The organism is Pedobacter heparinus, assembly GCF_032678725.1.
Lineage (GTDB): Bacteria > Bacteroidota > Bacteroidia > Sphingobacteriales > Sphingobacteriaceae > Pedobacter > Pedobacter heparinus_A.
The window spans coordinates 230687-346029 of the sequence record NZ_JAVTSC010000003.1 but is presented as its reverse complement, the minus strand read 5'-3'; the positions used below and the strand labels follow the sequence as shown (position 1 = coordinate 346029).

At 42.9% G+C, this 115343-nt stretch carries 78 protein-coding genes and 2 tRNA genes (1 of these 80 cut by a window edge); 48 read left to right on the top strand and 32 right to left on the bottom strand.

Going from position 1 to position 115343, the window contains the following annotated elements; all coding sequences use genetic code 11:
• Positions 1–78: 78 nt before the first annotated feature.
• Entirely contained in the window at positions 79–540 is a 462-nt protein-coding gene (locus R2Q85_RS06845; RefSeq protein ID WP_316811007.1) for a type I restriction enzyme HsdR N-terminal domain-containing protein, read from the bottom strand.
• A gap of 45 nt (positions 541–585) precedes the next feature.
• On the opposite strand from R2Q85_RS06845, the gene holA reads away from it, so the two are divergent.
• A complete protein-coding gene (gene holA / locus R2Q85_RS06840) occupies positions 586–1611 on the top strand; it encodes a DNA polymerase III subunit delta (RefSeq protein ID WP_316811006.1) in 1026 nt (341 codons plus the stop codon).
• Here holA and R2Q85_RS06835 read toward each other — a convergent pair.
• On the bottom strand, positions 1595–2182 hold the full coding sequence (locus R2Q85_RS06835; RefSeq protein ID WP_316811005.1) for a DUF4230 domain-containing protein: 588 nt from the start codon (positions 2180–2182) through the stop codon (positions 1595–1597). The two genes, holA and R2Q85_RS06835, sit on opposite strands and share 17 nt — an antisense overlap.
• A 383-nt stretch (positions 2183–2565) precedes the next feature.
• On the opposite strand from R2Q85_RS06835, the gene R2Q85_RS06830 reads away from it, so the two are divergent.
• The 7 genes from R2Q85_RS06830 (at position 2566) to R2Q85_RS06800 (ending at position 16571) form a co-directional block, all read left to right on the top strand.
• On the top strand, positions 2566–3876 hold the full coding sequence (locus R2Q85_RS06830) for a sialidase family protein (RefSeq protein ID WP_316811004.1): 1311 nt from the start codon (positions 2566–2568) through the stop codon (positions 3874–3876).
• Between the two features lie 2 nt (positions 3877–3878).
• On the top strand, positions 3879–4688 hold the full coding sequence (locus R2Q85_RS06825) for an SGNH/GDSL hydrolase family protein (protein WP_316811003.1): 810 nt from the start codon (positions 3879–3881) through the stop codon (positions 4686–4688).
• Positions 4689–4821: 133 nt separating this feature from the next.
• Positions 4822–6444, top strand: a complete 1623-nt coding sequence (locus tag R2Q85_RS06820) for a beta-N-acetylhexosaminidase (protein WP_316811002.1) — start codon at positions 4822–4824, stop codon at positions 6442–6444.
• A 95-nt stretch (positions 6445–6539) separates the two neighbouring features.
• Positions 6540–9767: a glycosyl hydrolase gene (locus R2Q85_RS06815; RefSeq protein ID WP_316811001.1), complete on the top strand. Its 3228-nt coding sequence runs from the start codon at positions 6540–6542 to the stop codon at positions 9765–9767.
• A gap of 52 nt (positions 9768–9819) precedes the next feature.
• Positions 9820–11523 carry an alpha-L-rhamnosidase C-terminal domain-containing protein gene (locus R2Q85_RS06810; RefSeq protein ID WP_316811000.1) on the top strand — a complete coding sequence of 568 codons (1704 nt, stop codon included), beginning with the start codon at positions 9820–9822 and terminating at the stop codon, positions 11521–11523.
• Positions 11524–11675: 152 nt separating this feature from the next.
• Positions 11676–13730 (top strand): beta-L-arabinofuranosidase domain-containing protein, encoded by a 2055-nt coding sequence (locus R2Q85_RS06805; RefSeq protein ID WP_316810999.1) that lies wholly within the window; start codon positions 11676–11678, stop codon positions 13728–13730.
• Between the two features lie 60 nt (positions 13731–13790).
• Positions 13791–16571 carry a hypothetical protein gene (locus R2Q85_RS06800; protein ID WP_316810998.1) on the top strand — a complete coding sequence of 927 codons (2781 nt, stop codon included), beginning with the start codon at positions 13791–13793 and terminating at the stop codon, positions 16569–16571.
• Here the strand turns inward: R2Q85_RS06800 and R2Q85_RS06795 are convergent.
• From R2Q85_RS06795 to R2Q85_RS06750, 10 genes are all read right to left on the bottom strand, one after another.
• Positions 16565–16972: a zinc ribbon domain-containing protein gene (locus R2Q85_RS06795; RefSeq protein ID WP_316810997.1), complete on the bottom strand. Its 408-nt coding sequence runs from the start codon at positions 16970–16972 to the stop codon at positions 16565–16567. The genes R2Q85_RS06800 and R2Q85_RS06795 overlap by 7 nt on opposite strands.
• A gap of 10 nt (positions 16973–16982) precedes the next feature.
• Positions 16983–17597 (bottom strand): RDD family protein, encoded by a 615-nt coding sequence (locus tag R2Q85_RS06790; RefSeq protein WP_316810996.1) that lies wholly within the window; start codon positions 17595–17597, stop codon positions 16983–16985.
• An 11-nt stretch (positions 17598–17608) separates the two neighbouring features.
• Positions 17609–18985, bottom strand: coding sequence for a hypothetical protein (locus R2Q85_RS06785; protein ID WP_316810995.1), 1377 nt, complete (start codon positions 18983–18985; stop codon positions 17609–17611).
• A 38-nt stretch (positions 18986–19023) separates the two neighbouring features.
• A complete protein-coding gene (locus tag R2Q85_RS06780; RefSeq protein ID WP_316810994.1) occupies positions 19024–19872 on the bottom strand; it encodes a prephenate dehydrogenase in 849 nt (282 codons plus the stop codon).
• Between the two features lie 33 nt (positions 19873–19905).
• Positions 19906–21051: a pyridoxal phosphate-dependent aminotransferase gene (locus R2Q85_RS06775; RefSeq protein WP_316810993.1), complete on the bottom strand. Its 1146-nt coding sequence runs from the start codon at positions 21049–21051 to the stop codon at positions 19906–19908.
• Positions 21052–21206: 155 nt separating this feature from the next.
• Positions 21207–22562: a TlpA disulfide reductase family protein gene (locus R2Q85_RS06770; RefSeq protein ID WP_316810992.1), complete on the bottom strand. Its 1356-nt coding sequence runs from the start codon at positions 22560–22562 to the stop codon at positions 21207–21209.
• Positions 22549–23913 (bottom strand): RagB/SusD family nutrient uptake outer membrane protein, encoded by a 1365-nt coding sequence (locus R2Q85_RS06765; protein WP_316810991.1) that lies wholly within the window; start codon positions 23911–23913, stop codon positions 22549–22551. Before R2Q85_RS06765 ends, R2Q85_RS06770 begins: the two co-directional genes overlap by 14 nt.
• 10 nt (positions 23914–23923) lie before the next feature.
• Positions 23924–27256: a SusC/RagA family TonB-linked outer membrane protein gene (locus R2Q85_RS06760; protein WP_316810990.1), complete on the bottom strand. Its 3333-nt coding sequence runs from the start codon at positions 27254–27256 to the stop codon at positions 23924–23926.
• 211 nt (positions 27257–27467) lie between these two features.
• Positions 27468–28622 (bottom strand): FecR family protein, encoded by a 1155-nt coding sequence (locus R2Q85_RS06755; RefSeq protein WP_316810989.1) that lies wholly within the window; start codon positions 28620–28622, stop codon positions 27468–27470.
• A 66-nt stretch (positions 28623–28688) separates the two neighbouring features.
• Positions 28689–29285 (bottom strand): RNA polymerase sigma-70 factor, encoded by a 597-nt coding sequence (locus R2Q85_RS06750; protein WP_316810988.1) that lies wholly within the window; start codon positions 29283–29285, stop codon positions 28689–28691.
• Between the two features lie 286 nt (positions 29286–29571).
• On the opposite strand from R2Q85_RS06750, the gene R2Q85_RS06745 reads away from it, so the two are divergent.
• The 7 genes from R2Q85_RS06745 (at position 29572) to R2Q85_RS06715 (ending at position 40466) form a co-directional block, all read left to right on the top strand.
• Entirely contained in the window at positions 29572–30081 is a 510-nt protein-coding gene (locus R2Q85_RS06745) for an Lrp/AsnC family transcriptional regulator (RefSeq protein WP_316810987.1), read from the top strand.
• A gap of 90 nt (positions 30082–30171) precedes the next feature.
• Positions 30172–31218: an NAD(P)-dependent alcohol dehydrogenase gene (locus R2Q85_RS06740; RefSeq protein WP_316810986.1), complete on the top strand. Its 1047-nt coding sequence runs from the start codon at positions 30172–30174 to the stop codon at positions 31216–31218.
• A 12-nt stretch (positions 31219–31230) separates the two neighbouring features.
• Positions 31231–31773, top strand: coding sequence for a hypothetical protein (locus R2Q85_RS06735; RefSeq protein ID WP_316810985.1), 543 nt, complete (start codon positions 31231–31233; stop codon positions 31771–31773).
• 17 nt (positions 31774–31790) lie between these two features.
• Positions 31791–33956: a cation:proton antiporter gene (locus tag R2Q85_RS06730; RefSeq protein ID WP_316810984.1), complete on the top strand. Its 2166-nt coding sequence runs from the start codon at positions 31791–31793 to the stop codon at positions 33954–33956.
• Between the two features lie 407 nt (positions 33957–34363).
• Positions 34364–37684, top strand: a complete 3321-nt coding sequence (locus tag R2Q85_RS06725; protein WP_316810983.1) for a TonB-dependent receptor — start codon at positions 34364–34366, stop codon at positions 37682–37684.
• Positions 37685–37716: 32 nt separating this feature from the next.
• Positions 37717–39774 carry a RagB/SusD family nutrient uptake outer membrane protein gene (locus tag R2Q85_RS06720; RefSeq protein WP_316810982.1) on the top strand — a complete coding sequence of 686 codons (2058 nt, stop codon included), beginning with the start codon at positions 37717–37719 and terminating at the stop codon, positions 39772–39774.
• A 272-nt stretch (positions 39775–40046) separates the two neighbouring features.
• Positions 40047–40466, top strand: a complete 420-nt coding sequence (locus tag R2Q85_RS06715) for an EVE domain-containing protein (RefSeq protein WP_316810981.1) — start codon at positions 40047–40049, stop codon at positions 40464–40466.
• A 25-nt stretch (positions 40467–40491) separates the two neighbouring features.
• Here R2Q85_RS06715 and R2Q85_RS06710 read toward each other — a convergent pair whose 3' ends face one another.
• Positions 40492–41016 carry an acyl-CoA thioesterase gene (locus tag R2Q85_RS06710; RefSeq protein WP_316810980.1) on the bottom strand — a complete coding sequence of 175 codons (525 nt, stop codon included), beginning with the start codon at positions 41014–41016 and terminating at the stop codon, positions 40492–40494.
• A gap of 120 nt (positions 41017–41136) precedes the next feature.
• On the opposite strand from R2Q85_RS06710, the gene R2Q85_RS06705 reads away from it, so the two are divergent.
• On the top strand, positions 41137–42621 hold the full coding sequence (locus tag R2Q85_RS06705) for an alpha-amylase (RefSeq protein ID WP_316810979.1): 1485 nt from the start codon (positions 41137–41139) through the stop codon (positions 42619–42621).
• On the opposite strand, the gene R2Q85_RS06700 is transcribed toward R2Q85_RS06705, so the two are convergent.
• Positions 42610–43878, bottom strand: a complete 1269-nt coding sequence (locus R2Q85_RS06700; protein ID WP_316810978.1) for a DUF5103 domain-containing protein — start codon at positions 43876–43878, stop codon at positions 42610–42612. The genes R2Q85_RS06705 and R2Q85_RS06700 overlap by 12 nt on opposite strands.
• Positions 43875–45791 (bottom strand): ABC-F family ATP-binding cassette domain-containing protein, encoded by a 1917-nt coding sequence (locus tag R2Q85_RS06695; protein WP_316810977.1) that lies wholly within the window; start codon positions 45789–45791, stop codon positions 43875–43877. Before R2Q85_RS06695 ends, R2Q85_RS06700 begins: the two co-directional genes overlap by 4 nt.
• A gap of 68 nt (positions 45792–45859) precedes the next feature.
• On the opposite strand from R2Q85_RS06695, the gene R2Q85_RS06690 reads away from it, so the two are divergent.
• The gene (locus R2Q85_RS06690; protein ID WP_316811122.1) at positions 45860–46891 is read left to right on the top strand and encodes a quinone-dependent dihydroorotate dehydrogenase; all 1032 of its coding nucleotides are present in this window, start codon (positions 45860–45862) and stop codon (positions 46889–46891) included.
• A gap of 54 nt (positions 46892–46945) precedes the next feature.
• Here R2Q85_RS06690 and R2Q85_RS06685 read toward each other — a convergent pair whose 3' ends face one another.
• The 3 genes from R2Q85_RS06685 to R2Q85_RS06675 all read right to left on the bottom strand — a co-directional run bounded on the left by R2Q85_RS06685 (position 46946) and on the right by R2Q85_RS06675 (position 48022).
• Positions 46946–47122 (bottom strand): spore protein, encoded by a 177-nt coding sequence (locus R2Q85_RS06685; RefSeq protein ID WP_316810976.1) that lies wholly within the window; start codon positions 47120–47122, stop codon positions 46946–46948.
• Between the two features lie 28 nt (positions 47123–47150).
• A tRNA-Cys gene (locus tag R2Q85_RS06680) sits at positions 47151–47224 on the bottom strand.
• Between the two features lie 48 nt (positions 47225–47272).
• Positions 47273–48022 carry an RNA methyltransferase gene (locus R2Q85_RS06675; RefSeq protein ID WP_316810975.1) on the bottom strand — a complete coding sequence of 250 codons (750 nt, stop codon included), beginning with the start codon at positions 48020–48022 and terminating at the stop codon, positions 47273–47275.
• Between R2Q85_RS06675 and R2Q85_RS06670 the strand changes: the two genes are divergently transcribed.
• Complete coding sequence (locus tag R2Q85_RS06670) at positions 48013–50403, top strand: BamA/TamA family outer membrane protein (RefSeq protein WP_316810974.1); 2391 nt, start codon at positions 48013–48015, stop codon at positions 50401–50403. The genes R2Q85_RS06675 and R2Q85_RS06670 overlap by 10 nt on opposite strands.
• On the opposite strand, the gene R2Q85_RS06665 is transcribed toward R2Q85_RS06670, so the two are convergent.
• The 5 genes from R2Q85_RS06665 to R2Q85_RS06645 form a co-directional block, all read right to left on the bottom strand.
• Positions 50400–50930: a hypothetical protein gene (locus R2Q85_RS06665; protein ID WP_316810973.1), complete on the bottom strand. Its 531-nt coding sequence runs from the start codon at positions 50928–50930 to the stop codon at positions 50400–50402. The two genes, R2Q85_RS06670 and R2Q85_RS06665, sit on opposite strands and share 4 nt — an antisense overlap.
• Complete coding sequence (locus R2Q85_RS06660; RefSeq protein WP_316810972.1) at positions 50927–53257, bottom strand: patatin-like phospholipase family protein; 2331 nt, start codon at positions 53255–53257, stop codon at positions 50927–50929. The genes R2Q85_RS06665 and R2Q85_RS06660 overlap by 4 nt, the downstream gene beginning before the upstream one ends.
• A gap of 21 nt (positions 53258–53278) precedes the next feature.
• Positions 53279–53752, bottom strand: coding sequence for a TspO/MBR family protein (locus R2Q85_RS06655; protein WP_316810971.1), 474 nt, complete (start codon positions 53750–53752; stop codon positions 53279–53281).
• A 41-nt stretch (positions 53753–53793) separates the two neighbouring features.
• Positions 53794–54555, bottom strand: a complete 762-nt coding sequence (locus R2Q85_RS06650) for a glycoside hydrolase domain-containing protein (RefSeq protein ID WP_316810970.1) — start codon at positions 54553–54555, stop codon at positions 53794–53796.
• 62 nt (positions 54556–54617) lie between these two features.
• Positions 54618–55907, bottom strand: a complete 1290-nt coding sequence (locus tag R2Q85_RS06645; protein WP_316810969.1) for a PAS domain S-box protein — start codon at positions 55905–55907, stop codon at positions 54618–54620.
• Positions 55908–56042: 135 nt separating this feature from the next.
• Here R2Q85_RS06645 and R2Q85_RS06640 point away from each other — a divergent pair, with 135 nt between their 5' ends.
• The 11 genes from R2Q85_RS06640 to R2Q85_RS06590 all read left to right on the top strand — a co-directional run bounded on the left by R2Q85_RS06640 (position 56043) and on the right by R2Q85_RS06590 (position 69327).
• Positions 56043–56561 carry a DUF2911 domain-containing protein gene (locus R2Q85_RS06640; protein ID WP_316810968.1) on the top strand — a complete coding sequence of 173 codons (519 nt, stop codon included), beginning with the start codon at positions 56043–56045 and terminating at the stop codon, positions 56559–56561.
• A gap of 44 nt (positions 56562–56605) precedes the next feature.
• Positions 56606–56677 (top strand) — tRNA-Arg (locus tag R2Q85_RS06635).
• 415 nt (positions 56678–57092) lie between these two features.
• On the top strand, positions 57093–57680 hold the full coding sequence (locus R2Q85_RS06630; RefSeq protein WP_316810967.1) for an RNA polymerase sigma-70 factor: 588 nt from the start codon (positions 57093–57095) through the stop codon (positions 57678–57680).
• Positions 57681–57787: 107 nt separating this feature from the next.
• Positions 57788–58786 (top strand): FecR family protein, encoded by a 999-nt coding sequence (locus R2Q85_RS06625; protein ID WP_316810966.1) that lies wholly within the window; start codon positions 57788–57790, stop codon positions 58784–58786.
• A gap of 179 nt (positions 58787–58965) precedes the next feature.
• A complete protein-coding gene (locus R2Q85_RS06620; protein WP_316810965.1) occupies positions 58966–62388 on the top strand; it encodes a TonB-dependent receptor in 3423 nt (1140 codons plus the stop codon).
• 19 nt (positions 62389–62407) lie between these two features.
• Positions 62408–64237 carry a RagB/SusD family nutrient uptake outer membrane protein gene (locus R2Q85_RS06615; RefSeq protein WP_316810964.1) on the top strand — a complete coding sequence of 610 codons (1830 nt, stop codon included), beginning with the start codon at positions 62408–62410 and terminating at the stop codon, positions 64235–64237.
• Between the two features lie 19 nt (positions 64238–64256).
• Positions 64257–64640: a DUF5017 domain-containing protein gene (locus tag R2Q85_RS06610; protein ID WP_316810963.1), complete on the top strand. Its 384-nt coding sequence runs from the start codon at positions 64257–64259 to the stop codon at positions 64638–64640.
• 40 nt (positions 64641–64680) lie between these two features.
• Entirely contained in the window at positions 64681–65520 is an 840-nt protein-coding gene (locus R2Q85_RS06605; protein ID WP_316810962.1) for a DUF4397 domain-containing protein, read from the top strand.
• A 219-nt stretch (positions 65521–65739) separates the two neighbouring features.
• Complete coding sequence (locus R2Q85_RS06600) at positions 65740–67260, top strand: DNRLRE domain-containing protein (RefSeq protein ID WP_316810961.1); 1521 nt, start codon at positions 65740–65742, stop codon at positions 67258–67260.
• An 80-nt stretch (positions 67261–67340) separates the two neighbouring features.
• Positions 67341–67781: a hypothetical protein gene (locus R2Q85_RS06595; RefSeq protein ID WP_316810960.1), complete on the top strand. Its 441-nt coding sequence runs from the start codon at positions 67341–67343 to the stop codon at positions 67779–67781.
• A gap of 160 nt (positions 67782–67941) precedes the next feature.
• Positions 67942–69327 carry a Gfo/Idh/MocA family oxidoreductase gene (locus R2Q85_RS06590; protein ID WP_316810959.1) on the top strand — a complete coding sequence of 462 codons (1386 nt, stop codon included), beginning with the start codon at positions 67942–67944 and terminating at the stop codon, positions 69325–69327.
• A gap of 116 nt (positions 69328–69443) precedes the next feature.
• Here R2Q85_RS06590 and R2Q85_RS06585 read toward each other — a convergent pair whose 3' ends face one another.
• Positions 69444–69809, bottom strand: coding sequence for a DUF2200 domain-containing protein (locus R2Q85_RS06585; protein ID WP_316810958.1), 366 nt, complete (start codon positions 69807–69809; stop codon positions 69444–69446).
• Between the two features lie 130 nt (positions 69810–69939).
• On the opposite strand from R2Q85_RS06585, the gene R2Q85_RS06580 reads away from it, so the two are divergent.
• From R2Q85_RS06580 to R2Q85_RS06565, 4 genes are all read left to right on the top strand, one after another.
• Entirely contained in the window at positions 69940–70461 is a 522-nt protein-coding gene (locus R2Q85_RS06580; RefSeq protein ID WP_316810957.1) for a hypothetical protein, read from the top strand.
• Between the two features lie 165 nt (positions 70462–70626).
• Positions 70627–71070 carry an SRPBCC domain-containing protein gene (locus R2Q85_RS06575; RefSeq protein WP_316810956.1) on the top strand — a complete coding sequence of 148 codons (444 nt, stop codon included), beginning with the start codon at positions 70627–70629 and terminating at the stop codon, positions 71068–71070.
• Positions 71071–71136: 66 nt separating this feature from the next.
• The gene (locus R2Q85_RS06570) at positions 71137–71571 is read left to right on the top strand and encodes a VOC family protein (RefSeq protein ID WP_316810955.1); all 435 of its coding nucleotides are present in this window, start codon (positions 71137–71139) and stop codon (positions 71569–71571) included.
• A 132-nt stretch (positions 71572–71703) separates the two neighbouring features.
• On the top strand, positions 71704–73266 hold the full coding sequence (locus R2Q85_RS06565; protein ID WP_316810954.1) for a polysaccharide lyase: 1563 nt from the start codon (positions 71704–71706) through the stop codon (positions 73264–73266).
• On the opposite strand, the gene R2Q85_RS06560 is transcribed toward R2Q85_RS06565, so the two are convergent.
• The 4 genes from R2Q85_RS06560 to R2Q85_RS06545 form a co-directional block, all read right to left on the bottom strand.
• On the bottom strand, positions 73259–73762 hold the full coding sequence (locus tag R2Q85_RS06560) for a DinB family protein (RefSeq protein ID WP_316810953.1): 504 nt from the start codon (positions 73760–73762) through the stop codon (positions 73259–73261). The two genes, R2Q85_RS06565 and R2Q85_RS06560, sit on opposite strands and share 8 nt — an antisense overlap.
• 181 nt (positions 73763–73943) lie before the next feature.
• Positions 73944–75080, bottom strand: coding sequence for a glycoside hydrolase family 88 protein (locus R2Q85_RS06555; RefSeq protein WP_316810952.1), 1137 nt, complete (start codon positions 75078–75080; stop codon positions 73944–73946).
• Between the two features lie 2 nt (positions 75081–75082).
• Positions 75083–75895 carry an SDR family oxidoreductase gene (locus tag R2Q85_RS06550; protein ID WP_316810951.1) on the bottom strand — a complete coding sequence of 271 codons (813 nt, stop codon included), beginning with the start codon at positions 75893–75895 and terminating at the stop codon, positions 75083–75085.
• A 57-nt stretch (positions 75896–75952) separates the two neighbouring features.
• On the bottom strand, positions 75953–77344 hold the full coding sequence (locus tag R2Q85_RS06545; RefSeq protein WP_316810950.1) for a sialate O-acetylesterase: 1392 nt from the start codon (positions 77342–77344) through the stop codon (positions 75953–75955).
• Between the two features lie 261 nt (positions 77345–77605).
• On the opposite strand from R2Q85_RS06545, the gene R2Q85_RS06540 reads away from it, so the two are divergent.
• From R2Q85_RS06540 to R2Q85_RS06485, 12 genes are all read left to right on the top strand, one after another.
• Positions 77606–80212 carry a glycoside hydrolase family 2 TIM barrel-domain containing protein gene (locus tag R2Q85_RS06540; RefSeq protein ID WP_316810949.1) on the top strand — a complete coding sequence of 869 codons (2607 nt, stop codon included), beginning with the start codon at positions 77606–77608 and terminating at the stop codon, positions 80210–80212.
• A gap of 21 nt (positions 80213–80233) precedes the next feature.
• Positions 80234–83260 (top strand): discoidin domain-containing protein, encoded by a 3027-nt coding sequence (locus tag R2Q85_RS06535; RefSeq protein WP_316810948.1) that lies wholly within the window; start codon positions 80234–80236, stop codon positions 83258–83260.
• 34 nt (positions 83261–83294) lie between these two features.
• Complete coding sequence (locus R2Q85_RS06530) at positions 83295–86219, top strand: glycoside hydrolase family 2 TIM barrel-domain containing protein (RefSeq protein WP_316810947.1); 2925 nt, start codon at positions 83295–83297, stop codon at positions 86217–86219.
• 6 nt (positions 86220–86225) lie between these two features.
• Entirely contained in the window at positions 86226–87464 is a 1239-nt protein-coding gene (locus R2Q85_RS06525) for a DUF2264 domain-containing protein (RefSeq protein WP_316810946.1), read from the top strand.
• A 22-nt stretch (positions 87465–87486) separates the two neighbouring features.
• Positions 87487–88683, top strand: coding sequence for a glycoside hydrolase family 88 protein (locus R2Q85_RS06520; RefSeq protein ID WP_316810945.1), 1197 nt, complete (start codon positions 87487–87489; stop codon positions 88681–88683).
• Complete coding sequence (locus tag R2Q85_RS06515; protein ID WP_316810944.1) at positions 88680–90251, top strand: GH39 family glycosyl hydrolase; 1572 nt, start codon at positions 88680–88682, stop codon at positions 90249–90251. The genes R2Q85_RS06520 and R2Q85_RS06515 overlap by 4 nt, the downstream gene beginning before the upstream one ends.
• Positions 90252–90459: 208 nt before the next feature.
• Positions 90460–93249, top strand: a complete 2790-nt coding sequence (locus R2Q85_RS06510) for a SusC/RagA family TonB-linked outer membrane protein (protein WP_410478848.1) — start codon at positions 90460–90462, stop codon at positions 93247–93249.
• Positions 93250–93260: 11 nt separating this feature from the next.
• On the top strand, positions 93261–94964 hold the full coding sequence (locus R2Q85_RS06505; RefSeq protein WP_316810942.1) for a RagB/SusD family nutrient uptake outer membrane protein: 1704 nt from the start codon (positions 93261–93263) through the stop codon (positions 94962–94964).
• A gap of 42 nt (positions 94965–95006) precedes the next feature.
• Positions 95007–98096 carry a TonB-dependent receptor gene (locus tag R2Q85_RS06500; RefSeq protein ID WP_316810941.1) on the top strand — a complete coding sequence of 1030 codons (3090 nt, stop codon included), beginning with the start codon at positions 95007–95009 and terminating at the stop codon, positions 98094–98096.
• Positions 98097–98107: 11 nt separating this feature from the next.
• Positions 98108–99823, top strand: coding sequence for a RagB/SusD family nutrient uptake outer membrane protein (locus R2Q85_RS06495; RefSeq protein WP_316810940.1), 1716 nt, complete (start codon positions 98108–98110; stop codon positions 99821–99823).
• Between the two features lie 27 nt (positions 99824–99850).
• On the top strand, positions 99851–101344 hold the full coding sequence (locus tag R2Q85_RS06490; protein WP_316810939.1) for a hypothetical protein: 1494 nt from the start codon (positions 99851–99853) through the stop codon (positions 101342–101344).
• A 13-nt stretch (positions 101345–101357) separates the two neighbouring features.
• Positions 101358–102845: a hypothetical protein gene (locus R2Q85_RS06485; protein ID WP_316810938.1), complete on the top strand. Its 1488-nt coding sequence runs from the start codon at positions 101358–101360 to the stop codon at positions 102843–102845.
• A gap of 313 nt (positions 102846–103158) precedes the next feature.
• Here the strand turns inward: R2Q85_RS06485 and R2Q85_RS06480 are convergent, their stop codons facing one another.
• The gene (locus R2Q85_RS06480; protein WP_316810937.1) at positions 103159–104340 is read right to left on the bottom strand and encodes a LacI family DNA-binding transcriptional regulator; all 1182 of its coding nucleotides are present in this window, start codon (positions 104338–104340) and stop codon (positions 103159–103161) included.
• A 245-nt stretch (positions 104341–104585) separates the two neighbouring features.
• Between R2Q85_RS06480 and R2Q85_RS06475 the strand changes: the two genes are divergently transcribed.
• The 3 genes from R2Q85_RS06475 to R2Q85_RS06465 all read left to right on the top strand — a co-directional run bounded on the left by R2Q85_RS06475 (position 104586) and on the right by R2Q85_RS06465 (position 110148).
• On the top strand, positions 104586–107447 hold the full coding sequence (locus R2Q85_RS06475) for a hypothetical protein (RefSeq protein WP_316810936.1): 2862 nt from the start codon (positions 104586–104588) through the stop codon (positions 107445–107447).
• A 40-nt stretch (positions 107448–107487) separates the two neighbouring features.
• The gene (locus R2Q85_RS06470; RefSeq protein WP_316810935.1) at positions 107488–108870 is read left to right on the top strand and encodes an SGNH/GDSL hydrolase family protein; all 1383 of its coding nucleotides are present in this window, start codon (positions 107488–107490) and stop codon (positions 108868–108870) included.
• A gap of 189 nt (positions 108871–109059) precedes the next feature.
• Positions 109060–110148, top strand: coding sequence for an AI-2E family transporter (locus R2Q85_RS06465; protein ID WP_316810934.1), 1089 nt, complete (start codon positions 109060–109062; stop codon positions 110146–110148).
• 174 nt (positions 110149–110322) lie between these two features.
• Here R2Q85_RS06465 and R2Q85_RS06460 read toward each other — a convergent pair whose 3' ends face one another.
• The 3 genes in view from R2Q85_RS06460 to R2Q85_RS06450 are tightly spaced (at most 30 nt apart) and all read right to left on the bottom strand, a layout consistent with a single transcriptional unit that may run on beyond the window.
• Positions 110323–111276, bottom strand: coding sequence for a helix-turn-helix transcriptional regulator (locus tag R2Q85_RS06460; protein ID WP_316810933.1), 954 nt, complete (start codon positions 111274–111276; stop codon positions 110323–110325).
• Positions 111277–111297: 21 nt separating this feature from the next.
• A complete protein-coding gene (locus tag R2Q85_RS06455) occupies positions 111298–112401 on the bottom strand; it encodes an efflux RND transporter periplasmic adaptor subunit (RefSeq protein WP_316810932.1) in 1104 nt (367 codons plus the stop codon).
• Positions 112402–112431: 30 nt separating this feature from the next.
• On the bottom strand, positions 112432–115343 hold the 3' portion of the coding sequence (locus R2Q85_RS06450; RefSeq protein ID WP_316810931.1) for an efflux RND transporter permease subunit. 367 nt of this gene lie beyond the right edge of the window; 2912 of the gene's 3279 nt are visible here — the last part of the coding sequence; the start codon falls outside the window, past its right edge; its stop codon occupies positions 112432–112434.

The window sequence follows — 115343 nt, the reverse complement described above, 5'->3', positions numbered from 1 at the left end:
GGGAAAGACGCCAGGACTTCTCTGAGAAACCAGATTTTCTTTCAAGCAGGTTTATTTTGATATTTTTCTTAGAAATAACTAAAGCATCCGGTATTCCGGCAATTCTGGAACAAATGCAAACTGTTGTTCCTGATGATTTATAGTGGCATAACAATGCCTTAAGCCATTGGTTACTACCAGCCATTTGGTTTTGTGTACCGAATTGTACCTGGCGGCCTGGTCAAAAACTGCCTGGGTAACCTTTACTGCAGGTGCTTTGCATTCGATGACCATAATCCTTTCACCATGTGTATTAAAAATCACGATGTCAGTTCTTTTTTGCAAGTGGTTGAGGTTAAGCCCGCCTTCTATCTGAATAAGAGATTTAGGGAATTTTTTTTCCAGGATCAGGTATTGGATAAAATGCTGCCTTACCCATTCTTCGGGCGTCAATACCAGGTGTTTTTTTCTCACCTCATCAAATATAAAATGCCGGGCTTCCTTCAAGGTGATTTTAAAGGGATATTCTGGCAGGTTAAGTGGGACAGGTATAAATGACATTTGTGCAAAAGTAGACAAATTTTTTATCTAAGTTTACACCATCATATGAGTGCAGCCGACATAATTAAAGACATCAAAGCAAGAAAGTTTAAGCCTGTTTACCTGCTGCATGGTGAAGAGCCTTACTACATAGACCAGATCATTCATTACATGGAAGAACATATTCTGAATGAAATGGAAAAAGGTTTCAACCAAACGATTTTGTATGGTAAGGATACGGATATGGCTACCATTATGAATGCCGCCAAACGTTACCCGATGATGTCTGACTACCAGTTGATCGTAGTAAAAGAAGCGCAGGATTTAAAATGGGCCAAAGAAACCGAGGGCAGTAGCAAACAGGCAGAATTTGTACTCAATTATTTTGAAAAACCTTTGTCAAGTACCATTCTGGTGCTGGGCTATAAATATGCAAATTTCGACAAGCGCAAAAAGATCTATAAGGCGATTGATAAGCAAGGGGTGGTTTTTCAGTCGGATCTTGTACGCGATTATAAACTGGCCCAGTGGATTGATGAGCTGGTTAACGAGAAAGGATATAAGATCGCCCCGCAGGCATCAGCGCTGATGGCGGAATATTTGGGGGCCGATCTGTCTAAAATAGCCAATGAGGTGGAAAAATTGCTGTTAAACATTGGCAGGGAAACTACAATTGATACAGATATTGTTCAGAAAAATATAGGGATCAGCAAGGAGTACAATGTGTTTGAGCTGCAGAAAGCCCTGGCGGTAAAAAATGTATTGAAATGTAACCAGATCATCAATTACTTTGGAGATAATCCAAAAGCCAATCCTATGGTAATGGTAATGGCTAACCTGAGTGCTTATTTTACCAAAATACTGAAATACCATTACCTGCCCAATAAGGGTGACGCTGCTAAGGAACTCGGCGTAAACCCTTATTTTGTTAAGGATTTTGAAATGGCAGCCCGCAGTTACAGCCTGGGTAAAACTTTCGACATCATTAGCCTGTTGAGGGAATATGACCTGAAAAGCAAGGGCGTAGACAGTACAGGAAATACCACTGATGGTGAACTGCTAAAAGAACTGTTGTTTAAAATGCTGCATTAATTTTTCCGACGTTTTCAAAAGTCAAGGTCATTTTGCTGAAACCCAAACCGGTTAAAATAGGTCTGAGTACATTTAAAGCATTTACGCGGGTTTGCTGCAGGATATCGGATTTGCGAACTTCATCAGCAATTTTTTGTTCTGCATTTTTATAAGCTTCATCCACCAGATCAGCCTCTCTAAAAAATGCCATTTTTGTATCGTATACACGCGAAGCTTTATGGTCTATTTTAATGTAACAAATTTCAGGTTGTGGTAACTGGATCACTGCTGAATCTCCATAGACCTGTATGTCTTCCGATTTGAGCCTGGTCAGGTCTATACAGCCCACTGCATCGGCCTTAATAATGAGCAATACGCTGGCCTCAGGTAAAAACGGGGTTTTGTTTTTATGTTCCAGGATATCACTGATTCGGTATTTTACCAGTTCCAGCTTACCCATTGATTCTACACGGTGTAATAAAAGCTGATGTTTGCTTTCTACTGTTGTTTTTAAACTGAATTTAGCCGCAATAAACCAGGCGATGACACCGATAACCGCTACAACAATTAATATTTTCAATAACTTAATCATATTCTAAAGCTACCAATTTACAGACCAGTTTTTGTGTTTTAATATAAATTGTCTTTGTTTCTGTTAATGCCTGTAATATTGTAAGATATAACATTATAGGGTATTATTTTACCAGAGCAACAAAAGAGTCGATAGGAAGATTGGTAACACCGATTGTTTACCCTAATCATGCTGCTAAAAACTCTTTATATTTAAAATTAATATTTGCAAATAATCTAAAATTCATTATCTTCGGTTACGTAACCGAACTAAACCCAATTTGTTAATTTGAAGTTTATTCAAATTAACGAGATCAGACCATAATTATGACCAAACCTGAGATCCAATCGGATGAATGCTTATTAATGGCATTTTTTAAATCTGTACGATAAGCTTCTAAAATTATGAACAATACTTACCTATCCTGCATGGCATATTTGCATACCATCTGTAGAAGCTCCTTATTTTCTTTCAGTACGCTTTGCCTGATCATTTTTGCTGCAGACCTCCCTGCGCAGAATGCCGTAGGGCAACAAACTGGATTAAGAATGGTGAGTAGAAAGGTAACCAGCGATATGCCGCATATCCACGGAAGTATATACACCGATCACAAAGCACTAAGCTTGCGTTCGGGAGACTTTATTTCTGTGGATAATGGAGAAAGCTGGGTAGAAAAACCTATAACACCTAATTTTGCCTTGGGACTTCCATTTGGTTTTCGCAGAGATCTGGTGGCCTCCCTATCCGATTCCCGCAATGGACGGATTTTAACGGTGTTTAATTCTTTAGATCTAGAAAACCTGGATCCCGGCATCCGCGAACCTCCTGTAGCACAAAAATCCTATTACCTGAGGTACAAGATATCCGATGATGGGGGTAAAACCTGGAAGTTTGATGAACCCATTGTTCAGAAGGGTGACTTTACAGCAAAAAATCCTTTGCCCGGTGTTTTTATTGGAAAGAATTCCATATATGTAGGAGATAGAGGATCAAAGCCACTTGTTACCAACAAGGGAAAAATCCTTGTGCCTGCGCAAACTACGATAGTGGGAGAGAATGGAGAACTGTTTAACCCCGGTAATGGCCATACTTACACCGATGCAGTTGTATTGATCGGTAGCTGGACAAAAGACAATAAAATTGCCTGGGAAATGTCTGATCGTATAATAGGAGATCCAAAACGGTCTACCAGGGGAATGATCGAGCCGACGGTTATAGAACTTAAAAATGGACATTTGGTCATGGTAATGAGGGGCAGCAATGAGCAAAAAGGGGGTAAGAGTCATACATTGCCAGGTTATAAATGGTTATCGGTCTCAAAGAATGGAGGGAAAAGCTGGACCAGGCCTGAACCACTTGCTTTTGAAGGTGGAAAAGAACTGTTCTCTCCGTCATCTATGTCTACTTTATTTAAACATTCAAGCGGCCGATGTTTTTGGATCGGCAACAGAACTCCCGAAAATAATAAAGGAAATCTACCCAGATGGCCACTGGTCTGCGCGGAACTGAATACTAAAGATCTTAAATTGATCGGCAGCAGCGTATTGGTTTTAGATACCCAGGAGGATACGGATAAGCTACGGGGAAGGTTGGATATCTCACATTTCTCCGTGATGGAAGATCGGAAAAGCAAAGAGATCATCATCACCTATCCACGGTCCTATAATGCTTATAAGTCACAGGAATGGGTCATTACGCGTGTTGCAATTAATTAATTATGGAGATAGACAAATATTCGAGACGAAAATTCATCCAAACATCTTCCGTTCTTGCTAGCATTTCCGGAATACTACTGAGCGCAACACCTTCGATTGCCGGGGGAGGAAGTGCAGGTGGGCTGGATGATCAGGCAGATTTACTGTTGCTGACTCGGTCATTGAAAGAGAAAGCACCTATGAAATGGGTTTTTTCAGGCGACAGCATTACACAAGGGGCCAAGCATACACATGGGGAGCGCTCTTATCCTGAAATCTTCGCGGAGCGGGTCAGGTTTGAATTGGGCAGGAGTCGCGACATGATTATAAACTCTGCTATCAGCGGAAATGCTTCTAAGAATGTTTTGGCTGATTTTGACTGGAGAATAGCTCAGTTTAAGCCGCAGGTGGTTTCGTTGATGCTGGGTACCAATGATGCAGCGGTTAACCGAACAACAACGCCTGGGCAATTTGAAAAAAATCTTGAATTGCTGGTTGATCAGGTCAGGTCGCTAAATGCCATACCCATTTTACATACACCCAATATTATTATAGCAGAAAAAGCTGCTGAAAGAAGCAGACTGCCTGAATACGTTGCGCTGATCCAAAATGTAGCCAGCAAAAAAAATGTAATTCTTATTGACAATTGGGTGTATTGGGAGAAGATGATGATTGAGCAGTCAGGTCGTATTCACAAGGAGTGGTTGAACGATCCCTTACATCCCAATGGTATAGGACATCAGGAAATAGCTCGTTTATTATTTAAAAAGCTTTCCATCTTCGATCCTAAAGAGCCCAGCTGCGGTGGAGTGTATTATGAAGGCGACCATTAGAATTTAATCATGTACCTATGAATGTACAACAATTTAAAATTCCCGCGCGGCCAATCTGGATGGAGGTGGCTCGACTGGGATGCGGTCCCACGGGCTGTAATAACGGTATAGGTATCATAAACACTAAAACGGAATGATCGAAAATACGACTAAAAAATTTCTAGTAATTGCTTTATTGACGTTTCTTAATTTGAGTTATGTATTTCCTCAAACTAACAGCATTAAAATCATACCTAAACCTGAGAAAGTAATTTTAAATGGTGTGAATATAACTTTGAAAAAGAATATTCAGGTTTATATCGATCCGCGTTCTACGTTAAACATGGATTATGTAAAAGAAGTATTGACCGATGTGGGTTTCGAGCCATTGTTTACGAACAAAGAAAAGCAGGCTGGACTTATTCTAAAAGTCAGTAAGGTTGTTTCAGATGGTTTTGAGGCGTATGAACTGAATGTAGAAAATCGTTCTAGGGCCAACCGCGTCATTGCCAATGCCAATGAAAAAACAGGTCTGATCTATGCGCTGCAAACCTTGCGACAGTTGGTTACAAAAACCGCCGCCGGAATCTCCATTCCTTCTTGTACCATTAGTGATGCTCCTCATTTCAGTTGGCGTGCTTTTATGCTGGATGAAGGCCGTCATTTTCATGGAAAACCGGTGGTAAAAAAGCTGTTGGATGAAATGGTCCGGCTGAAGCTGAATACCTTTCACTGGCATCTGGTGGATGATCCCGGATGGCGCATTGAGATTAAGAAATACCCATTGCTTACTGAAGTGGCTTCCAAAGGCGACCATACATTGATGAAAAAAGGTCTGACTCCTGCCAATTGGGACAGCCTTTACAACCATAAACCTGGCAAATTCTACACGCAAGAAGATATTAAGGAGATCGTACAATATGCAGATACCCGGGGAATCCTGATCATCCCTGAAATTGAGGTGCCGGGCCATGCTTCGGCCTCGATCTACGCCTATCCCTGGCTGGGTTCAAGCAGCAGGCTAACAGGTAAGCCAATATATGGCGACTTGTATCAGGTGGCTGACCCCAAGGTGGAAGGTTTTCTGCATGATGTGTTGGATGAGATTATTTCCCTCTTCCCAAGTAAGATCGTCCACATAGGTGGTGATGAAGCCGATTATAAGCACTGGAAGAACTCATCGGAAATCAACGCTTTTATGAAAGTCAATAAAATCCCAACCTATACTGATCTTCAGGTCTGGGCGATAAACAGAATGTCTGCATATATCTCGTCCAAAGGATACCGGATGATCGGCTGGAATGAGATTACGGGCGACAATATTCGTGGGGAGGCTCATGTTGAGTCTAGTCAGTCAGAAAAGCTGGCACCGGGTACTATTGTACAGTTTTGGGATGGAGAAGTGAGCCTGATCAACAAGGCGATCGAAAAAGGGTATGAAGTGGTCAATTCCAATCGCTTCTTTACCTATTTGGACTATCCTTACAACGTGACATCAATGGAGAAAGCCTATTCTTTCAATCCGGTACCTAAGGGTATAGCGGCTAAGGACCGGCATAAGATATTGGGCCTGGGTGCGCAGATGTGGGGCGAGGTTACACCTGATGAAGAGCGCATCTATTACTATACATTTCCCAGGCTGGCTGTTTTTGGAGAGAACGGCTGGGTAGATCCGGCTAAAAAGCAAAGCTATCAGGAGTTTCGCGAACGCTTTTTGCTGATAGAAAATATATGGAAGGAAAAGGGCTACATCAAAAATCAAATAGGAAAGTATTAATATTGGAATAAAATGAAAAATCTCCAGGTTAGAAACAAGGTGTTTTTTAACATTCTGTGTGGTGCAGCATTTTTTTATTGTTTATGTTTATAAGTATGAAGTGGCTTTTAATACCTGTACTGGTTTGGTTAGGTTTTTTTTATTTTATCCCTACAGACAAGGTGGGCTTTGCTGAAATCGAGAAGGGCTTTGTAAAACCACCAGATTCGATACAGACCAGCGTGTATTGGTATTGGATCTCTGATAACTTGTCAAAAGAAGGTGTAGTTAAAGACCTTCAGGCCATGAAGGCAGTGGGTATCAACCGTGCTTTTATCGGTTTTATCGGGTTAGAAAATCCTGCGCATTATGGCAAGGTGAAAATGTTTTCTGAAGAATGGTGGACTGTAGTACATACTGCCTTAAAAACAGCTACTGATCTGGGGATCGAAATTGGTATTTTCAATAGCCCGGGCTGGAGCCAGTCTGGCGGGCCCTGGGTAAAACCGGAACAGGCCATGCGCTATTTGTCAAGCTCGGAAACCTACCTGAACAAGCCTGGTAAGGTTTCTGTTAAATTACCGAAGCCAGCGGGCAACTTCCAGGATGTAAAAGTACTGGCTTTCAGGGTGCCTAAAGATTATCAGTGCAGCTATGCAGATTTGAAACCAACGATTACGGCAGTGCCTTATTTAACTGGTATTGCCAATATCATGGACAAGAATGAGCAGACGGAAGTGGAGCTGGAGGCAGGGAAAACCGCTGTGATCACGATGACCTCCGCGGGGGAATTTTCAGCGCGGAGCCTGACCATCTATCCTTCCAAAAGAAATTTGAGTCTGGATGTGAAGTTGGAGGCTCTTGAAAAGGGCAGTTATAAAGAGATTAAACAATTTAAGGTAGATAGGAGCAACAATAAGCTCCATGTAGGCTTTCAGCCTTTCGCCCCAGTGGTGGTGTCGTTTGATGCGGTCAATTCCAGCTCATTTCGTCTTACATTTAGCAATCCTTCTGCAAAGGCGGGAATTGCAGAAATCAGACTTTCTCCTGTTCCTAAAGTGGAGCGCTTTGTAGAGAAGACTTTGGCAAAGATGCACCCAACCCCACTTCCGTACTGGCATGAGTATCAATGGGCAATACAACCTGCAGTAAAGGAGACAGAACTTTTAATTGACAAAACTTCCGTAATAGACATCAGTAAAAACATGTCGGCCGATGGTACTCTGAACTGGACCGTGCCGAATGGGGAGTGGATAGTTCTAAGAACTGGTATGTTACCTACAGGAGTAGAGAATGGACCAGCCTCTCCTGAAGCAACTGGACTGGAGGTCGATAAAATGAACCATGAACATGTGGCCAAACATTTTGAAGCCTTTATGGGTGAAATACAACGCCGTATTCCTGCACAGGATAGAAAAAGCTGGAAGGTAGCGGTGCAGGATAGTTATGAGATGGGCGGACAAAACTGGACGGATGATTTTATCACTAAATTCAGGAAACGTCATGGTTATGATCCTATTCCATTTATTCCGGCAATGTACGGCCATGTAATTGGTAGTCAGGACCAGTCCGACCGTTTTTTATGGGATCTGAGGCGTTTTGTAGCCGACAATATAGCCTATGAATATGTTGGCGGTTTGCGAGATGTAAGCCATAAAAATGGCCTGACCATCTGGCTGGAAAATTACGGCCACTGGGGTTTCCCTGGTGAGTTTTTACAGTATGGCGGTCAGTCTGACGAAATCGGTGGAGAATTTTGGAGTGAAGGCGAGTTGGGTGATATTGAAAACCGTGCGGCTTCGTCTGCAGCACATATTTATGGAAAGACTAAGGTGTCTGCAGAATCTTTTACCGCTGGCGGAAATACATTTGGGCGGTATCCTTCGATGATGAAACAGCGGGGCGACCGCTTCTTTACCGAGGGGATCAACAATACCTTGCTGCACGTATATATCCATCAGCCTTATGAAGGCCGCAAGCCGGGTGTAAATGCCTGGTTTGGCAACGAATTTAACCGGTTTAACACCTGGTTTTATGATATGGACATGTTTATACAGTACCTCAAACGCTGCAATTTCATGCTTCAGCAAGGTAAGTACGTAGCAGATGTAGCCTATTTCATTGGAGAAGATGCGCCAAAAATGACTGGTATACAGGATCCTAAGCTTCCTCCGGGTTATTCGTTTGATTACATCAATGCTGAAGTGATCCTGAACCGGCTGACCATAACAGACGGGAGGTTTATGCTTCCTGACGGCCTCTCGTATAAAATATTGGTGCTCCCGGCGCTGGAGACGATCAGACCAGACCTGCTGGCCAAAATCGAATCTCTGGTCAAAGCCGGAGGGGTGATTCTGGGGCCAATACCTAAGCGTTCGCCCAGCCTGGTGGATTATCCAAATGCGGATACAAAAGTAAAGAAAATGGCTACCCAATTATGGGGCAATATTGACGGGCAAAAAACCAAAACCCATCCCTATGGCAAAGGAATGGTAATGAGCGGATTCAATCTGCAGCAGGCTATGAACTGGTTGGGTATGGTGCCCGACTTTAACATTGCTCCAAACGATCCTGCTCTTTTTATCCATCGCCGCACTGCGGAAGGAGAGATCTATTTTGTCTCTAATCAGAGCGATAAAAAGATCAATATAAATCCTGCTTTCCGCGTGAGCGACAAAACCCCAGAACTCTGGAATGCCATTACCGGGAAAATGCGCGATCTGCCTCAATATACTTCCAGTGGAAAAACCACTTCAGTACCTTTACAGTTAGAAGCCTATGAAAGTGCTTTTGTTGTTTTTAGAAAGCCTTTTGCCACTGCAACTAAAAATATAAAACTAAACTTTCCAGAACCTTCACAGTCGCTCAGTCTAAAGGGCGATTGGACTGTCCGCTTTGACAAAGAAAGCCGTGGGCCAGAAGAGCCTGTAGTATTCAAAAGCCTGACAGATTGGTCTAAAAATACAGACGAACGTATTAAATATTACGCTGGTTCGGCCGTTTACACCAAATCTTTTAAACTAAAGAAGCCAATGAATGGACAACGTATTTATGTGGAGCTGGGTGCAGTTACAGCCCTGGCAAAGGTGAAAGTAAATGGAAAAGAGACGGGTGGCGTGTGGACTGCACCTTACAAAGTTGATATTACAGAAGCAGTGCAGGAAGGTGACAACAAGCTGGAAGTGAAGGTGGTCAATAACTGGGTCAACCGCATGATCGGCGATCTGAATCTTCCTGAAGCGCAACGAAAGACATGGTCGCTCGTCAATCCCTATAAAGCCGATAGTCCGCTTCATCCTGCCGGGTTGCTGGGCCCAGTTGTATTGAAAACCTTCAGTTATTAGGCTTTATAAACCTAAACTTGATCCTTAAACAAACCTAAACCCGCAAATTAAAATGTTTAAAAAGCAAATCCCTCTTCTTCTCTTCTGTTTGACATCGATGGTTTCGGTGGCACAGCAGGCCATAAGCCGAAAATATATATCCCCGGTACGCATATTGTGGCAGGATGGTGAAGTTAGAAATAGCGAAAAGCTGCTTATAGAAGGCAATGGACAGGCTAACCTGGCCAACAGAGACATGGTATTTCTTAAAAATACAGCTACAGGTAAAAAAGCCTCCATACTGCTCGACTTCGGAAAGGAATTGCATGGAGGACTGGAGATCGTAACCGGTATGTGGGGGCCAAATAAACCCTTAAAAGTTCGAATCCGCTATGGCGAGTCGGCCAGCGAGGCGATGTCCGATGTGGGTGTCAAAGGTGCCACCAATGACCATGCGATCCGGGATTTTACAGCACTACTGCCCTGGTTGGGCAAGATCCAATTTGGTGAAAGTGGTTTCCGTTTTGTACGGATTGATCTGCTAGAGGAAAATGTAGAATTACAGCTCAAAGAGGTGAGGGCTATTTTTACTTACCGCGACATCCCTTATTTGGGTTCTTTTAAAAGTAGTGATGAACGCTTAAATAAGATATGGGCAACAGGGGCCTATACTGTACACCTCAATATGCAGGAATACCTTTGGGACGGCATAAAACGAGACCGCTTGGTCTGGGTGGGAGACCTGCATCCTGAAGTGGCTACAGTCAATGCTGTTTTTGGATACAACGAAGTAGTACCCAAAAGCTTGGATCTCTCGAGGGATATTACGCCACTTCCTGCCTGGATGAATGGAATCAGTGCCTATTCCATGTGGTGGATCATTCTTCATTACGATTGGTATATGCAGCATGGAAATCTGAAGTATCTGAAAGAACAGCAGCCTTATCTAAACGGACTGGTTAAACAAATCATAAGCAAAGTAGGCGAACACCATAAAGAAAATATGGATGGTACGCGCTTTCTGGACTGGCCTTCCAGTGAAAATAAACCGGGTATCCATGCCGGTCTGCAGGCCATGACCGTTTGGTCATTATCTACAGCCGCCAGGCTGGGGCACATTCTCGGAGACAAAGAAACCGAATCGTTATGTAATAAGACCGTAAGTGGTATGAAAAACTACATTCCCGATCCAAATGGATCGAAACAGGCAGCTGCGTTGATGGCCATCGCAGGACTCATTTCTGCTGAAAAGGCAAATAAAGAAGTGATTTCGGTTGGTGGTGCAGCTAATTTCTCTACGTTTTACGGCTACTATATGCTGGAAACGAAAGCCCGTGCCGGCGACCACCAAGAGGCTATGGATGTCATCAAGGAGTACTGGGGGGCGATGCTTGATCTTGGAGCGACTACCTTTTGGGAAGATTTCAACCTGGATTGGTTGCCCAATGCTTCCCGTGTTGATGAACTCGTGCCAGAAGGCAAGAAAGACATACACGGCGATTATGGTGCCTACTGTTATCTTGGACTAAGGCACAGTCTGTGCCATGGATGGGCTTCTGGTCCGACCGCCTGGCTAACTGAACATGTGCTCGGTGTGAAGGTCATCGAACCAGGATGTAAAACGTTAAAGATCACACCTCACTTAGGCGATTTGAAATTCGTAGAAGGAAGTTACCCAACACCTTATGGTGTGGTTAATATTAAGCATACAAAAATGGCAGACGGCAAAATAAAATCAGAAATAAAAGGCCCGAAAGAAGTAAGAATAGTTAGGTAATGGTTTTGGTGTCTGAATTTATTATTTGCAAATAATCTAAAATATTCATTATATTCGGTTACGTTACCGATACTAACCGCCCACTATTAACTTGGGTGTCAAAATTAATAATTAATTAGATCTTCCTGTCATAGAATGAATCAATTTTAAAAATGAATTTGAGAAATAAACTGTTTCTGGCCATAGCATCCGTAGTACTTAACATTGGATTTGTCAAAGCCATTGATAAGCCTGTCCAATCGACTCAAAAACCTTCAAAAGCAAATATTTCCAAACCATACTATCAGCCAGTTTTTTTAGGTGATATTAAGCCTAAAGGCTGGCTTTTAGAACAACTAACGGTAATGAAGAACGGCTCTACCGGCCAGATGGATAAAATTTATGATAAAATAAAAAATGATAATGGCTGGTTAGGCGGCAAAGGCGACAATTGGGAAGAAACACCCTATTGGCTGGATGGTGCAGTTCCATTGGCCTACCAGTTGAACGATACAGAACTAAAAGCTATCGTGCTCAAATATATCAATTGGTCTATAGATAATCAGCGTCCATCCGGCTATTTTGGCCCGATCACCAAATGGGAAAGAAAAACAGGAAAGCAGCTTGACCTTGCCAATTGCGAACAGGGAGAAGACTGGTGGCCTAAAATGATCATGCTAAAAGTGATACAGCAATATTATTCTGCTACACAGGATGAAAGAGTAATCCCTTTCATGACCAAATATTTCAACTATCAAAAAGAGGCTTTAAAAAAATGCCCGATTGGAAAATGGAGCGAATGGTCACAATCTCGCGGAACAGATAACGTAATGATGGTACAGTGGCTTTATGGCATTACAAAAGATGGGGCCTTATTAGAGCTGGCCAGCCTTATCAATGCTCAGTCTTTTGCCTGGAGCCAATGGTTTGGTGGCAGAGATTGGGTAATAAATGCTGCCGCCCGCCCAAATGGCAAGAAATGGATGAGCAGGCATGGTGTAAACGTAGCTATGGGTTTAAAAGATCCGGCTATAAATTTTCAGCGAACAGGTGACAGTACTTACCTGAAAACGCTAAAAACAGTTTTTAATGATCTGATGACTTTGCATGGTCTGCCTCATGGAATTTTTTCGGCCGATGAAGATTTACACGGCAACCAACCAACGCAAGGCACTGAGCTTTGCGCTACTGTAGAAGCGATGTATTCGTTAGAAGAAATTATAAATATTACCGGAGATACACATTACATAGATGCATTGGAAAGAATGACTTTTAATGCCATGCCTTCGCAAACAACCGATGATTATCATGAAAAACAATATTTTCAGATTGCCAACCAAATAGAAATCAGTCGTGGTGTTTTTGCATTTACTTTGCCTTTTGATAGGAAAATGAACTGCGTTTTAGGCGCAAAAAGCGGATACACCTGTTGTTATGTAAATATGCATCAGGGTTGGACAAAGTTTAGCCAAAATTTGTGGCATAAAACTGAAAATGGTTTAGCTGCTTTAATTTACGGCCCCAATACCTTAACCACAAAAGTTGGTTCTCAACAAACCGATGTAACAATTGAAGAAGCAACAAACTATCCGTTCGATGATCAGATCAATTTCAACTTGTCATTAAAAAAAGCGGTAACCTTTCCTTTTCAACTGCGCATTCCGACGTGGTGTAAAGAAGCGGTCATTTTGATCAACGGTAAAGAATACAGCAAAGAAAAGGGCGGAAAAATAATTACCGTAAACAGAACCTGGAAAAACAAAGACCAATTGACTTTGCAGTTGCCAATGGAAGTCTCTGTTTCTGAATGGGCAGATAATTCAAGAGCGGTGGAACGTGGCCCCTTGATTTACGGCTTAAAAGTCCAGGAAAAGTGGAGTGAAGGAACAGATGAAAAAGAAGGGAAATATTTTGAAGTTCATCCGGCATCGGCCTGGAATTACGGACTTTTAGAGAAAGTAAGTAAAAATCCTGTTAAAGAAACAACAATAACGTTTAAAGCGCTTAAGAAAGATTTTAGGTGGAATTTAGAAAATTCGCCCGTTGAAATTATAGTAAAAGTGAAAAGAATACCGGGATGGAAATCACAGAACGGTTTGGCCTATCTTCCGGTTACTGGCCGGGAAGGGTTTTATAAAGGACCGGTAGACAGCGATATAGAAAATGTTACTTTACTTCCTGTTGGCTTTACTAAATTAAGAATTATAGCATTTCCTGTAGTAAAATAGAATGATATGAATAAATATTGCATTATTTTTTTTCTAATCACAATTAACCAGTTAGGGGCTATGGCGAATACAATAGCCCCTGAACATAGGCAGTCGATTGTCCAGGATACTTTGAAAAAAGGGAACCAGGATTGTGATACAGGAATCAAAATTACCTATGCACCATCACTGCCCAGTAATAAATTTGCAGATATTTATGGAGATAACGATATCGCCATCACAAGTTTTGTTGCCAGATGTTCAAGATTGAAGGAAGTTTATATCTGGGTGAATGAAGAGAGCGGTGGGCTTATAGGAGCACAGATTGCACAAGGAGGGCCATATGGACAAGTGATAGCCAGAGGGAATGTTGCCGGACGTTCTGTAGGCAAACAGCGGGTTGATTTTGCCAATCCCATCTATCTGGAAACGGGAAAGACCTATTATCTTAAGCTATTCAAAGGGGAACCGGCTACGATTAGGGGTGCAGTAGCCAGAACGGAAAAAAATTCTGCCGATATCAAGGGATATCTTACACATGGGCCGCTGTCTTATGATCTTGCCCATGAAATGGTGTTCGATAAATGGAAAGGAAGTGCGCCTGCCAATGTACGGTTTGATGAAAGGAAGAAACTGCCGGTACGGTATGAAGAAAACGTAAATAAAGCACTTCAAGCCAATACCGATTTATTTGGCGAAGAAGTGTTAAAATTTCCAGGCGGACCTACCTATGATCAGGTCAAAGACTATCTTACTCCACTCAAGCTGATAGGAACCGCTGTGTCTGAGTCTGGTGTTTATTATATTCCTTTCGGAAGACCAGCGAACCTTGCCGGATATGGCCCCGCTGCATTGCATCTCGGAGATGGCAGTCAGATTGTCTCCCAGGTTTCCAGCGGAACCAAAACCACCATGTTCGTAGGTGCAGAGGGGCAGGAACGTTATGGTTTCGCTGAAGCGAGGCTTGCACAGGAACGTCTTGAAGACGGTTATCAGCCAATATTGGTCAATGAATATACGGATCTATCAGGTGTAAAGTACATTCAGGAATCATTTTCTGACTATTCATTTGCAACTACCGAGCTGGTCAGTTTCATTAAAATAACAATAAAGAAAGAAAATGCCAAAATTGATAAAGTAAAGTTAGGACTGCTTTTTTCAGATAGTGATCTCGTTCTTGATGGGACTGTGTTAAAATCAGGAAATAAAGTGAGGGCACTATTGGCAAAAGGAGGAAAGCTTAGCGGAGGGAATAACATTACCTATGAACTGGATTTGAGCCAGGGAGATCAGGAACTGTATTTTGCCAGATTATTGCATCCGGCAGACTGCATCCGGAAAGAAATTGATGCGCAATACTACAATGCAGAAAAGACAGAATTGAAGCAATACTGGAACAATGAACTGGCTAAAGGCGCAACATTTGATGTGCCTGAAGAACGTGTAAACAACGCCTGGAAAAACTTGCTGGTGCAAAATCTTTATATGGGCTATTTGTATAGTATAGGTAACATCTACCAAACCTGGTATCAGCCGGAGGGGAATGATGCGGCCAGAGTAATGGGCGAATATGGTCATATGTTCCGACAGAAAGCCATACACGAAGTGCTGCTTTCTGTCCCGTTGAGAAAATACCGGACCTGGGAAATTGGAGAATTATTGTCGCATTCAGCCCAATATTACTACATTTCTAAAGATAGCGCCTTTATCCATCAACATCAGCCGAAGTTTATCAGTTACCTGGAAGATTTTGAAAAACAAATGAAGTCTTCAGCGCACGGCGTACTGAATGCAGAGGCTTTTTCTGGCGATATCGCTGAAAAATTAGTTTATCTACATCATCAGGCGGTTGCATGGCGTGGTATGCGGGATATGGCTTACCTCCTGAAATCCCTTGGCAGTACTTCAACTGGCGACAAATATATTGACCTGGCGGATAGCTTAAGAAGCCGGTTGTTAACAGCGTTGAATGAAAGTAAAACCATATTGCCGGATAGCAGCATTTTCTTGCCCACCGAACTGTTTACAAAGGAAAAGCCCGTAGCCTATCCCAGGATTACCGAAACAAAATATGGATCGTACTGGAACCTCTGTTTTCCTTATGTGGCCGGCTCCGGGCTTTTGGACAAGCAATTGGTATCCGGTTATTATAAATATCTGAAAAATCATGGTGCCTTTTTTTTAGGTATGGTGCGCTTCAACTATTACCCTGTTCAGACAGGTAATTATTATAAAGACGGATTACCGGGATACAAAACACCAGGTGTAGATAATGTGTACGGGCTTAATCTAAGCCGTATGATCGCGATGATGGATGACCCCGACAGATTGGTACTTTCTATGTATGCCAAGCTGGCACATGGAATGACCAGGAATACATTTATTTCGGGCGAAGGAGATACTATAGGGCCATATCCTGATGAGTATTACAGAACGTCTTACCTGAGTCCCTCCAGCTTTAACAACAGTTGGTTTCTGCAGATGCTGCGGTTGATGCTCATTGCAGAAACGGACGGAAAAAATGGCCTTCCGGAGAAACTCCACCTGGCTTATTCAACACCGCGTGCCTGGCTGGCACAAGGGAAACAAATTAAGGTTGCTGATGCTCCCACACTGTTCGGAAAAATAGATTATATGATCGATTCAGACATTCAAAATGACAGGATTCATATCGCGGTTACACTGCCTGCTCAAGTCAGTGCTGCAGCGGAGGTTTCTATCAGACTGCGCATCCCTGAAAAGAAAAAAATTCAAAACGTAAGTATAAATGGGGCCAGGCACAAAAAATTTGACGCAGCTAAGGAAACGATAGACCTTACCGGTAAAAGTGGAAGTCTTAATGTAATTGTTCGGTATCAATAATCAGCAAAACCGAACAATGGCAGTATCCGGTAGCCGAGCATAAAGATGATTCTTAATATCAAGAACACAATCAAAGCTGGTTTAACATAGTTATTTTTGATGGTAGCCAGGAAAAATAATAAAGCCCCTATAGTTACAATATCCATCGTCCAGCCATAATACTCATAGATCAGGCTAAGGTTGCTTATCCCTTCGTTCTGATGCATAGCAGGAACAAGCAATTTTTGTATCAGAAACAGGATAATAGAGCTCAGATAATCAAGGCCAATAATGACGATTAAAGATTTTATGGTGTGTTCATCGCTTTTGGCTTGCAGGGGTGCTGGAAGCAGTTCTGATCCGCAGTTTGCACAAAACCTGGCTTCAGGTAAATTAGCAGTGTTACATTTTATGCAGTCCATCGGTATTTTTTTAATTGAAATAGGATTTTCTATCGATCACCATGGTATTGGCCGCACGATCGCCAAGTTTTCTACCATCATCCGTGGCCAGTATCATTACCGGTTCTATAAAATTTCCGATTAGAGGGACTATTCCCAACAATAGAGACACTATATTTCTTAGAAAGGATTTTGATTTTGTAATGGGCCTGTTGGTTTCCAGGTCAATTACTAAAAGCTTTAAAGCCTTTTTTCCATAGCTTTGGCCCTGACCAAAGCCATCCTTCAAAAGCTGGTAAGCAATAGGGATAAAAAAGAGTAATGCGCCAATGATACCAAGCGTGAACATCAGCGTTTCCTCGTTTCCATAAGCAGCAATAAAAGCAAATACAAGGAGGGTGGTTCCAGGAATTGCCAGTGCAAAACAAATTAAAGCGTCTAACAGTGCAGCCAGAAACCTGTTGCCCAGGTCAGCTTTAACATATCCCAGGTTGGTTATAGGTTTGCTCTCAAAAGGGTTATTTATACCCATCGGATTTTCGACATTTTGGGGAGTATCTGCCTCGATCAGCCGCGCGCCATCATTAATGCAAAATTTTACATTCTGTGGGTAACTGGTTTTGCATAAGGGGCATAAATTATTCATAGGGAAGATGGTTATAGCTGCCTTTGTTTCATTTTTTCTGCGGCTGCCTTGAACCTTACGAGCCTGTCTTTTGCATTTTTTTGTTTTCCGGCTAGTTCGATCGCTTTGCTCTGATTAAGCAGCGCTTCATCATACAGCTGCATGCGGTAAAATATATGAGCCATGGTGTCATAGTATTCGGCAGTTGGCGATAGCTCGAGTGCACGTTTACTCCACAACAATGCTTTAGTCAGATAATTGATATTACGGGTGCCTAGCATATAAAAATCCCAGGCAGCATTATTTAATATCATCGCTAAGCTTTTTGCCGGGTCAGTATTATAGCTAAGGGAGGTATAAGTATAAGTTGTTCGGGTAGCTGTTACAGGGTATTTTTTTTCTATGGCCGCTACACGTTCTTTTGATGCAATAGTCACACTGTCTTTTTTATCCTGTAGTTTTTTTGTTACTTTTTGGATGGAGTCGGCGGTAATTTTCATGTAATACTGATCGTAATAGTATTGTGCCTGGCGATAATAATTGTTAGTGTCTTTTACCGCTTTGTAATAATTAAGCAGTAGATAGGTAGCCTGCTTGTTAGCTGCCGTATAATTTTTTGAATAGGTGCCGCGTACATAATTGGATAATGAGTTTGCCAATGTTGAATTTTTGGTAGCTACCGCTTCATCTTGGGTATTTTTAATGATGCAATTGTTGAGATCAATCCTTTCCCGCAAAGACAGGGTTTTATAAATACTGTCAACAATCTTTCGATTGGTGTAAGCCAGTTTATATGCCTTTCCATAAGCAAATGGACCCGCTCTTAAAACAAACAATACCTCATTATAGTCATTAAAGGCCCCTATGGTTAAAAAATCAACATATTCGTCAATTAATTTAGCGTTATCAGACAGGCCAAGTTGTTGCCTTGCGCTGATATATTCCTTTAATAAATCTTTACTTAGGTTTCCAGTTTTGTATTTTTCTTCATAGTCAGCCAGAGATGAGCCGCTGGAGTGCTTGTTTAAAGCCTGGTTTGCTAAATCTAAATAATGTTTTGATGCGCTGCTGCTTTTGGCCCCTTTAGCAATTAAAGTACCATTCGCGTCAAGAAAAATATAGGCGGGCAGCATCTTTAACTGATATTTTCGCATAAACGCTGCGGCCTCGGAGTCGGGGAAGCTAACTGCATAATTCACAAAATTTTTATTGTAAAACTGAACTACCTCCTTGCTGTTGATAGCGCTTTTAACAGTACTTTTAGATATCGGACCAATGTTCAGGAATACCGGACGTTTAGTTTCAGCGGCTTTTTTCAGTGCGGTATTAAAATTCTTTTCATAGCTGATCTGGGCAAATGAATAGCTGGCCTGGGCCAAAAGAATAGTTAAGAGAATTAGTTTTCGCATGGAGCATTATTTAATTGACTAATATAACATAATTTTACTTACACTTTCCGATCCAGAACATCCTTGATTTTGTTTGCATTTTCCATGAGTTCCGTAAGGTAATCCCAGTTCTCTTTTTCAATACAGGATTTAAATTTCCTGAGTTGGGTTATGTGTTCGTTTAACACGTCAAGTACATTTTCCTTGTTCTGCTTAAATATAGGCATCCACATCGCCGGGCTACTTTTTGCCAGCCTTACTGTACTTTCGAAACCCGCGCTGGCCAGTTCAAATATGGCGTTTTCTTCTCTTTCTTTCTCCAGTACGGTATTGGCCAAAGCGAAAGAAGTAATGTGGGAAATGTGACTGACATAAGCCACGTGTACGTCATGATCTTTTCCATCCATATACACATTATACATGCCAAGCAAAGTATACAGCTGCTCTACTGTTGTCAGCGCATCTTTATCGCTATCTGCTGCATTGCAGATCACATTCGCCCGTCCATCAAAGGCATCCTCGGTTGCTGCTTCCGGCCCACTAAATTCAGTACCCCACATTGGATGCGTGGCGATATATCTGCCCCTGTTGACATGCCCCTTTGCAGCATCCAGCAGCGACATTTTTGTGGAACCGGTATCCAGTACAATCTGGCTCTTGATCTGGTCCAGTACCTGAGGTAACAATACGGTACAGGCACTTACCGGGGCACTTAGTATGATCAGGTCGCTGTTGGCTATTGCATTATTCAGATCAGTGATCTCATCAACAATCCCGAGCTCCAGTGCTTTCTGCGTGTGCGCCTGCTGATTGTCTACGCCGAATACTTTTGAGGCAAAACCTTTTTGCTTCAACACCAAAGCCATGGAACCTCCGATAAGTCCGAGACCGACTACTGCTATCTTCATTGTTCAAATATAATTATTATACGTTCTTTATTGTTATTTACTGATCCGGGTTATGGCTTGTTCAAACCTGGAAAGATCTCCGCAAAGACTGATCCTGATGTATCGGTTGCCCTGGCTTCCAAATATGCCACCAGGGGTAAGAAAAACGTTTGATCCGTAAAGGATTTCATCGCTAAGCGCATAGGCATCGGGATAATGTTCCGGGATTTTTGCCCAAACAAATAGTCCAACCTGGTTAAGTGAATAAGCACATCCAAGAATATCGAGTATGCGGTATACTTTAGCCCGCCTTTCCGCATAAATGTTGTTGATATGATTGTACCAGTCCGAACCGAGGCTTAAAGCCTTTGCTGCAGCGAGTTGCAGGGGCATGAACATGCCGCTATCCATATTACTCTTGAACCTCAATACTTCTTCAATCCGTTCTTTAGATCCGCAAAGCATACCGATTCGCCAACCTGCCATATTGTGGGATTTGCTTAAAGAGTTGAGCTCCAATACTACCTCTTTAGCACCAGGCACCTTCAAAAGACTCGCAGGCTGATCATTCAGGATGAAGCTGTAGGGGTTATCATGTACCAGGAGGATATCATGTTCCTTTGCAAAATGCACCAGGTCTTCAAACAAACCTGGGGCAGCTTGCTGGCCTGTGGGCATATGCGGGTAATTCACAAACATCAGTTTCACTTTGCTCAGGTCGCTTGCTGCCAGTGCTTCGAGGTCCGGACACCAGTTTCGCTCCTCCTTTAACAGGTAAGCTACTGGTTTGCCGCCTGCCAGTTTAACTGCACTGCTGTAGGTAGGATAACCAGGGTCAGGGATTAATGCTTCGTCACCCTCATTTAGATAAGTCATGCAGATGTGTACGATGCCTTCTTTTGAACCCAATAATGGTAATATTTCGGTGTCGGGGTCGAGGCTTACCTGGTACCATTGCCGATACCAGTCTGCAAAAGCCTGTCGCAAAGCGGGTATACCTTTGTAGCCCTGATAACCATGTACTCCTGGTTTTTCAGCTTCTACCTGCAGTGTCCTGATCACATCTGGATGCGGTGGCAGATCCGGGCTGCCGATGCCCAGGTTAATGATACTTTTGCCTTCCTTATTCAGGGAATCGATTTCCCTTAGTTTTTGGGAGAAGTAGTATTCACTGATACCCTCCAGTCTTTTTGCAATCATGATTGAATTGTTATATCCTTTGTGCGGTCGTAATAGCTGATCAAGCAACTGCGCGGCTAAAGATAAGTTCAATTCTTTTAACTCAAAAATTTAGATGCTTATAGGAGAAAATAAATGAGAAATAAAAAGAGTCCTGGGTATCCCAGGACTCTTTTTTACTTGTCGCGTATGACCAATACCCGATACAAGGCTTTTTTAAGCTCAAATTTAAGTTTTAACTGTTCCGCAAGACACTTTTCAATGTGATCCCGGGAACGGTATAGGGTTGCATCGCTGCCCAGGTCAATTGCAGCAGTTATTGGAAAGGCTATTCCGGTTTTATTCAGATAAGGTTCTTTCCTTGTCAGTAGTTTTGATTTGTACGTGTATCTGCCCAGCCAATCCAGCAAAAAATCTATCGGCACACCGGATATGATCAGTTGATTTTTTAGCATATTGATGGCCTTCCCAGCCACTATTGGAGCTGGCTTTTTAGGGGCATGACCCGGTTGATAGGATACCACATAGCAATCCCGTTCCCTTAGCTCCCTTGACGTTCTAATCCCTAAGTAGAACTCCAGATCATGAATTACCTTTGGGAAAAACAAACTATCGGCTATGGCCTCAGGAATTCTGAATTCATAAGTGTAAGAATTGTTTAAGGCCCATTTTGACATGGAAGGACCAGTGTATCTCAAGGGATCTTTTCCTTCCCCGGGCCAGAAATACCTGGATGAATCCCTGGTATGTACTTCGTACAAATATTCCCTGTCAACATTTCCGGGCATTTGCCAGGCTGTCCATAAAATGGTGAGTATCCTCAGGTTATAAACCATAAAACGGTTTGCATTGGGCCGGCCCAACATGCTGGTACTAATTCTTGTGCCGCTCATTTCTACACCGGGCAGGCGATTATAAAATATGGACCGAAAAGTAAGCAGGGAATCCGGAATGTATATTGCTTTATTGGAATCAAAAGGAGTTTCCTGTTTTACCGTCATGTACTGATTACTGTTGATCAAAAAGTTGCGGATATTCTTTTCATTGATTTCGTCATCGCCGGTGATGGCCTTCACTACACCCCGCTGATCTATCCATACATTGTGTGGTAAAGCCTGATGGAAAAACATTTTTGAAAATAGCGTATCAGCGGAGATGATTCTTAGTCCGGAGTTTTTGAGTTTAGGGTTTTTTTCCAAAAATGCGTTAACCGTCTTTTGTTTTTCATGGCTGATGCAAATCACCTGGAACCTGTCCTTGTGAGTCTTTTGTAGTTCAGCCATCAACTGCATTTCTTTGATACATGGTGCACACCAGGTTGCCCAGAAGTTAATGATCAGCATTCCTTTTTTGTACAGCTCAGCAGTAGTAACCGGATTGTTGACTATTCTCAATTGATCCTGGATCTGTAACTCCGGCAAACGGTCATTTATATTCAGTCTGCTTTGGGCGTAAAGTTGTACAGGAATGTTGATCGCCATCTGGAGTAAGATCTGAATTGTTATTATTCGCGTGAATTTAATAGCCTTCATTTTGAATAAGTTTTGAGTTGGTAGTGATGTCACCTAATGGAATTGGTAAAACAGCAGAGGTAGCTAACCAGGTAGGTTTTGCAACGGCCATGACAGATTGCAGGTTGCCGGTACGTTTGAGGTCGATAAAACGGTCTGAATTTTCAAAGAACATTTCATGTCTGCGCTCTGCGTAAATGGCCCCGAGCACTGTTGACAGGGTGGAAGGGCTGATGTTATCCAATCCGGCGCGTGAACGGATGAGATTGAGATCTGATACTGCGCTGTTTGCACCTGTAAGTTTGCCTTGCTGTGCCCGTGCTTCTGCACGGATCAGGTATTGTTCTGCAATTCTGAGTACCACCAGGTTTTCCGGGTTGGTAGTGTTGGCTACTCTGTTTTTGTATTTGGCCGGATACCGGTAAATCGTGCTAATGCCTCCTGATGTTGCAATATTGGTCCCTATCCAGCTGGATTTTCGCAAGTCTGCAGCTTCAAAAGATTGATAAAATTGATCAGTGAAAAAAAAGGAAGTAGCTACTGTAGCCGATGCCGGTACTACGGAGCTTGCTTCAGTAACGAAACCGTTGATCGTGGCAAATTGCAAAATACTTTCACGGCTACCTGCTTTGAAGACGTTCGCTGGTGCTTCCAGTGGGGTATAGGTGCCACTGTTAATCAGTTCATCCGCCATACTTTCTGCAAAAGCCCAGTTGCTCTGGTAAAGATAAGCTCTGGCCAAAAGTGCTGTTGCACATGCTTTGTTTGCCCTGATTTTACCAGCACCCTGGTAAGCAAGGTCCAGGTTTAATCTGGCAATAGTTAAGTCTGATATGATCTGTTCATAAACTTTTGCCTGCGCAATTTGTTGGGCCTGGCGGTTGATATCTACATTTGTTGTGGTGATGAGCGGAATGGAACCGTATAAGTTGAGGAGATAGAAATAACAATACGCCCTTAAAAATCTGGCTTCTGCATTAATTTTGCTTTTGAATATCTCAGGCAGTTTTGAAGCTATGTTAAGCTGTTCCAGTATCATGTTACACTGGTAAATGCTGTTATACAAAGAAGTCCAATTGGCGCGGATAGTGCCTTCGGTGGCAGTGAGCCGGCTCTGATTCCATTGTTCGTTGGAGGAATTTATACTTTCGTCTGCGTATACAGAAAGGTATCTGTTACTGGTATTGTATTGCTGATTTTCCAGTACCAGATAAATGTTAAGTAAGGCCGATTTGGCACTTGTGGTATCGGCAAATACTTTATCTGACGTGAGCTGGCTTTTGGGTGAGTCAATTTCTATCAGCTTGCTACATGCCGACAACTGAAGCAAAATGATCAGCAAAAGACCTGAAATTATATGATTTTTTTTCATGTTTAATCGGTTAAAAAGTAAAATTGATGCCTGCTATAAAGGATTTTCCAGGTGCAACATTGGTTTGGCCGGTAAAAAATCCACCTGATTCCGGATCCATGAATGGGTTTTCTTTGTGCCAGAAAGTGATTAGGTTTTGTGCCCTCAGGTATATATTCACCTGGCCGGCCTTAATCTGCTTACTGATTTTTTCAGGCAGGACATAGCCGATACTGAGATTTTTGAACCTGATATAAGAGGCGTCAAAAAAATTGGCACTTGACGAGGTATAATAAATATCGGATATGGTGCTGGCTTTGGGTACAGTGCTGATGTTGCCGGGTTGTTGCCAGCGTTTGAGCATGTAGGCGTAGTTATTTAGTAAAACACCTGGATTGTTACGGATTCCTCCTTTGGCCATTTGTTTGGCAAACTGAAAAAAGACATCAATAGAAAAGCCTTTATAACTGATGACATTACCTATCCCACCATAGTAATCCGGGGTGCTTTTGCCAATGGTGTAACCGGAATAAGGAGAAGTACTTGGGTTGCCATTCTGATCTGCATATATGGCCTTACCTGTTTCCTGATCCACACGCAATAACTGGTAGCCATTAATTTTGTTAATGTCATAACCGATTTGCAGGGTTTGCTTATAGCTGGAATTTTGAAAATTTTCGAAACTGATGAGTTTGTTTTTTGGTAAACTGATGTTGAAGGTAGTTGACCACCTGAGCTTATTGTTTTCAAAATTAAGGGTGTTTAGCTCGAACTCCCAGCCTTTATTTTCTACCACAGCAGGCAAGTTGGCCTGGTAATTTGGAAAACCCGTAATGCTGGGCAGCGCATACAGTACCAATTGATCTATGCTGCGATTTTGATAATAGTTAAGGTTAAAAAGGATCTTATTTTTAAACAGGCCGAGTTCAAGAGCCAATTCCAGTTTGGCGGTTGTTTCCCAGTGGAAATTGGCATTGTCTATTCGTGCCGGGCTTAAGGTAGTGAGGCCCTGATATACTTTTCCTGAAGTATTATAGGTGGAAAGAAACTGGTAATCGGTAATCTGGTCGTTTCCTGTTAATCCGTAGCTGCCTCTTAATTTACCAAAACTCAATAACGGCAAATTTACCTTTAACCAGGCTTCTTCACTAAACAACCATGCCGCACCTAAGGCTCCAAAATTGCCAAACTGGTTGCCATTACCAAATCTGGATGAACCATCCCTTCTAACGGTGGCATTGAGTATGTATTTGTCGCCATAGCTGTAAGTTAGCCTGCTAAAACCCGAAAGATATTTGTAAGCGGTATTGGTTTTAAGACGAATATCTACTGTGGTTGCAGAGGCGATATTCTCCATGAGTTCTTCATTGCTGAAATTGCTGACTTTGAACAAACCAATGGTTGATGACCTGTCCTGATAAGTTCCGCCAATAAGTACTGTCAAATTACTTTTGCCAAACTGGCGCCTGAAATTGAGCTGAGGCTCTACAATAAAAGAGCTGTTGTCATTTTGCCCGTACTGCGCATAGTTTACACTGCCTGGAAATAGTGACCGGGTAGGAAACAGTTGTGTTTGGCTGATACTTATGGTATTGTAACCGGCATTAACACTGAGTTTTAAGGTTTTTAAAAGTGCATAACTGAGGTTAAGATTGCTGATGATGTTGCTGGTCTGTGCATTGGTTGTGGCTTCCATTTCGGCCAGTGGGTTACTGGCGTACCAATAATGTTGTCCATTATCATCAAATAAAGGCAAATTTGGCGGCAGCATTATGCCCGAAGCTGAGTAGCTCATATTCGGACTTTTGTTGCGGTCCCAGACCAGATTGTTGGTTAGCTGCATTTCCAGCTTCTGGTCTTCAGATTGATGGTTCAGGTTAAGGCTTAAACCGCCACGGATATATCTGGCTTTGCTGCTGATCACGTTATTTTCCTGGTGGAAACTGCCGGCAGTATTAAAAGTGGTTAAGCCGGCACCACCAGACAGGCCTGCCTGTAAGTCGGTGGATTGGGAGGTATTGCCAAACAGATACTCCGGCCAGTTGGTAGCCGTGCTTTGATCCCAGGTTAACAGATCAGGTGCATTGGTGGTATTTGGCTTAAGGTTGTCATTTGCGAAGGCTTCTTTTCTAAGCATGAGGTATTGCTCCAGGTTGAGCAGCTTTGGAAAGCTGGCAGCTTTGTTATAGCCTTGACTGATATTGAGATTTGCTTTGGTAGCCCCTCTTTTCCCTTTTTTTGTGCTTATCAAAATGACACCGTTTGTGCCTCTTGAGCCATAAATGGCGGTGGCATCAGCATCTTTTAGAATGTTGATACTTTCAATATCCGAGGGATTAATGGAGTTTAACGGATTGGTAGCACCAGTAATTGCAGCACCTGCTATGTTCGCCGTAGCAGCAACAAGTATCGATTCAAAGGGTACACCATCGATGATGTACAGCGGCGCTGTACCTGCAGAGATAGAGCCCTTTCCCCTGATCTGGATGTTAATATTGCCACCAGGGAGGCCATTGGTAGTTTGAACAAAGACCCCTGGCATACGACCAGAGAGCGAAGAAAGTATATTGGTAACCGGCTGTTGTTCTATTTGTTTGACAGTTATGGTTGATACGCTGCCGGTGTTGAGTCGTTTGGTAGTTTGCCCGTAACCTATGATCTGAATTTCATCCAGCTTGCTGTCTTCCGGTATCAATACCACATTTCCCAAATTGGCTGACGCCTCAACTTCCCTGGTTTGACGGCCAACAAATCGTATAATTAGCACCGCGCCTTCAGCAACGCCTGGAATACTAAAGGTTCCCTGCTCATCACTGGTGTAAACCAGGGTTTTTCCTTTTACCTGTATAATTGCGTTTGGGAGCGGTAATCCCTTCTCATCCACTACTTTGCCCTGCACAACAATAGTTGTAAAAACATCCACTACCTTTTGCAAAATGGTAAGCTTATTTTTGGTAATGAGGATGTTTTTGTTCTCTATCGTATAATCCAGATTTTGCGGTTCCAGGCATATCTTAAGCACATCTTTTAGCCCTGTGTTTTTAAAATTAACATCCAGCGGCTTTTTGGTGTTTATTTTCTTCGTGGAATAGAAAACATAATAGCCGGTTTGCTTGCGGATTTCATTAAAAACCTCCGCCAGATTTGTACCCTTCTTGCTATAAGTAAGTTGCTGGGCAAATCCATTGGCATTTACCTGTAGCAGGCAAGTGGTCATCATCAATAATACAAGTTTCATCACTAATAGGATTTTCTTTTTAGTTTGATGGCTTTTTGCCTGCACACAGTTTAGCGTTTCCCTCCAGATCACTTTTGGTGGTAGCCAAAGCCATATCATAGCTTGGTCAAAAGCTTTTTGTTTCATACATTTGAATGTTTAGGTTAATTAAGATTTTGTTATCGAATAATTATTTCTGCCGATTTAATCGGTTAAGGGTTAACCTGAACTTATGGCGTGGAGATCCTGGGAAATCTCCACGCTTTTTTGTTTTGGAGCCCTTGTTTGTTTAAGTTCTCGTTCGTAAATGCCTGTTCATTTTGTTTCGCTGGTTTTTAAATCGATTCATTTTCTATGATTATTGCACAATAATTGTCTTCCCTTCAATTTTGAATTCTACCTCTCCGGTTTTTGTAATGGCAGCTAAAATTTGAGAAATACGATGGTCACGTGCAATGGTGCCGCCAAATTTTGCACTTTTCGCGGTTTCATTTTTGTAAATAATTTCCACATCATACCATCTGGCTATTTGCCGCATTACGGTCTCCAAAGGAGTATCGTTAAACTGAAAGTAACTATTTTTCCAAGCCACTGCTTCATTAGGGTCCATTTGTTTTACGTGTATATTGCCGCCAGTATTTGTGGCTTGTTGGTTGGGTTTAAGTATGACGTTATTGTATGACAAAGACGACACCCTTAGGCTTCCTTCTAAAAGCGTAGTTTTAATACTGCCTTCATCCTCGTATGCGTTGATGTTAAAATGCGTACCAAGTACTTCAACCTGCTGTCCTTTACTACTCACTATAAAAGGGTGTTTTTTATCTTTTGAAACTTCAAAGTAGGCTTCGCCGACCAGTTCAACTCTTCTCTGGTGACTAGCCGAGTGGGATAAAGTTGAAGGGAATATAATACTACTGGCGGCGTTTAGCCATACTTTGGTGCCATCCGGCAAAGTGATCTGATAGGTGCCCCCCCGGGGAGTGGATACATTTGTCATCCCGACTTCGGAGGGATCCAGGTTCTTCGCATTCGCTCCGGATGACAAATCGTTAGTTCTGGATGATAAAATAGTACTACCATCATTATAGCTTAGTTTGTTTGCGGCTATTACTATACCGGTTTTGGCAGCGCTGAGTTTAATTTTCTTACCATTAGCCAACGTTAAAGTTGCTGTGTTTTTGCCCGGTGCAATGTCGTTCACCAGGTCTCTCCCTATGGTTTGAGATGACAAGGTGTCGGGATGCTGGGATGTATATATCCAAATACTCAAAGTAATCGCTGCTACTGCAGCAGCAGCAAAAGCAATAGGCTTCCATAAGGGTATTGGTCTTTTTATCAGCAAGGTCTTGTAAACTCTTTTTACAGCGGCATTTAACTGTTCATCGGACAGGTAGCTTCCCTCTTCGTCCTCATTCCATATTGTATACCAGGCATCAACCTGTTCCTGTTCTTCTGCTGTACAGGTATTGTCCCGGTATTTTTCTAGTAGTGTTTTAGCTAGTTTTTTTTCCATCTTTAAAACCATTAACGGTTAATTATAGATAAGACGGTTAACTAAAGCGTTGGGCCGAGATAAAAATCAAAAAAATATTTTACTGTAGTAAAGAATGACCAGGTACAGCCATATCAGGTACCCAAGTTTTGGCCTTAATATCTTTAATGCGTTATTGATCTGACTTTTTACGGTTTTTTCAGTTATACCAAGTTTTGCAGCAATTTGTTTGTGTGAATAATTTTCATAGCGACTCAGCTCGAATATTTCCCGCATTTTAGGAGGTAAGGCTGCAATCTCTTTGGCTATCAACAATTCCGTTTGCTTTTCGCGCAGCGAAGAATCTGTGTTATTGTCACCCTTATCTATAAAGTTCTGCAAAGATTTTATATAATTGGATTCAATTTTCTTATGAGAAACATAATCTATTATACGGTTTTTTACAGCTGTAAATAAATATCCCGCCAGGTTCGTTTTTAAAACCAGGTTTTCACGTTTAAACCACAGAGCGGTAAACAAGTCGTGAACAATATCATCAGCCTCAGCTTCATTTAGTAAGCGCCGGTAAGCATGCGCATACAATAGTTTGGAATACCTGTTATAAATTTCGGTAAATGCATTGTTGCTACCTGATTTTAATAAATCAAATAACTCCAGATCAGAATATGTACTGTAAGTAGCCATAATAATAAGATTAGTTTCAGTTTGATTATAATTTTATAGAAATCGTTGTAAATGCATTGACATTTAATGATTTAAGGTTGCAAGTTTATATATTAATTCCCATTCACTGGTAATAAAAGTTTATTTTTTATGAACGAATGATGCATATGACTGAAATATTTTAAGTCTGTAGCAATGAATTGCAATGTGAAGGTTAAGTTTTTTGTTTTTTTTGTATGGTTAATTGGATTTAACTTCTCATCTTCGATGTAACTAACCAAACTATTTATAAACCAACCAAAGTCCAATGTCCTTAAATTTAGATTACAGAGACATCAAGATCCTCGAATACCTGCAGCGCAATGCCAGAATACCCATGCCAGAACTTTCTGATCTGGTCTTTTTGTCACCTACTGCAACTGCAGCCCGAATAAAACGACTGGAAATGGAAAATTACATCAGCCATTATACCATTGTTTTAAACAAATTAAAAGTTGATAAGAGCCTGGTGTCATTTACAGGAGTTCATTTACATCTCAGTTCCCATAACAACCTGATCGACTTTATTAAGGAGATAAAGCTCATGCCCCAGGTTTGGGAGTGTTATCAGCTTAGCGGAAATTTTGACTTCCTGTTACATATTGGTGTAAAAGACATGCAGGAATATCACAGTTATATTACCAATAAATTGTTAAAAATGAAATGCGTTGATCACATACAAACCTTTTTTGTAATGGACGAATTACATCATGATAACAAAATAAATTTAAGTCACCTGCTCAAAAAACTTGGGTATAACTCATCAGATGTGAACTAAATGTTGAAAATGACCATTAAAAAATGACCTGGATTACACCATCCTTTTCTGCTTTAAAATTTACATTTGTATAGATTAAAACTTATAAAGATGATAGAAACTAAAGGATATGCAGCACAGGATGAAAACACAGCGTTGGCACCCTGGACTTTTAACCGTCGTGAGGTAGGCCCCCATGATGTACAGTTTGACATATTATTTTGTGGCGTTTGCCATTCGGATCTGCACCAGATTAAAAATGACTGGTTACCTGGGATATTTCCAATGGTGCCCGGGCATGAGATTGTGGGCCGCGTAGTTAAGGTAGGTGATCATGTTACCAAGTTTAAAGTTGGTGATCTGGCTGGTACAGGTTGTATGGTAGATTCTTGTCAGGTCTGTGAAAACTGTAAACAAGACCTGGAGCAGTATTGCCTGGAAGGAAATACGCAAACCTACAACGGTATGGAGCGCGATGGTTCTATGCCAACTTATGGTGGCTATTCCAATACCATTGTAGTAAGAGAAGAGTTTGTGCTGCATGTTTCTGATAAACTGGATCTGGCAGCTGTTGCACCTTTGTTATGTGCAGGAATTACCACTTATTCTCCGTTAAGACACTGGAAAGTTGGTAAGGGACATAAACTTGCCGTTTTAGGTTTGGGCGGCCTGGGCCATATGGCGGTTAAATTTGGCGTTGCATTTGGTGCAGAAGTAACGGTGTTGAGCACCTCACCAAAAAAAGAAGCGGATGCTAAAAAACTGGGTGCACACAATTTTGTGGTCACCACCGATAAGGATCAGCTAAAGGCCGCACGGGGTTCCTTTGATTTTATTTTAGATACGGTATCTGCCCCGCACGATTTTAACCTGTACCTGTCTCTGTTGAGGACAAATGGTACCATGATCTGTGTAGGTGTGCCACCCGAGCCGGCAGAAGTGGCTGCATTTAGCCTATTGGGCGGACGTAAAAGCCTTGCCGGTTCTGGTATAGGTGGTATAGCCGAAACTCAGGAAATGCTGGATTTCTGCGCAGCAAACAATATTGTTTCAGATATTGAAATGATTGACATTAAGGACATCCAATCGGCCTACGACCGCATGGTAAAAGGCGATGTCCGTTATCGTTTTGTAATTAATATGGCAACATTGAAATAGAGGTGACAATCTATGAAGCCGATTTTAATCTCCCTATTTCTTTTAATTGTTTTTTTGCAAAGTTGCGGGTTAAACGAACGTGAAAAGCGGACTGCTCAGAAAGAGCAGGAACTGTTGGCCTGGGAACAACGTTTAAAAGTAAAAGAACAAGAATTAGACAACATTAAACACTCCCTGGATAGCGCAAAGAAACAAATCGATTCGGTTTCTATGGACAATCCGGCTATTATTGGAAAATGGAGTGTTAAAATGAGCTGTACAGAAACTTCCTGTGAGGGTTCTGCCTTAGGAGATACCAAAACAGAACAGTGGGAAATGACTTATAGGGATAATCACATTATTGTTAAAGCCTATTCGGGATTGGTATTGATCAGGGAATATGTGGGCAGTTACCATAACAATGTGCTGAAAATTGTAGAAGAGAAACCAAATTCGGATGCCTTGATTAGCGCAACACTTAATTTTCTGGGAGAGGGAAGAATGGATGGGGCCAGGGAAATTGCACAAAAGGACTGCAAAATTGTTTATGCACTGAACGCCAAAAAAATAAAATAACGTTCAAACAGCCGCTTATGATCTTATTATCTTCATTGGATTTTTCTCTGCCCCTGCAAAACCCGGTTATTATCTTTTCCCTGGTGCTGTTTATCATTCTGTTTGCGCCGATACTGCTGAACAAAATCAAAGTGCCCCATATCATTGGTTTAATTGTGGCAGGGGTGATTGTGGGGCCCTATGGCTTAAACCTGCTTAAAAGGGACAGCAGCATTGTTTTGTTTGGTACGGTAGGCTTGCTATATATTATGTTTCTGGCAGGCCTTGAAATTGATCTGGCAGAGTTTAAAAAGAATAGAAAGCGGATATTGATATTTGGCCTGCTCACTTTTGCATTTCCATTGATATTTGGCTCCCTGGCCAGCTATTACCTTTTAGGCTACGGTTTTTTGTCTTCTTTGTTACTGGCCAGTATGTTCTCTACACATACCCTGGTGTCTTATCCGATTGCCAGTAAATATGGGGTGATCAGAAACCGGGCGGTCAGCATGACCGTAGGAGGGACCATGATTACAGATATTCTGGCCCTGCTCATCCTGGCGGGGATTGCAGGAATGACCAAGGAAAGTGTTTCTACAACTTTCTGGCTGCAGCTAGCTGGATCTACCCTCGTTTTTGTAACGGTAGTTTTTGCGGTATTCCCGATCATTATCCGGTGGTTTTTTAAACATTTTGACGACAGCATTTCACAGTATATTTTTGTGCTGGCCATGGTTTTTCTGGCTTCTTTTTTAGCAGAAGCTGCAGGTATAGAGGCGATTATAGGAGCTTTCTTCTCCGGTTTGGTGCTCAATAAGTTTGTTCCCCATAGTTCTCCGCTAATGAACAGGATAGACTTTGTGGGCAATGCGTTATTCATCCCTTTTTTCCTGATCAGTGTGGGAATGCTGGTTGATGTTACTGTATTGGTGAAGGGATGGGGTGCATTAAAAGTTGCCGGTATCATCATTACAGTTGCACTGGCTACCAAATACCTGGCAGCCTGGCTTACACAAAAAATATTTAAGCTAACTGCGGCCGAAGGAACAATGATTTTTGGATTAAGTTCATCCCATGCTGCTGCTACTTTAGCGATTATTCTGGTGGGTTACAACATTATAACCGGCGAGACTGCCGCTGGAGAGCCCATCAGACTGTTGAATGAAGACGTACTGAACGGAACTATCCTGTTGATCCTGGTGAGCTGTGGGGTAAGTTCTTTTGTGGTGGAGGGTGCATCTAAAAAGCTGGCTCTTGAACAGGATGAGGGGGAGGAGAATGCCATTCATGAGCAAACAAATGAAAAGATACTGGTTTCGCTGGCTTATCCCGATATGGTTACCCAACTGGTAGATTTTGGGGTGATGCTGAAATCAAAAAAAACGCATACATCGGTTTATGGCCTGAACGTGATTGATGATGAAAGGGAATCCAATAACAATGCAGCAAGTTCAAAAAAGATACTCGAAAAGGCGATATCGCATGCCGCTGCTGCTGAAAACAGTATTATTCCGGTAACCAGGTATGATTCGAGCATCAGTAACGGAATTGTGTATACCATTAAAGAACACGGCGTAAGCGATATCGTAATAGGCATGCATAAACAGGCTGATCAGCACACCTTTCTGGGAGATAAAGCCGAAAATATCATCAAAAGGGTATACGAAACCATTTATATTTACAAGCCAACACAGCCGCTAAATACCTTTAAAAGAATTGTGGTGGCCATGCCCCCCAAAGCAGAAACTGAACCGGGCTTTTTACACTGGCTGAAAAAACTGATGGCAATTGCCAAAGAGGCCGGGATACCCATAAATTTTTATGGTACACCGGAGACCAACGAAGCTATAGGGAAAATTACAGAAAGAAGCGCGGATGTTGTTAAGATACACTTTAATGAATTTGACAACTGGGATGATTTCCTGATATTTACCAGAGAATTAAAGATGAATGATCTTTTTATCATTGTATCCTCCCGTAAAGGACATAACTCTTACCTTCCGCAACTGAACAAGCTGCCTTATTATTTGTCCAATTATTTTGTGGAGCAAAGCCTGATCGTGTTGTATCCCAAACAGCTGGAACTCGGTATCAATATGGGGAATATAGAACAGGCTGACAGCTACCTGATTGAGACCATCTCCGAACGGATCGGTGCGATTGGAAAAGCCGGAAAGTATGTAAAAGGGCTTTTTAAAAAGTAGGCATTTGCAATGCTTCCACTACCGTTTTACTTCGTGTTAAAGCCGGTAATCGAAAAAAAAAGAAAAAAAAAGAAGATTTTCAAAGCTTTTAGATTTGTATTATCGAAATAATCTGTATATTCAACTATTGTTTGCCGGAGGTATGGATAGATGTGAGGGTAATTGATTGTTAATGTAAAGAAATCGAAGATAATCAAAGGAAATAGAAGATAGTTGCTGAGGGGAAACAATAGTTAAATTTATTAAAAGGATACTGCTTTATTCAGGATCTTAAGACCAAGTATAAACATCGCTGCGGCATTATTATGAATGTATTGTTCATAATACGAAATATGAAGTGTTTTTTCTTCTGGTTGATAAGGTATTGAATTTTGCGTTTAACAAACCAAATTTTTAACCAATTATTGATGAAAACTATGAAAAAAACACTACTCAGGAAATGCCATTGGAGAACACAATCAGGTACCAGGTTACTGGTAGCGATGGCAATTTTACCACTTGCCTCTTTTGCAGCAGAGAACACTGCAGTTGCTACATCTACCAGCACTGTTTTTTTTGTGCAACAAGCAATAAACGTTAAAGGGACGGTTGTAGATAGTAAAGGCCTCCCTCTTGTTGGCGTAAGCGTCAAGGCTAAAAATGCAACTGGAGCTGCGTCAACCAACAGTAAGGGTGAATTCAACATCAATCTGGAGAACCAGAACAGCGTGCTGATCTTCAGTATGATCGGCTTTAAAACACTGGAAGTTGTGGCATCGAACAACATGAAGGTGGTAATGGCGGATGAGGTATCCGAACTGGACGATGTGGTGGTGATCGGTTATGGTACTGTGAAAAAACGTGACCTTACGGGATCTGTGGTTTCGGTAAAGCCTGATCAGATTACTGCCAGGCCGGGTCCGAACCCCATGGAATCCTTACAGGGAAGGGTGGCCGGTCTGGACATTACGCGTACATCCGGGCAAGCCGGTGAAGGTGTGACCTTGCAGTTGCGTGGGAACAGGTCTATTGGTGCCAACACTTCACCGTTATTTATCATCAATGGCTTGCCAGGTGATTATGCTACTTTAAACCCTTATGATATCGAATCGATCGATGTGTTAAAAGATGCAGCGTCAACGGCTACTTACGGTGCTCAGGGAGCAAATGGGGTAATTATCATCACCACAAAAAGCGGTAAAGCAGGAAAGCTAAACATCGATTTCAACTCCTATTATGGTTATAATGGCTGGTCGGTTGTTCCTGATGCTTTAAGTAAAGACCAATATCTGACTGCGAAAAGAGAAATCTATAGATATAACTTCGATGGTGCAACCAGGAAATGGGTGACCACTGCAGTTGCTGCGGCAAATGGATTTCCTGCAGCTGCCCAACCGCTATGGCAATCGCCGGCAGATGATGAAAAAGTTTTTGGACCGGAAAGATATAAGTTGTTCAATGAAGGCAATTTTGTGAATTGGGCAGACGTTTTCATGAGGGACAAGCCGGTTTTGCAAAACTATAGTTTAGCTGCTTCTGGTGGTACTGATGCTACAAAAGCTTATGTTTCATTGAACATGAACAATGAGAAAGGCCAGTATATTGGTGACGATTACAAGTTGTATTCTACCAGCATGCGTCTGGACCACAAGATCAGGAGCTGGCTTTCTATTGGGGCTAACCTTCAGGCTTCTTATGTAGATAGAGATAAAGCCCAGGACAAACTGGAAAATGCAATTGTTACTGATCCGTTGGTACAGCCTTACAAAGCGGATGGATCTCTGAATACTGACCTGGGTAGTAACGTATACAATCTGTTGCTTGATTACCAGCCGGGCGTTTATGGAAACGTAGACAACAACACAAAGGTGTTTTTTAATCCTTATATTGAAGTCAGGCCAATTAAGGGCTTAACTATATTAAGCCGTGCCGGTGTGCGTATGGATTATTACAATACTTATCGTTTTGACGGGGTGGGTTCTGTAAATTATACCTATGTAAATGCGAATACTGCCAGGGCACGGATCACCCAGAACCGTTATCAGGAATACCAGTGGGAAAACGTGCTGACGTATAACTACCTGCTTGGAACTGATCATGATTTTACCTTTACCGGTGTTACCTCTTACCTTCACAGACAGTCTACAGACACGGAGATGAACCAGAGCAACATTGCCAATAACAATTTTAAATGGTACAGGTTTAGCGGCGATGTGAATACTACAGCCATATCCGCTTACAGGATGCAAAAGACACTTGGTTTGTTAGGCCGTCTCACTTACGCTTATAAAGGCAAGTACCTTTTCTCGGCTTCAGTACGTAGAGATGGGGCTTCTGTATTGTATAAAACCAACCAATGGGATACTTTCCCGGCAGTGTCTGCAGGCTGGAGGGTTTCTGATGAAAAGTTTATGGAGGGTACGAAGAAATACATTAGTAACCTGAAAGTTCGTGCTACCTGGGGTGCTGCAGGAACCGCCTTTATTCCACCTAATTCTTCTGCTAATTTTGTTGAACAAACCAATATGGCACTGGGTGGTGAGATGATTCCCATTTACAGGAGTTCGCAATTTATTACCAATCCAGACCTGAGCTGGGAGAAATCTAAAACCTTAAACCTTGGTCTGGATCTGGGTTTGTTTAACAACCGTATTGATATGGCCCTGGATTATTACAATACCAATACAGATGGGGTAATTTATAACGTCAATTCCCCAATCCTTAACGGGGCGTACAGATCTGGCAGTACACCTTACCAAACCTATCTCAATGTAGCGAAAACGAATAACAAGGGTTTCGAAGTGAGCATGAATACACGTAATATCGTGAGCAAGAATTTTGAATGGACCTCTTCTGTTGCTTTTGCCCGCAATAACGAGAAAATTTTAAAACTAACAGATGGGACAGCCAATAACATTACCAATAATGTAGCGGCAGGAGAGAACCGTACAGCTGGAAATTACGTATTGAGCATCGGAGAACCGATTGCCTCATTTAGAAATTTCAAGATCGATGGCATCTGGCAAATAGGTGAGGAAATAGATGCTGCTGCATTTGGAAGGCGCCCTGGAGACATCAAAGTAAACACACCTGGTATTGTTAAACTGGCTGATGGTGTATTCAGGAGAGAGGGTACAGACCTTTACTATTATACCAATCTGGCTGATGCGCAAAAATTTAATCCTGCCTTAACTGCTGCAAGTTCTACTTACCTCTATAACAATACCAATGACTATCAGACTATTGGACACAATTCGCCTGATTTTACATTGGGTTTCCAAAACAGTTTCAAATACAAGAATTTTGATCTGGGTATTTATTCTTTTGTGCGCTGGGGACAGACCATCAATTATGTGATGATGGGCTGGTATAATCCTGGTTCACTGGCAACGGTTGCCAGTCCGCCAAGAACAATGCTTGCTAATTTTAACTATTGGACACCAGAAAACCCATCTAATGATTTTCCGGTTATGAATATCCAGACTGGTACCAGCATGTTGGGATTTTCGGGATTGAATTATGTAGACGGTTCCTTCTTTAAAATCAAGAACATCACACTGGGTTATACTTTACCACAAAATCTTGCAAAAAAGGTGGCCATGCGTAGTGTACGTTTTTACAGCACCATTACTAACCCATTGGTGATTACCAAAAGTCACCTGTTAAAAGATTACGATCCGGAAATGAATGGTGAGATGGATTACCCATTGACCAAACAACTGGTGTTCGGTTTAAATGTGTCATTTTAATCGTTAAGTGATAGAAAAAAAATATTAGAGAGATGAAAAATCAATTTATAAAGAAAGCATTTAGTGCATGTAGTTTAGGTTTAGCTTTACTATTGACCGTACCATCATGTAAGTTAGATGAGTATAATCCTAATGCGCTAGCGGAAGAGGATGTGCTCAGAGATTTTAACGGGTTCAGATCGTTTCAATCTAACATTTACACCGGGCTTTGGGGCTCATTAATCGGCATGCCGTATGGATTTTTATCCGAAACCGGAACCGATTTATGGACTTCACCAACCAATGGGGTGAGCAACAGACAGGTGATGCGGTATGAAGAGTTTACCAACAATTTTAACCTGGTTGCCAATACATGGGATTTTGCATGGGGTTCCATCAAAGATTGCAACAAAACCATTGAGATTGCTCCGCTGATCAAAGATGGCAACGCCAATGATATCAAAACTTTAGTCGCAGAAGCAAAGGCGATGCGGGCTTATTATTATTCTGTACTGGTAGTACAGTTTGGTAATATTCCGCTGATCACAACAACTGATGATCCGGTTAAAAATTTAAATCCTACCAGAAGTACTATTGCCGAAATTTATGCCCAGATTGTGGCTGATTTAACTGCTGCGGCACAAGATCTTCCTGTGGTGCCTTATCAGGGTAATCTTCAGCGTGTGACCAAAAAAGGAGCGCTTGGTCTGCTGGCCCGTGTATATGCACAAGGAGGAGGTGAAGGATTAATGGAGGGAACAAAAAGTTACTGGCTTAGGGCAAAGGAAGTTGCTGAAGATCTGATTTTAAATAAAGGGGCGTATGGTGCTACTTTGTATACAGATTTTGCCCAGGTATTTGCTTATGCCAACAATAGAAATAATGCGGAAGCCTTATTTACAGCGTATGGCTTGAACCCTTATAGTCCATCGTATGATGTGGCAACATCAAATTCCAAACCCAACTGGTACCTGCACTTTTATCCATCACTGGATAATGCATTTGGCGCAGGTACAGATCTTTTAAAAAGAGGTGTAGGTTCTAATACCACAAATGCCTATTATGGACGCTTGAACCAATCGTTTATTGCGCCTACAAAATACCTGATCAATTGTTTTAATGCAACCTATGATAAACGTTGGGAAAATTCATTTCAGACAGCGTTTGCAAACTATTCGGGGGTACAGGCAAAAACAAATAATCCAAGCCCACCAAGTCCTGCAAATGTAACCTACGCTGATGCTACAGTTACGCTAACAGCTGCCATGTGTACCAAATATGGTATTAATCCTGCGTTTGTTGGTCAAAAGATTTACCCTTTTGTAGATGTAGATGCTAAAAATGCTTCTGTGAATGCCACCTGGCAATATCCACCAAAAGTATGGCCAAAAGGAGTAACTACTGGTGCTATTGCCTCTTTGCAAACCGTTGCAAATGCCAATGTGCATCCTTATCCGCTGGATGTGGATGAAGACAGGTTTTTCGCTTTTTTAAGTAAAGATCCGCTAACGCCAGCCGAAAAAGCACTGCGCAAATATGCAGTGGTGAATATCAATGATCTTTTTGATCCGGCAGATCCGAGTGGGGCTAAATACAAAGACCCTACAGGTAATGGTTTAACGCCGATAAATATGGCCAACCTTTTCCCGGCTTTAAGTAAGTTTAACCATAATTTTGATGGTGGATGGCTGGGTGGTAACTTTCAGCAAAAACTAGGTAATATTATGGTGATGCGTATGGCTGAAGTTTATTTGCTTGCAGCTGAAGCAACTATTAAATCTGGTGGAAGTGGAGCTGTTGCTGCAGGATATTTAAATGAGCTGCGCAAACGTGCATGCCGTAACCCTGCCGATTTTAATGCTGGAACGGGAATGATGTTAACCAATGCGACGATAAATGATGTTTTTGATGAATACGCCCGCGAATTGTGTGGTGAATTTACCCGTTGGGCACTTTTAAAACGTCATAAAGCATTCGAAACGCGCCTGGCCCAATATAATGCCAGGGCTGCAGCCAGCTTTATTCCAACAAAACACTATAACAGACCTATTCCTTTCTCTTTCCTGAATACCATCAATAATGGAAGCGAATTTGGAACCAATGGTTACTAGTTAAAATACGGCCATTTTAAAATGACAAGAGGTTGTGCCATCCCAATGGTACAACCTCTTTTTTATTGGTAACCTGGGTGATCAGGCTGGTCCCTTTAGCCGGCCCTGATTAAGGGCTGCTTCTGCCATTCTTCGGGAAAAAGGTGCTTTTTGGGAGCAAGGGCTCTATGATCTCCAAACAAAGGGAGAAGCTGGCTGATTTATGGAACAAAATATACAAATGGTTGGTGATAGTTTGTTATTTTTGGACATTCAGAAAATATTTTTAAACGATGAGTAAAACACAACATTGGTTAGTCAAAAGTGAACCTTTTAAATATAGCTGGGAAAAATTTAATAAAGATGGCAGAACCTTCTGGGATGGTGTACGCAATTATCAGGCACGAAACAACCTGAAAGAAATGAAAGAAGGCGACCTGGTTCTTTTTTACCACAGCAATGAAGGCAAAAATGTTGTCGGTGTGGCTAAAGTGGTCAGAGAGTTTTATCAGGACCCTACAACTGAGGATGCCAACTGGGTTGTAGTAGATCTGGCACCAGTCGAAGCCCTTGAAAATCCGGTAAGCCTGGAACAGATCAAAGCTGAAGAAAGTTTAAAGGACATTTCCCTGGTCAGACAAGGCCGTTTGTCTGTAATGCCGCTCAAGGCCGAAGAATTTGATAAGATATTGGAAATGTCGGCAAGGGAATAACACAAAATATACCTTTATTTTGACTTTATTCTTCAGGAAAAAACAACGCCTTTAGCTCCTTTGCATCATTAGGTTTCATTTTGCCCCCGAGTATCAGGCGCAACTGTCTTCTTCTCAAAGCCCCGGCAAACAATTCTTTTTCTTCTTCAGTTTCGGGTTTCAGTTCCGGAACAGGGATGGTCCTGCCGCTTTGATCTACCGCTACAAAAGTATAATAGGCCTCATTAGATTTAACCCTGCTGCCGGAAGGGATATTCTCCGCCCATACGTCCAGTCTTACTTCTACGGAAGTATTAAAAGCACGTGTTACTTTGGCCTCAATGGTAATGACATCGCCTAGCTTAATAGGTTGCTTAAAGGATACATTGTCAACAGAAGCCGTAACGACAATCCGGTTGCAGTGTTTTTGAGCAGAAATTGCCGCTGCAATGTCCATCCAATGCAGTAAACGGCCTCCCATTAAATTGTTCAAGGTATTGGTGTCATTAGGTAATACCAACTCATTCATTATGGTAAAAGAGTCTTTTGGGCTTTTAATTTTTATACTCATATGCGCTGCAAAAGTAAACAAAATTGAACAGACAGCCCAAATTGTAAAAAATGCGGGGTAAAGATTTAGTAATTTGCCTTACGGACAAACAATTCTTGTCTGCTGATGTATATTAAATATATGAATAACCAAACACTGCTGCAATACTTTCACTGGTATTATAATGAAGAGGATAGGCTGTGGATTAAAGCCAGAAAAGATGCAAAGCTATTGGCGGCTGCGGGGATTACAGGGGTCTGGTTACCGCCAGCATATAAAGCAAATTCCGGAGGACAGTCGGTAGGGTATGATCCTTACGATCTTTTTGACCTGGGTGAGTTTGAACAGAAAAATACGACTGCCACGAAGTATGGCACTAAAGCTGAATATCAGGAGGCAATTAAGGGATTTCAGCAGCAGGGGATTGCTGTTATCGCTGATGTAGTGTTCAATCATAAAGCTGGCGGGGATGAGCTGGAAAAAGTACTGGTGAGAACAGTAGACCCCGATAACAGACTGGAATTTACTTCTGATGTTTTTGAAATAACAGCCTGGACTAAATTCACTTTTAAAGGACGGGCAGAAAAATATTCCGCATTTATTTGGGATAAGGATTGCTTTAGCGGGATTGATTGGGCAGAAGACCTGCAGGAAACCGGTATCTATTCCATTCAAAATGAATATGGGGAGGGTTGGGAAGAGGTGCCGTCAACCGAACTTGGTAACTATGATTACCTGATGTATAATGATCTGGAATTCAGAAATCCGGCAGTAAGAACTGAATTAAAGTATTGGGGAGAATGGTATGTTAAAAACTGCGGCATGAATGGCTTCAGACTTGATGCGGTAAAGCACATCTCTACGGATTTTTTAGTAGAATGGCTGGACCACATGAAGGCTGCTACCGGAAAGGACTTTTTCATTGTAGCTGAAAACTGGACTCTTGAGGGACTGGAGCCTTTACAACAATACCTGGAGGTTACAGAGGGAAGAATGCAGCTGTTCGATGCCATGTTGCACCACAACTTATACCTGGCTTCTACAACAGAAAATTATGATCTGACGAAAGTCTTCGACAATACACTGGTTCAGTCCTATCCGCTGCTTACCGTAACCTTTGTAGATAATCACGATTCACAACCCCTGCAGGCATTGGAATCTTATGTCGATTTCTGGTTCAGGCCCCTGGCTTATGCTTTAATATTGTTAAGGGAACAAGGGATACCCTGTGTGTTTTATCCCGATCTGTATGGTGCAAAGTATGCCGACAAAACGGACGAAGGTAATGAGACAGGAGTAGAACTGATTGCATTGACCGAATTGCCGGATATGCTCCGCATCCGTAAAGAACTTGCGTATGGTATGCAGCGCGATTATATGGATTTTCCAAACTGTATCGGCTGGACCAGGGAAGGTATAGCGGAAAAAGACAATTCGGGAATAGCAGTGTTGATGAGTAATGGTGATAATGGCCTGAAGCTGATGGAAATTGGTAAAGTACACGCCGGCAAAGTAATGGTTGATGCGCTTGGAAACAGGGAGGAGGAAGTGTTGATTGATGAAAACGGCTCCGGAGAATTTTATTGCAATGCCGGCAGTGTTTCTGTCTGGGTGTTATCTTCTTAAGGTATTCACACTGCTGTAGCCAATCAGCTCTTCCCATCTTGCACCAGGCTTTCTGTAGTACGCAAATACCTGATAGGTATTGGCTGTTTCAAAATAGGAACCCTCAAAGACAGCCTGATCGGTTTTGCCGCTTTCTTTGTTTAACCAGACATATTTATAATCATACAATCCCTGTTTGAGTAAAACTTCCCTGTAAAAACGCCTTTTAGTGGGATCGAAAGTCATTTTACTATTTTCATCCAGCGTATAATTGTTAAAGCGGCCAAGCACATAAGCTTCACCATTTGCACTCGGTGGTACCGCATTCAATGTAAAATGTACATGTGCATAATCACCATCCGTATTGTTGTCCCTGCCTTCCTGGTTACGTATAAAGAAACTGCCATTTTCATCCACAAGGTTAGTATATCTGGGTTTATTGCCATTTACATCCTGAAAAAGGATGACTTCATTGATGCTGTCCCTGATAATTTCCTGCACGTTTTCGGCCTTATAGCGCAGGCTACGGATGTCGAATTTCCGGAACTCATTTCCAGCCGGAAAATCATTGGCCAGCAATTCATTGTATACCAGCGATCCGGGTCTGATAAAAGTAGGTTTAGTATTTACAATAGCCGTTTGAGGGATTGCATTTTGCATCACCACAGCCTTTAGATCAAGGTAAGGGTTTTGTATAGGTGTTTTGTGGAAAATGGTAAAGTTGACCTTCTGGTTACTGAAACGGAGGGGAACCTGTGAGGAGGGGGTAATTTCTATACCGATATCCACCAGGTTTTCTACCACATAGAACCTTTGCGATACCACAGGCTTTTGCTGGTTGCCGTCTTCGTAAACCTTGAGCAGGTAATTACCAGATATTTTAGGCCTGATCTGGCTGTTGGGCAGATTAACAGTGTAATGGGTGAATTTTTGAAGGGTATTGAAGGAATACTTGTAATCATTGATCCTGTCGTCTGATAAACCGTCCAGGTAATCTATAGGAGATAAACGGGAAGATTTCCAGTCGGACGTACAATGTTCTACTGTATACCAGTAAATTTTGCTGCCACCGTTCAGGTCATCAAAAGAAAAGACCAGCTGTTCGTTTGTTTTTAAAGTAATAACAGGGATGGATTGTTCTTTTTTAGCATTGTAACACTGTACCGTTTTGATGTTGGGCAGGTATATTTTATTGTCGTGTACAAATCCCTGGTTTTGTGCAACGGTAATTTGTATGCTTAACAAAAGCAAAAAGAACAACCCTATCTGTTTTATCATTTGGTTTCCAGTTCCATAATCTGTGAAGCCAGTTCTTCCCAGGTGGTTTGTGCAGTGTCCAATAAGAACTTAGCTGTTGTGTATGCCGCATTGGCTTCCGCTAATTTATGGGAATTCGAATAAACCTCTTCATCCGCAATTTTAGCTTCAATGGTTTTTACACTCTGCTCAAAAGCTGCAATTTCCTGCTCTGTTTTTTGCAATTGATCATTCAGCTTTTTAAGCTGTTGCTGGGCATTTGAGGATGCTGGTTTATCTTCTGCCTTAGGTTTTACCTCTTTTTCCTGTTTTAACGGGATAGGGGTGGCAACAGGTTGTGGTCTTTTGGCATTCCATTCTTCATACTCAGCGTAAGTACCCGGATATTCTTTGATGTCCTTGTCTTCTATGAACCAGATTTTGTTGGCTACATTATCCAGGAAATACCTGTCGTGGGATACCGCGATGAATGTGCCTTCGTACTGTTGTAAAGCCTGGATCAGGATGTTTACCGATTGTATGTCCAGGTGATTGGTAGGCTCATCAAGAATAAGAAAGTTGGAGTCTGTGGTTAGAGACTTAGCAAGGGCAACCCTGGATTTTTCTCCTCCTGAAAGCACCTTGATCTTTTTGAAAACATCATCACCCGAAAAAAGGAAGCAACCTAAAATGCCCCGAAGTTCTGTATCAGTATGTTTAGGCGCAAAGGCCTGCAGTTCTTCCAGAATGGTATTTTCAAGATGCAGGGATTCCAGCTGGTGCTGCGCAAAGAAAGTTGTAGTTACGTTATGTCCGGTTTCACATTTCCCCTCAAACTTCTCTGCACCGGCAATAATTCGTAATAAGGTCGATTTTCCTTTACCGTTGGCACCAATCAAAGCGATTTTATCACCTTTTTCAATAAGGCCTTCGGCATTTTCCAGAATTTCTACATTGGGATAGCTTTTGTTTGCATTTTCAACGCGTATCACATGGCGACCCGAAGGTTTAGAGAATTTAAACTGAAAATTAACAGTAGGGTTATCATCGTCAACATCTTCTACACGCTCCAGTTTGTCCAGCGCTTTCATGCGAGACTGTGCCATTTTTGCTTTCGATGCTTTAGCGCGGAAACGCTCTATCAAACGTTCTTCCTGTTTGATCTTGGCCTGCTGGTTCTTAAATTCTCCTTTCTGGATCTCACCCCTTAAGGATTTTTCTTCTAAATAGAACGTATAATTACCAGCATAAGGGGTCAGTTTGCCTTTGCGTGATTCTACAATTTTGTTAACTACCTTATCTAAAAAGTACCTGTCGTGTGAAACGATCACGATGGCACCTTCAAATCCAAGCAGATAGGTTTCCAGCCATTTAATGGAAGGTAGATCCATGTGGTTGGTAGGCTCATCGAGTAAAAGGATGTCTGGTGTTTGCAATAGTATCTTTGCCAGCATCACCCGCATCCGCCATCCACCCGAAAAAGTATTTAACGGTCTATGTTGGTCCTGGGTGCTAAAACCCAGACCCGCCAGAATTTCATTGGCTCTATATTCAATACTATAGCCATCTAAGGCTTCAAATTCCTGTTGCTTATCGCTCAGTTTGTTGAGCACCTCTTCAGAATAATCTGTCTCGATCTTCTTTAACAGCACTTCAATTTCATCATGCAACTGGTTCTGGCGCTCAAAAGCCTCCATAGCCACGTGTAAAATGCTATGATGAGAATCGTAAGAAAGTAAATCCTGGTTCAGGTAGCCGATCTTCAGGTCTTTCGACATGGAAATCGAGCCTGAAGAAGGCGCATATTCTCCAACAATTATTTTTAATAGTGTAGATTTTCCTGTTCCATTGGCGCCAATTAGCCCAATTCTCTCTCCCGGTTTTATGTGCCAGTCTGCCTCATCGTATAATGCCCTAGAGCCCAGCAGGAATGTTAAGTCGTTTATTGAAATCATTTGGCTGCAAAAATACAACTTTACGGGTAAAATTGAGACAATTTAAAAACGTTCCTTATCTTCGCAGCATGTATCAGCTCATCAAACCCATATTTTTCCAGTTCGACCCGGAAAAAGTGCATTATTTTGTTGTGAAAAGATTAAAATGGTTTCATGATCATTTTCCTCTTGGGAGGACAATTTTGCGCAGCAGCTTTGACATCAATATCAAAGGACTGGAACGCGAGGTTTTTGGTATCAAATTCAAAAATCCTGTAGGACTGGCCGCAGGCTTCGATAAAAACGGGGAGTATATAGAGGCCTTGAGTGATCTGGGCTTTGGCTTTATTGAGGTGGGTACGGTAACGCCGTTGCCGCAACCTGGTAATGATAAGCCAAGAATGTTCAGGCTGGAAGACGATGGTGCCCTGATCAACAGGATGGGTTTCAACAATAAGGGCGTGGATACATTGGCTGAGCGCTTGAGACTTTTGAGAAGCAAGCATAAGGATATTGTTGTTGGGGGGAATATTGGAAAAAATAAAAATACACCCAATGAGGATGCGGTGAACGATTATATCAAATGTTTTGACCGCCTGTTTGATGTGGTTGATTATTTTGTGGTAAATGTAAGTTCTCCGAATACACCCGGGCTAAGGGAACTGCAGGAAAAAGCGCCATTAATGAACCTGCTGAATACCCTGCAGCAGCGGAATAAGAAGAATGACATTTCGAGGCCAATCTTATTGAAAATTGCACCTGACCTTACTAATGAACAGCTGGATGATATTGTGGAGATTGTAATGCAGACAGGGATTGCAGGGGTTATTGCCACAAATACCACCATAGACAGGAATGGTTTATATACTGCTGAAAGCGTGACAAGTGAAGCAGGAGGTTTAAGTGGTAAGCCTTTAACCATACGTTCTACTGAGGTGATTAAATACCTGTCGGATAAATCAAATAAAGCTTTCCCTATTATCGGCGTAGGTGGGATCCATTCTCCGCAGGACGCCAAAGATAAGCTGGCTGCAGGTGCATCATTGGTGCAATTGTATACAGGTTTTATTTATGAGGGCCCAGGTATTGTAAAAAGAATCTGTAAGGAGCTGGTAAAGTAAAAAAAGCCTTTCTGTTTTGCAGAAAGGCTTTTCAATTTTGTTTGAAAAGAAAACTTATGCTTTCGCAGCTAATTGAGCAATAACAGCGTTGTTTTTAGCCAATTGATCTTTTGAAGATTGTTTAGATCTGCTGCCCAACTCGATGTTAGTAGCTAATTTTAAAAATTTCACATCTAACTTCGCGAAAGTTTTATTTCTTCTGTCTTTTCTTTTTAATCTGGTAACTGCCATGTCAATCTTTTTTATTTATTAATAAATCTGGAGGTCGAGAGCGGATTCGAACCGCTGTACGAGGTTTTGCAGACCTCTGCCTAGCCACTCGGCCACTCGACCTGTTGAAATTCAGGCTGCAAAAATAGCAATTATATCTTAGGATGCAATTTATTTATGAAAATTTCTGCTAATATCTGCACATAAAATTGCGGCAGATATGGCAACGTTCAAAGACTCAGCAGCTCCAACGCGTGGAATGGTTACCGGATGGGTAATGAATTCTAATACTTCGGGTGTAATCCCCTGTCCCTCGTTACCTAAAATGACCAATCCTTCTTTCCCCCAGTCTGTCTTGTACATACTCTTTCCATCTAAAACAGCACCAAATATGGGCAGGTTAATGTGGTTGAGCAAGGAAGGGAGATGTTCATAAAAGATATTGGTCCTGCTTAAAGAACCCATAGTTGCCTGAACCGTTTTTGGATTATAGATTTCTACACAGTTGTTAGCGCAAATGATGTTTTTAAAGCCAAACCAATCGGCAGTACGGATAATGGTACCCATATTTCCCGGATCCTGTACGCCGTCGAGTACTAAAGAAAAGACATTTTTAAGAATTTTAACATCTAGTACGGGCTGTGCAGGGATGTTTACCAGGGCAAGTATTCCCTGTGGGGCCTGCAACGTACTAATCTTGTCCAGTTCAGCGTTGTTTACTTCAAATAACTTTATATTTGCCGGTAAAGTCGGTAGTAAAGAGTGGTATTGGGCCAGGTAAAAAATGCTGTGTACCTGGTAGTTTGACTGGATAAATTCTACAATAGATTTTATACCTTCAATAATAAATATCCCGTTCTCTTTACGGTACTTTTTTTGATGTAACGATTTTATAAAACTTATCTGAGATTTTGAAAGCATACCACGATTATAAGAAGAATGTCCAGTTTCATGCAATATTACTATTTATTATTGTTTTTGTTACAGGATGTTCATCAACTAAGTACATTGCCGATTACCAGTCTATTGTAAAAAAAGTAGAGATTGACAGCATTCCGAAGGAATTTGAAGAGGAGGCTTTAAATTATATACAAAAAGACATCAGGCCGACTTCTAAATTGGGTATCAATGTGTTGATCTATAATATGTTCAATACCAAGGACGGTAAATATAAAACTACAAATATAAAACCTTTAGGTACACCTCCGCCAATTCTGGACAGTACGCTGGTAGAAATTTCACGTAACCAGATAGAAAAATACCTGATGAGCAAGGGTTACTTCAATGCGAAGGTCAAATCAGATATCGAAGTAAAAGGTCAGCGTGCCGGGGTGTTTTTCAAAGCAAACACCGGCCCATCATTTTCTGTGAACAAGGTGGTTTATGAAATTCCTGATCAACAGATCAAAGACCTTTATTTGTCCAGTAAAAGTTTATTCAGTCATCTGAAAGAAGGTTTGCGTTATGATGACGATTCACTGGCTTATGAAAGGGATCAGATTTACCAGATAATGAAAGAACACGGTTACTTTGATTTTTTGAGACCTTACGTAAAGTTTACTGTGGATTCAAACCTGAACAGCAGCAAGGCTAACGTTACGCTGATCATTGACAATCCCGTAGATAAACCAAAGCACCTGCAATATAACATAGGTGAGATCAATATGATCATAGCCCCGGATGCCGAGGGCTTCCCGGATTCCATTCCAATGAACAAAAGGGTGTTTAAAGGGGTTAGGTATACAGATTTGTCTAAAAAGTTTAGACGAAACCCCATTAACCGCTATAATTTTCTGCATGAAGGTGAGCAGTACGACATCAGAAATGAAAACTTAACCTATGATCGCCTATATGAATTGAATGTGTTTAAGAATGTTAAAATAGACTACAACAAGGCCAAAGACAGTTCAAATAAAGTGGAACCTGTCATTCAGTTGATTCCGCAAAAGATCATGAGCAACCGTATCGAGGGTGAGATTCCTTTTAACGCGGGTACTGTGGGCTTCACTTTGAGTAATACCTACACCAATAATAACCTGTTCAGAGGGGCAGAGCGTTTTGAATTTCAGGTTAAAGGGGGATTACAATCTAGGCTGGGAGCAGGCACTTCAATATTTAAAGATATTTATCAACGGGATTTTTCTGTGAGTGCCACCCTGACTGTACCTCGCTTAATGATTCCTTTTGCCAGATCTAAGCCAAACAGAGGTGGAATGCCACATACCATATTCTCTTCAAGTTATGTATATGGCTTACAGAAGGATCTTTTTCAGCGTAAGGTGATCCTGACTTCAGTTGCCTATGAATTTAGGGAGACAGTTTCTAAGTTTCATACTGTGACGCCTTTGAATTTCGAATATCGGTTCGGAGGCCTGCTTTTTGACAAGCTTGATTCAACAAATGTAAACTACCCCTTAATTAGCAATAATTTAGTTAATCTGCTTCTGTTGGAAAGGAAGAATGTAACGTTTGGTATTAAATACTCTTATTCTTTGAATGCTGAAAAGCTACTTAGTAATAAGAGTTTTATTTATTTCAAAGGAGATATGGATTTAGCTGGTAATGCCTTACAAGGCATTACAAAGCTCTTGAAGACTAGAATAGATTCAACAGGGGCTTCTACAATATTCGGCGTACCATTTAATCAGTATGTACGCCCTGAAGTTGATATACGCTGGTATAAAGGCCTGGGAGGGGAAAAACAATTTGTTGCCCGCGTTAACGCAGGCATTGCTTATGCTTATGGCAACTCAATGGATGGTGTTCCGTTTGAAAAGCTTTTCTACGCTGGTGGATCAAGTGGCATAAGAGCTTGGCAGGCCAGAACTTTGGGGCCCGGCAGTTACAATAGGGGCGCATTCTTAACCACTGAGGCACAACGGAGAATCCTTTATGGCTTTGATCAGAATGGTGAGCTACATATTGAGGCAAACTTTGAATACCGTTATAAACTACTGAACAAATTTTTTGGTGCCAAGCTTAAAGGCGCGATATTTTTGGATGCCGGTAACATTTGGAACGTTTCAAACGGAACTGCTGAAACCAAGTTTAATTTTAAATCTCTGGGCAACCAGATAGCCATTGGTACTGGAACTGGTTTCAGGTACGATGTACAATACTTTGTTTTCAGGTTTGATGTAGGCCTTAAATTGAAAGACCCTCAGTTTGATGTTGCCGACCAATGGGTGATCAGTAAGTTTTTAGGTGGGGGTAAAGCTTTCAGAAGCGCCTATGATGCAGCCAATACCCCTGATCGCTACCGTTTTGTGCAATATAATTTTGGGATAGGAATGCCTTTCTAAAACATTCCTCTCAAGCCGTCAAAAATCGTTTCAAAAAAAGTAGACAGGTCTAAGCCGTTACTATGGTTGAAATAGATAAAGATCACTAAAATGACCACTGCGACGATAATGAATTTTCGGAAAGCAAAGGCCAGGAACACAATCAGGGCAGGAAAAATAACCAGCCACATGCTGTTGATGGTATAAGGGTTTAGCGAACCATCCTTTTTATAAACATAAAGCAGTTTGCTATGCGTGCCGCTGTCGTTCTGATGTTTGACGTAGACAAATGCAGAGCGTTCCAGTTGCAAAGGCAAGATTGCTACACCATCATTAAAATTAACGGGCTGTGTAAAACCACTTATCGTAAAAGTATACTTTCCATTGATCTGCTCTATGGGATTGTCTAAAGAATCGGCAGCTATAATGGCAAGTTTGCTGTTTTTAAGCAGGCTTTCTTTAACTATAAAATTATTGATAGCTGCCTTCTGTGCAAAAATAGAACCGCTGAATATCAAAAACAGGAGCAACAAATAGATTCTTCTCATTCTGTAGATCGTTTATTGTAAATTAAGTACCCCAAATGTAACAAAACGCCGTTTCTTTTTATCGGGTCATCATATAAATTATAACTCAGGCTAACCGGACCCAGTGGGGTATGGTAAACCAGACCTGCAGTTCCGGCATAATGCCATTTGGTAAAGGCAGTTTTATGGGCAACACCCTGGAATCCGACTTTTTCAAATTCCCGGTAAGGTAAAAATACATAACCTTCTACCCGAAGGTCGAGGTTTCTCTTTAAACTGTATACATTTTTAAGACCTCCGGCAAGGTAAGTGGTTGCCCTGAAGTTTTCCAGAAATACAGATCTGCTATCCTGTAGGGGATAAAACGCAGGAGCTGCCAATAGGGTTGAATAGTAATTAGAAAACAAGGGTTGGTTACTATATACTGCTTCTGCCTGGTAACCCAGGGTATATTTGTTCAGATGCAGGAAATAGTTCTCTTCAGCCATCTTAATCTTTATCCATTGCCTGAACTGCTTGCTAACGCCAACTTTAGGCGTTAACAATGCAACCGGGTCAGCAGTACCATTGATATTTCCTGGTGTATAACTTTCCCTTCCTGCAAAATAGTTAAAACTAAGCAGGAAATTTCGCCCCCTGCTGGCATATTGTTTACGGTTAAAGGTATATTGTTCAAAAGCTAGTGTAGACATTGAACCATTTAATACAGTCTTTTCCAATACATCTCCAATGGAAAAGGTGTTGTTAGGACTATAGCGGTCGTTGTTGTTGATAAAGGCTGTGCTCAGGGTGATTTTAGCGTTTCTGTTTAAGGGCATGCCAATTTTAAGGTCTATTTTTCTATCTGATTGTTCAATATAAGTAGGGTGTGGATTCTCAATAAAAATGGAACTTGTTTTATAATAATCAAAGTGGTTGTAGGTTACATCGGCTGCCAGGAATAGAGGAAGACCAGAGGGATAGTCAATACGTCCGCTCATCTGTAAAGACTCATAGAAACGACCAGAATAAAGGTTAACACCGAAGGTATATGCTTTTTTGGCCAGGTAATTATACTGTAAACCTAAAAATACATTGCTGATCGGCCTGGTAGAGATATTGCCCCCAAAGTCAATTTTTAAACTTTTTCTAGGTTGCGCTAATATTTCCAGGTTATAGCTATCTGAGACGGGATTATAGGATATTCTGGGGTATATGGTTTCAAAAGTCTCATCAGCCACCAGTTTATAATATCCTTGTTTAATGTCGTTGATGTTGAAGGTAGCTTTGTCATCTCTTTTGAAAAGCCGTTCAACATATTTTTTCTGTTGAGCATTTACACCTGATACCGTAACATTACTGAACAAAAGATCTGGTTTTCTATTGTTAAAATCATTGCGCCTTGTCATCAGTTCATTAATGTTTACCCGTCTTTTGACCTTCTTCTTGATTTCCGGCATATTGGCCATCGTAGCATCGTACCCCTGTTTGATTAAAGCCGCCACTGGATTGAAATTGGTTACGCTGTAATCCTTAAGGTCCGGTTGTATATAGATTCCACTTTCTCCAATTAATGTAGAATCTGATTTGGAGAGGAACATGAATACCATGAGCCTGTTCATCAGCCTTTCATCCCTGTTTTTGGGATATTCATTATAAGTTTTTGAGGAAACATTGGCGCCGATCATGACATCAGGGTTGAAATCCTTTTTCATCACATCTGCCGGGAAATTGTTATATAAACCACCATCAAAAACATATTTACCTTCCAGTTTTATTGGACGGTAGATCAGCGGAACAGTCATGGTTGCCCTTACGGCCTCTGCAAGGTTGCCTTTTTTTACGGTAATGCTGGTTTGCGATAAAACATCGGAAACCATACAATGGAAGGGGACAAACAGGTTGTCAAAATTATCTTTAGAGATGGCCGATGCCTGAGAAAAAAGTTCGAGCAGGGCAAAATTTAAAGGGATATCGTTGACCAGGTTAGAACGGAAAGTCATTCTTAAGCTGGTATCCAGAGATAGTTTTGCCGTAACAATAGATGGATTTAAAGGTTTCTTCTGGAAGAAAAAAGTATAGTCGCTTTTAAACCTTCCGCTCACCCAATCCTGAAACTCCGAACTTAAAGCGACCTTTTCAATTTGAGCTGGAGAATAGCCTGCAGCATACATGGCGCCAACAATGCCACCCATAGAAGTTCCGGTAATGTAGTCTACAGGAATGTTATTTTCTTCCAGGGCTTTTAAAGTACCAATGTGTGCGATGCCTTTGGCGCCACCACCACTCAATACCAAACCTACTTTTTGAGCATATACGGGAAATGTCAAAACAGCAAGGATAAATACCAGTAACTTCTTTAAAAACATCGCACCCTAAAAATAGGGAAATTAGTTCAAAATGAAGATATTATAAGTAAGTACAGTTGCAAAACTGACCCATAAAATGTAAGGAATAAAAAGCAGGCCAGCTACTTTATTGATCTTATAGAATACCCATGCGTTTATGATCACTGCAAGAAGTAAAGCGATAATCTCAAACAAGGCTACACCAAGTTGATGAGCATAAAAGAAGATAAAAGACCACATGAGGTTTAAAACCAGCTGTATCAGGTAAATGGCGATGGTACGGGGGAACTGTGTAATGGTATGCCTTTTTTGCCATACCAGGTAGGCTGAAATGCCCATCAAAATATACAGGCTGGTCCAGACCGGTGCAAAAATTTCATTTGGCGGGTTAAAGGAAGGTTTTGCCAGTGTTACATACCAGGTTTTTACAGAACTTGCCGTAAAAAATGCCCCGATTGCGCCGACAGCAAGTGGTATGGCAATGTTAATGATGAAGGCAACAGGATTAAATTTCATATGTAATTTCCTAAACAACAAAGACCAGCATAAACTGTTTGTTATTTTGTATTTTGGTGGGCAGTAATTGACATATTAAAGTTATAATACAATACATCTCCCTTTTTCAGGTGACGTTCACCACTGTAATTATCGGCCAGAATGGCTTTCCCTTTCTGCTCAATATGAACACCTCCCTTATCGCCGTTTGACCAGGATGCCGGTGTATTTTTATAGCCATTATTCTCCAGCGTATAAAGCAGGCCTCCTGCGGGATTACCAATCCATACCTTAGCCTCTTTTTTCCCGGTAGCACTCCATTTCCAGTCAATTGCCGGATCACGTTCATCACCCTTCTGGTTAAGTCCTTTTACATATTTCGCCGCTTCGGGTGTAAAGGGAATGTGTAACCTGATATTTTCCAGGTCAATGTCGTTCAGCGCTGTAATTTTAACTACATAAATCATCATTCCATGCAAGTTCAAACTGCCTTTAACCTCCATGTCAAGGCTGTCAGATGTGTTATTTACCATCCAGTTTACTTTATCTGGTGTCGGTTTTGAAATATCGAGTGCCCCGCTTTTAAATTTAATATCTTTGTGGTTAACCAGTCGGGGCAGGTGAAAATGAATGGGCTCAGTGACCAGTTTAAACGAAGTCTGGACCATTGCCGGGAAACCATCTGCGTTCAGGTCCAGTTGTTTACCTGGAAGATAGATGCTGTTTCCCTTAACGGTAAGCGGGGGATAAGAAGCCTCAACTTCCTGTGCTTGTATGCTGTTAACAAGGAGCATAACGGATAATAAAGCAATTGTTCGTTTCATCAGAAAAATATGGAAAAGTAAAGATTTTTAAAAGTAAAACATTTTAAGCGTTTTTATACTTTTTATGGCTCAATTTTCCGGGTCAGGTAAACAATTTCCTGGATAGACTCGTCCATCTGTATAGCTGTATGTTTAACACGTGCCAGAAGTTCCAGGTTGTCAGGATCGTCGGGTTCGATATTAAAGAGATCTACCAGCCCAAGTAAATTAGATACAGGCCCTCGGATCTGGTGCGCCTGAACCCAGGCAATTTCTTTAAACTGCCTGTTTTGGACTTCAATTTTACGCTGATAATTCTGCTGCGCTGTATTGTCGGTAAAATAAACAGCCAGGCCCGTATCCGTAGGATAGGCATTAACGGAGAGCCAGATGTTTAATGGCGGATAGAATTCTTCAAAATGAACCGGGACATTTTCTGATAACGCTTTTTTGTAAAGTTGAGAATAGTCAAGTTCCCTGGCTTCAGGAAAGCATTCCCATAAGTTCTTACCAATAATATCTGCCCTGTTTGTCTGAATGATCTTTTCAAACGCTTTATTGATATAAGTCAGTTCCCAGTTTTTGTTTACCGTAAAAAAACCATCTGTAATGCTCTCCAGGATGTTTTCTATTTCTCTTGCTTTTTTCTTAAGGGCATTTTCAGTTTTTACGGCCTTATCAATATCAATGGCCATAACCAGTTTGCAGGTTTTGCCTGCAAATAAGATCTGATGAGTAAATATATGCACATAAAAATTTTCACCATTTTTACGGGTGTGCTGCCAGATTCCTGCATTTGAATAGGCCGCAGGCAATTCTTCATTGATTTTGTAAAAAGCTTCCAGTTCATCAGCCGGCCGGATGTCTTTTGCGTTGAGTTCCAGAAACTCTTTCCTGCTGTACCCATATTGCCGCAGAGCAGCTGTATTTGCTTCCAGAAAGTTAAAAGTATCCTTTTCATATATATACATAGGGCTTGGGTTCTCCCTGAATATGCGCAGGTAATTATAGGTGCTTTTCTTCCGTTCAACAGCCAGCTGTATGGTTTTTTTTAACAACAAGGGTTGCAGCCAGGATTTAAGCAGCCAGTCATCCGCACCAAATGGCAATACGGGATCAGCGGCCGTGGTATCAGCAATCACAATTAAGGGGACATCTGGAAAATCAACGCTTAGTTTTTGAACAAGCGCGGAAGAGTGCCGCATATCTTCTGTAAACAGGATGATGACTTCATAGTCAGCAGGACGAATTTTTTGTGCCGGGGACGAAATGATCTGATTTTGCCGGTATCCTATGTTTAATAGCTGGCTGATGAAGTTTTCATCAGGACCCGGACTATTTTCTATAACAAGCAATACATTTTGATCGAACATAACTGGTAAATATTAACATCAGCTGATCATACAGTGATTGAATTTATCGAAATATATGATGAGATCAAAATCTGTTGGCATAAATTTTTGCTGATTTATCATATGGATTAGTATCTTAGGGTAAAAAGTACAGATATGAAAAAGATAATTGCATTAACATGGGTAGCCCTGTTGTTCACAACCTTCACTGTTTCGGCTCAACAGGACAAAAGTAAAAGGGCAAGTCCGCCTGCAGTAGCAAAAGAAACACTCAATTCGGGGGTGGTTGTCACTATTGATTACAGCCAGCCTTCGGTAAAAGGCCGTACCATCGGTAAGGAAATTGCCCCGTATGATGGAAAAGTTTGGCGTACAGGAGCCAATGAAGCGACCATATTTGAGGTAACTAGAGCTGTAAAAATTGAGGGAAAAGCGCTCGCTGCCGGTAAATATGCCCTGCATTCTATTCCAGGTGCAAAGGAATGGACATTTATTTTTAACAAAAAATGGCAAAAACCAGGTACAGAATATAGCGAAGCAGAGGATGCGTTACGCGTAACTGTTAAGCCAGGAAAATCAGCTTCCTTTACAGAGAAGATGGTTTTTACCATTGATAAAGCTGGAAAAGTAGCCCTGGTATGGGGTGATCTGAGTGTTCCATTTACGGTAAAGTAATTTGATGTGGATTTAATCAAATGAATCCATATATTTGCGCTCCTGTTTCCGTAGTTCAATGGATAGAATTTTAGATTCCGGTTCTAAAGATGGGGGTTCGAATCCCTTCGGGAACACGCTTTGAGGATTCAATATTGTTTACAATATTGAATCCTTATTTTATGAATAATTCATACTGGTTTTCATTTATAATTATTAGTCAGGACAATAAGTTCTAATATTGGGCTGAAAAAGGCTTTAGTGCACCTTGGTTTGGGGTTTGCTGGGCTTAAAGGTACCTCAATCCCAGCAAACCCCAAGCCAGCCCTTAATCAGCCCTTATTGAGGCTCGCCTTCATTGGGCAGCTACCTCTTTACAAGGTATATTTGCATTATGGTTAATACATTGATATCACATATATATAAAGGACTATCAATATTTTCTTTTATTTCAAAATATTTCATATCTTGGTTTTAATTCGTGTACGTACACTTTAATATTGTTTATTGTAATCCAAACATTAAAAACTTATTGTAAAATCCATAGGGTACATGATCAGGTCAGAAAAAATAGCACTAAACGTTGCCCTCAATAAGGACAAAACAACTGAATTGGTTTTTAGCGATTTATTCAAAACTTATGAGTATCCGTTATACACACTTGCTCTGCGGTTAACAAAAGATGATTATGTGGCCAAAGACATCATTCAGGAAGTATTTCTGGCTTTATGGACCATGCGAGATAAAGTTCATGAAATCAACAATATAGAAGCTTATCTTTTCCGCATTACCCGGTTTAAGGTAATTAAGTATTTACGCAAGGTTGCAGCAGATGACCGTTTAAAAGAAAAAATATGGTTTGGACTGAAAGACCTGGCTGAGGATGGTACCGCAAAAATCGAAGCAAGGGAATTTGATTCCATTCTGGCTTTAGCTATAGCACAGTTGCCGGCAAAAAGAAAACAAGTTTACCTGTTAAAAACCACAGAAGGTAAAACTTATAAAGACATTGCCGATGAAATGAATATCTCACAACATACGGTAAAAAACCATTTGTCTTCTGCCAGCAAAACTATCCGTAAGTTTTTTGACCTTGCCTTTAAAACCATTGTAGTCATGATTATGACCAATTGGAACTAAATTTTTTTTGTCTGATTTTCAGTGACTTATGTTTTTTCTTGTAAAAACCGTTAAACCGCAATAGGAAGTTACCTCTCCCTTAAGCTACTATATATTAAAAGCTTAAGATGAACGACCGCATCACCTACCTTTTCATGCAGTACTATACGAACAAATCGACCAGGAAAGAGCTGGATGAATTTTTTCAGATCATTAATGCTGCAAAGGATGATAAAGAACTTAATGACTTGATTAAGCGGGTATATGACGAAATTAAAAAAAATAATCCATCGCTTACCTATATAGATGAAGCAGGCAAACTGGTACTCCGGGAACCCGACTGGTTATATGAACCGGAAATTGAAGCACCACAGTTAAGGATTAAAAAACGAAATCTACCCATATGGATTGCCGCTGCCTGTTTTTTTGTAATTGCTGCTGCGGGAATAATGTTTTTGAAATTTAAAACTGATGTTGTTGAAGTTTCTGTGGTACAAAAATTTACGGAAAGGGCAGAACATAAGTTTTTATTACTAAGTGACAGTACCCAGGTTTGGCTTAATGCATCCAGTACAATTAACTATCCTGAAAAGTTTGATGACAAAAAACGTGAGGTTTACCTTAATGGCGAGGCTTATTTTGATGTTAAGCATGCTGATAAAATTCCGTTTATTATCCACACCGGTGATGTGACTACTGTAGTGCTCGGCACCGCCTTTAATGTTAAAGCCTATGAAGGGCAACAGCACATCACTGTATCTGTTAAGCGAGGTAAAGTTCAGGTATTAAAGCAGGATAAGGTAGTTTCTACGCTGGTTAAAGGACAGGAAGTTAAGATCGATAAAAAGAACGTACACCAGCTGGCTGATAAACTAAATGATAACAATAACGCAGGATCCTGGCAATACGGATATTTAGCTTATGAGGATGAAAATTTTGCTGACATCATTGGCGATATGGAACGTGTTTACAATACAGAGATCATTGTAATGAACGGTCAGCTAAAAAATTTACTGGTAACCACCTCTTTTAACCGTGACATCGGTGCCGAAAAGGCATTGGAAATCCTCTGTCGTTTAACAGATGCAAAGCTTGAAATAAAAAACAACCAATACCTGATAAAATAACCAGACAACTAACAGAATCCTAACTAAAAGATTAATTAATGAGAAGAACCACCTAAAATAAAAAACCGTTCCCGGGTACCAGCCGGAGAACGGTATTACGATTAATTAATAACCCATTCGAGAATTATTAAAAACCATTCAAAACTATGCATTTAATCTTTACATACAAGTTTGCTATTATGAAACTTTTTTATCTGATATGCTTTTTAACGCTTAGCGGATTGCTTCAGGCAAACACTTTAGTAGGGCAGGGTCTGAATAAGATTGTCGTCTCCCTGGAACTACGGCAGATAAGTCTGAAAGAGACCCTTAAGCAAATAGAAAAAAAAACCAGTATTCGCTTTACTTATAAAAGCGAGGACATTGCGGGCTTTAAAAATATTACCTATCAGAAAAGCAACCAGAAACTGGACGACGTACTTAAGGAACTGTTCAGCAACACTAGTCTTACTTATGAAGAAATCGGGTCAAATGTACTCATTATCAAAAAAGCAGCTGCTCTGGAGGATACAGGGACTGAGCTTGCACCTCCGGTAGTGCTACGGGGTAAAATCACTGATGAGAAGGGGATGCCTATTCCTGGTGTTAATATACTGGTTAAAGGTACTACCAATGGGGCTGTTACAGCACAGGACGGTACTTATACCCTTAATGCTCAGCAGAGTACGGGTATATTGGTTATATCCTTTATAGGATATGTTAAACAGGAAATCAGTTTTTCTGGTGCAGGTAGCTATAATGTGAGCCTGGCAACCGATGATAAAGGGTTGAACGAAGTCGTGGTCATCGGTTATGGCACAACTACCAAGAAGGATCTTACAGGCTCCGTCGGACAAGTTGTAATGGCAGATCTTGCAAAAGCTCCTGTTTTTACTTTTACTGAAGCACTTGCCGGTCGGGTAGCTGGTGTTCAGGTTTCAACAAATGACGGGCAGCCTGGAAGTCAGCAAAATATTGTGATCAGGGGTTCCGGTTCATTAACTCAAAATACCGACCCGTTATACGTAATTGATGGCTTTGCTATGGAAAACTTTGACAGCAATTCTCTAAATCCGGAAGATATCGAATCCATCACAGTGCTGAAGGATGCTTCTAGTACATCTGTATATGGGTCTAGGGGATCAAATGGGGTAATTGTGATCCAGACCAAGAAAGGAAAGGTAGGCAAGCCTGTTGTTACATTTAACACCTCTGTTGGTATCCAGGAATTGAGAAAACAGATGGAATTGCTTAGCCCCTATGAATTTGTAAAAACGCAGACAGAAATGACCAATGCAGCAATTGCAGCAGAAGTATATTTTACGAATGGAAAGACATTGGATTCATATAAAAATATACCGGGTATTGATTGGCAGGATTTAATTTTTAGAAGAGGCTTGATGCAAAATCATAACCTGGCAGTAAGAGGAGGGACTGAACAGACCAGGTATTCAATTTCAGGTACACTGAATGATCAGGATGCATTGATGATCAATTCTGGCTATAACCGTTATGTGGGTCGCTTTTCATTAGATCAGGACATCAGCAAAAAAATTAAGGTAGGTATTAATGCAAATTACAGTAATGCTTCCTCTTATGGTGTGGCAGCAGCAGCAAACACCGGTACATCCAGTGTTTCGAATTACATATTTGCAAATGTGTATGGCTATCGCCCTGTTTCAGCTGATGGAAATCAGGAACTTATTGAAGAACTGCTGGACCCCGACATGCCTGTTGGTGTGAATACAGTGCGGATAAATCCTGTAATTACAGCGCAGAATACACATAATGTCACCAGAACAAGCGATCTTACCTCCAATGCTTATTTTACTTATAATATCAATGAAAATTTAGTATTAAACCTTCGGGGCGGAAGTCGCAGGCGGATCATAAAGGGAGAGGCATTTTATAATTCCCTGACACCACGTGGGGCAGTTACTCCTGCCAATCCTAATGGAGTAAACGGCAGCATTTCTTTTGCAGAAAACAATACCTGGAACAATGACAATACACTAACCTATACCAAGACCTTTAATAAAGATCATAAATTAACTGTTTTGGGTGGGCTTTCTTTTGAAGGAATAAATACCAATACTTACGGGGGAAGTGCCCAGCGATTGCCAAATGAACAGCTAGGCATGTTGGGCCTCGATGAAGGGACTCCATCTGCTATTGCGGCAAGTGGTGGCGAGAGCTCGCTCATGTCCTATTTTGGACGTGTGGATTACAATTATAAATCCAAATACCTTTTTACCTTTAGTATGCGCTCAGATGGATCTTCAAAATTTTTTGATGGAAACCGCTGGGGCTATTTTCCAGCAGCCGCTGCTGCCTGGAACATGAGCGAGGAAAATTTTATGAAAGCGCTGCCTTTTGTCTCAAACTCAAAACTAAGGTTTAGCTATGGTGCGAACGGCAACAACCGGATAGGTTATTATGACATCTACAATCGTATCGCATTTGACAACGCAGCAAATGGGGCATCCTTTAATAATCAATTTCCTGTTACTTCTGCCAGACTGAGTGAATTGGGTAACCGGAACTTGAAGTGGGAAAGCACAGCCCTGACCAACATTGCTTATGATCTAGGATTGTTTAAAAACAGGTTAGAGTTAACAGCAGAGGTTTACCGCAGAAGAACCAACGATCTGTTGCTCGAAGCAGAAATTCCTTATTTTACAGGATATGCAACTACGTTTAAAAATATCGGTAAGTTACAGAATCAAGGCCTTGAATTTACCCTGAATACAGTAAATATACAAACCCCGTCATTTACCTGGAAAAGTAATTTTAATATCAGTTTTAACAAAAGCAAGATCTTAGAATTAACAGAATCAAATACTCTTTTTTCCAATGTAAGCGGAGGTTTTACTCCTGCACCAAGTTTATGGGCTGCAAAAGTTGGCCAGCCGATTTCTCTTTTCCATGGTTATGTATTTGATGGCGTGTATCAATATAAGGATTTCGACAATCCGCAACCAGGCGTGTATAACCTCAAACCCTCAATTACTACAAATGGTGATACCCGGGGTACCATCAGACCGGGGGATATCAAATACAAAGATCTTACCGGAGATCTAGTCGTAAATGGTTTTGACCAGACCATTATCGGCAGACCAGAACCTGTGCATACTGGTGGTTTTTCCAATAATTTCTCTTATAAAGGATTGAGCCTGAATGTGTTTTTACAATGGTCTTATGGAAATGACATCTTCAATGGTAACCGTTTGGTATTTGAAGGAAATTCTCAGTACAGTTACCATACCAATCAATTTGCTACCTGGGCAGATCGCTGGACACCGGAAAACCCAAGCAATAAATATTTTAGAGTAGGGGGGGAGGGCCCAACAGCTATGGGCTCATCAAGGGTTATTGAAGATGGCTCTTATTTACGGTTAAAAACGGTTTCTTTGGGCTATCAAATCCCGTCAAAATATGTTAAGAAGCTATATTTAAGTAACTTATCTATCAATGCTTCAGCGCAAAATTTAGCCACCTGGACAAAATATTCTGGGCTTGACCCAGAGGTTTCTGTTAAGAATTCTGCTTTGACACAAGGGTTTGACTATTCTGCCTATCCACATGCACAGACCATTGTATTTGGCATTAACGCAACATTTTAGATTCATAAAAGAAATAGATATGAAACAAATCACTTATTTTTTTCTGGCAGTTGCCGTGTTAAGCATCAGCGCTTGTCAGAAGTTTCTGGATAAAGAGCCTAAAGGTTTTATTTCTCCTGAAAACTATTACCAAACTGAAGAGCATTTAAACCTTGCGCTAAATGGTATATATAGTCCTTTATATTCAAGAAATGTATATGCCCATGTTTATAGCTCAAGAATGAATATGATGGCAGATGAAGGGCTCCATGCCCGTGATGAGCCGGGAATGCGTACCAATAACCATGATACCGGTGATCCAGAGCTGGCTACTTTTTGGAGAGAGCTATATACCTCTATTGACCGGGCCAATTCTTTACTGGCCAATATCAACAAGCCTGCTATGGACGAAAACAAAAGAAATGTGATCCGCGGTGAAGCATTATTTTTAAGGGCATACTGCTATTTTCTTTTGGTGCAGAATTTTGGTCCGGTGCCGCTGCTTACAACGCCAACTGTTTCACCAGAAGGAAGTCAGGTGAAACAATCGTCAATTGCTGAGGTGTACAGCCAGATCTTGACTGATATGGAAACTTCCGAAAGCTTGGTTCTTCCAATACAAACTGTAGGTTTTGGAGGGAGAGTAAATAAATCTGCTGTGCGTGGTATCCTTGCAAGGGTTAACCTGTACATGGCTGGATATCCTCTAAAAAATACATCCAGGTATGCTGAAGCCAGTAAATGGGCAAAAATGGTCATGGACGACCCTATCCACCAGCTAAACCCCGACTATGCAGATATTTTTATCAATTACAGTGCCGATAAATATGATGTCAGAGAAAGTATATGGGAGGCAGAAATTTACGGAAACAACAGCAACAGCAACGGTAGATTTGGAAATATTGGCAGTTCAATAGGTATTCCAGGTACAGCTGCAATTGGCGTAACTTATAACTTTATCCGACCAACGGCCAAATTATACAATAAGTATGAAGATGGGGATATGCGAAAGGATTGGAACATCACTACGTTTAACTATGCATCAAATGGCACCAAAGCAATTTTAGCAATTCCAGCAAACAACACCTTAAAATATGCAAGATATCCGGCAAAATTCAGGAGGGAATTTGAAGTCGTACTGCCTAAACAAAGTTATAACACTCCCATCAATTTCCCTATTTTGCGTTTATCAGACGTTATGCTCATGTATGCAGAAGCAGAAAACGAGGTCAATAACGGGCCTACCCCTTCAGCAATTGAGGCTCTAAACAAAGTAAGAAGAAGAGCCTGGTCTACAGGTGTTAAAGAAATCAGAATTGTAAATGGAGGCAGTGGCTATACGACAGTACCAACCGTAACCTTCTCCGCAGGCATTGGCGGGAATACCGCTATAGGAACAGCGACAAGATCAACGGCAAACACAGTTACCGGTATTACCCTGACTGGTGAGCAACTGCACGGTTATCAATTTACAAGAGGTAGTTACAGCACTGCCCCAACTATAACAATAACCGGTGGTGGCGGTACAGGTGCTACGGCAATTGCTACCATTTTTACCCCTGCAGATGCAGCAGTTCCTGCTGCTTTTACTTCAACTAAAGCAGCATTTCTAGGGTTTCTTCAAAATGAAAGAATGAGAGAACTGAATTGGGAAGCCTTGCGCAAACCAGACCTGATCCGCTGGGGTATTTTTATTGCGGAAATGAAGCAAACTTTAGAAATGATGAAAGCCGATCATGCAAATGCGCCATTGCCTGCAGTTTGGTGGTGGTCAACCTATGAAAGGGTCACGGAAAGACATTTACTTTATCCCATCCCAACTCATGAAATAGCACTGAATCAGAAACTTGTACAAAACCCAGGTTGGTAATTTTAAATATAAACTGAACATGAAATATATCTATATCAATATCTTATTGTGCACCTTATTATTTACCTCCTGCAGTAAAAAGCTGGAACTTGCAATGCCGGAATTTGAGGTGACAACTGAACAAACTACTTATCAGAAGGGGAAACCTGTAGTGTTTAATTTACTGGGAGATCCACAATCACTATCCTTTTATTCCGGGGAAGTTGGTTATAACTATGCACTCAGGGATGTTAGTCTGAATATAAGTATCCCGATACAAGGTGGAACAACCCTTCCCAAGCGGGAATATATCTATACATTTATCAAATCAGGAACTTACAAAGTACATTTTGTTGCAGCCAATACAAACGTTACTGACAAAAAAGAGACAGTACGGGAGTTAACCCTAACTATTACTGATTAATTAAAATGGGAGTTCGTCTTTCCGTTAAGAAATAGCAATTATGAGAATTTTTAATATAAAAATAAGAAAACCACAGATATCTGTATGGGCAGCATTCCTGTTCATCTCCGTCTTAATAACTTCTTGTGAAAAGGAAGATAATGGCAAAACTGAAGCTATGGTACCTGGTGTTACGTCGATAAGATTAGTACACAGTTCTGAAATCTCTTCCATGTCGCTTTTGGATTTGTATGTTGATGGTACCAAGATTAATATTCAGGGAATTACCTATCCACTGGCATCGGCTTATTTTTCTACTGGTGCAGGAACTACGAAGAAAATTGAGGTTAAAAAAGGAACTGCTGTTGTAGCAGATACTACCTTAAACATTAGGGAAGGTCATCAGTATTCCGTTTTTGTAAAAGAACTCCAGAGCGGGATTTTTAATAGCAACAATGAGCTGCTGCAAGCAGCAGACATTAAAAAACTGATCATAACTGAAGACAACAATACCAGTATTCCGGCATCAGGAACAGCAAAGGTGCGCTGTGTTAACGCAGCAACAACCGGTAATCTGATCAGGGCAAGTGGCGGCACTAAAGGTGCTACATTTATTCGGATAAACGGCCCGGGCCCTTATCCCGATGTAGAATACCTCACTTTTAACCTGGCGGATATCGGATCGGATTTTGTTACCCTGCGACCTGGAAATGTCAGTTTCAGAGGAAGTGTTTTGCCCTATACACTTGTTACAGGGAGTCCTGTCCTGATTAATGTAGCAGGCACATTGGATGCGGATAAGTTGTATACGCTTTACATAACAGGCTCTCCCGGTGGAAATTTGGGGGGTACTATCGTACCCTCAACACTTGGATTAAAATTAATTGAAAACAATCCCTAGCTAGGATTAGTGAATTAAACGTACAGGCAGCCATTACAGGTATGAAGTACCCAATTCTTTGGTGCTGAGGGATACAAATGCCGCTTCAGCAGTAATGGTGTGCCGCTTTCAGAGCGCGTCTGTTTATTGGTTTAACAGACGCCTCTATTTTACAATTCCTTCGTATTACCTGCCACAGAAATTAGAGAAAATATCATCATTAACCTAATCTATTTAGAAATGAAAAAAGTATTCCTGTTTTTAACTATAGCATTATGTTTTTCACAATGCAAAAAGGGTGACAACATACAGTCACTTGAATCCGCTAGCCCCAGTAAACAGTCTGTCACACAAGCACAGACATCACTCCAGGCTGCTGCAGCAACGGATTTTACCGTTATTTTTATACCAGACACGCAGTATTATATGGATGAAGATAGCCATGGAGGTGCCTATTCCATGTTTGTCAAGCAAATCGATTGGATCATTGCCAATAAAACAAGTCAGAACATTGTTTATGTGGGTGGCCTTGGAGACATTGTGGATAACGGCAATAATGTTTCGGAATGGAACGAAGCAAAAGCTCAGTACTCAAGGTTGTCAGCTGCAGGAATTCCTTATGGTTTAAGCGTAGGCAATCACGATCAATACCCAAACGGGACCCCCGGAGGCAATTCCACTTCAGAGTACAATGCAAGGTTTGGAAGAACAGAGTTCCACAACCGCGCCCATTACGGTGGTAATTATTTAGGGCCAAGCAGCGACAACAACGATAGCCATTACGATTTATTTACAGCTGGTGGAATTGACTTCATCGTCATCCACGTAGAATACGATGCTACAGAAGCACATGGATTATCGCTGAATAACTGGGTCGACGAAATCCTGGCTGCCCATTCCTCACGAAAAGCAATCGTTGTAACGCATTATGTTCTCAACGGATCAGGTGCATTTAGTTCTCAGGCTTCATTGCTTTACAATAAAATCAAATACCGCCCAAACCTGTTCATGATGTACGGCGGCCATATCAGCGCAAGGGTCTCCAATACCGCGACAACCAATGGCAATGTAACGCGTTTATACCTGGCAGATTATCAGGGCGAGCCTAATGGGGGAGAAGGATTTCTCCGTATACTCAAATTCAGGCCGGATCTCAATATAGTAGAAACCAAGTCCTATTCCCCATACCTAAACCAGTATCTTACAGTAGCCAATGAACAGTTTTCCCACACCATGTTTACTTTTCCCTACGTCTATCCAATTGCACTCAATGCCTTGGCAGATGCACATGTAAGAGATGGCGTTAACGGGAATGTAAACTATGGCACCGCTTCATTGATCGTACAGCGTGCCAGTCCCGCTGTAAACAGTTCTTATAAAACCTATCTTAAATTTGACTTAAACAGCATTACCCAACCTATTAAAAGTGCCAAACTCCGGGTATTTGGAAATTCTAATGTCACAGGTACAGGGACCTGCAACATTAACTGTTATGGCAATGGAGATGCATGGACCGAAACCGGGCTTACCTGGAATAATGCACCTGCGGTAGTCAACGTCAAGCTCGCATCAACCTGGGTCAATAGCCTGAACAAATACCATGAATTTGATGTGACGGGCTATGTGCAGGAACAGGCAGCCGGAGACAAAATCGTTTCATTACAGTTGAATATGACCGCAGGACAGGACAAACAATGTAATTTCTACAGTAAAGAAAACGCTGCCGCTACCAACAGGCCCCAGTTATTTATCTATCATTAACAGCAATAATAAATTGGGGGACAATAAACGAGGAAGCCGAAAATCAATAACAGAGTAGGCAAAAACCTAACCATTATACCATGAATATTTTTAATAAATTTAAATCATCCGGCTACAAAAGAATACTTTTAGCCATTCCTTTGTTGATGGCATTCGTAATTTTTAACGCCTATAAAACAAAGGAAACATCAGCAGTTGTAAAACCGGCTGCACAGTTCACAAAAACTATATTAAAAACAGATACATGTGACCTTTCGAACGCCCTTACCACCTTCTATTATCAGGGTGGCATTACTCATATAACAGGAACAATAAATGTATCAACAAATGCAGTACCGGATGCACTATATTATATATGGGAGCAGGATGGTGCCTATTTGGCAACCACTTATGTGCCTTATTTAGACACTGAAGCCGTATGTGGCTGGCACGATCTTGATGTCAGAGCGGTAACACCCTGTGGCGAAACCAACCGGATGGGAAGCCCGTATACAGGATACGGCCCGCATTGTCCTGAATAAGTAACAACAAAGCGCACTGTATATTCCCCCGTACAGTGCTGCTTTAACCATATATCCATTTACGCAAACGTTTGTGCACATAAATCTGTTCCACAAAAAAATTAAAATCACTATTTTGGTTGTTAAAGAAAAATATCAACCATAACCAATATACACACAAATGAACAATAGAAGAGACTTTTTAAAGCTTACCGGTATCGCAGGAGCCGGACTACTGGCAGGATGTGGTACCAGGAACCTGGCAACAGGCTCCGGGATCGTATCAGACAGCGTCAAACACACCCAGAAATTCAATATGTCGGGTTATGCCGCGCCAGCTTTATCCACTGTCCGCATTGGTTTTATCGGTGTAGGCAACCGGGGAGCTGCGGCAGTAAAACGGATGGCTAAAATTGAAGGGGTAGAAATTAAGGCCATCTGCGATCTCAGACCTGAAAAAGCAACAGCTTCCAAACAAGCAATAGCCAATACCCCGCACAAGCCGGACCTTTACAGCGGGGCCGAAAATGAATGGAAGAAAGTGTGCGAACGCAGCGACATTGACCTGATATATATTGCCACACCCTGGAACCTGCACACCCCCATGGCCGTGTTCTCTATGGAACATGATAAACATGTAGCTGTCGAAGTGCCAGCCGCCGAAACAGTTGAAGAATGCTGGCAATTGATAGAAACCTCTGAGAAAACAAAAAAACATTGCATGATGCTCGAAAACTGCTGTTATGATTTTTTTGAGCTGCTTACTTTAAATATGGCACGTCAGGGTTTTTTTGGCGAAGTAGTCCATGCAGAAGGAGCATATCTGCACGATTTGCTTGAAGAAAACTTTGCCAAAGAAAAATACCAGAACATGTGGCGTTTGAGAGATAATTACCAGAGCGGAAATTTATATCCAACGCACGGGCTTGGTCCGGTAGCACAGGTAATGGACATCAATCGTGGCGATAAAATGGATTACCTGGTATCGGTATCCAGTAACGATTTTATGATGGCGCCAATGGCTAAGGATCTTGCAGCCAAAGATGATTTTTATAAAGAATTTGCCGGCAAAAGCTTCCGTGGCAACATGAATGTAACCACCATCCGTACCAGCAAAGGCAAGACCATCATGATCCAGCACGATGTGACCTCGCCACGCCCTTATTCAAGATTGCACCTCATCAGCGGTACCAAAGCCATTGCTCAAAAATATCCGCTTCCGGCACGCATTGCCACCAATCATTTAAACTGGGTAACGCCTGAGGAAATGAAAGCCCTGGAAGCCAAATATCAGCCGCCTATTGTTAAAAAAATAGGTGAAATGGCTAAAAAAGTAGGCGGTCATGGCGGTATGGATTTTATGATGGACTGGCGCCTGATCGATTGTTTGCGCAACGGTTTGCCTTTGGATATGGATGTGTATGATGCCGCTTCCTGGAGTGTAATTAAGCCACTAAGCGAAATCTCGGTTGCCAACCGTTCCAATTCAATTGATATTCCTGATTTTACCGGTGGTTCATGGAAAGCGAATAAGCCGGTTGATATTACGTTAAGTCATATAAAATAAAAATAAACCGTTCTCTTCAGAACGGTTTATTTTTCCAACCAAGGGGGAAAGCAGGATGCGACAGGTTAAACCTGCAAGTAAACGTAGGTAGCCATTCTATCGTTTATTAGGGCAATTTAAGAGCCTCTCAATATCTTTTCCATCTTCCTTCCTTTCGCCAATTCATCTACCAGCTTATCCAGATACCTGGCCTGCTGTGTCAGAGGATTCTGAATCTCCTCAACACGATATCCGCAGATGACTCCGGTAATGAGGCCTGCATCAGGATTTAATGTAGCCTTTTCAAAGAAAATTTTAAACGTTGCTTTTTGCGCTATCTGATCCCTTACCTGTTCTTCATTAAATCCTGTGAGCCAATTGATTACCTCAAGCAGTTCTTTTTCTGTTCTCCCTTTTGCCTCCACCTTTTTAACATACATGGGATAGACCGATCCAAAGATCATTTTAGCAATACGCTCGTTGTGTGTGTTCGTGGTATTCATGTTTTATAATAGGTACAACATCTTCATTACACAAAAATACTCATAAAAATCAAAGTACATCAGAGCTGTTGCTTAAACAGATTATTTAATATTGAACTGATTTTCTGTTTCAGCAACTTCTATTATACTGATGAGTTTCTTTTTTCGGATGATCCGCTGTTTGCAGCAGCAAAGAAAGAAACTTTTCTATTTTTTCACTGTTTTATTTAGAAACAAGATCATGTATGATGAGCTTAAAAATAGGGTCAAAGTAAAAGCCGGGATTGATCATGTAAGCCCTGCAGATTGTAAAAGAATAGCCATAGAGATTTTCGAAACTACCAAAAAGAGAATAAGTGTAAGTACACTTAAAAGATTTTTTGGATTTGTATCTGCAAAACATAAATCCGCTAAATACACCCTTTCTGTTTTATCAGAATATGCTGAAAGCGACTGTTTCATGGTCATAAATACAAAAATTAATCCTGCGAAAGTCAAAGGAAAGGAATCTGCTCCTATTAAATTTGATTTACAGGATGGAAATTTACAGGCCAATCAATGTATCGACAAATCAGACCTGGAAAAGCTCCGGGAATCCGCGCAAAAAAGCCTTCCAATAAGTATCAAACTAACAAAAAAGCAAACGAAAGAACTGATAAAAAACATTAAATGATCAGCTGGAAACAAAATATTTTTATACTCAGCCTCACTCTTCATGGGCTGCATACCGGATAAAATTGTCTCAATCTACCCCTTAATCCGTCGTTTATACCCCCCATGCTCTGTTATATTTTTTTATAGCTTTATCATCGCAATACACCTTTAAAAACTATATGCTATGAAAACATTACAGTTCACAAAAGAGATCAAAGCACCTGCCCAAAAAGTTTGGGACACGCTTTGGAATGAGACCACTTATCCCCAATGGACGAATGCCTTTAATCCTAACGGCGGTTCTACACTACAAAGCGATTGGAAGGTTGGAGGCAAAACATTCTTCTTAGATGGAAAAGGCAGTGGCATGATCAGTACCATTAACACGAAAAATGAACCATATGACGTGGTATTTGAGCATTTGGGCGAAGTAATGGATGGCAAAGAAGATATTACCAGCGAAAAAGTGAAGAGCTGGGCAGGTTCGCTGGAAGAATACCATCTTCGGGAAAACAATGGCATCACCACGCTCAAAGCTTCTGTACAAATAGGAGAAGAATGGGAAGAAATGATGAACAATGGCTTTACCAAAGGCCTGGAAGAAGTAAAAAGACTCTCAGAACAATAACTTTTGATTTTATAAAAGAACAACTATAGAAGGACAATTTGTAAATAACTTTTAAAAATAACGATTATGCCAAAATTTAATGCTTATCTAAACTTCGACGGCAATGCCGAAGAAGCATTCAACTTTTATAAATCCATTTTTGGTGGCGAGTTCGCCGGAGGTGTCATGAGAATGGGTGAAGCGCCTGGTTGCGAAAATATTGCTGAAGCAGAAAAAGGCCGGGTAATGCACGTGGCACTGCCAATAACAGGTGGTGATATGTTAATGGCTTCCGACACCATGCCTTCGATGGGACAAAAACTGGTGGTGGGCAATAACAACTACATTTGTATCAGTCCGGAGAGCAAGGAAGAAGCTGACCGTTTGTTTGCAGGTCTGTCGGAAAATGGCGAAGTGGAAATGCCCATGGAGGACCAGTTCTGGGGTGATTATTTCGGTAGTTTTAAGGACAAATATGGTGTATGCTGGATGATCAGTTATAATAGTGGTAAAAAGGAGTAGAAATACAATGTGGGCTCAAACTACAGACGAAGAAAAAGGCACAAGATAGGTATACTGCTGATAGGAATGTTACATTTATTTATAAATTCTTATTTTATATTTGAATACCATTATAAACAAATTGAACATTGTATGAGAATTAAAATATCCTGTCATTTCGCTGCGGCAAGCTTGCTTTTCGCTTTTTTATACTTGAGTGTGGGCGCAATTGCACAGACCGTCAGCAATGTGGCCGGACAAGCTGAACCTGGACAGATCCCCCCACATCCGCCGCGATTGCCTGAAGCTGTTATACCTGCATTTCCCGGTGCATGGGGAGGAGGCATGTTTACCAGCGGAGGACGAGGGGGTAGGGTTATTGCTGTTACAAATCTCGGCGATAGTGGTCCAGGTAGCCTGCGCGCTGCATTGGAAACAGAGGGGCCGCGTATTGTCGTATTCCGTGTTGCAGGAACCATCAAAGTTGATGGAGACCTCAATATTAATCATCCCGACATTACCATCGCTGGGCAATCCGCTCCCGGAGATGGCATCTGTATCGCCGGAACGCTCAATATCAACACACACAATGTGATCATCAGGCACATGAGGGTACGCCGGGGCGTTCCTTCCGGAGGACAGGGCGATGATAACATAGGCGGCAATCCGCACCATCATATCATCATCGACCATTGTTCTACAAGCTGGGGCATGGACGAAAACATTTCGCTTTACCGGCATATGAGACCATCGTTCGACGGGAAAACCCAGATCAAAGATCCGGCAGAGCATATCACCATTCAATGGACCATCTCCAGTGAAGCGCTCGATGCTAAAGGACATGCTTTCGGTGGTACCTGGGGCGGAAACCCTTCAACATTCCACCACAACCTTTTTGCCAGCAACACCGCCCGTAATCCATCTATAGGTATGTCAGGTGCATTTGATTTTCGGTACAATGTAGTTTTCAACTGGCGCCACCGTTCGATAGACGGCGGAGATGAAACTTCCATGGTCAATCTCATCAACAATTATTTTAAGCCTGGGCCGGCTACCAACGACAACATGCGCTCCGTTTTTGCACGTATTGAACAACGCAGCATGTACTCTCCGGGTAGCGCATGGGCTGAAGGCAACTGGTATCCTAAAGCAGCAAACCGTCCTGGCAAATGGTATGTTGCAGGTAACGTTATGTACAACAATAAGGAGGTAACGAATAATAACTGGGAAGGTATGCGAATGAATACGAGTACTATTCCCAACGGAAGCGGAGTCAATAACCTCGCCCGTGTGAATACCCCATTCGAGGGCTGGCCCGTAGCGCCGCATCAGCTGGCAGAGGCAGTTTTCGAATCGGTATTAGCGAAGGCTGGGGCAACGTTGCCTAAACGTGATGCTGTTGACACCCGTGTTACAGCAATGGTAAGGTCAGGAAAAACCATGACCAAAACGGGTATCATCAAAGACGTTTCCGAGGTGGGTGGCTATCCAAACCTGACTTACAAACCTGCTCAGGTACCTGTTGACAGCGACGGTGACGGTATGGCTGACGAATGGGAAATTAAATATAAACTTGATCCTAAAAACCCGAAGGATGGCGCTGTTGATTCTGATGGAGATGGTTATACAAATATTGAAGAATACCTAAACGGAACTAATCCTCAGGAAAAAGTCAACTACCGCAATCTGGCTAATAACGTTGATCAGATCAGTTAGCTACTATATAATGGAGCGTATTCAGTTGGTGTATATGCCTTTGAGTATGAAACATAGTAAACCAGATCCATTCAAGCCTCGTGAAATAGCCATACTCAGGAATGGCGAAATCCAGGCAGGTAACTGTAAGGTCCTGGGTTTTGATAATCTCTGTCAACTCTTCGATCTGGGTTTTTAAACCTTGCAGCAAAGTGTCTTTTGAGATAAAATGTTCGGAGGGTACAATTGCTTTGGGCGATTGCATTTTGATGTCAAAATCCAGGAACAGTTTTTTTATAAGCGGTACCTTTTGATCAGCTGGACGCTCGCTGGGTTTTGTATTCCCTTTTAAAGTTTGAACAACAGCATAAGACTTCAGGATGTGTTCGCCAATCTGGGCTGCTGACCAGCCACCATTAAACGGCTTTCTGTTCAGGGATTCCCCGTTTTGGGCACTTAGAAAATCTATGAGCTGTGCTGTTGTCTGCTGAAAAGGCTGGATTGGTTGTGCTGTCATTATCTGGCTTTTGATGATTATCTTTCAAAGGTAGCTAATGTATGTATAGCCTATATGGGCCGAGTGCGACAAAAAGGATGGCGATATGCGGCAAATCTGGCTCCCATCAGGACTTACCTGAAGACAAAGGCTTATATTACTCCATGTGGCGGCAGCAGACTGGGGAACGAAGGTAGGGTTTTTATGGTTTGAGCTTCATCAATTCCGTTCCTGCGAGCAAAAATCCGCCAATGGCATAAACTTCTGTATCATCGGCTTTAATTTCTGCCTTTGCCTTATTGCCAATGGGCTGCACATGGCCCAGCATGCCCGTATTGGTAATGCTCGAAGTAAGTGCATGCCAGGCCTGCTGTACTGTCGGCAAATAAGCTTTGGCATCCAGTATTTTTTGATTGATACCCCAAGCCAAAGCATAACAATAGAAGGCCGTACCACTGGTTTCTTTTGAAGGATAGGAATCAGGATCGAGCAAACTGGTACGCCAGCTGCCATCGGCTTGCTGTAATATTTTGATTTTACCTGCCATTTCTTTAAAGAGCCTGATATATTTTGGACGGTCTGGATAATTAGCGGGCATATTGTCCAGTAACCTGACCATGCCGCCCATCACCCAGCCATTGCCCCTCGACCAGAATACTTTTTTACCATTTGCTTCTCTTCTGTCGAAAAAGCGGCTATCGCGGTAAAACAACTGTTCGGCCGGATCATACAGGTAAGCAGTGGATTTCCACCAAAGCTTGTTGCTCAGGTCCAGGTAATGGGTATTGCCGGTGGCTTTGGCCAGTAAAGCAAGGGTAGGAGGTCCCATAAACAAGGCATCGCACCAGGCCCATTCCCTCCTGTTTATTTTGTTTATCCATTCCAGCGATTCTGAATGTGGGCGTGCCAATAGTGTATCGGCAAGCTGACGCAGATCTGCTATCATTTCAGGTTTTTTATCCAGCAGGTAAAGCTCACTATACAATTGGCCAACACAATAGAAATCAGCGAAATAACGGAGTGAATCTTTGGTGATCTGCCAGTTTAGTTTTTCGCCTACTGAGGTGCGCAGAAAATCCAGGTAAGAGCGGTCTCCGGAAGCCTGGGCATAGGCCATCAGCCCGGTATATAAAGTACCATTGGTCCAGTCATCTTCGGTATGGCGCCAACCATGTTGCTTTATGCTGTCTACCTGCCATTTGGCTACCTTTTTCATCACCTCCATTACCGCTGTTTTGCGCAGTTGATCAGCTTGCCTGCCATTTTGTGCATAACTTTCGCAAAAAACAAAGCTCAACAGGCAACTAAACAGTACCAGATAAAACTTCCTTCTTTTCATAGTTATACCCCGCTAAATGCAGAAAAACCGCCATCAACTTTAATAATGGTACCCGATACAAACTTAGATTCCTCACTCAGCAGCCAGATCAAAGCACCCTTAAGTTCATCGGGATTGCCAAACCGGCCAAATGGTGTTTTTTTGATCACCAGGTTGCCGCGTTCTGTATAAGAACCATCTGGCTGGGTGAGTAGCGTACGGTTTTGCTCGGTGATAAAAAAACCTGGTGCAATGGCATTCATCCTGATGGCATCACCATAACGGATGGCCAGTTCGGTGGCAAACCATTTCGTATAATTGTCTATCGCAGCCTTGGCCATACTATAGCCGAGTACCCGGGTAATGGCATGATCAGCAGCCATAGAAGAAATGTTAACGATACTGCCCCTGCCTGTTTTGGCGATAGCCTCGCCAAATACCTGGGTAGGGTTAAGTGTGCCCCAAAGGTTTAAATCGGCCACTTCGCGCATGCCGGGAATACTCAGCTTAAAAATATCTGCACCTGGCTGTAAAACCCCGCCAGGCATATTGCCACCAGCAGCGTTCACCAGGCCATCTATGCGGCCATAAGCCTCCCATATTTTATTTTTGGCTGCAATCAATTCCTCTTCTTTCAATACATCCGCAGTCAGGGCCATGGCTTTGCCGCCCTGGTTATTGATTTCTTCTGCCCGCTTAGCAGCTACCTCCATATTGCGGCCCAGTATCCCCACAATTCCGCCAGCTGCTGCTATGGCCTCAATAAAGGCTTGTCCTAATATGCCGGTACCGCCGGTAACTACAATTACTTTGTCTTTTAATGGGAAAGGATTCATATCTTAAATGTTGTGTGTTTTTGAATTGGTTTACAATTTAGGGTATTCTCTGCAGATTTACCAGTTGTCTGTCCGGAAAGAAGAAGCGGGCAAACCGTCATTGTTAAATAACTCTCCCTTTACCCATTCCTTATAGGCATACCTTACAGCCACCGGTTTGGCTACGTTTTCACTTCTCACGCTAACCTGGTTAGCTTTGATCACTGCTTTCGCAGGATAGAACTTTTTGTCATCGCCGGCCACCTCAAATAAAGTAAGTGGTTTGCGGTAAGAGGTAAGATAAGGGGCATAGTTAAAAGTAAGTACTGCCGTATCACCTTTAATTTCCATGCTTTTAAATTCTGGCGAATGGTAATTGATGCCGTTGATGCCATAGGTTTTACCTAATGCCCAGTAGGCAGAACGCTGGGCAATTGTGGTTTTATCCATAAAATGGATGTCAGTTTCCATGCCCACATCCAGGGCCGAAACCATACCGCTGTTGGGAATTACTTTAGCCGCATTTAACTGTGCCTCGCGCAAACGCGGGCCACTGCGTGTTTTATCAGTACCACCATAAGGTGCAATTTGTATATAGTAGAAAGGAATATCCCCCAGGCCCCAGTTTTTACGCCAGTCGGCCACCATTGCCGGGAAAAGTTTTTCATACAGTTCGGGTTCATGCCGGTTCGATTCGCCCTGCAGCCATAAAAAACCTTTTATGCCATAACCCACCACAGGAGCAATCATACCATTGTACAGTACCGTAGGTTCTTTGTGTACAGCCTGGGCCGGGTCAAGCTGCTCAGGAACTTTAACGTCAGGAAAAGCAGTTAAATTGCTTTTGCTCATCCATGCCTCAATCATTGTCCCACCTGTAGAGGATAAGATGATCCCTACCGGAACTTTTAATTTCTGCTGAAGGATTTGCCCGTATTGAAATGCCAGTGCGCTGAAATCACGTGCTGTTGCTGAGTTTGATTCCGTCCACTGCCCTTTTAATTCGGTTGCAGGGCTGATCACCGCTGCCCTGCTTACCCTATATAAACGCAGGTTTGGGTTATCTGCGTTTAAAATGATTTCACTGGCGTTTAATATGGGTGAAGAATTACCCCTTAGTGCCATTTCCATGTTAGACTGTCCGGAGCAGAACCAGACTTCACCAATCAGAATGTTGCCCAGGTTTAGCGAACTGCCGTCGTTAAAAGTAATGGCATAAGGGCCACCTGCTCTGGGTGTTTCTACGTTCAGGTTCCATTTGCCGCTGGCAGGCACGCGCTGGGTATATTTCTTATGGTTCCAGCTGGTTATAATGGTCAGGCTGACATTGGGTGTTGCATTGCCCCATAAGCGCACTGCCGATTGTTGTTGCAACACCATATTGTCGTTAAAAATTGAGGGGAGCCGGACTTTGGCATCAGCACTTAGGCCAAGGCAAAAAGTCAGGAAAATAAAAGCGGGTATACGCATCGGTTTTACATTTGATTTAAAGCTAAGATAGGCAGTGTGGGCTTTAGCTGTGCATGTCATTTAAGTCAGATGTACAGGGGGCATGGTTCAAACGGAGCCGTAAACATAAAAATAGAGTCGATTGTACCTTTACGCCTTGTAAAAATGCAGATTGATCATTTAGTACGGTACTTATGCTTCATTTAGCCTGTAAAATTAGCTACTTAAGACTATACCTTGCAGCAACCAAATAACCCGATTCTAAATCTATTTAAGAAGCGCATGATCCGAAGGCTTTTGATATGTCTGTTTTTACTGAGCAATAAATATACCGCTGTAGTGGGGCAACAATCCGTACGCATACAGTGGTCTATAAATGACAACTGGAAATATTTACCCCAGGGTGCAGATTTTGCACAAAGACCAAAAGCGGATGATTCCAAATGGCAGTCTGTAAACATCCCCCATACCTGGAATGCCAAAGACCCTTTTGATGATGATGAGACCTCGCGCAGGGATATCAGCTGGTACCGTAAAAAAATGCTGCTGGATAAACGTTTTAAAGATAAAAAGATCTACCTGAACTTTGAAGGGGCTTATCAGGTGGCTGATGTTTATGTGAACGGTGTATTTGCAGGGCAGCATAAGGGCGGTTATACCGGTTTTACCTTCGATATTACCAGCCTGGTTAAACTGGGAGATACCCCGACAGAAAATCTGATCGCGGTGCAGCTGAACAACGCGCAGGATAATTTTATACCCCCATTATCTATTGGTTATGCTTCCTATGGAGGTATTTACCGGGATGCCTGGCTTATTGGTACCAATAAACTTCATTTTAAAATGCTGGACCATGGAGCTTCCGGACTATACATTTCTACACCTAAAGTTGACAGTACGCTTGCTTCGGTCAACATCAGCACTACAGTAAGCAATGACGACCATACCGAACGGAAGTTTGAGCTGCTGCATGTGATCTATGATGCCCGAAAAAAGGAAGTAGCCAGAACGCATAAATCTTATGTGCTTGCCCCAAATAAGGAAATTGTGCTGGAGCTGGATCCCGTAAACATCAAAAATCCTGAACTCTGGTCGCCCGATAAACCCTATTTGTATACCGTAAAAACCCAGCTGATCGAAAAGGGCCAGGTGATCGATGAGCTGAACAATTCCCTTGGCTTTCGCTGGTTTAATTTTGATCCCGATAAAGGTTTCAGCTTAAATGGAAAAAAACTGATCTTAAAAGGCACCAACAGACACCAGGATATGAAGGATCATGGAGATGCATTGTCTGCCGGCGACCATTACCGCGATTTAAAGCTGATCAAAGATATGGGCTGCAATTTTTTACGGCTGGCCCATTATCCGCAGGCACCTGAAGTATTGAAACTCGCCGATAAGCTCGGACTGTTGATCTGGGAAGAGATCCCACTGGTGAATTATATGAACCCGGTACCAGAATTCCTTAAAAATTCAAAAACAATGATCAGGGAAATGATCAGGCAAAATTATAACCATCCATCAGTGATCATCTGGGGCTCGATGAATGAAGTGCTGCTGTGGAGCGAGAAGGCAGAACGCATACAGGTACAGGAAAATGGCGTTTATGTAAATAAAGTAAAAGCATACGCAAAAAAGCTGGACAGTACAGTAAGGGCCGAAGATCCCTACCGGTACAGTACCATGGCCATGCATATGGGGGATGATTACGATAAATACGGCTTGTCGGATATTCCACAGCTGGCCAGTTACAACATTTACAATGGCTGGTACAGTGGTAAACCGGAAGAATTTAAACCCGCAATTGAGGAGAAACACCGGCAAAACCCTAAACAGGCATTGTTTATCAGCGAATATGGCGCAGAGGCAGATAACCGGGTAAACACCGAAAACCCGCAGCGCTTTGATTTTACCGGACAGTACCAGCGTCTGTACCATGAGTCCTATCTCAGCCAGATGAAGGAAATGCCTTACCTGGCCGGAACGGCAATATGGAACCAGTTCGACTTTTCACAGCCCAATGTGGGCGGGGTAAGCAATAACATGAACCAGAAAGGAATGGTTACCTGGGACAGGAAACCTAAAGATTCCTATTACCTTTATAAGGCCAACTGGAACGCCGAACCTATGGTGTATATCGCCTCGCGCGACTGGACACATAGAGCAGGTCTTACCGGGAGCAAATCTACCATTGAAGTGTATGCTAACCTGAGTGAAGTCAGCCTGAGTGTTAACGGTGTCGCTTATGAAGTAAAGCAACCAGATCGTGTTAAAAAAATGGTATGGAAAGTCAATTTAAAGGAAGGCTTCAATCATATTGATGCAACAGGTAAGTCGGCTGCAGGGCTGGTTAATGACCACCTGGTGATAAAATACGATACCTATACGCAAAACCTTAAAAACACAGCCCTGCCGTTTACACAGCTGGCCGTAAATGTGGGCTCAAATGCACAATACCTGGATGGTTCAGACCATGTCTGGCTGGAAGACCGGCCCTATCAAACGGGTAGTTTTGGATACATTGGCGGCAGCCCGGCTATGCTGAACATTAAAACTGTAAAGAAGAACACCAATGATAACCCACTTTTTTATACCTATCAGGACGACATTAAGGGCTATCGCTTTGATGTACCGGACGGAATGTACGAACTTGAACTGTGTTTTACAGAAAGTGATAAAATACCCGCAAATGAAAGGGTATTTGATGTGAGCGTAAATGGTGATAAATTGCTGGAAAACCTGGACCTGAGCGCCCAATATGGTTTTGGGGTAGCGTTAAAGAAAAAATACCGGCTCAGCGTAAGCAATGGTACGGGTTTGCAGGTTACTTTTAAAGCCATAAAAGGAAAAGCGGTTTTAAGCGGAATTAAATTAAAAACTGCATTGTAAATGCATTAAGAACGAACACAGATGAACATTAAATTAGGCCTATTGTTATTGATTTGTTTTGCTTGCGATATAGCGTTTGCCCAGCAGCAGAACATTGCTTTACATCAGGAAGTGACGGTATCTTCGGAAGCGGCGGGACATCCTGCCGGCAACATGGTGGATGGTAAAATATCAAGGTCCTCTACCTGGAAAGCATCCAGCGGCAAAGCACCACACATCGTGGAGCTCAATTTCAATAAATATTACAATATCAGTGAAATCAGGATCCATAGCGGCATTACAGACCAGGAAAAGAAACCCGATGAAATGACCCAGGCCGCCGGATTCTGGTCGGTAAAGAATTTTAAGCTACAATACTGGGATGATGCCAACTGGACAGATTTTCCTAAGGCAGAGGTACATGAAAACCGTTTGGTAGCTGCAGGTTTTAGCTTTATTCCTGCTGTTACTACGTTTAAGATCAGGCTGGTTTGTGATGATGGCGAGCCCATCAGCATTATGGAAATAGAAGCTTTTGGCCAGGTAGCGGCAAATATGCCGGCCCCACCAAGCATTACATCGAGCGTCAGGAAGGCTCCGGCCCTCAGCGGATCACGGGATGTCAGGGTCAAAGTAAGCAATAAAGCAATAGGGAAAAGCCTGAAATTTGTGGGCTACAATCAGGGTTATTATTTTCCGGGAACTAATGTATCGGGCTGGATGGAATATTCAAATGTTAACAGTGTACGCTTATGGGCTTCGTTAAATGCGTTTGTGCCGGAAAACAGCGTGCAGGTAGACGAGGGGCTTAACAGTGTGGAAGCATTTGACAAAAGGAAAAACGAATTGCGCGCCAGTCCGGAGCAAAACAATTTCATCAAATGGAACGAGCTTAACCCGCTATACGACCTGCCGGATTCTTCCTCTACCAATGCTATGGTATACAATTATGCCTTAACTGAACTGAAACGTTTGGGCATTGCTGTTATTTTGCAGGCCGGAAGTGGTGATTTCAAAGACAACTGGGCCAATAAATGGAAGCAATGGCAACGTTATTATGCATTGGCTTACCATTCAGCCAAAACAGGGGACGTAGCCATGTTTGCTATGCAGAACGAACCCAATCACCGCAATGCCGGGCCAATGAAGCTGAGTGACTGGATACTGGGTATGCAGATCACCTCCGATGCAGTACACTGTGCCGTTGCAGACGTGAACCGGAAATATGGTAAAAAACTGGAAGCGAAATTCGTTGGCCCGGTAACTGCCGGTCAGAATACCGACTGGTGGGCGGCAGTATCCAAAGCGATCCGTACCGATTATCATGGTAAAAAGGTAGACAAAGACCTGATGGAGATCTTTTCTACACATTCTTATAACTCTCCGGCAATCGGTTATGAATCCAGGATCAGCAACATCCGTAAAATTATCCAGGAAAACCATCCCCAGGGACAATCGCTGCCTATAGTTTATACGGAAATTGGCCGTTGGATGAATGCATACCTTATTGATAAAGAAGAAACCATGGATGATCCTTCCTTATTTACCGAATGGGCGGGCATCTATTCCAACAATATGAAAAACGGGGGCTATGGCATGTGGGCCTTTAAATTTGCCAATACGGCAAGCGGCCCTTATCCCAGGGGTATCAAATCGGGGCACCATTACATCTGGCAGGGCAAACGGATTGTAGAAGATGCTTATCAAAACCTGGCCCATCAAAAGCCGGTAAAAAGCAGTACCGGCAGTAATGCCAAAGCGGTTACCGACGGGGACAAATCGAACGGTTCTGTATGGCTTTCCAATGCAGATGGGGAGAAATGGCTGGAGATTGACCTGGGAACGGTAAAATCACTAAGCAGTGCTGTGGTATATACCGGTTCGGCAGGAGGGGTTTATACCGCACCAGACCGCATTAAAAATTTTAAACTGCAATACTTAAGCAATGGCAGCTGGCTGGATATTCCCGGTACTGCAGAAAAGGAAAGCAGGTATGCACAGGTTTTCAGCAGCTTTAAACAGCCGGTAACTACCAGTAAAATCCGTTTTACGAGTACCGATAAGGGCATCCTGAAAGTAAGGGAAATTAAGGTGTTTGCCGAAGGTGATGGCCCATCAGATAAAGCCGACTTCAACGTTTCGGGCATTCAGCGAACCGGAGAAGTGGTTCGTTTATTTGCCAAAGGTTTTAAAGACGAACGCAAATTGCTGGAAACAGCAACTTCGGTAGCAGATACTGATCTGGATACCTATACTTCTTTTGACGAACAGACTGGTAACTATTACATGTGGCTTGTACAGCGTGGCATGTTCGGTTACCAATTGTCTGTTGATCTTTCGGCATTGAACGTAAGCGCGGGCACGCCGGTTACAGCCGAAACCGTTAATGCTTTAAATTATGGCGAGGTAAGCCGGATGATTAACCTGCCTGCCAGTAAAACCTTTGATTTTGAACTTGCACCGCAAAGTGTGGTGCTGCTCACTATCCCTTCATCAAAGCTGATCAAAAGTACTTTGATGCCTGCAGGAGACGCCAGTGTGGCGGGTGGCAAAAAATCATCCCTCAATTTTGGGGCAGGGAAACAGATGACCGTTCAGCTGGATGCATCTGCTCCTGACAACAACCAGGTAGCCTATGTGCAGTTTAACCTGGCCCAAAATCATCCTGCCACAGCAAAAAGGGTAATTGTAGGGGTAAGCGGGATTGCCGATAATAAAGAAATTCCGTACCGGCTGCATGTATATGGCATTCCTGATGTAAAGTGGGACCAGGGGCAATTGAACTGGTTAAACGCTCCATTACTGGATAAGAATGAAGCCCTGCTTAACGGTGTGGGCCAGAAGGCCTTTGTTGCCGGGGAACTGGCATTTGATGGCAAAGAAAAATATCACCGGCTGGACATTACAGAAATGGTTAAAAAACATGTAAAAGGAAATCTGACACTGGTTTTTATACGGGAAACAAGGCAGTTGGGTGATGACGGCGATAAAGGACGAAAAGTACTGATCAGCACCAGGGAAGCCGTAAATAAACCTGTACTGGAAATCTGGCACCAGGCGGCGAAATAAAAGAACGAACAGACAAACAACCAAAATAACCATTATGAAAAGAGCATTATTACTTAGTTTTTTATCCCTGATCTGGATCGGTTTTTCAAAGGCGCAGTCCGCCTACCGGCTTACACCCTTTACAGGAGTTGATTATGTAAGGGTGGTAGTGGACAAAACCTTTAAAACTTCTGCAGGCAGTACATTTAAACTGCTGATCAGATCGCCAAAAGATGGTAAAATACTTTGGCAGGGACCTGTTAATGCTACAGCAGCAGTAAACGAGGGCAATAACCACCTGGCTTTTACCGTACGCAACTTAAAGCCGGTATTGTGGACACCCAATAAGCCCTTTTTATATGACATTAGCTTACTGCAGTACAACGGCAAGACGCTGAATGCTGAATTAAAGGAACGCGCCGGATTCAGAAGTTTTGAACGCCGTAAAGGCAACCTGTACCTGAATGGCAGGCCCATCTTTTTAAGGGGGATCGCCATTAACCCTCCTGGCAGGGGCATTCCGGATGAACTGGAAAAAAGCAGGGCATTTGCACTGGATTATGTGAAATATATGAAAAGCATCAATGTCAACATCATCCGTATCCCTGATGAGGAAGCCTGGTTTGATGTATGTGACGAATTGGGGATGATGGTTTTCGGTGGCAATTACAGCGGTAAAGTTGCTGCCGGAGAAAAGGTGAAGGATCAGGTAAAAGTAGGAGATGAGACCGATGGTGGCTTTCCCAAAGATCATGACAAAGGTGTGGCCTGGTACGAGAATGAAAAACTAGGTGCCATTGCACACCATCCCAGTTTAATGGTATACGCCATGACCAATGAAACGCCTTTTAAAGGCAGCAGGGCCGATGCCTGGGAGAAATTCCTCGACTATGCTTTTCACAAGCTTAAAAAATGGGATGAAACACGGGTATACATCGCCAACGCAGGTTATGGTTATGGCAAAACCGGGGATATCCTGGATATCCACCGGTACTGGGGCTGGTATTACAGTTCACCTTTTACCTTCCTGCACATCCGCGACAATGCGAAGATTGTTCCTTTTCCAAAAAAGGAAGACATGCCCATTACATTTACAGAATGTGTAGGCAATTATACCGGTCCGGACGGGCGTTACAACTTGACCCCACAGCATAAAAACCCAAGTTCACAGCTGGCCTGGACCGGGCATGAGCGCCAGGACCTGCAGGCACAGCTGGCCGATGAACACCAGAGTTTTACCTTAAGACAAGCTACCGAATCTTTCCGTCAGCTGAGGGCTGTTAATCCGGATTTAAGCGGGGTATTCCCTTTCACTATCCTTTTTTACAACTGGAATACCATTGAGAAATTTGCCGATATGAAGCCTAAGCCGGTTACCGACCAGGTAAAGATCAGCTATCAGCCTGTTTTACTAAGCTGGGAATGCTGGACACCAAATGTTTATGCCGGGTCGGTGATCAGTCCGATCGCACACATCAGCAATGATGACAACGATTTTAAAGACCTTAAAAATACAAGACTGGTTTACCTAATCAGGGATAAGACCCATACCATTGTGTTTTCTGACAGTATCAACATGGCTGATATTCCTTATTACGCTAATGTAAAAAAGAAACTCAGTATTAAACTGCCTAAAGACCTCAGTTCAGGAAAATATGAACTGATTGGCAGGGTAATGGCCAATGGCAAACAGGTTTCGTACAATTATTACAAGCTGTTTATCGCTGACGATAATTTTACCAGGTCCATTGTACCTGCGGATAATAATGTACTCTTATACGATAAAGAAGGAAAAACAAAAAAATCCCTGGCTGCTTTGGGACTGAAGTTTAACAGCATTACTTCCTTTGCCAGGCTGCCTGAAAAAGGCGTCCTGATCATTGGAGAAAATGCTGCCGACCAGGAACTGGCCAGCGGTGCAGGTAGCATCCGGAATTTTATGAGTGCCGGGGGCAGGGTAGTGGCTTTACGACAAGACAGTCTGCACATGATCCAGCTGAACCAGCTGGCGATTAATCCCTTGCAGAACAGGAACGTAGATATCGACGATCCGGTATACCCGGTTTCTTCAAAGTCCCCGCGCAATGGCTACTATGTAAATGCGGAAAGACCTGATCATCCTTTATTTGCTGGGATCACCCGTGAAAACATGCGCATCTGGTCTGATTACACCAATTGGGATGAAACCAAAGCCGGGATGCCGGCCATACAGCCCGTAACAGACGGGTTCGTGCTGGAGCATAAAGCAGATGTGTCCAATACAACCATTCTGGCCAATTACAGCTCTGGTTTGCAGGGAATTGCAATTGCCGAACAATTTCTGGGCAAGGGGAGCCTGCTGCTTTGTGGCCTGGACATCTCAAACCGTACCTCAATTGATCCGGTAGCAGCAAGAATGATGCTCAATATGGTCAGTTATGCTTCGGCTGCCGGACATGAGCAATACCAGTTGATCAGCAGTCCGATTGTATGGGGAGAATATGAAACGGAAAAGGGGATAGTAGTTGATGCTTACAGCGGGTTTTTGGTGAATGCCACACCACGTGTACCACCGGGTTACCTGGGTAAGGGCATAGTCGTTACCAAAGAAGGGTACCAGCTGGCAGGCGGGGTGCGCTCCGGTTTCAACACCCGTCCGGGTATTCAGTATGTGGCCAATGGCCGCCGTCCTTTCGGGCCTTATGCGCAGAGTTTTGGTGGACAGCCACTGCCTGATAAAGACAGTACCGAAGGGATTGGGAGTTTCTGGTGCCGGATTCCGGAAGGTCAGAATATGGCCAGTTCTATGGTCTGGAACCCGGGCAAAGAACCGGTGCAGTTGAAAATCAAAGTGAACGACCTGGCAGAAATAAGCAAAACCATCCCCGCCGGGGCAAAGATAGCGATAGAAACGCCTGTAAATGCCGCGGTAGTTCACCTGACCTACTCGGGAGACCGCCGTGTAGTTATCCTGGAAACCGCATTTAGTAAAAAGAATTAAACAACAATGATGATGCATAAAAAAATAGTTATTGTATTGCTCTGCCTGGCCCCGCAACTGTTGTGGGCACAGAAAAATGCCGTCCCGGATGGCCTGGCACAACGCGATTATGAGGTTAAAGTACTGACCCGTATTGCCGATCCGGTACTGAATGCCTTAAGTAAAAACCAGTTGAAAAGCACCATGCCCATAGAAGCCAAAGTGGCCAAAGACCGGGCATACAGCACCTATCTGGAAGCCTTTGGCCGCTTACTGGCAGGTATATCGCCCTGGTTAGAACTAGGTCCTGACCATACGGAAGAAGGGAAACTGCGTAAAAAATATATTGACCTGGCCGTTACCTGTATTAAAAACGGTACCGACCCCAAGGCCGCAGATTTCCTGAACTTCAAAGAAGGCCGACAACCCCTGGTAGATGCAGCTTTTTTTGCCCAGGCCCTGATCCGTGCACCAAAACAATTGTGGGGTAACCTGGACGGACAGAGCCGTAAAAATGTACTGGAAGCTTTAAGATCAAGCCGGGTAATTCAGCCTTCTTATACCAACTGGCTGATGTTTAGCGCCACAGTAGAAGCAGCTCTACAAAAGTACGACTACTCCGGTGACAGGATGCGACTGGATTACGCCATTAAAGAACACTTGCTTTGGTATAAAGGTGATGGTGCCTATGGTGACGGGCCCAATTTCCATTGGGATTATTACAACAGTTTTGTCATCCAACCCATGCTGGTGGACGTGCTAAACGTGCTTAAAGAAGCGAAACTGGACCCTAAAAATAACTACGAACTGATCCTGGGCAGGGCCCAGCGCTGGGCGGCCGTACAGGAGCGCCTGATCTCGCCTGAAGGAACTTATCCGCCATTGGGCAGGTCTTTAACATACCGTTTTGGCGCCTTTCAATCCCTGGCCCAGATGTCCCTGCTGAAAGTATTGCCAAAACCCTTAAAACCCGGGCAAGTACGCTATGCCCTTTATACTGTGATCAAAAAACAGATAGAAGCACCCGGAACATTCGATAAGAATGGCTGGTTAAGGATCGGGCTATACGGGCACCAGCCTAACCTGGGTGAGAACTACATCTCTACCGGCAGCCTTTATTTATGCTCCCAGGGATTGCTTGCCCTGGGCCTGCCCCCATCTGATGCCTATTGGCAGGAACCCAATGCCGACTGGACCGCCCGCAAAGTCTGGAACGGCGAAATGATAGAAATAGACCATGCCTATACAGATCCAAAAGAAAATTAAACCGAATATAACCATGAAGACCATGAACAGATTTTTAATCGCTGCACTGATTTTAGGCGCAAGCGCTGGTGTAAGCAATGCCCAGCAAAAATTAAACTATAAGCCAAAGACTGATCTCGTAAAACTGATTGATAAAAACCTTAAAGATGCTGCTGCCCAGTACAAGGTACTGATGAAAAATGTTCCGGCTGACAGTCTTCCGGAAACCTTTCAGCACAACAAGCCTAAAAGTACCACACCGAAAAACTGGGTGAGCGGTTTTTATCCGGGCACTTTATTTTACCTGTATGAAGGTACTAATGATAAAACTTTATATGAAGCCGGGCTGGCCAAACTGCCCATTATGGAGCCCATCAAAACTATTGATTCACATGATATTGGTTTCATGATGTACTGCAGTTTTGGCAATGCCAACAACATTAAGCCCAGTGCCGCGTACAAAGATATCCTGTTAACCAGTGCACAAAGCCTCTGCAAGCGCTTCAACCCGATCGTAGGTTGTACCATGTCCTGGAGTTCAAAACCCGGAGAATTCAGGGTAATCATTGACAACATGATGAACCTGGAACTCCTGATGTGGGCCACAAAAGTAAGTGGCGATTCAAGCTATGCTAAAATAGCGCTTCAGCATGCCAATACCACTATGAAGAACCATTTCAGACCTGATTACAGCTCTTATCACCTGGTAAATTACAATCCGGCAACCGGCGGCATCAATAAAAAGCAGACGGTACAAGGCTATGCAGATGACTCGGCATGGGCAAGGGGCCAGGGCTGGGGCTTATACGGCTATACCATGATGTACCGTGAAACTAAAGATCCCAGGTATCTTGACCAGGCCAGACACATCGCTGAATTTATTTTAAACAACCCCAATTTGCCGAAAGACAAAGTGCCGTACTGGGATTTTAGCGCACCTGATATTCCAACTGCTTACCGGGATGCTTCGGCTGGTGCCATTTATGCTTCCGCATTGATCGAGCTGGCTGGCTATGTGGATGCGGCATCCGCAAAAATATACCTGGACGTAGCAGAAACCATCATCCGTACACTGTCAAGTGACAGGTTTAAAGCCGCTTACGGAGAAAACGGTGGTTTTATTTTGAAACATAGTGTAGGTCATTTGCCTAAAGGCGCCATGATCGATGTGCCCTTAACTTATGCGGACTACTATTTTGTAGAGGCCATGCTGCGCTATAAAAACCTGGGCAAAAAATGAAATCTCCGGTTCTAAACCTATATACCCTATTGATGGGGTTTTTCCTGTGCCTTTCTGTTCAGACAGCAGCGGCACAGGTTAAACGTCAGGTCCGTGCCGACCTGAAATCGGTTGCCGGAAATAAAAGCACGGTGTTTAATGAATGCATTGGTGCCGGCAGGGCAAACGAGGGTTTGCGCGCCGATTGGCAGCAGCAGCTGGCCATGATCCAGAAAGATGTGCACTTTAAATATATCCGCTTCCATGGCCTGCTACACGATGACATGCGCATCTATAGCTTAGACAAGGCCGGTAATCCGGTTTATAATTTTCAGTATGTAGACCGGTTGTACGACTTTTTACTGAGCATCAACATCCGGCCCTTTGTCGAATTCGGTTTTATGCCACCCGATCTGGCATCGGGAACCAAAACCATTTTCTGGTGGAAAGCCAATGTGAGCAAGCCAAAATCATACGAACAATGGTATACACTGATTACCAGACTGGTAAAACACTGGCAGCAACGTTATGGCGAAGAAGAAGTAAGGAAGTGGTATTTTGAAGTATGGAACGAGCCGGACCTGAAGGGATTTTTCGATGGAACCCAGGCCGATTATTTCGAATTGTATGCCCATACCGTTAAAGCGGTCAAAAGTGTTTCCCCGGCCTACCGGGTAGGTGGCCCTGCCACTTCGGCCACCAAATGGATCGGCAAGTTTTTATCGCATTGCGAAAACAACAAACTGCCGGTAGATTTTGTAAGCACACACGATTATGGTACCACTTCAGTGCTGGATGAAATGGGCACCAAGAAACAACAGATGAAAAGCATCCGCGATACCATTGCCCTTGATGTAAAGCGGGTAAGGAATACCATTGATGCATCAGCCTACAAAAATGCAGAGCTGCACTTTACAGAGTGGAATACTTCCCCTTCTTCCAGAGATCCGATCCACGATACGTATCAAAATGCAGCCTATATCTTACACGTATTAAAAAAGGCTGCCTCCCACAGCAATTCTATGTCGTACTGGACTTTTACCGATATTTTTGAAGAAGCCGGTCCCGGGCCAACGCCTTTCCATGGTGGTTTCGGGCTGATCAATCTCCAGGATATCAAAAAACCGGGTTATCATGCCTATCGGTTTATGCAGGAACTGGGCCATACGGAATTGAAAAATGAAGATGAAAGCTCGTATGTCTGTAAATCTGATCAGGGGGTACAGGCATTGATCTGGGATTATACCCATCCCTCAAACGGATACAGCTTTAACCAGGATTATTTTAACAAAGTACAGCCACCGGCAGCCAGGCATGAAGTTCAGTTCAGTGTGACAAATCTGAAAAACGGAACTTACCTGATTGAAGAATACAGGGTAGGTTTTGAGCAGAACGATCCCTATACCGCTTACCTGAAAATGGGTAAACCAGCACAATTGAACAGGGCTGAAGTTAGTAGCTTACAACAGCTGTCGTCGGGATCTGCAGTCCGTAAAACCAGGGTAAAGGTAAGCGATGGAAAATTTGAATGGCCTGTACAACTGCATGACAACGAAATTGTGTTCCTAAAGCTGATCAGACACCTTTAACATGTATTTATGAACGATTAGACACGCATAAACCATTCGTTTAAAGACTAATATTGAACCAGCAAACCAAATCAATAAACCAAATTAAACCAAACCAGCATGAATAAAACTATACTTCCACAGCAGCGACATTTCCCTGTTCTGCCTTTATGCAGCTTCCTTCTTTAAACAAGCTGTCAATTTTAACCTCATTTATTAAAACATATTTATGTGTAATTACTACTTGAAAAGAAGAATAGTACGGTTACTTTTTTTACTGATCCTGGGTTTAACTCCAGGACTGGCTTTTGCGCAGTTAGCTGACGTAGACACAAGCCGGGTTTACCTGCTCAATAAAAGCCAGCAAAAAAGTAACCTGCTCCAATCTACTGCTACCGTATATAACGAGCAGTTGATCACTACACCTGCACCTTCATTCCTGCAGGCGCTGCCAGGCCGTTTATCAGGCCTGTACACCAGGCAAAGAAGTGGTGTACAGGATACAGACGATCCGATATCGGTAGTTGATTTTAAGATCAGGGGCCAGGTTCCGATCATCTTAATTGATGGGGTACCCCGTGATTTCAGTTCCATTGAACCGGAATCCATAGAAAGTGTCACCATTCTTAAGGATGCTTTGTCCACCGTGATGTTTGGTCAGCGTTCTTCCGGCAACATCATCCAGGTGACCACTAAAAGACCGGTTATAACTCCATTTAAATTGTCTTTTACCGCCCAACACGGCCTGCAAAGTATGCTCAATAAGTCTAAACCTGTTTCTGCAGCAGATTTTGCCATATTGTACAATGAGGCGCGTAATAACGATGGTTTGGCGCCTGTTTATTCGGCTGCCGATATCCTGGCTTATCAGAATGGCTCTGATCCTTTATTTCATCCGAACAACGATTACCGCAAACTTTTCCTCAATAAAAATGCAGCCCTAGACCGCTTTAATGTAAACATTAATAGCGGAAATGAAACAGCCAGATTTTATGTGGCCTTGGATTATCAGAATGAAGGCGGCTTTTTTAATACTGCTGATATCAATACCTATAATACCAATGCTGGTGTGAGCCGGTATATTGTAAGGTCTAATGTAAGTATAGACCTCAGTAAAACCCTGAACATAGGTTTAAATATTTTTGGGCGTATCCAGGATGCCAATCAGCCTGGCGGAGGCACATCGAATATTTTTTCAGCCATAGCTTACACCCCTAACAATGCCTACAGCATTTTTAACCCTGATGGTTCTTTGGGCGGAAACAGTACTTTTTCCAACAACATTTATGGCATGCTCAACAATTCAGGGTACCTGAAATCAAGTGCGAGGGACCTGGCTGCAGATATGGAGGTTACCCAGAAGCTTGGCAGTATTTTACCCGGCTTATGGATCAAAGGGAACATCTCTTATAACAATACTGTTGGTACTTCCGTAAACAGGACAAAGGATTTCCTGGTTTACGATCTGAACATCGGCAGTGGCACACCAATTTACACACAAATTGGAACCAGCAGGGTACAATCTACTACATTATCTATTTCTACACGTCGTACTTATACTTATGGTAAACTGAGCCTTGGCTATGATAAAAGCTTTGGCGGACATAGCCTTAGCCTGCTGGCTTTGGTCGATAACCAATCTACTACCCTGGGCCTGGATCTTCCTGCCAGCTATACCAATATAGCCGGTAATGCGACCTATAACTTTAAAGAGCAATATTTTGCTGAAGCCGCATTGAGTTATGGTGGATACAACCGCTTCAAACCCGGCAACAGATTTGGTTTGTTTTATGCCGCAGGTTTAGGCTGGAATCTGGCTAAAGCCGATTTCTTAAAAGGGTCATCATGGATCAATGTGCTTAAACCCCGGATCAATTATGGCCGTACGGGCAATGCCAATGTCGGTTATTATGTATATGATCAGTATTATGAATATGGGGGAACAAGTGCTACTTACTACTTTGGCGCTACACCAGCAGTAGCCAGGTATTACCGGGAAATGGCCCTGGCCAATCCCAATTCAACCTGGGAGAAAGCAAACAAATTAAACATCGGGGTAGACCTGGAACTTTTTGCCAGCCGGCTGAAAATTACTTCAGAATATTTTAACGACAGTTATTCCAACCTGATGCAGACCAGGGGCAAATCTATCCAGTTGATCGGACAGGCTTTTCCTGCAGAAAACGTGGGTAAGAATAAGTACACAGGTTTTGAAAATAGCGTTTCCTGGAATGGTAAATCAGCTTCATTCGGATATTTTGTTTCGGGGAATTTTTCGCTCCTCCAGTCTAAAGTCATTTACCAGGACGAGGTTTTTCGTCAATACGATTATCAAAGGCGCACCGGCTTGCCGGTAGGTCAGGTTTTTGGTTACCTGGCCGAGGGCCTTTTCCAGTCGCAGGCCGATATTAATGCCAGCCCGGCTGTTGATGGTTATACCCCGGTGCCGGGCGATATCAAGTACAAGGACCTGAACGGCGATGGCATCATCAACCAATTTGATGAAACTGCATTGGGTACGCAGAAACCGATGATCTATTACGGCCTGACTACAGGTTTTAATGTGAAGGGATTTGACCTCAGCATTTCTATCCAGGGTGTGGCCAACAGGGATATCGTTATCGGAAGCGGGAACAATACTGTCGCCAATGCGCTGGCATTTGAATTTCAAAACAGTGGCAATGCACAGGCTTTTGAGCAGCACCTGAACCGCTGGACGCCCGCCAATGCTGCAAATGCAACCTATCCGCGGCTTTCCATCGGTACCAATACCAATAACCAGCGGGCCTCAAGTTTTTGGGTACAGTCTATGGCTTACCTGCGCCTCCAGAATATAGATCTGGGTTATACCATTCCTGCCAGCTTAACCAGCAGGATCAAACTGAGCAGCGTCCGCGTTTTTGCAAATGCATTTAATGTATACGCTTTTGATAAACTCAATTACAGCGATCCTGAAGGCTATAACTCTAATTTTCCGCTTCGCAGGACATTTAATATAGGCCTCAATGTTAAATTATAAATGCTAAGAACATGATGAATTATAAATATCCATTGTTTAGCCTGGCTGTTACAGCCCTGGTTTTTACAGCCTGTCAGAAAATGGAAGACCGGCCCCTGGAACAAATTACAGCAGAATATCTTTGGGATTCCAAAGATTCGCTGGGTACCAATGCCAGTTATTTTTTAAACGACATTTATGGTGATCTGCCAACCGGCTACAACCGGATTGATGGTAACCTCCTGGACGCCGCAACAGATGATGCCGTTGCGTCTGCAGATAATACCGCGATTTCCAGGTTTACCAATGGGGGTTATTCCCCGCTGGTAAATGGCGATGATTCCTGGGCTAATAATTACATCAGTATCAGGAAATGCAATCTTTTTGTACAGAATTTTCCTAAAGTAAACCTGAAAAAGTCTGATCCTGCCATATTTATACAAGGGCAGTACTGGAAAGCGGAAAACCGCTTTTTGAGGGCCATGTTTTACTATGAACTGATCAAACGTTATGGAGGGGTACCTTTACTGGGTGATCATGTATTGACCATTAACGATGACCTGAAACTTCCACGCAATTCTTTTGAAGATTGTGTAAACTATATTGTAAGTGAATGCGATGCAATAGCAGCAGATTTAAGACCCGATCCTATTCCTACAGGTGATTATGGCAGGATCACCAAATCCATTGCTTTAACCTTGAAAGCTAAGACTTTAGTACTGGCCGCAAGTCCGTTAAATAACCCGGCAAATGACCTGGGTAAGTGGAGAAAAGCGAAAAATGCCCTGGCTGATGTCATCAGGACAGGTGTATATAGCCTGGAACCTTCCTTTGCAAACATATTTCTTGTCCGTAAAAATAACGAAGTGATCCTGGCCTATCAAAGGGCCTTAACCTTTGATGTGGAAACCAATAATGCACCAGTAGGGTATGTAAATGGTACTACCGCCAGCCGCGGACGCACCAGTCCTACCCAGGAACTGGTAGATGCATTTCCTACCAGAAAGGGCTTACCGATCACAACAGATCTGAAATCCGGCTCCAATCCTACGGGCTATGATGCCAGTAATCCCTATGCCAACCGTGATCTCCGCCTGGATCTGACTGTGTTCCACAATGGTTCAGGTTCACGCTGGTTAGGCCGGGAGGTTGAAACATTCAACGGCGGAAGGGATCGCCCGGGCAATGCAATTGTGCAAACCAAAACGGGTTATTACATGCGTAAATTCATGGCCGATTTTGCTAATGGAACAGCTTATTCTAACCAGACCCATAATTTCCCGATATTCCGCTATGCCGATATCCTGCTGTTGTTTGCAGAAGCCAAAAACGAGGTGGATGGCCCGGGTACCGGCGCTGATTCGGTATATACTTACCTCAGGGCCATCAGGGCAAGGGGGGGTATCCTGATTGGTACGGCCCCGAATACTTATGGTTTGATCAATGGCTTAACAGCCGATCAGATGCGGGAACAGATCCGCAACGACCGCAGGGTAGAGCTGGCATTTGAGGAACAGCGATTCTGGGATATCAGGCGCTGGAAAATTGCGGAACAGGTATACAACAAACCGTTACATGGCATCCGCATTACCAGTACAGGCACTACATTAAATTACCAGGTAGAAACTTTAAATATACCTTTCCAGTTTTTTGCGCCAAGGATGTACAGGTATGCCATTCCGTACAGCGAGATTTCTAAAAATATAAACCTAACACAAAACGAAGGATATCAATAATAATCTCCAGGGAGGTTATTACAACTTAAATGATATAAGATTATGAAGAAATTAATACGAATGATCATCCTGCTCAACTGCTGTTTGCTACCCTTTGTGGCCGTTGCGCAAACAACAATTCGTGGTACGGTTAAAGATGACGCGGGTGGTGTACCTGGCGTGAGTATACAGGAAAAGAACGGAAAGGGGAACGGAACCAGCACCAACCAAAACGGAGAGTTTCGCCTTACTTTAAAAGGAACATCAAATATCTTAGAGGTGACAGCTATCGGTTACCTGAAACAGGAAGTTAATGTAGCCGGCAAAACTACGGTAAGCATTTCGCTGAAAGAAGATACCAAGGGTTTGGAAGAAGTAGTGGTGATTGGTATGGGAACGGCCAAGAAAATTACCAATACCGGTGCCATCAGTACCATTTCGGCTGCTGATGTGCGCAGTACGCCCACGCCGAACATCCAGAATACACTTGCGGGCCGTGCCCCCGGCTTCATTTCGCAGCAGCGTTCAGGCCAGCCAGGTAAAACTGGTGCTGATTTCTATATCCGGGGGGTAAATTCACTTTCCGGTGAATCGCAAAAGCCTTTAATCATTGTAGATGACGTAGAATATACTTATGACCAGGTGGCACAGTTAGATGTGAATGAAATTGAAACCTTCACCATATTGAAAGATGCGTCAACTACCTCTGTTTACGGGATCAAAGGTGCTAACGGGGTATTGGTGATCACTACCAGACGCGGTAAAACAGGTAAGCCGATGGTAAATTTTAATACGGAGTCTGGGCTGCAATCTGCCGTGCACAAACCAAATTTCCTGGATGCTTATACGGTGGCCAGCTTAAAAAATGAGGCCATAAGGAATGATGACAATGGTACCCCGCTCGAGTTTACTGAAGCCGATCTGGAGCATTGGCGTTTAAAAGACGATCCTTACGGGCATCCGGATGTAGACTGGTACAATGCCGTATTCAGAAATAGTGCCTACCAGGTTCGTAACGCTGTAGACATTTCTGGTGGCAGCGAAAAAATAAAATACTTTGTATCTGCAGGGCATGTATTTCAAAACGGAGCACTCAAAAACTTCAGCAAAGGTACTTACGAGGCACCAGAGAACAATTATGCCTATCAGCGCTATACCTTCCGCTCTAACCTGGACATGCAGGCTACCAAAGATTTAACCTTACGCTTAGATGCGACCGGTCGAATTGGCACCATCACAGAGCCACATATTGCAACCTCGCCTTTAAGTACGGTATACAGTTTTCAACGCCTTCCGCCTTATGCGCAGCCATTGCTTAACCCCGATGGAAGCTACCCCTGGGCATTCCGGTCCAGAAGTTCTTTTTACGAGACCAGTTTAATTGGCCGCCTGGCTTTACAGGGCTATGATAAGACCTATCGAAATGAATTTAATGTATTGGTTTCCGCCGATCATAGACTGGATTTCATTACCCAGGGTTTATCGGTACAAGCCAGGATTGCTTATTCAGGTGATGTAGCCTATGACAGGAAACTCTACAGAAATAATATTCCTGCTTTCTACTACAACCCTGAAAACAATACTTATACCATTCACAGCAATAACCTGTACCGGTTAGAACCCTTAACACGGGAAAGTTCTGCGGAAAATACAATTACTAGGAAAACGCTAAATACCCTCGCCAAAATAAATTATGGCCGGTCTTTTGGCGATCATAATATAACTGGGCTGGTACTCTATAATATAAATGATGTTACACAAGGAAATTATAATAATGATACCAATGTTAAACTGTTACAGGAATATGCGCCGGTAAGCTCCAATGGATTTTCATACAGGGCAACTTATGATTATAAGCATCGCTACCTGATAGACTTTAGCGGGGCATATAATGGAACCAGTCAATTCGTTGGGAAAAAGACCAAAGGTTTTTTCCCGGCGGTATCTGCAGGCTGGAATATTGCCGAAGAGCCCTTTATTAAAGAACATTTTAAATTTCTTGACCTCTTAAAATTAAGGGGGTCCTGGGGGATGACCGGATCTGACATTACCAGAGGTAACAACTATAAAACAGAACAGCTTTATGAAGCAGGTGCTAACTACAATTTTGGTGAAAGTTCCAATACGTTCAACAGCATTCAGGAAGGCAGTTTGGGGAATCTGGACATTACCTGGGAAAAATCCAAGAAAACAGATATTGGTTTAGATGCACAGCTGTTTAGTGGAAAACTAAGCTTAACGGTAGATTATTTCTACGACTACCGTTACGACCAGCTGTACATCAAAGAAGACGTACTGAAAATCATTGGGGTCAACCTGCCTTATACCAATTCGGCCATTACAGAAAATAGAGGTTTTGATGGACAGGTTGGGTTTCGCCATAAAGTTGGTAACCTGAATTATTCAGCCAATTTTACTTTCTCCAGGGCAAGAAACAAGGTTGTTTACCAGGGAGAGGCTGCCCCGAGATACGCGTACCTCGCAAAAACAGGTTTGCCGATAGGCCAGGGTTTTGGTTACAATGCCCTTGGGTTTTTCCAGACACAGGAAGAAGTAGACAACTATGCCCACGTTGCAAATGCCAAGCCGGGCGACATCAAATATGAAGATGCCAACAACGATGGTTCCATTGATCAGGAAGATTTTCGGGCCATTGGTAAGCCTAATCTTCCACAAACCGTATTGGGTACTGCTTTAGGTGTTGAATATAAAGGCTTCGGTCTGAATGTATTTTTTCAGGGCAGTTTTGATTACAGTTACCGGATCGCAACTGCAGGGGTAATCCCTTTTCAGGGCAACCTGCAAAAATCTGCCCTGGGCAGGTGGACCCCCGAAACTGCGGCAACAGCAACATTTCCACGTTTAAGCAACGACCTTGCGGGTCCAAGCAGTCCTTCCAACGCTTCCTCCTTCTGGATGGTTGATGCGCATTACATCAGGTTAAAATCGGTCGATATCGGTTATAGGTTACCAAAACAATGGATCAGCAAAGTTAAAATAAGCTCAGCCAGGATTTATGTAAGTGGTTATGACTTGTATACCTGGGCAAATTTTGACCTGTACTCGCAGGATCCGGAAATCGCCAGTAACGGCAGTGCAGGAACTTATCCTGTACAAAAAGTAATTAACCTGGGCCTGCAAGTTGGATTTTAAATATTAAGACGATGAAAAAGAACATATTTTTAGCTGCAATCTTTATGGTTCTAATGGCTGCAGCCTGTAAAAAAGGCGGGGTATTAGAGCAGGTTAAAACCACAGATTTAACGGAAGAAAGCACCTTTGCGGACAGCGCCCGAACGATGCAGTTCCTCACCAGGATCTATACCGATATCGGTTTTAGTGCAGATCCTAAAAGGTTTGGGAGTAGCGTTGGGGTATATAGCATCTGTGATGAAGTAGAAGGTTCACTGCTTAGTGCCACTGCATTTAACGTTATCTTCCAAACTGGAGCGATCAGCGCTTTAAACGTACCAACAGATGCCTGGACAACCACGTATGCAAACATCAGGAGGGTAAACGTACTGTTGAGCCATTTGTCAACTACACCATTGTCACAGCGATTGAGAGAAAGAATAGCTGCTGAAGCCCGCTTTTTAAGGGCCTGGTATTATTTCATCCTGATTAAACATTATGGAGGAGTGCCCTTGGTAGGAGATGTGGTTTATGGCGCGACCGACCCGGTCTCCGGCAAACGCGCAACTTACGAAGAATGTGTAAACTATATCGCATCGGAATGTGATGCTGTGGCATTGGTGCTGCCGCAAATACATACCGGGCTTGATTTTGGCAGAATTACCAGGGGCGCTGCCTTAGCCCTGAAATCAAGGCTGCTGCTGTATGCCGCAAGCCCGTTATTTAACGGACGGACTGATATGGATGGGATATTAGGCTATCCGAATGCTGATCCCAGCCGGTGGAACAAAGCTGCTAAAGCTGCGCTGGATGTGATCAACCTGGATCAATACAGCCTTTATGAACTGGCTGGCGGTTTGGGCTTTCAGAAAGTATTTACCTTGCGCAAAAACAACGAGTACATCCTGGCAACAATGGCAGGTAACAACCGGACGCTGGAAGCCATCTGGGATCCGGCTACCAGGACGGGTTCCGGCAGTGCCATGCCTTACCAGGAACTGGTAGATGCCTTTGGTACCATTAAAGGCAAGCCGATTACAGAAGACCTGAAATCACCGGGAAATCCAACGGGTTATGATCCTGCAAACCCCTATGTGAACCGCGATCCCCGCTTCAACTGGAGCATCCTGTACAATGAAGGTATGCGCTTAAACACCAGTAAAACAGTTACCCCGGTATTTACCTATGCAGGCGCTGCGCAAGATGGATTTAACTTTACCAAAACCGGTTATTATTTAAGAAAAATGCTGGACGATAATACCATTGCCAGCAGTACCTCATCGGCAACAGAACGCTGTTTCCCTTTAATCCGCTACGCAGAGATCCTGTTAAACTATGCAGAAGCCAGTAATGAGGCAGGGGATATTCAGACTGCCTATACCGAGATCAAGGCCATCCGCAAACGTGCCGGTATCGAACCCGGTTTAGAAGGAGATTATGGTCTGGCCGATGACCTGACAAAAGAAACCATGAGGACTGTGATCCAGAATGAAAGAAGGGTAGAGCTGGCCATAGAGGAGCACCGCTACTGGGATGTGCGAAGATGGAAGATTGCAGAAAATGTATCCAATAAAACCCTGCATGGGATGAAGATCAGCAGGGTAGGAACCGGTACTCCTGCAACTTATACTTATGAACTGATCAATATCCGTACCCCGGCATTCATTGCGCCGAAATATTACTTATGGCCAATTCCGCAGGGCGAGGTCAACAAATCCACCGAACTATTGCAAAATCCGGGCTGGTAATCAATATTAACAGAAAAAAAACAGATTATGAATCTAATCGCTGCGCATTCATCAGGCATCAAAACCCGTGTCATAATGGCCATTATGATCATGGGCATGCTGCTTAATTCCTGTGAAAAGGATAAATTTAATGTGCCCCTTAATGTGGGCACCATCAGGTTTGCGGCCAATGCCTATACCATTGAGAACAATACCGTAGATCCTTTAACTATTGTTTTACCTTTGTCCCTGCCTTTAGAGGAGGAGGCTACGGTGATCATCTCAATAGATGGGCAAAGTACCATTGCTGCTGATGAATATACCATAAGCCCCGCTATACCTGCAGAGGGGCTTACCCTTAAGTTACCTAAGGGAGCAACTGAGGTTTCCTTTCAGCTCAGTTCTTTAAACAATTTTGAAGGAGAAAAGACCCTTGTATTAAAGCTGGGCTCAGCCCTGGGCGGCATTGCCGTTGCCAATACCAATGCAAGCTCAAGTATCAACATTAAAGGCAATCCGATCATAATCCCTGAAGTTAAAACTTCGGAAAGTGGAATTGCCTTTGGTAGTGTAGTTACTGGCACCATTTCCACATCTAAATCGTATGTGCTGATAGGCGTTAAGCTGACTGCAGATGTGCAGGTCAGCGCTACCGCAAACTTCCAGGTTTCTTTAGATGACAATACGTTCAGCAATACCTTAACCATTCCTTTTGCTGTAGCCAATGCCGCACCTATCACCATCCATACCAGGTTTAACGCCAACACTGGCGTTAACCAGACCATAACCGGTTCTATTTCCCACAGTTCGGGCACTGTTCCGGATGCAACGGTTACCTTAACCGGAATTGAGTATGGTGTAGCTGCGCCGGGTATCCTGATCATGAAAGAGGATTTCAGTTATGGTGCAACTGCCGGTAACTTAACAACCCTTGGCAGTGCAAATTGGTCAGCTTTCTCTGGCGCCGGCGTAAGCCCGATCAAGTATGTTACACCGGGATTGACCTTAGCGGGTTATGTTGGATCGGGTGTAGGCGGTGCTGCCATCTCAGAAAATGGTTCAGGATCAAGGGAAGATGCATCCAGAAACTTTACTGCGGTAAATTCTGGTGTCATTTATACCAGTCACCTCATTAATATCGCCTCTGCCCCTGCAACAGCAGGTGGTGATTTTTACCTGTCCTGGCGAGATCCTGCGGCAGCCTATTTTAACCGGATCTATGTGAAAGATGTTTCCGGAAAATTGAATATTGGCGTTGGAAAATCATCTGCCACCACGGCATTCTCGGCTACTGCTTACGATTTTGGTACGACTTACCTGCTCGTATCCAAATACGATTTCAATACCGGTGTTTCCTCTATTTATGTTTTATCAGGGGCACCAGGTCTGATCGAGCCGCCGACAGCAGATGCAACAACGAGTACTGGCAGCGGGCCCTCATCACTTGTTAATATCATGTTCAGACAAAATACCGGTGTGCTGAAGGCAACCACTGACGGCATCAGGGTAGCAACATCCTGGAAAGAAGCAGTTGGACTTTAAAAAATTAAAATATATGAGCACACTAAAAAGAAATATCCCAGGACTACTGCTGTTGCTTGGTCTTGCCATGGGTTGTGTAAAGAACAGCCCCCAGCCAGTCATACCAACTATGCCGGACTTACCCCCGGTGACGGGAGGCAACGGATCTGCGATGATCACGGTCGATTGTGCGGTACCCCAGGGTAACGTCATGCGTTTTGAACAATCTAATGTACACTCCACTACTTCAAATTTACCGGGAGAAAAAGCGCGCGACTGGTTAAAGGGCCTTAACCATAAAACGATACGTACCTGGCTGGCTTTAAGTACGATCAACAGTAAAGGCTATAACTACAAATACAGCAGTGATGTTCCAGCCGAAACTTCCCTGGCTTATTATTCCACTTGTGCCGATTCCCTGCTGATTGCACTAACTGCTTACAAATCCACACCAGCAGCACCATTGCCTGGTGATGGCAAAGGTGTTTTGTTTCAAAACTTTATCAAGCAGACCATTATTTATTACAAAACTAAATTTCCAAAGATCAAGTATATCCAGGCAGGCAATGAGCCAGATTATGCCGGTGAATCTGCTGCGAGCTATTACGAAGTATATAAAGATTATTACAAAGCCATCAATGCGGCCAATGCCGAATTGGGACTGGCAGGAAATAGCAGGTTAATGTTGAGTAATGGTGCCTTTACCAGCACTACTAATTTCTCGACCCTGGTAGATTATACCAACCAGTTCTTAGCCTTATATGCGGCAGACACAGATCCGGGCAGACGGCTTGATTTTTTTAGCATGAACTGTTATACCGAGCAAACAAACCCTAAAATATTTGAAACGGCCAAGCCCCAGATTACGGCGGCGCTGGCGGGTAAAGGGATTACACCGAGACCTGTTTTTGTAACAGAATATGGATTATCTGGTGGCGATTTTCTTCCGGCAGCCTGGAAACGGGATCAATTGATGACTGCATGGGCACCGGCGCAGCTGGCTAAAGCTTTTTATTTATACGAGGGTGGTGCAGACCGCGTATTTAACTGGGCCATCAGTCATGGCGAAATCCTGCACAAAAGTGAACTGGCCGATCTAAATAATGCTTATCCCAACCCTTATGGTTACGCATTGATGTTTGGTAAAGAAGTATCAGACCGGGGGACCCGCATCAAAGCAAGTTCTGCAAAATTGTCTGCACAAGGTTTAGGTATCAATGCATTGGCGGCCATGGGTAACAATAAAGGGATTGCAGTGTTGGTATGGAATTTTAATTATACCAATTTCACGCCCGATCAGGAGATCAGTGTTAAGATCAATAACATTCCTCAGGCAGCATTTACCGGAAAGATCAATGCGAAGGTCTATATGATCGACAGCAAAAACAACAATATTTATAGTAATCCCTCGCAGAATAGTTTAGCTGTAAGCTCAGAACAGGCTTATGATTATGCTTCATCGTTATCTATACCATTAAAACTGGAGGGCAATGCTGTGGCGCTGATTGTACTGAATCCTTAAAAATGACCGTTCTCTTCAGAAGCTGCATTAATGTGAAAAATTACCATTCTCTTCCAAGGCTGCATAATTTGTTTTTTTTCTAATGAAAAAAAACAAAAGAAGCTATGCCTTGTCTGAGAAGGTAATTTTTCTTTGAAGCAGGGTGCTTATAGCAGGGTGGTTAAATGAGGTGTTTATGGTTACACTGGTACCCAGACACTGTTACTTTACTTTTTCCGCTGCTGGTTTTTAAAAGCAATAGCCTTTGAGAGTTCCAAAGATGCCATCTTCAAATTTCGCCATGTTTTGCATTACAAATGGAGGTTTCGAAGCCTTATTTTAAAGTTTCAGCCATTTTCACACTGCTTTCCCGAATGATCAGATTCCCTTTTACAATCTTGGTCTGCACTACGTGACTTTCGCCATTGATCAGGTGGTCCAGAAACATATGGGCAACTGTTTCGCCTATTTTATAAGTTTGAGGATTAAAGGAAGTGAGCCCAGGTTCGATGATTTCGCCCATGGGATCATTTCCAAAGCCGGCTATTGCGATCTGTTCAGGTATTTTAATACCTTTCTTTTTTAGATGGACCATAATTCTGATGGCGCCAATATCAGAGATGGAAAAAATGGCATCGATAGTTGGATCCTTCTCCATCGCCTGATCTACGTGTTCCAGAATAGATTTGATGGTAAGGTCCGTATTGCAAACCAGGGTTGGATCGAAGGGGACGCTGTGTTTTTTCAGGGCTTTCTCATAGCCTTCCTGTCGTTTCTTGCTCACATACAAATGTGCGGGTCCCGATATTAAGGCTATTCTCTGACAGCCCTCTGAAAGCAGGTGCTCCGTCACAACAAAGGCCCCGTTTATATCGTCAAGCAATACCTTTGAGGTATCCAGTTCTTCACATACCCGGTCGAAATGAATGATGGGTACACCGCTTTTTTGGTGAAGTTTGATGTGCTCAAAGGTTTTGGTCTCTTTGGAGTGGCAAATGAGGAGTCCGTCTACCCAATTCGTCATGAAAGCATGGGTGTTGGCTACTTCGGTTTTATGTGATTCTTTTGACTGGCTGATCATTACTTTGTAACCTGCCAGCGAAGCTACTTTCTGGATGCCGGTCAGAATTGAAGAAAAGAAATAGGTCTCAATATCCGGAATAATAACACCAATTGTCCGGCTTTCGCGCTTACTCAGGCTTTGAGCAAGGGTATTCGGCCGGTAGTTCAGTTCTGTTGCGATCTGTTTAACCGCTTTTTTTGTCTCGATGCTGATATCCGGATGATCTTTTAATGCACGGGATACTGTAGATACAGATATTCCGATCACTTTAGCGATATCAATAATTGTAGTGGCATGACTTTTTCGTCTTGCAGGCTTGTCGTTGTCGCGTTGCTTAAACAAGGTGAAATGATAATTACATTCCTTGCAGACAAAGCGTTGTTTTCCCCTGATAAAACCTGCCCGGAGCACAGTTTCTTCCTTCAGACATTTGGCGCATTTAACACGGGGCATAGTTCAGGTCCTTATTTAATCCCAAGATAGGGGTTTTTAGCCGGAATAAAGTAGAAAAATATATGTTCCGCAAACGTATCCGCAAACGGTTGAGATAGAAAATCGATTGCACTTTAGTCTTGTAAGTTGCGTTTTATAAACATATAAGCCTATTTTAGAATTATAAAACGATCTGTTCATTTTCATGCTACTATCTTAATATGGTATAGAAAGTGATGCAGTGTAAACCGAATATAACCAAGAGTATGAATATAAAAATATGGAATAAAGGACAGCTGGGAAGTGGACTAATGTTAGCCCTTTTGGTTTGGCCCGCTTTGATGAAGGGACAGACCAGATATTCTATTTCCAAGAAGAACCATACCATTGAAATTACTTCTGGTTCAGCTTCTTATGTGTTTAATGGAAACTTTAGCATTCTCTATTCAGAAAAAGACCCGGATATGGCTTTGCGTCCGGCAGGTATTGACGGTGTTTCCTATAATGTACCCACCTGGAAAACCTATCCAGGAAAGAAAGCTTACCTGAAACAAACCAAAACTGATGCTTCAGTAGCCGGAGATGGATTTGACGATAAGATATTACGGAGCGCACAAGGCGGGCGGACTACAAATATTGCCAACGGGGCAATGGAAATAAATATATCGCCTGCAAGCATTTCGCAAAACGGGAATACCGTGGTATTTAAGTATAAAAGCAATCCTTTATTTAACTTTAGTGCAAGGCTGGTACTTTTGGAAGGAAAGTACCCTTCTCTTGAATTTACTTTAGAGCCCCTGGCAAATGGATATTTCTCTGCAGGATATACTGGTGCCCCAACATTTAAGCCTGAGTCGCTTAAAGAAATATGGCAACCGTTTATCTGGCAGGAAATGCGGTTTCCGGACAAGCCTTATCTGACCACTGCACACATGAGCCCTGTGCCTGCTACTTTACTGAACGACGGAAAGAATACACTTGGGGTAATGGCGGCGCCAAAGTACCTGCCATTTGATCCTTTGCCGCTACTTACCAACAGCCAGTTTGGTATTGCCTTGCGCAATCAGGAAGGAAACGCGCAAAATGCGGTGTATGCACCAATTCTCGGCGGAATACATTCAAAAATGAAAGCCGGCACTGCGTTTGAGTTCCAGGTTTATCTTATTGTAGAGCCGATGACGATCAGCAGGACCTATGAACAGCTTGCACGTACATATTTTGGGTTTAAAGATTACCGCAAAAATGATATCGCCTCGTTAAACCAGGCCCTGGATAATATTACTGCTTATTCACTGAGTAAATACGCGCTTTTTGTAGATTCGCTAAAGGGCTGTGCTTATTCTACTGATGTACCCGGTGCGGTAAAAAATGTATCGAGCCTGAACCCGCTGGAGTTGTCCATCGTAATGGACAATAAAACAATGTTTGACAAACGGGCATACCCGCTGATCGAATACATGTTATCAAGGGAAAAATTTCTTTTCTCACTGGATTCGACACAAAAGATCCAAAGCCCTTCGCGAAAGCTTAAAGGACCAGTGGCGCCGATTTCTGAGCTGGTCTCGTTGTACAATGTATTCAATAAAGAAAACCCTCTGTTTAGAGAGATGGCGAAGAATGAGTATTTCCACGTGAGGGAACGCAATCTGGATGTGAAGGAAAGCGGAAACAGCTGGATGAACTCTATGCACCTGTATAAAGCTACGGGAGATAAAGCTTATCTGGAGAAAACTACAAAAGGTGCAGACGAATACCTGAAAACACGGGTAGAGCGTCCTCAAACAACATTCAGGGATAAAACAGCGGGCGGACTGTTCTTTTGGCCAACATTCACCAATAAGTGGATCGACCTGATGGAGCTGTATGAACTGACTGGCCATAAAAAATACCTGGATGCGGCTCAGGAAGGGGCTAGGCACTATGCTATGTTTACCTGGATGGCCCCGGCAATCCCGGACAGCATGATTACAGTGAACAAGGATGGAAAAGCGCCGATGTACTGGTATTTAAAATCCAAGGGGCATAAGCAAATGTATTATCCAGAAGAAAAGGCACCTGCATGGAGGTTATCGGAGGTGGGTCTTACACCGGAGTCTTCAGGAACAAGCACAGGGCACCGGGCTATTTTTATGGCCAACTATGCACCCTGGATGCTAAAGCTGGGTTATTACACTAATGATCCTTATTTAAAGGAAATAGCGAAAGCTGCAGTGATCGGCCGTTACCGTAATTTCCCGGGATACCATATCAACACCGAGCGGACTACAGCTTACGAAAAAATGGACTTTCCATTACATGACCATAAAGACCAGAGTGTAAATTCTTTTCATTATAACCATATTCTTCCCATGGCATCTATGCTGTTAGATTATCTGGTTACGGATGCCTTTGTACGTTCGGAAGGTAAGATAGATTTTCCGGCAGAATTTATAGAGGGCTATGCCTATCTGCAAAGTAATTTTTATGGCAGTAAGAAGGGGGTATTTTATGATGAAAAGGATATACAGCTGTGGATGCCCGGCAAATTGCTGAAGAGCAGTAACGTAGAACTGAATTACATTTCAGGCCGGAAAGGGAATACTGTCTTTATCGCATTTATGAACCAATCTGTCCAACCTGTGACCTCGTCAATTGAGCTTAACCAGGATCTGGTAAAGCTCAGCAATGGATCTGCAGTTTCTGTTTACCAGGGAGATAAATGGATGAAAGGACAAGCCATTGGAGCCGAAGGTTTTCCTGTTACTGTAGCTGCTAATGGCCTTACCGTGATAAAAATTGAACAGGCAGCACCAATAATACAAATTCAGGACAAATTGCTGGCCGCTGGGTCAACTGTGAAAAATGACCAGGTTGATATAGACTTAGGAAATGCCAGGGCTTTTTCTTTCCGTTTTGGAAACCTGTCAAAGGCTTATGTTTACCTGCAGGATGACGACTCTGTATTTTCTGAAGTGAGCATGAGCTATAGCTTAAAAGGAAGCAAAAAGAATACCATAACTGATAAGGACTATCCCTTTGAATTTACGGTAGACCTGCCCCAGGGAGATAATTCGGTTACGATTAAACTGGATGCGGTTAGAAAAGACGGCTCAAAGGTAAGTTCAACGGCTGTGAAACTGGGCAATTAAAAAATATTTGAATTTAAAAAGCAAATTTTGTGGTGTAGATATGATGAGATATACAATGATGTTGTTTTCTTTCCTGGTTTCGTTTAACTGCCTTTCCCAGGAGCAGCAATTGATTGCTGCGAGCCAGGCAGGAGCTTCAGCCGTCTTTTTTGACGTTGCGGCTCCTTCCGTACCGCTGGTACAGCCAGGTGCTTTTAAGGATGCCGGAGAGTGCGAGGTACGGGGAGGTCTTCCTTCATTTTTCGCAAAAGCAAGATCAGGGAAGCCCTTGAGGATTGCTTATTTGGGAGGAAGCATTACGCGCAGCAACCTGATGTACAGGCTGCAGTCTGCTAAATTTATTCACGGCATGTTTACGGCTGTCGAAATCAAAGGCATCAATGCGGGCATTTCCGGAACGGATGCAGATCTTGGCGCCTGCAGGCTGCAGGAACAGGTACTCCAATATCAACCGGATCTTTTGTTTATTGAATTTGCCGTGAATGGCGGATTCGTTAAAGGTGTAGAAGGAATCATCCGGCAGACTAAGAAATACAATAAAAACATCGATATCTGTCTGATCTATACCGTCACTTCCCGGCAATTAAAAGAATACGAACAAGGGCAGATTCCTTTAGGGATCCAAAAACTCGATAGTATTGCCCAACATTATTCCCTGCCTTCAATTCATATGGCAAAAGAAGCAGCCAGTTTATGGAAAGCCGGAAAGCTTATAGACACAGGCGATCCGGCCAAAGTGACCGGACAGCTTGTTTTTTCTCAGGACGGTGTACATCCGCTTCCCCCTGGAGGAGATCTGTATGCCGCTGCAATCGCTCGTTCCCTGTTGAAGATACAAACGGCAAAGCCGGTAAAAACGGAATCCTTACCGGCGCCATTGCATGCCGACAACTGGGAGGATGCCAGGATGCTGTCGCCACTGGAAATCGCGAAATTTTCTGAAGGTTGGAGAAAAGAAGATACTGATGCTGCAGGTTTTAAGAGCTACAAGGAGTGGTTTCCCTATCTGATGGTTGCTGACAAGCCGGGTGATGCGTTCAGTTTCACTTTTCGCGGGAGTATGTTCGGCTTTTTTGATATCGGAGGCCCGGAAGCAGGTCAGCTGGATATACTTGTGGATGGTAAATCGGTAAAGCTGACCAGGAAGGGGACCAATCTGTATAAAATTGTAGAGGGTAGCGGAGATCAACTCAACAGGTTTAATCCGTTTTGCAACAATCGCTACCGCGGACAGTTTATTTGTATTGAATTACCTGAGGGCCTGCATCAGGTCACTTTTAAGATTTCTGAAGAAATACCTGACAAGAGGAAGATACTGGGCCAGAATCAACTTGAAGACATCACCTTACATCCGGATAAGTATAACCGTTCTGTGATTTACCTTGGCAAGATTTTGATAAGGGGAGTTTATGCTGTTAAATGACGGAACTTAGTGGCTTGCTACTGTTATGAGATTACTTTCTGAAGGAAATATAGGAATATTTCCAAGGTCCACGGGGGGCTGATGCCTATGAAATAGTTTGCTTTTATAGATGAAAAAGCGTGGAGTATAAATAATAATAACGAAAAAGCAGAATAGAACATAAAGTATAAAACAATTGTTGTAAGTAATATGGCAAAACTCCAACACAGCATTTACGTACTCTTATTTTTTGTTTTATCCTTTGGCGGGTTGTATTTTGCAGGACCCTTTCTGATTCCTGTAACACTGGCAGCCGTCTTTTCGATGTTATTTATCAGACTTTGCAACTGGTTTGAACATAAGGGCATGAGCAGAGGCCTGGCTTCACTCCTTTGTATATTGAGTTTTGTATTGGCAATTGCTTTGATCGTGTTCCTGTTGTTCTGGCAACTGAACGGACTTGTTGAGAACATAGATGCAATGAAAACGCGCGCAGTTAGCCTGGTTTCCAATTTTCAGCAGTGGATTTATGAGAAGGTGGGTATAGACGCGCAGCAACAAAAGGAAATGGTAACGCAACAGGGGCAGGCAGGTGGTAGCGGGGCAGGAAATATGCTTGCTGGTTTCGCCGCCAAAATTATGGATATATTGGTAAATACAGTACTTGTGCTGGTATATATGTTTCTTTTCCTGCTTTATCGTTCGCACATCAAGAAGTTTATTTTGAAACTGGTACCGGGGGATGAAAAAAATAAAGCTGATGGCGTGGTGCATAAGGCAGGTAAAGTGGCACAGCAATATTTAAGTGGATTGGCAGCAATGATTGGGATACTTTGGGTGATGTATGGCATAGGCTTCAGCATTGTTGGTGTAGAAAGCGCCATTTTTTTTGCGGTTTTGTGTGGCATCCTGGAGATTATTCCTTTTGTAGGCAATTTAACCGGAACATTAGTTACGCTGCTTTCTGTGGTAGCACAAGGCGGAGATAGCAAAATGATCATTGGCGTATTGGTAACCTATGCTATGGTGCAATTTATACAGACCTATCTCCTGGAGCCCCTGATTGTTGGCGAGCAGGTGAATATTAACCCTTTGTTTACCATACTTGTTATCGTTTTGGGCGAAATGATATGGGGAATTGCAGGGATGGTATTGGCGATTCCGCTACTTGGCATTTTGAAGATTGTATGTGACCATGTGCCTGATCTGCAATCTTATGGTTTTTTGATAGGAACGGAGAAGCAAAGAAGTAGGAAAACGGGTGTTATTGATAAAATTAAAAGCATTTTTGACAGATAACGCTTCTCTTCTGCGGGCATAGTGAAATTATACTGAAAATCTGACATTTCAAACTGACAAAATCAGAAAAAGTGAAAATTTTTCAGTTTCAATATTGCTATTTTAACCAAAAAATGTACTGGCACAGCAGTTGTGTACCAGACTGGTTGTATAGATAAATCCGCGTAAGCTTTTTTAATAAGGGACTTCTTCTTTTCTAAAAGATTTGGGCGTGCACTGCATTTGCCTTTTGAAGAAGATATTGAAATTTGCCGGGTATTCAAAGCCAAGGCAATAGGCAATCTGGGCTACATTCCATTCTGTATGCCTGAGTAAAGCCGCTGCTTCGGTAGCAATTCTTTTCAAGACATGCTCTGATGTAGTTCGGCCGGTTACCTCTTTTACCGCGTGATTGAGGTGGTTTACGTGCACGGAAAGCTTGCTGGCAAAATCATGTGCAGTTCTTAGTTCCAATACGTGGTCTGTCGAGCCGATAGGGAACTGACGTTCCAGCAACTCCATAAATAAAGAAGTGAGCCGTACCGCTGCGTTGTTTTCTTTAAAATAGGTATCGGCAGGCTGGACTTTCAGAGCTTCATGAACAATCAGTTGGATGTAATTGCGCAGCAGCTCGTGTTTATGAACGTACGGGCCTTCATTTTCGTTCATCATTTTAACAAATAATTCTGTGAACAATTGCTCCTGCTGCTGCGAGATGGGCATAATAGGGCAATCCTGAAGCCGCCACAGCAGGGATTCCCGTAAACTCTCGTTCCGTTTGTGAACAAAGTTTTCGGTAAAAAGACAGAAATAACCGGCCTGTGTTTTCGAGGTGCCTTCCCAGGCATAGGGAATATTGGGATTGGTAAAGAGCAAAGCCCGCTCATTTACCAGGATCCGCTGACCGGAATAATGCAATATCCCGGAGCCAATGATCAATGAGATCTTGTAATAATCTCTTCGGTTGTAAGGCGATGGGTTGGCCGTGCAATGCATAGATCTTTTGAAAACACCGAAGTGGCCGGTATTGATTACACTCTCTAAACTGGGCACTATAACTTCGGGCCGCTGCACCTTTAATCTGTCATAAAAATCTTGTAGGCTCTCAATTTTGTTCACCTCATAAAGCTCCTGATTTTTGTTCAGCATTAGCATAAGTTCCTTGTAAAATTATGGTTGTACAAGCTGTCCTGTCCTTATCTCTTCGTTGGGCTTGGCCACCAGCAGGTCATCTGCCTTCAGGTTACCAAAAATCTCAATCTTATCTTCTGATTCCCTGCCTTTTTTTACAGGCACTTTTTCAATTTTATTGTTTTGGCTTTTTAGCACATAGATGCCTTCTGCGGTTTCGAGCAGGCTTCCTCTGGGAATGACAAATGTGCTTGCAGCCGCAGGAAGCGGAATGTGTACTTCAGCAATCATCCCGGGCAGCAATTTTTTGGACATATTGGGCACATCCATTTCTACTTTTTCAGAACGTAAACGCAGGTCAAGTGCGCCTGACATTCGTTTTACCTTTGCGATAAAAACCTGATCAGGAACGGATTTCACTGTAAAACTGACCTGATCACCTGTTTTTAAATAGCCGGTATACATTTCAGGGATGGAGACGGCCAGGCGAAGGTTTTTCTGTTCCTGAAGGGTGAGCAGTGGAAATTCTGAACCCTTACCCGAAGGGCCCACATAAGCGCCCAGGTTCACGTTTCTTGCCGTGATGATGCCGCTGAAAGGCGCCCGGATTTCCAGGTAATCCCTGATTGCTGCCACTTCCTTGCGAGCTGCTTTAGCAGCTTCAAATTGCGCAAGGTCGGAATTTCTGCGGGCCGTGGCCTGGTCCAGATCGTTTTTAGAAATGGTGCCCGGTGTTTTACTGGTTTCGTACAGGCGGTCGTAGTTGGCCTTGCTGGCAGTATAGAGAGCTTCCTGTGATTTTAACCTGGACTGTGCAGCCGCAAGCTGGGAGTTGGTTTCGGGTGCTTCCAGTGTCATGAGCAACTGACCTTTGACTACCTGGGAACCAATGTCCACTTTCAGTGTTTTGATAAAGCTGCTGATCTTGGCATAAAGGTCTACCTGCTGGTAGGCGCTTAATTCTCCAGGCAGCTGGAGCGTGGTGTTGAGTTTATCTTTTTTGAGTTTAAAAGTGGCAATGGCAACTGCCTGCTCCGTTTTGACGGCATTTTTTTCGGTGTTTGCCGAACAGCCGATGATGGTTGACAGCAAGGCAATGCCGCCTGCCAGGGTCAATGTATTCAGGAATGGGTTTGCTTTCATGTGTGGTTATTTTTTTAAGGCCTGTAAAAATTATTCTGCTAATCCTTTGATGTAATGTCTGCTTTCTTTATCCTCAGGATCCAGGGAGATGGACTGTGTAGTTTCTTTACCTTGTACCCAGGCAAAAACCAGGGGCAGGATCACCAGAACGGCAACCGTTGAGGCAATCAGTCCGCCGATCACTGCCCTGCCGAGCGGTGATACCTGATCGCCCCCTTCACCATGACCAATGGCCATCGGCAGCATGCCTGCAACCATAGCTACACTGGTCATGATGATGGGCCTGATCCTTAAGGCAGCAGCTTCTTTCGCCGCCGTCATGGCATTGCCGCTATGTTTGCGCAAATGTTCTGCATTGGTGATGAGCAATACCGCGTTGGCAATAGATACCCCTACAGACATTATGATACCCATATAGGACTGAAGGTTTAGTGTAGAACCAGTGATACAGAGCAGCAGCAAAGCACCAAGTATAACTGCAGGCACAGTAGTCAGGATCACCAATGGTACCTTGAATGACTGGAAATTGGCCGAAAGCATCAGGAAGATCACCACAATGGCCACCAGTAATCCGGATTGTAAACTGCTTAAGGTCTCTGAAAGTACATTGATCATGCCTACAGGTTTTACCACCAGTCCCCTGGGCAGCTTGCCGAGGTCACGGATTGCTTTAGCTACTTCCTTACTGGCGGAACCCAGGTCCATTTTGTTCAGGTTGGCGGTAACAGAAAGATAGGGCATAGCACCTACATTGTCGTTCTCTCCGTAAGTGGTATCTGTTGTAATGCTGGCCACATCGCTCAGCATCGGTCTGGTACTGTTTCTCAGCAAGGGAATTTCACCCATGTTATCTTTGCTGTTCATTTGGTTAAAGGGTACCTGCACCTGTACATTATAGGTAAGGCCTATTTTTTCATCCACCCAGACGTTCTTATCTGTATAGCGGGAGGAGGAAGTGGAGGCGATTAAAGACCTGGAGATATCACTCATATCGATGCCCAGCTGGGCAGCTTTAATCCTGTCGATATTGACGTTCAATGATGGATATCTAATGGCCTGGGCAATCTGCACATCACGCAGATAAGGTACCTGTTTGAGTTCTGCAAGGACTTTATTGGCGTACACTTCATTGATCTTTTTATTTTTACCGGCAATGCGCACTTCCACAGGTGTTGAAGAGCCCTGGCTCAGTACCTTGTCTGTCAGTTCTATCGGTTCGAAAGATAAACTGATGTCCGGTGCTATCTTTTTGATGTTCTCTCTAAGCTGGTCTTTAAATTCTTCCATGTCAGCATGGTAATCTTTCAGACCTACCTGGAAAACAGCTTCGTGAGGCCCTGCCATGAATAAATAGATCGGGTTTACGGAGAATGTTGCAGGGTGCTGGCCTATGTATACAGAACTGATGGCTAAATGTTCCGGGCCAACCATTCTTTTGATCTCCCTTAGAACCGCCTGTACTTTTGCTTCGGTACGTTCAAGACGCGTTCCGTCTGGTGCTTTCATCCGCAACTGAAACTGGCTGGAATTGACTTTAGGCAATACATCCCTGCCAATATTGGTTAACAGCAGTACAGCAGCTGCTATTACAATCAGCAGGTAAACCAGCACTATTGGCTTGCGGTGGGGCATGATCCGCTCCAGAAAGCGCATAAACCGGTTCCTGAATTTTTCAAAGGGTGAAATTTTTCCATTCTTACTGAAATCCCCCCGTTCTACAAGTAATTTTTTCTGGTTGAGCGTGTCTTTTTCCGATTCGAGGCTAAGTCCGGTTTCCCTGAAGATGGCTTCATCATCCGTCATCTGCCTGCTATGTGCCGGGACTTTTTTGGGATGGGCAACCATCAGCCAGTTGGCCATGATCGGTACAAAGGTTTGAGACAGGAAAAAAGAAACAATCATAGAGAAACCAATGGCCAGGGCCAGGGGAAGGAACAATGCCCCTGGAATCCCTGACATGGTAAATGCGGGCGCAAACACGGCAAGGATACACAAAAGGATCAGCAGTTTTGGGAATGCAATCTCCGTACAGGCATCCCAGATGGCGAGGGCCTTGGGCTTACCCATATCAAAATGCTGGTGTATATTTTCTATGGTCACGGTTGATTCGTCTACAAGGATACCGATGGCCAGGGCCAGACCGCTTAGTGACATGATGTTGATGGTCTGATCAAATAGCTTCAGGAACAACACCCCGGCAATGATTGAAGTTGGTATAGTTAGAATTACAATCAGCGCTGCTCTTTTATCTCCTAAAAACAACAGTACCATTAATCCGGTAAGGATTGCCCCGATGGCGCCCTCGCTGATCAGACTTTTAACAGCATTGATCACATATATCGACTGGTCAAACTCGTAGGACAGTTTCACATCTTCGGGCAGGGTACTCTGGATCTGGGGCAGGTTCTTTTTTAAGTTGCTGACCACATCCCATGTGGAGGCGTCACCTGATTTGGCAATGCTGAGGTACACCGAACGTTTACCGTTAATGAGGGCATAGCCAGCAGTGGCATCGGCACCGTCTTTAACCGTGGCTACATCGCGCAGGTAAAGATTTTGTACGCTACCCTTAAACAGGGGGATGTTTTCAAAATCCCTGACATTCCTTATCGTGTAGTTGGTTGGGGTAAGGTAATTTTTATCGCCTATGCGGACGTTGCCTGGAGGGGCAGTTTGATTATTAACTTTAATGGCCTCTACAACCTGGTCTACCGTTAAATTATGTGAACGCATCAGTACCGGATCCACATTGATCTCAATTGTCCGCGGGCTTCCGCCAAATGGGGCCGGTGCCAATAAGCCCGGAATAGCCGTAAATGAAGAGCGGATGTAGGTGTTGGCAATGTCCTGCAATTCGTTGTTTGTCCTGATAGGACTGCTCAGCACCAACTGGCCTACAGGAAGGGAAGAGGCATCGAAACGGATAATGAATGGCGGCTGGG

Excerpts from the sequence above, each read along its gene's own strand:
- R2Q85_RS06845 (WP_316811007.1), bottom strand. The coding sequence starts at position 540 with ATGTCATTTATACCTGTCCCACTTAACCTGCCAGAATATCCCTTTAAA.
- holA (WP_316811006.1), top strand. The coding sequence starts at position 586 with ATGAGTGCAGCCGACATAATTAAAGACATCAAAGCAAGAAAGTTTAAG.
- R2Q85_RS06835 (WP_316811005.1), bottom strand. The coding sequence starts at position 2,182 with ATGATTAAGTTATTGAAAATATTAATTGTTGTAGCGGTTATCGGTGTC.
- R2Q85_RS06830 (WP_316811004.1), top strand. The coding sequence starts at position 2,566 with ATGAACAATACTTACCTATCCTGCATGGCATATTTGCATACCATCTGT.
- R2Q85_RS06825 (WP_316811003.1), top strand. The coding sequence starts at position 3,879 with ATGGAGATAGACAAATATTCGAGACGAAAATTCATCCAAACATCTTCC.
- R2Q85_RS06820 (WP_316811002.1), top strand. The coding sequence starts at position 4,822 with ATGATCGAAAATACGACTAAAAAATTTCTAGTAATTGCTTTATTGACG.
- R2Q85_RS06815 (WP_316811001.1), top strand. The coding sequence starts at position 6,540 with ATGAAGTGGCTTTTAATACCTGTACTGGTTTGGTTAGGTTTTTTTTAT.
- R2Q85_RS06810 (WP_316811000.1), top strand. The coding sequence starts at position 9,820 with ATGTTTAAAAAGCAAATCCCTCTTCTTCTCTTCTGTTTGACATCGATG.
- R2Q85_RS06805 (WP_316810999.1), top strand. The coding sequence starts at position 11,676 with ATGAATTTGAGAAATAAACTGTTTCTGGCCATAGCATCCGTAGTACTT.
- R2Q85_RS06800 (WP_316810998.1), top strand. The coding sequence starts at position 13,791 with ATGGCGAATACAATAGCCCCTGAACATAGGCAGTCGATTGTCCAGGAT.
- R2Q85_RS06795 (WP_316810997.1), bottom strand. The coding sequence starts at position 16,972 with ATGGACTGCATAAAATGTAACACTGCTAATTTACCTGAAGCCAGGTTT.
- R2Q85_RS06790 (WP_316810996.1), bottom strand. The coding sequence starts at position 17,597 with ATGAATAATTTATGCCCCTTATGCAAAACCAGTTACCCACAGAATGTA.
- R2Q85_RS06785 (WP_316810995.1), bottom strand. The coding sequence starts at position 18,985 with ATGCGAAAACTAATTCTCTTAACTATTCTTTTGGCCCAGGCCAGCTAT.
- R2Q85_RS06780 (WP_316810994.1), bottom strand. The coding sequence starts at position 19,872 with ATGAAGATAGCAGTAGTCGGTCTCGGACTTATCGGAGGTTCCATGGCT.
- R2Q85_RS06775 (WP_316810993.1), bottom strand. The coding sequence starts at position 21,051 with ATGATTGCAAAAAGACTGGAGGGTATCAGTGAATACTACTTCTCCCAA.
- R2Q85_RS06770 (WP_316810992.1), bottom strand. The coding sequence starts at position 22,562 with ATGAAGGCTATTAAATTCACGCGAATAATAACAATTCAGATCTTACTC.
- R2Q85_RS06765 (WP_316810991.1), bottom strand. The coding sequence starts at position 23,913 with ATGAAAAAAAATCATATAATTTCAGGTCTTTTGCTGATCATTTTGCTT.
- R2Q85_RS06760 (WP_316810990.1), bottom strand. The coding sequence starts at position 27,256 with ATGAAACAAAAAGCTTTTGACCAAGCTATGATATGGCTTTGGCTACCA.
- R2Q85_RS06755 (WP_316810989.1), bottom strand. The coding sequence starts at position 28,622 with ATGGAAAAAAAACTAGCTAAAACACTACTAGAAAAATACCGGGACAAT.
- R2Q85_RS06750 (WP_316810988.1), bottom strand. The coding sequence starts at position 29,285 with ATGGCTACTTACAGTACATATTCTGATCTGGAGTTATTTGATTTATTA.
- R2Q85_RS06745 (WP_316810987.1), top strand. The coding sequence starts at position 29,572 with ATGTCCTTAAATTTAGATTACAGAGACATCAAGATCCTCGAATACCTG.
- R2Q85_RS06740 (WP_316810986.1), top strand. The coding sequence starts at position 30,172 with ATGATAGAAACTAAAGGATATGCAGCACAGGATGAAAACACAGCGTTG.
- R2Q85_RS06735 (WP_316810985.1), top strand. The coding sequence starts at position 31,231 with ATGAAGCCGATTTTAATCTCCCTATTTCTTTTAATTGTTTTTTTGCAA.
- R2Q85_RS06730 (WP_316810984.1), top strand. The coding sequence starts at position 31,791 with ATGATCTTATTATCTTCATTGGATTTTTCTCTGCCCCTGCAAAACCCG.
- R2Q85_RS06725 (WP_316810983.1), top strand. The coding sequence starts at position 34,364 with ATGAAAACTATGAAAAAAACACTACTCAGGAAATGCCATTGGAGAACA.
- R2Q85_RS06720 (WP_316810982.1), top strand. The coding sequence starts at position 37,717 with ATGAAAAATCAATTTATAAAGAAAGCATTTAGTGCATGTAGTTTAGGT.
- R2Q85_RS06715 (WP_316810981.1), top strand. The coding sequence starts at position 40,047 with ATGAGTAAAACACAACATTGGTTAGTCAAAAGTGAACCTTTTAAATAT.
- R2Q85_RS06710 (WP_316810980.1), bottom strand. The coding sequence starts at position 41,016 with ATGAGTATAAAAATTAAAAGCCCAAAAGACTCTTTTACCATAATGAAT.
- R2Q85_RS06705 (WP_316810979.1), top strand. The coding sequence starts at position 41,137 with ATGAATAACCAAACACTGCTGCAATACTTTCACTGGTATTATAATGAA.
- R2Q85_RS06700 (WP_316810978.1), bottom strand. The coding sequence starts at position 43,878 with ATGATAAAACAGATAGGGTTGTTCTTTTTGCTTTTGTTAAGCATACAA.
- R2Q85_RS06695 (WP_316810977.1), bottom strand. The coding sequence starts at position 45,791 with ATGATTTCAATAAACGACTTAACATTCCTGCTGGGCTCTAGGGCATTA.
- R2Q85_RS06690 (WP_316811122.1), top strand. The coding sequence starts at position 45,860 with ATGTATCAGCTCATCAAACCCATATTTTTCCAGTTCGACCCGGAAAAA.
- R2Q85_RS06685 (WP_316810976.1), bottom strand. The coding sequence starts at position 47,122 with ATGGCAGTTACCAGATTAAAAAGAAAAGACAGAAGAAATAAAACTTTC.
- R2Q85_RS06675 (WP_316810975.1), bottom strand. The coding sequence starts at position 48,022 with ATGCTTTCAAAATCTCAGATAAGTTTTATAAAATCGTTACATCAAAAA.
- R2Q85_RS06665 (WP_316810973.1), bottom strand. The coding sequence starts at position 50,930 with ATGAGAAGAATCTATTTGTTGCTCCTGTTTTTGATATTCAGCGGTTCT.
- R2Q85_RS06660 (WP_316810972.1), bottom strand. The coding sequence starts at position 53,257 with ATGTTTTTAAAGAAGTTACTGGTATTTATCCTTGCTGTTTTGACATTT.
- R2Q85_RS06655 (WP_316810971.1), bottom strand. The coding sequence starts at position 53,752 with ATGAAATTTAATCCTGTTGCCTTCATCATTAACATTGCCATACCACTT.
- R2Q85_RS06650 (WP_316810970.1), bottom strand. The coding sequence starts at position 54,555 with ATGAAACGAACAATTGCTTTATTATCCGTTATGCTCCTTGTTAACAGC.
- R2Q85_RS06645 (WP_316810969.1), bottom strand. The coding sequence starts at position 55,907 with ATGTTCGATCAAAATGTATTGCTTGTTATAGAAAATAGTCCGGGTCCT.
- R2Q85_RS06640 (WP_316810968.1), top strand. The coding sequence starts at position 56,043 with ATGAAAAAGATAATTGCATTAACATGGGTAGCCCTGTTGTTCACAACC.
- R2Q85_RS06630 (WP_316810967.1), top strand. The coding sequence starts at position 57,093 with ATGATCAGGTCAGAAAAAATAGCACTAAACGTTGCCCTCAATAAGGAC.
- R2Q85_RS06625 (WP_316810966.1), top strand. The coding sequence starts at position 57,788 with ATGAACGACCGCATCACCTACCTTTTCATGCAGTACTATACGAACAAA.
- R2Q85_RS06620 (WP_316810965.1), top strand. The coding sequence starts at position 58,966 with ATGAAACTTTTTTATCTGATATGCTTTTTAACGCTTAGCGGATTGCTT.
- R2Q85_RS06615 (WP_316810964.1), top strand. The coding sequence starts at position 62,408 with ATGAAACAAATCACTTATTTTTTTCTGGCAGTTGCCGTGTTAAGCATC.
- R2Q85_RS06610 (WP_316810963.1), top strand. The coding sequence starts at position 64,257 with ATGAAATATATCTATATCAATATCTTATTGTGCACCTTATTATTTACC.
- R2Q85_RS06605 (WP_316810962.1), top strand. The coding sequence starts at position 64,681 with ATGAGAATTTTTAATATAAAAATAAGAAAACCACAGATATCTGTATGG.
- R2Q85_RS06600 (WP_316810961.1), top strand. The coding sequence starts at position 65,740 with ATGAAAAAAGTATTCCTGTTTTTAACTATAGCATTATGTTTTTCACAA.
- R2Q85_RS06595 (WP_316810960.1), top strand. The coding sequence starts at position 67,341 with ATGAATATTTTTAATAAATTTAAATCATCCGGCTACAAAAGAATACTT.
- R2Q85_RS06590 (WP_316810959.1), top strand. The coding sequence starts at position 67,942 with ATGAACAATAGAAGAGACTTTTTAAAGCTTACCGGTATCGCAGGAGCC.
- R2Q85_RS06585 (WP_316810958.1), bottom strand. The coding sequence starts at position 69,809 with ATGAATACCACGAACACACACAACGAGCGTATTGCTAAAATGATCTTT.
- R2Q85_RS06580 (WP_316810957.1), top strand. The coding sequence starts at position 69,940 with ATGAGTTTCTTTTTTCGGATGATCCGCTGTTTGCAGCAGCAAAGAAAG.
- R2Q85_RS06575 (WP_316810956.1), top strand. The coding sequence starts at position 70,627 with ATGAAAACATTACAGTTCACAAAAGAGATCAAAGCACCTGCCCAAAAA.
- R2Q85_RS06570 (WP_316810955.1), top strand. The coding sequence starts at position 71,137 with ATGCCAAAATTTAATGCTTATCTAAACTTCGACGGCAATGCCGAAGAA.
- R2Q85_RS06565 (WP_316810954.1), top strand. The coding sequence starts at position 71,704 with ATGAGAATTAAAATATCCTGTCATTTCGCTGCGGCAAGCTTGCTTTTC.
- R2Q85_RS06560 (WP_316810953.1), bottom strand. The coding sequence starts at position 73,762 with ATGACAGCACAACCAATCCAGCCTTTTCAGCAGACAACAGCACAGCTC.
- R2Q85_RS06555 (WP_316810952.1), bottom strand. The coding sequence starts at position 75,080 with ATGAAAAGAAGGAAGTTTTATCTGGTACTGTTTAGTTGCCTGTTGAGC.
- R2Q85_RS06550 (WP_316810951.1), bottom strand. The coding sequence starts at position 75,895 with ATGAATCCTTTCCCATTAAAAGACAAAGTAATTGTAGTTACCGGCGGT.
- R2Q85_RS06545 (WP_316810950.1), bottom strand. The coding sequence starts at position 77,344 with ATGCGTATACCCGCTTTTATTTTCCTGACTTTTTGCCTTGGCCTAAGT.
- R2Q85_RS06540 (WP_316810949.1), top strand. The coding sequence starts at position 77,606 with ATGATCCGAAGGCTTTTGATATGTCTGTTTTTACTGAGCAATAAATAT.
- R2Q85_RS06535 (WP_316810948.1), top strand. The coding sequence starts at position 80,234 with ATGAACATTAAATTAGGCCTATTGTTATTGATTTGTTTTGCTTGCGAT.
- R2Q85_RS06530 (WP_316810947.1), top strand. The coding sequence starts at position 83,295 with ATGAAAAGAGCATTATTACTTAGTTTTTTATCCCTGATCTGGATCGGT.
- R2Q85_RS06525 (WP_316810946.1), top strand. The coding sequence starts at position 86,226 with ATGATGATGCATAAAAAAATAGTTATTGTATTGCTCTGCCTGGCCCCG.
- R2Q85_RS06520 (WP_316810945.1), top strand. The coding sequence starts at position 87,487 with ATGAACAGATTTTTAATCGCTGCACTGATTTTAGGCGCAAGCGCTGGT.
- R2Q85_RS06515 (WP_316810944.1), top strand. The coding sequence starts at position 88,680 with ATGAAATCTCCGGTTCTAAACCTATATACCCTATTGATGGGGTTTTTC.
- R2Q85_RS06510 (WP_410478848.1), top strand. The coding sequence starts at position 90,460 with ATGTGTAATTACTACTTGAAAAGAAGAATAGTACGGTTACTTTTTTTA.
- R2Q85_RS06505 (WP_316810942.1), top strand. The coding sequence starts at position 93,261 with ATGATGAATTATAAATATCCATTGTTTAGCCTGGCTGTTACAGCCCTG.
- R2Q85_RS06500 (WP_316810941.1), top strand. The coding sequence starts at position 95,007 with ATGAAGAAATTAATACGAATGATCATCCTGCTCAACTGCTGTTTGCTA.
- R2Q85_RS06495 (WP_316810940.1), top strand. The coding sequence starts at position 98,108 with ATGAAAAAGAACATATTTTTAGCTGCAATCTTTATGGTTCTAATGGCT.
- R2Q85_RS06490 (WP_316810939.1), top strand. The coding sequence starts at position 99,851 with ATGAATCTAATCGCTGCGCATTCATCAGGCATCAAAACCCGTGTCATA.
- R2Q85_RS06485 (WP_316810938.1), top strand. The coding sequence starts at position 101,358 with ATGAGCACACTAAAAAGAAATATCCCAGGACTACTGCTGTTGCTTGGT.
- R2Q85_RS06480 (WP_316810937.1), bottom strand. The coding sequence starts at position 104,340 with ATGCCCCGTGTTAAATGCGCCAAATGTCTGAAGGAAGAAACTGTGCTC.
- R2Q85_RS06475 (WP_316810936.1), top strand. The coding sequence starts at position 104,586 with ATGAATATAAAAATATGGAATAAAGGACAGCTGGGAAGTGGACTAATG.
- R2Q85_RS06470 (WP_316810935.1), top strand. The coding sequence starts at position 107,488 with ATGATGAGATATACAATGATGTTGTTTTCTTTCCTGGTTTCGTTTAAC.
- R2Q85_RS06465 (WP_316810934.1), top strand. The coding sequence starts at position 109,060 with ATGGCAAAACTCCAACACAGCATTTACGTACTCTTATTTTTTGTTTTA.
- R2Q85_RS06460 (WP_316810933.1), bottom strand. The coding sequence starts at position 111,276 with ATGCTGAACAAAAATCAGGAGCTTTATGAGGTGAACAAAATTGAGAGC.
- R2Q85_RS06455 (WP_316810932.1), bottom strand. The coding sequence starts at position 112,401 with ATGAAAGCAAACCCATTCCTGAATACATTGACCCTGGCAGGCGGCATT.